Below are 105,548 nucleotides of genomic sequence, written 5' to 3'. Positions count from 1 at the left end.
AATCTGAGCCATGATCAAACTCTTCAATTTAAGTTTGATGCTCGTGAATTAAACTTCGTAATGAATTACGTATGTTCACTCAGAGACTTGGTATTCATTTTTCGTCTTGCGACGTTAAGAATCCATGTCACTTTGAGTGCCCACACAGATTGTCTGATAAATTGTTAAAGAGCAGTGAAACGCGGCTTTCGCTCGCCGTTTCGAGGTCCCGTATAATACGTTTTCCTCATTCAGAGTCAAGCGTTTATTTTCGCTTTTCTCTGTCAGAATTTCCGGAGAAACCCTGCTGAGCCGGCGGCTTGTTTGCCGTTGTTCCGTGTCAGTGGAGGCGCATTATAGGGAGTTATTCTGAGGTGACAAGAGGAAATTTGAATTATTTTACCGTTCGCATTTTTTTTCACCAAAGCAGTCATAAAAGCACCATTAATTGCGCTATCTGCTGATTTTACCGCCGAATTTTGTCACCCAATGGCATACTAGATAGGTAAATCTATCGATAAGGAATGACGGCTATGTCCTTAAGCGCGCAGCAGCTGGCGGCACAGAAGAACATCTCATGGGTTCTTGCAGAGAAATTAGCGCAGAAGATTTTAACCGGCGAGTATCCGCCAGAATGCATTCTCCCCGGCGAACTGGAGCTCGGCGAGCAATTTGGCGTAAGCCGTACCGCCGTGCGGGAGGCAGTAAAGACGCTCACGGCCAAAGGCATGGTTCTGCCGCGCCCACGCATTGGCACCCGAGTGATGCCGCGCAGCGACTGGAACTTCCTTGATAAGGAGCTGCTCTCCTGGTGGCTTACGGAAAATAACTTCGAAGAAGTCGTGGAACATTTCCTGGTCATGCGCAGCAGCCTTGAGCCTCAGGCCTGCATGCTGGCCGCGACGCTCGGCAGCGCGGAACAGAAAGCCAGGCTGAATACCTTAATGGAAGAGATGACTCACCTGAAGCGGCACTTTAACCGCCAGCGATGGATCGAAGTCGATATGGCCTGGCACGAGCAAATCTATGCGATGAGCACCAATCCGTTTTTGACCTCTTTTGCTTCCCTATTCCATTCGGTCTACCAGACCTACTTCGCGGCCATTACTCAAAATGAAGTGGTGAAGCTCGATTTGCACCAGGCCATTGTGAACGCCATTCAGGACAGCGACGGTCCGCGAGCCTTCATGGCTTGTCAGGCGTTGTTAACAGCCCCCAATGCTCAGGCCAGTAAATAGATGACAGAGAAGAAAGCACGCAGTATGGCGGGCCTGCCGTGGATCGCGGCAATGGCCTTCTTTATGCAGGCGCTGGACGCCACCATTCTGAACACCGCGCTGCCGGCCATCGCCCACAGCCTCAACCGCTCTCCCCTGGCGATGCAGTCCGCCATTATCAGCTACACCCTGACGGTAGCGATGCTGATCCCGGTCAGCGGCTGGCTGGCCGACAGGTTCGGCACGCGACGCATTTTCATGATTGCCGTGAGCCTGTTCACGCTCGGCTCGCTGGCCTGTGCGCTTTCGGGTTCCTTATTGCAGCTCGTTATCTTCCGCATCATTCAGGGGATTGGCGGGGCGATGATGATGCCAGTGGCTCGTCTTGCATTACTGCGCGCTTATCCACGCAGCGAACTTTTGCCGGTTCTGAACTTTGTCACCATGCCAGGGCTGGTTGGCCCGATACTGGGCCCGGTGCTCGGCGGCGTGCTGGTGACATGGGCAAGCTGGCACTGGATCTTCCTGATTAACATCCCAATTGGCGTAGCCGGGCTGCTGTACGCCCGCAAATATATGCCGAACTTCACCACGCCGCGACGCAGCTTTGACTTAACCGGTTTTCTGCTTTTTGGCCTGAGCCTGGTGCTGTTCTCCAGCGGGATGGAGCTGTTCGGCGAGAAAATTGTGTCGACGTGGATTGCGCTGAGCATCATCGCCGTCAGCATTCTTCTTTTACTCTCTTATATTCGCCACGCCCGCCGTCATCCCACGCCGCTCATTTCGCTGCCGATGTTTAAGACGCGCACTTTCTCAGTCGGGATTGTGGGCAACCTCGCCACGCGTCTGGGAACAGGCTGCGTGCCATTCCTGATGCCGCTGATGTTGCAGGTTGGATTCGGGTATCCGGCATTGATTGCAGGCTGCATGATGGCACCGACGGCGGTCGGCTCCATTCTGGCAAAATCTGTTGTTACGCAGGTTCTGCGCGTGCTGGGTTACAGGAAGACGCTGGTTGGGATTACGGTGTTTATCGGCCTGATGATCGCCCAGTTCTCATTCCAGTCACCTTCCATGCCGGTCTGGATGCTAATCCTGCCGCTGTTTGTGCTGGGCATGGCGATGTCGACGCAGTTTACCTCGATGAACACCATCACCCTTGCGGATCTAACGGATGAAAACGCCAGCAGCGGTAACAGCGTGCTGGCCGTAACGCAGCAGCTGTCCATCAGCCTTGGGGTGGCAATCAGCGCCGCCGTTCTGCGCTTTTATGAAGGGTTCGACAGCGCCAACACCGTCGAGCAGTTCCACTACACCTTTATTACGATGGGCGCGATCACCGTGCTCTCGGCGGTGACCTTTATGCTGCTGAAGCCGAAGGATGGCCGCAACCTGATTAAAGAGCGGCATAAGAAGAAGGATTAAGCTGAGCCGCGCACCACCAGCTCGGGCGTCAGCTGAACACGCTGCTGTTTCTGTCCGGGCTGAGCAATCCGATGAATAAGGACATCAATAGCAAGTTCGCCCAGCTCATCTTTTGGCTGATGAATGGTCGTCAGCGGCGGCGCCATATAACCCGCCAGTTCGATATCGTCATACCCCACAACCGCCATATCCTGCGGGATACTCAGGCCTGCCAGATAGAGCGCCTGATAAACGCCGACGGCCATAGCATCGTTACCAACAAAAACAGCCTGCGGTGGCTGCGGCAACGCGAGCAGCTTTTGCATCGCCGTCAGGCCGCCGCCAAATTCAAAGTCGCTGGTGATGATGTAGCCCTCAGGCACCGGCAACCCGCCGCGCTGCATCGCCGCCTGATACCCTTCCAGACGCAAACGCGCAGGCGTTTTGTCCAGCGGCCCGGCAATACAGGCGATGCGCGTGTAGCCCTTATCAATCAGATATTGCGTCGCTATGTCGCCGCCGAGCAGCGAGTTGTCCTGAATCAGATCGCTGTCGCCGTCGAACGGCGCCCAGTCCATCATCACCGTCGGCACCGAAGGATAGCGCTGCATAATTTCCTGCGAAGGCTGATGTGTTTCGGTGCACAGCAGCAGCAATCCGTCGACGCGCTTTTGCATCAGCGTTTCGAGATTACGGTTCATCCGCTGTTCGTCGCCTTCGGTATTGCACAGCACCAGGCTGTAGCCGCGCTCAAAACAGCTGCGCTCCACGCCGCGCACAAGCTCCGAATAAAACGGGTTGGTACTGGCGGTGATCAACATGCCAATGGTGCGGGTCTGGTTTAGCTTGAGGCTACGCGCCAGGGCTGAAGGCGCATAGTTGAGGCTCTGGATCGCCGCCAGCACTTTTTCAGTAATGGCTTCGCTGACAAATCTGTCTTTATTAATGACGTGAGACACCGTTGAGGTGGAAACGCCCGCCAGGCGGGCAACATCCTTCATGGTAGCCAAGCGTTACCCCTGCTGACAAAGAAAGTCGTCGATCTCTTTACGCCATGGAACGGAAGGCTGGGCGCCTTTGCGGGTCACGGCAATCGCCGCGGCGGCATGAGCAAAACGCAGCGCCTGCGCCAGTGGTTTTTCTTCCAGCAGTGCCGTCATCAGCGCGCCGTTGAAGGTATCTCCAGCCGCGATGGTATCCACAGCCTGCACCTTAAAGCCTGGCACACGTTCGCCTTTGCCATTCTGGCTGGCCCACACGCCGCGGCTGCCGAGGGTAATAATGACGGTATCAATGCCCTTTTCATGCAGAACCTGCGCCGCTTTCGCTGCGTCTTCATCCGTTTCCACCTTCACGCCCGTCAGCTTTTCAGCTTCGGTTTCGTTCGGGGTGATGATATCCACCAGCGCCAGCAGTTCGTCAGAAAGTTCTCTTGCCGGAGCCGGGTTGAGCACAACCTGAGTCTTATTTTGATGCGCGATCTTCGCAGCCAGCAGCACGCTGTCCAGCGGTGATTCGAGCTGCATCAGCAGAGCGTCGGCCTGCGCGATAAGATTTTCCTGCGCGGTCACAAGCGCTGCGGAGAGCGCTGCATTGGCCCCGGCATGAATACCGATGACATTCTCCCCTTCGCCGTTAACAAAAATCAGCGCAACGCCGGTCGACTCTCCGGCAACGGCGGTGACCGGCGCTACGTCGATATTGTCGCTGACCAGCTGTTTACGAATGCGCTCGCCGGTGTCGTCATCGCCGGTACAGGCGATAAACGCGATGTTTGCGCCGCTGCGCCCGGCCGCCACGGCCTGGTTCGCGCCTTTACCGCCGAACGCGACCTGATAGTGGCTGCCCGTCACGGTTTCGCCCGGACGCGGGAAAGATTCAAGGTTAAGAATGTGATCGGCATTGATGCTGCCAAGGACGACGAGGTTGCCTGCGTTATTCATAATCATGAGTGTCCGGTAAAGAGCGCCACCGGGAACCCGGTGGCGCATGCCACGCTTTTCTTTTTACGTTGTCCCCTCAGGCTCTTTGGTGGCCTGAATCGGTATGACTTATTGCTTGATGACCAGCTTCAGGTCAACAGGATATTTAGCCTGAACCTTCTCACCTTTCAGTACCTTAGCAGCAACGTCAACGCCCTGGGCGCCGATTTGCTCCGGCAGCTGTGCAATAGTCGCTGCCAGTTTGCCATCATTTACTGCCTTTTCGCCATCAGGCGTGCCGTCAAAACCGACAACCATCACATCTGTTTTACCGGCAGTCTGCAATGCACGCAGCGCGCCGAGCGCCATTTCGTCGTTCTGAGCGAATACCGCTTTCACGTCAGGATGGGCGGTCAGCAGGTTCTGCATCACGTTCAGACCTTTAGTACGGTCGAAATCGGCAGGCTGGCTCGCCAGGACATCAAACTTGTGAGCTGCCACGGCCTGCTGGAATCCTTCACCGCGTTCGCGTGCAGCGGAAGTCCCGGCGATGCCCTGCAGTTCGATAACCTTCGCGCCTTCACCTGCTTTCTTCGCGATGTAATCACCGGCGATTTTGCCACCCAGCACGTTGTCAGAAGCAATGTGGCTCACCACTTCGCCTTTAGATGCCTGACGGTCGAGGGTGATCACCGGAATTTTTGCCTGGTTTGCCATCTTCACGGCATTACCGACGGCGTCTGAATCGGTTGGGTTGATCAGCAGGATTTTGGTGCCGCGCACGGTCAGGTCCTGCACGTTTGCCAGCTCTTTTGCCGGGTTGTTCTGAGAATCCAGCACCACCAGGTTGTAGCCGAGTTTATCGGCTTCTTTCTGCGCACCGTCCTTCAGGGAAACGAAGAACGGGTTGTTCAGGGTGGAGATAACCAGCGCGATGGTGTCTTTTGCCATTGCGTTAGCACTTACGGTGGCGCTCAGTGCCACTGCGGAAACCAGGGTAGCCAGTTTTTTCATGTTCATATCTGTAGAGGTCCTGTTATGTCAGTTATTACTGCTTTTTGTTGTCTACCAGCACCGCCAGCAATATCACCACCGCTTTGACGATCATCTGGTAATAGGAGGAAACACCTAACAAATTCAAACCATTATTCAGGAATCCGAGAATCAATGCGCCGATCAGCGTCCCAACAATGCGACCTTTACCGCCCGCGAGGCTGGTGCCGCCGAGTACCACTGCTGCAATCGCATCCAGCTCGTAGCCTGTACCCGCCGTTGGCTGCGCGGAGGAGAGGCGCGCCACTTCGATGATGCCCGCCAGAGAAGCCAGCAGACCACACAGGGAATAAACGATAATTTTGACTTTATTGACGCTGATACCGGACAGACGCGTTGCCGCTTCGTTCCCGCCAAGCGCATAGATATAACGTCCGAGGCGCGTGTGGTGCAGCATGTACCAAGCGGCGAGGAACACAATCGCCATGATCCACACCGGCGTCGGGATGCCCAGCGGGCGGCCAATGCCGAACCAGCCGAACAGATCGGCGTTATCGGTAAACCCGGTATTCATCGGACTGCCGTTGGTGTAAACCATCGTCACACCACGCAGCAGCAGCATCATCACCAGCGTTGCAATAAACGCCTGCACGCGACCTTTCGCCACAATCACGCCAGTTACCGCACCGATGGCGGCCCCGGCGGCAAGCGCAGCAGCTACCGCCACCAGCGCATTAACTTCAATCCCGACAAGCGATGCCGCAATGGCGCCGGTCAGCGCCAGCAGCGAACCGACGGACAGATCAATACCGGAGGTCAGAATAACCAGCGTCATCCCAACGGCCATAATGGCGTTCACCGAAGTCTGCTGGAGAATGTTGAACAGGTTATTAACGGTAAAAAAGTTCGGGCTCATGGTCGAGACGATCGCGATCAGCACCAGCAGGGCGATCAGCGATTTTTGCTCTAACAGCCACGCCTTTGTGAAATAGCGGCGACCAGCAACAGCCTGGGTAGTCATCTTTCTTACTCCTGATTCACACGATTAAGCTTGCCCACTGCGGCAGCCATCAATACTTCCTGAGTGGCCTGCTCGCGCGTGAATTCACCGCCGAGATGCCCTTCGTGCATCACCATGATGCGGTCGCTCATGCCCAACACTTCCGGCATCTCCGAGGAGACGAGGATGATGCTCAGGCCATCGGCTTTAAACTGGTTAATCAGCTGATAAATCTCTTTTTTCGCCCCTACGTCGACGCCGCGCGTAGGCTCATCGAGGATCAGCACCTTCGGGCGCGTCATCAGCCCACGGGCAATGGCGACTTTTTGCTGATTACCGCCGGACAGCAGGCCAATCGCCTGTTCCATCGACGGCGTTTTAACGTTAAACAGACGGATAAAATCGCTCACCGCCTGCTGTTCATCCTTATGCTTGAGGCTACCGCCTGAGCGGCTGAAATAGCGCAGCGCGGTCAGCGACATGTTCTCTTTCACCGACATGCCCAACACCAGACCATCACGCTTGCGGTCTTCGGAGATGTAGACGATGCCGTTCGCCAGGCCGTCCTGCGGAGATTTGGTCACCACTTCATGGCCGTCCAGCGTCACATAGCCGCTGGTACGCGGCAGCGCGCCATAAAGCACTTTCATCAGTTCGGTTCGACCTGCACCCATCAGCCCTGCAACGCCAAGGATTTCGCCTTTACGCAGAGTGAAGGAGACATCGCTGACGCCCGGCCCGCAAAGGTTATCGACTTTCAGTCGTACTTCGCCGGGGGTTTTATCAAGATGGGGATACTGATCTTCAAGCTTGCGACCGACCATCATCTCAATCAGGGAGTCTTCCGTCAGGCTTGAGACTTCGCGTTCGGCAATGAACTGCCCGTCGCGGAAGACGGTGACGTCATCGCAGATTTCAAAAATCTCTTTCATGCGATGGGAAATGTAGACGATGCCGCGCCCCTGAGATTTCAGTTCGCGAATAACGCGGAACAGGGATTCGGTTTCTGTATCGGTGAGCGCATCCGTCGGCTCATCCATGATGATGACCTTCGACTCAAAGCTCAGCACCTTGGCAATTTCGACCATCTGCTGATCGCCAATCGACAGCTCGCCCACCAGCCTGTCGCTCTTAAAGCGCAGGTTGAGCTTCGCCAGCAGCTTGTCAGCTTCGGCGTGCATGGTTTTCCAGTCGATTTTGCCGAAGCGGTTGACGAACTCACGGCCTAAAAAGATGTTCTCGGCGATGGTCAGTTGGGGGATCAGGTTCAGTTCCTGATGGATGATGCCGATCCCGGCTTCCTGAGAGGACTTCGGCCCGGTAAAGGTCGTTTCCTGCCCGAGCCAGTGCAGCGAACCGGCATCTTTACTGTAGATCCCGGTCAGCACTTTCATCATCGTCGATTTGCCGGCGCCGTTCTCGCCCACCAGCGCCATAACTCGGCCTGCGTAGACGTTCAGCGATGCGCCGGAGAGGGCTTTCACGCCCGGGAAGGATTTATCAATCCCTTTAAGTTGCAGTAATGCGTCCATGATGGCCTCAGAAAGTGACGCCAGCACAGAGAATGATATTCGCATACGGGGAACACTCCCCGCTGCGAATCACCGCCTGACTGTCTGCGGTTTGTAGTTTGAACTGCTCATGCGTGGTGTAACGAATTTCAATGGTGTTTCCCTGGTGTTGTTGCAGTTGCTCTATGTGGCTGAGCAACGTTTCGTGGAGCTGCGGGTTATGGGTTTTGATTTCCGCGGCGAGAATTGCCGTCTCAACCTGCATTTCCGTGGTGACCACTTCCAGCACCTGCATAAACGAAGGCACGCCTTGGGTTAAAGCCATATCAATGCGCTGCGCGCTGTGAGGGATCGGCAGACCCGCATCACACACTACCAGCGTATCGGTATGCCCAAGACGGGAAATGACCGAGGAAATATCAGCGTTGAGTACCGTACCTTTCTTCATCTTTTGCTCCACTAGCGAAACGTTTCGCTGAAGTAAGTTTAATCCGAAGAAAGCTCATAAAACCACCACCAGGTTATAGAATTGTGATCGACTTCGAAACGTTTCGAGGAAAAAGCAAAGCCTCCCTTGGGGAGGCTTTTAGAGTTTGCGCCCTCTCCCTGTGGGAGAGGGTTGGGGAGAGGGCATCAGGCCGCAACGATTTAAATGTTAAATCTCGACCTGAGTCCCAAGCTCTATCACGCGGTTAGGTGGTATCTCAAACTGGTCCGGCGCACGCAGGGCGTTGCGCTGTAGCAGCAGGTAGAGTTTGCCGCGCAGGCGCAGATACCACGGTCTGTCGTTGCCGATAATCAGCGACTCATGCGACATGAAGAATGAGGTTTCCATCATCCGGCAGCTCAGGCCTTCCAGGCCGCAGCGGTGGAACACTTCTTCCACGTTTGGCGTTTCACGCCAGCCGTAGCTTGCCACCACGCGCCAGAACGACGGTGAAAGCTGCTCAATCTGCACACGACGCACGTTATGCACGTACGGCGCATCTTCGGTGCGAAGCGTCAGCAGGATCACACGCTCGTGCAGCACTTTGTTGTGCTTGAGGTTGTGCAGCATTGCAAACGGAATGACGTTCAGCGCGCGGGACATATACACCGCGGTGCCCGGCACGCGAACCGGCGGCGATTTCTCCAGAGAAGCAATCATCGCCTCGAGAGAGTTGCCGTGCTCATGCATACGTCGCAGCAGGCGGAAGCGCTCGCTTTTCCAGGTGGTCATCACCATGAACATCACCAGGCCCAGCGTCAGCGGCAACCAGCCGCCGGAGAGCAGCTTGTCGAGGTTCGCGGAGAAGAGCGGTACGTCGACGCAAAGGAACGCAATCAGGATCAGGAACACCAGATATTTATTCCAGTGCCAGTTTTTGCGCGCCACGGTGGTCGCCAGAATAGAGGTCAACACCATGGTGCCTGTTACCGCAATACCATAAGCCGCCGCGAGGTTACTGGAGTGCTCGAAGCTGACGATAACCAGCACCACCGACACGTACAGCATCCAGTTAACAAACGGGATGTAAATCTGCCCGGATTCCATTTCAGACGTATGGATGATGCGCATCGGCGAAAGATAGCCGAGACGCACGGCCTGACGGGTCAGAGAGAAGACGCCAGAGATAACCGCCTGAGAAGCGATGACCGTCGCCAGCGCGGCGATAACCAGCATAGGGATCAGCGCCCACTCCGGTGCCAGCAGGAAGAACGGGTTCTTAATCGCTTCCGGGTGTTTGAGCAGCAGCGCCCCCTGGCCGAAGTAGTTCAGCACCAGAGAAGGCAGAACGACGGTAAACCAGGCGATACGAATCGGCAGTTTGCCAAAGTGGCCCATATCGGCATACAGCGCTTCCACACCGGTGATAGACAGCACCACCGCGCCGAGCGCTACAAACGATACGGTTTTGTATTCCATGAAGAAATGCACCGCCCAGTATGGGTTCAGCGCCTGCAAGACTTCCGGGTTATCAATGATGCTGCGCGCGCCAAGCACGGCCAGCAGCAGGAACCAGATGAGCATGATAGGTGCGAACAGCTTACCGACCATCGCCGTCCCATGCTTCTGAATCACAAACAGCAGAGTCAACACGCCGATAGATATAGGGACAATCCAGCTATCAAGCTGTGGGGCGATGATCTCAAGGCCTTCGATGGCCGACATCACTGAGATGGCGGGCGTGATAACCACCTCACCATAGAAGAAGCTGCCGCCGATAAGCCCGAGGATCACCAGCACAGACGTCATTCTCGCGGAGGTATTACGCCCGGCAAGGGACATCAGCGTTAAGATCCCACCTTCACCGGCGTTATCCGCACGCATTACGAAGGTGATGTACTTCAGGGAAACGGTAAAAATCAGCAGCCAGAAAATCAGCGATAAAAAGCCAAAAACAGCATCGCGTTCTACGCCAAATCCAAACTGGCCCGAGAGACACTCTCTCAGTGTATAAAGGGGGCTGGTGCCGATATCACCATAGACCACGCCGATAGCGGCCAGGGTGATGGCCGGCAGGGACTGCTTATTATCAGTGCTCATAGACTCGTCTTTCGTTTAATAAGACAAATGTGTACCGCTTTCCCTGGCTCACAAAAGGCGCACAGTATGCACGATTAATCGAAGATTCGTACTCCAAAATGACCCCGCATTAACCTTGCTCAAGAAAAATCAGGCGACTTCTCGCACTATTACCCGGCGCCCGCAAAGGGCTATAATCGCTTGATAGCTGGATAAATGCTGGAAGGACACCTCTCTATTATGGCGCAATCACACTTATTAGCAGAAAGAATTTCCCGGCTCAGCCAGGCGCTTGAAAAAGGCCTGTTCGAGCGCAGTCACGCCATTCGTTTATGCCTGCTGGCAGCGCTGAGCGGCGAAAGCGTATTTCTTCTGGGGCCGCCGGGGATCGCCAAAAGCCTGATCGCCCGCCGCCTCAAGTTCGCCTTCCGACACGCCCGCGCCTTTGAATATCTGATGACCCGTTTTTCCACACCTGAAGAGGTGTTCGGTCCGTTGTCCATTCAAGCGTTAAAGGATGAAGGCCGATACGAGCGGTTAACCACGGGCTATCTGCCTGAAGCAGAGATCGTCTTCCTCGATGAAATCTGGAAAGCGGGCCCGGCCATCCTGAACACGCTGCTGACCGCCATCAACGAACGTAGCTTCCGCAACGGCGCACACGAAGAGAAAATCCCGATGCGCCTGCTGGTGGCCGCCTCTAACGAGCTCCCGGAAGCCGACAGCAGCCTTGAGGCACTTTACGACCGCATGCTGATTCGCCTGTGGCTCGATAAGGTTCAGGAAAAGAGCAACTTCCGCTCGCTGCTTATCAATCAGCAGGATGAAAGCGCCAACCCGGTATCTGAAAACCTGCAGGTTACCGACGAAGAGTTCAGGCAGTGGCAGGTGGATATTGGCGGCGTGAAGCTGACAGACGCAGTTTTCGAACTGATTTATCACCTGCGTCAGCAGCTCGATACCCTGCCCAACGCGCCCTATGTGTCCGACCGACGCTGGAAAAAGGCGATCCGCTTATTGCAGGCCTGTGCCTTCTTCAGCGGTCGCGAGGCAATAGCGCCCATCGATCTGATCCTGTTGAAAGACTGCCTGTGGCACGACGCCGAGAGCCGCAATCTGATGCAGCAGCAGCTGGACATTTTGATGACCGGGCACGCCTGGCAGCAGCAGGCGATGCTGACAAAACTCGGCACCATTATTCAGCGCAGGCTCCAGCTGCAACAGCAGCAGAGCGACAAAACGGCGCTGAAGGTTTCCCGCATGGGCGGCATGTTCAGCCGCAAGCCGCATTACGAACTGCCCGAGAGCTTGCAGGAGCCGACGCTCACGTTGTTACTGCAACAGCCGCTGAAGCTGCATGACATGAACGTTGTGCATATTTCTGTTGAGCGTACCGCGCTGGCTCAGTGGCTTGAGAAAAGCGGCGAGATACGCGGCAAACTCAACGGCATTGGCTTCGCGCAGGTGCTGAACCTGGAAGTGGACACCAGTCTGCATCTGGTGGTGCGCGACGTCAGCCTGCAGGGCTCCCGTCTGGCGCTGCCGGGCAGCTCTGCGCCGGAAAACATGCCCGGCGAAATCAAGCAGCAGCTGGAAGCCCTGGACGACGAGTGGCATCAGCAGCACACCCGCTTCAGCGAGCAGCAAAAGTGCCTGTTCATCCACGGCGACTGGTTAGGGAAAATTGAGGCCAGCCTGCAGGACGTCGGCGCGCAGATCAAACAGGCGCGGCAGTAATGCTCACCCTCGACACGCTTAACGTGATGCTGGCGGTCAGCGAAGAAGGATTGATCGAAGAGATGATCCTTGCGCTGCTGGCCTCACCGCAGCTGGCGATCTTCTTCGAGAAGTTTCCCCGCCTTAAGAACGCTCTCACCGAAGATATTCCCCGCTGGCGTGAAGCGCTGAAAGGCAAAATGAAAGAGGCGCACGTCCCGCAGGATCTCAGCGATGAGGTGATGGCGTTTCAGCAAAGCCAGACCCTGTCGACTTCGCAATTTATCGTCCAGCTTCCGCAGCTGCTGACGCTGCTAAAGAAGGTCCACTCGCCCTTTGCTGCCCAGGCACAGCAGCTGGTGGATAACAACGCTACCTTCACCGCCGCGCTGCACACGCTGTTTTTACAGCGCTGGCGTCTGAGCCTGGTTGTTCAGGCCACCAGCCTCAACCAGCAGCTGCTGGAGGATGAAAGGGAACTGTTGCTCAGCGAAGTGCAGGAGAAAATGACGCTCAGCGGGCAGCTGGAACCGGTACTGGTGGAAAACGACACCGCCGCCGGACGGCTGTGGGACATGAGCGCGGGCCAGCTGAAGCGCGGCGACTGGCAGCTCATCGTCAGATACGGTGATTTTCTCAGCGAGCAGCCCGAGCTGATGCGGCTGGCGGAACAGCTCGGCCGTTCGCGCGAAGCCAAATCCGTGCCGCGAAAAGATTCGCCGATGGAAACCTTCCGCACGCTGGTGCGCGAACCGGCGACGGTGCCTGAACAGGTCGATGGCCTGCAGCAAAGCGACGACATTCTGCGCCTGCTGCCGCCCGAACTGGCCACGCTCGGCATCAGCGAACTGGAATATGAGTTTTATCGCCGGCTGGTGGAGAAGCAGTTACTCACTTACCGGCTGCACGGCGACGCCTGGCGGGAAAAGCTCAGCGAACGCCCGGTGGTGCATCAGGACTTTGACGAGCAGCCGCGCGGGCCGTTTATCGTCTGCGTGGATACGTCAGGTTCTATGGGTGGGTTTAACGAGCAGTGCGCCAAAGCCTTCTGCCTGGCGCTGATGCGGGTGGCGCTGGCGGATAATCGCCGCTGCTTCATTATGCTGTTTTCCAGCGAAGTGGTGCGCTATGAGCTTACCGGCCCGAACGGGCTGGAGCAGGCAATCCGATTTTTAAGCCAGCGCTTTCGCGGCGGCACTGATATCGCCAGCTGTTTTCGCGCCATTATCGAAAGAATGCAGGGGCCGGAATGGACGGATGCGGATGCGGTGGTGATTTCGGACTTCATTGCCCAGCGGCTGCCGGACGACGTGGTGAGCAAAGTGGGCGAGCTTCAGCGCAAACACCTGCATCGCTTCCACGCGGTGGCGATGTCGCAACATGGAAAACCCGGCATCATGCGCATCTTCGATCATATCTGGCGCTTTGATACCGGGTTGCGTAGCCGTTTACTGCGGCGCTGGAAACGCTGATTAGAGCAGGGAGCCTACGCTTTCGCGGATCTGCTGTGGCCATACGCCGCACTGCACCTGGCCGATATGCGGCAGCTGTAACAGCAGCATGGTCAGACGCGACTGGCCAATCCCGCCGCCGACAGTTTGTGGCATCTCACCGCGCAGCAGCGCCTGGTGCCACTCGAGCTGCAGACGATCTTCATCCCCAGTGAGTGCTAACTGACGTTTCAGCGCTTCGGCATCCACGCGGATCCCCATGGAAGAGATCTCAAAGGCATCTTCCAGCACCGGGTTCCAGACCAGAATATCGCCGTTCAGGCCTGCCAGGCCCGCTTCGCCCTGAGTGCTCCAGTCATCATAGTCCGGCGCACGCACGTCGTGGCGCTGGCCGTCGGAAAGTTTCCCGCCAATCCCAATCAGGAAGACGGCACCCATCTCTTTGGCAATGGCGCGTTCGCGGCCTTTGGCATCCAGACCCGGGTAGCGGGTCAGCAGATCCTGGCTGTGAACAAAGTGGATCTGTTCTGGCAGGAACGGTGCCAGACCAAACTCTTTGCTGACGGCGGCCTCAGTGGCTTTGATTCCGGCATAAATTGCTTCAACGGTCGCTTTCAGCGTGCCGGTGTGGCGTTCGCCGTCGCCCATTACGCGCTCCCAGTCCCACTGGTCAACGTAGACAGAATGGATTGGGGTAAGACGGTCTTCATCGGGGCGAAGGGCTTTCATGTGCGTGTAGAGCCCTTCACCCGCGCTGAAGTCGTGTTGGCCAAGCGTCTGACGCTTCCATTTCGCGAGGGAATGCACCACCTCGAACTGGGCGTCAGGCAAGGTTTTCACTTTCACCTGTACCGCTTTTTCGCAACCAGAAAGGTTGTCCTGAGTGCCGTCACCCACGCGGCTTAAGATCGGCGCCTGAACTTCAACGAGTCCAAGTCTGTCTTCGAGCTCACGTGAGAAATGGGACTTAACGAAACTGATCTGGCGTTGTTTTGCGATGTAAGCGGTTTTCATTTTTTATACTCCCCTGCGTCCTGTGCCGTTGATTAAGCAACAGAATGAGGCATGAATTCAATAATCAACAATCAAAAAGGCCTTGCCGATTTCAATCGACTAAAATAAAGCGCTAAAATAGAAAGATTCGTTAAACTTCATAAGAAAATCCTATGGAAAATTATCAGATCGACAATCTAGACCGCGGCATCCTTGAGGCGCTGATGGCCAATGCGCGAACCGCCTATGCCGAATTAGCCAAACAGTTCGGCGTCAGCCCCGGCACCATTCACGTGCGCGTTGAGAAGATGAAGCAGGCGGGCATCATTACCGGCGCACGCATCGACGTGAACCCGAAACAGCTCGGCTACGATGTCTGCTGCTTTATTGGCATCATTTTGAAAAGCGCCAAAGATTACCCTTCCGCGCTGGCACGGCTGGAAAGCCTCGATGAAGTGACCGAGGCGTATTACACCACCGGGCACTACAGCATCTTTATTAAGGTGATGTGCCGCTCGATCGACGCCCTCCAGCAGGTACTTATCAACAAGATCCAAACAATCGATGAAATTCAGTCCACCGAGACGCTGATCTCCCTGCAGAACCCGATCATGCGCACCATTCGCCCGTGATCGGGCTTTTTAATCCCACATCTTTCCACAGGTAGATCCCAGCTCACACACAGCGTACAATGTGCCACTCAGGATCAGAGGGTGGACTTTCATGGCAGACATTACACTTATCAGTGGCAGCACGCTTGGCGGTGCCGAATACGTAGCGGAACACCTGGCTGAGAAGCTGGAAGACGCCGGTTATTCCACTGAAACGCTGCATGGCCCCCTGCTTGAAGACCTCAATCTGAGCGGAGTCTGGCTGCTGGTCAGCTCCACGCACGGCGCGGGCGACATTCCTGATAATCTCGTTCCTTTATATGAAGCAATAAAGGAAGAGAAACCGGATCTGAGCGCCGTACGCTTTGGTTCCGTCGGTATCGGCAGCCGCGAATATGACACTTTTTGCGGGGCAATCGAGAAAATCGATCAGGAACTGACGGCCTGCGGAGCAAAACAGATAGGCGAAACGCTGAAGATCAACGTCCTCGATCATGACATTCCTGAAGATCCGGCTGAAATTTGGCTCGGATCCTGGACAAAACTGATCGGAGAATTGTAAAGATCGGCCTTTTTTATGTGGATAACTCTGGTTAAAAGCGCTGATCAACCGGTAGTTATCCCACGAATAAGGTTTGGTCAGTTTTTGAGTTGTGTATAACCCTTCATTCTGATCCCAGCTTATACGGACCAGGATCACCGATCATTCACAGGCTGTGATCCTTATTAAGCATATGATCTTAAACGCCAGATCCAGCTTATCCACAGAAGATGGCGATCCTAATAAGAGATCACAGTAAAACAGATCTCTAAATAAAAGATCTTCTTTTAAATACCCAGGATCCCGGGTGCTTTCTCCGGCTCGCAAAGTTGAGTAGAATCCACGGCCCGGGCTTCAATCACTTTTCAAACCGCTTTCATGCGAGGCAGACCACCATGTTTTATCAGGATCCTTTTGACGTCATCATCATTGGCGGGGGTCATGCAGGTACTGAGGCCGCGATGGCCGCAGCACGTATGGGTCAGCAGACCCTGCTGTTGACACACAATATCGACACGCTGGGGCAGATGAGCTGCAACCCGGCCATTGGCGGCATTGGGAAAGGACACCTGGTAAAAGAAGTGGATGCGCTCGGCGGGCTGATGGCGAAGGCAATCGACCAGGCGGGCATTCAGTTTAGAATACTAAACGGCAGCAAAGGTCCGGCGGTTCGTGCAACCCGCGCTCAGGCCGACCGCGTGCTCTATCGTCAGGCGGTGCGCACTGCGCTGGAGAATCAGCCGAACCTGATGATCTTCCAGCAGGCCGTTGAAGATCTTATCGTCGAAAACGATCGTGTCGTTGGCGCTGTCACCCAGATGGGCCTCAAGTTCCGTGCAAAGTCCGTTGTGCTGACCGTCGGGACGTTCCTCGATGGCAAAATTCACATCGGCATGGATAACTACAGCGGCGGTCGTGCAGGCGATCCACCAGCCATTTCGCTCTCTCGTCGTCTGCGTGAACTGCCGTTGCGTGTCGGTCGCCTGAAAACGGGTACGCCACCGCGTATTGACGCGCGCACCATCGATTTCAGCATCCTGGCCCAGCAGCACGGTGACAACCCGATGCCGGTGTTCTCGTTCATGGGCAACGCGGCTCAGCATCCGCGCCAGGTGCCGTGCTACATCACGCACACCAACGAAAAAACCCATGATGTGATCCGCAATAACCTCGACCGCAGCCCAATGTACGCGGGCGTCATCGAAGGCATTGGCCCACGCTACTGCCCGTCGATTGAAGACAAGGTGATGCGCTTCGCTGACAAGAATCAGCATCAGATCTTCCTCGAACCGGAAGGCCTGACCTCCAACGAAATTTATCCGAACGGGATCTCCACCAGCCTGCCGTTTGACGTGCAGATGCAGATCGTCCGTTCAATGGAAGGGATGGCGAACGCGAAGATCGTCCGTCCTGGCTACGCCATTGAGTACGATTTCTTCGATCCACGCGATCTGAAGCCGACGCTGGAAAGCAAATATATTCAGGGCCTGTTCTTTGCCGGACAGATCAACGGCACCACCGGTTACGAAGAAGCTGCTGCGCAGGGCCTGCTGGCGGGGCTTAACGCCGCGCGTTTCTCTGCCGAGAAGGAAGGCTGGGCGCCGCGCCGCGATCAGGCTTACCTCGGCGTGCTGGTGGACGACCTCTGCACGCTGGGTACCAAAGAACCGTACCGCATGTTCACCTCCCGCGCGGAATACCGCCTGATGCTGCGTGAAGACAACGCCGATCTGCGTCTGACCGAACAGGGTCGTGAGCTCGGTCTGGTCGACGACGAACGCTGGGCGCGTTTCAACGAGAAGCTGGAAAGCATTGAGCTTGAGCGTCAGCGCCTGAAATCGACCTGGGTGACGCCAACATCTGAAGCTGCTGCGGAAGTGAATGCCCAGCTGGATGCGCCGCTGTCCCGCGAAGCCAGCGGCGAAGATCTGCTGCGTCGTCCTGGTGTGACCTACGCACAGCTGGTCGGGCTGTCGCCATTCGCACCGGGCCTGGCAGATCCTCAGGCTGCTGAGCAGGTGGAAATTCAGGTCAAATACGAAGGTTATATCGCCCGTCAGCAGGATGAGATCGAGCGCCATCAGCGCAATGAGAACACGATCCTGCCGGCAACGCTGGATTACCGTCAGGTCTCAGGCCTGTCGAACGAAGTGATCGCCAAGCTCAACGATCATAAACCGTCCTCTATCGGTCAGGCTTCGCGTATCTCCGGCGTCACGCCTGCGGCAATTTCGATTTTGCTGATCTGGCTGAAAAAACAGGGCATGCTGCGTCGCAGCGCCTGATTTGAATAGATTGCCCGGCGGCGCGAAGCTTGCCGGGCCTACAAACCCGTAGGGCGGGTCTGCGAAACGCCATCCGCCAAAAGAAGCTCAACAGGGATCTCTCAGTGCTCAACAAACTCTCTCGTCTGCTCGCTGAAGCAGGTATTTCGTTGTCCGGAAATCAGCAGCAACAGCTGGTGGCCTACGTCGAACTGCTCCACAAATGGAACAAAGCGTACAACCTGACCTCAGTGCGCGATCCGAACGAGATGCTGGTGCGTCATATTCTCGACAGCATCGTGGTGGCTCCGCATTTGCAGGGCTCGCGCTTTATTGACGTGGGGACGGGCCCGGGCCTGCCGGGGATCCCGCTGGCCATTGTTCTGCCACAGGCGCAGTTCACGCTGCTGGACAGCCTGGGCAAGCGCGTGCGTTTCCTGCGTCAGGTGCAGCACGAACTGAAGCTCGATAACGTCACGCCTGTGCAAAGCCGGGTGGAAGAGTTCCCCGCTGAGCCGCCGTTTGATGGCGTAATAAGCCGCGCGTTTGCCTCTCTGAATGACATGGTGAGCTGGTGTCATCATCTGCCAGCTGAAAATGGACGTTTCTATGCGCTGAAGGGTCTGGTGCCTGACGATGAAATTGCTCAGTTACCTGCACAATTCACGGTGGAAGAGATAGTTAAGCTCAGCGTTCCGCAGCTCGAGGGTGAGCGTCATCTGGTTAAGATTAAGCCAACTAAAGTTTAATCTTTATCAAAAAATGTGGATATTCACCCTGCTGTGAAGTGTTAAAACGGGGTGATGAAAGCAGTGATACGTTCAGTTACATTTAACGATACGGTCACTGCTTTTTTGCATTTATTTAACGACGCGCTATTTGATTGACTTTAAAAATAGTCAACCACGAAAATATCAGGCTGCTAAAAATCGGTATCGTGAACAACCGGTGAATGTTAAATGTTTATTAAGAATGTCAATGAAAGGTTTTTGGGGTGTATCGGGCTGTTTTAAAAAGAGTCTATAAAATTTGTTATTGAATTCAGAAAGATGAAATCCTGGAATTTTTTCTATGCTGGTTTTCGATAGCGGTGAAAATCTTTATTTTGTGATCGGATGCACGCTTTTATGCGCGGTATTTCGCGTCATTTGCAGTTTTGTCTGATTGTTCACAGTTTAGTGAAAAGTGGAAAAAGAGTCCGGTCGAAAAATATTTAAACATTTATTCACCTTTTCGCTACTTATTGTTTGAATTCACGGGGCGTCACCGTATAATTTGTCCGCTTTTTGATGCTTGACTCTGAGCCTCAAAGAACGTTTTATACGACACGCGGCATACCTCGAAGGGAGCAGGAGTAAAAACGTGATGTCTGTGTCGCTCTTGAGTCGAAACGTTGCTCGTAAGCTTCTGTTCATTCAGCTTCTGGCGGTAACCGCAAGTGGATTGCTGTACTGCCTCAAAGACCCCTTCTGGGGCATCTCCGCAGTATGTGGAGGTTTGGCGGTTGTCGTGCCAAATGCATTGTTTATGATTTTTGCCTGGCGTCATCAGGCGCATACACCTGCCAAAGGCCGCGTGGCCTGGTCTTTCGCCCTCGGCGAAGTGTTCAAGGTGTTGCTGACCTTTGCCCTCCTCGCGGTGGCGCTGGCGGTTGTTAAAGTGGTATTTTTGCCGCTGATAGTGACGTGGGTTTTGGTGCTGGTGGTACAAGTTCTGGCACCAGCTGTAATCAACAACAAAGGGTAAAAGGCATCATGGCTTCAGAAAATATGACGCCGCAGGAATACATAGGTCATCACCTGAATAACCTTCAGCTTGATCTGCGTACTTTCTCGCTGGTGGATCCGCATAACCCCCCGGCCACCTTCTGGACGCTCAACATTGACTCCATGTTCTTCTCGGTCGTGCTGGGTCTGTTGTTCCTTGCCATGTTCCGCAGCGTTGCGAAAAAAGCGACCAGCGGTGTTCCAGGGAAGTTCCAGACGGCTATCGAAATGATCATCGGCTTCGTCCATGGCAGTGTCAAAGACATGTACCATGGTAAGAGCAAGCTGATTGCGCCACTGGCACTGACCGTCTTCGTCTGGGTTTTCCTGATGAACCTGATGGACCTGCTGCCAATCGACCTGATTCCTTACATCGGCGAACATTTCCTGGGCCTGCCTGCGCTGCGCGTGGTGCCGTCTGCGGACGTGAACATCACCCTGTCGATGGCGCTCGGCGTATTTATCCTGATTCTTTTCTACAGCATCAAAATGAAAGGCGTTGGCGGCTTTGTTAAAGAGCTTACCCTGCAGCCGTTCAATCACTGGGCGTTCATTCCGGTCAACCTGATCCTGGAAGGCGTCAGCCTGCTGTCCAAACCGGTTTCTCTCGGTCTGCGACTGTTCGGCAACATGTACGCAGGTGAGCTGATTTTCATTCTGATAGCCGGCCTTCTGCCGTGGTGGTCACAGTGGCTTCTGAATGTGCCTTGGGCCATTTTCCACATCCTGATTATCACGCTGCAAGCCTTTATCTTCATGGTTCTGACGATCGTCTATCTGTCGATGGCGTCTGAAGAGCACTGATTCTTTACCAACACTACTACGTTTTAACTGAAACAAACTGGAGACTGTCATGGAAAACCTGAATATGGATCTGCTGTACATGGCTGCCGCTGTGATGATGGGTCTGGCGGCAATCGGTGCTGCGATCGGTATCGGCATCCTCGGGGGTAAATTCCTGGAAGGCGCAGCGCGTCAGCCGGATCTGATTCCTCTGCTGCGTACTCAGTTCTTTATCGTTATGGGTCTGGTGGATGCTATCCCAATGATCGCTGTCGGTCTGGGTCTGTACGTGATGTTTGCTGTCGCGTAGTAAGTAGTCATCAAATTTTAAGAGGTATTGTGCTGTGAACATGAACGCAACAATCCTCGGCCAGGCCATCGCGTTTATTCTCTTTGTCTGGTTCTGCATGAAGTACGTATGGCCGCCATTAATGGCTGCCATCGAAAAACGTCAGAAAGAAATTTCTGACGGACTGGCTTCCGCAGAACGCGCAAAAACAGATTTGAGCCTTGCACAGGCCAACGCGACCGACCAGCTGAAAAAAGCCAAAGCGGAAGCCCAGGTGATCATTGAGCAGGCAAACAAACGCCGCGCTCAGATCATGGACGAAGCGAAAGCTGAAGCAGAACAGGAACGTAGCAAAATCGTTGCCCAGGCGCAGGCTGAGATCGACGCCGAGCGTAAACGTGCTCGCGAAGAACTTCGTAAGCAGGTCGCGATTCTGGCTGTTGCTGGTGCCGAGAAGATCATCGAACGTTCCGTGGATGAAGCTGCTAACAGCGACATCGTGGATAAACTTGTCGCTGAACTGTAAGGAGGGAGGGGCTGATGTCTGAATTTGTAACGGTAGCTCGCCCCTACGCCAAAGCAGCTTTTGACTTTGCGGTCGAAAACCAGAGCGTAGACAGCTGGCAGGATATGCTGGCGTTTGCCGCCGAGGTCACTAAAAACGACCAAATGGCAGAGTTACTTTCTGGCGCTCTGGCGCCGGAAACGCTCGCAGATGCGTTTATCGCCATCTGCGGTGAGCAGCTGGACACCAACGGCCAGAACCTGATTCGGGTGATGGCAGAAAACGGTCGTCTGAAGGCGCTCCCGGATGTTCTCGAGCAGTTCGCGCATTTACGCGCCCTGAGTGAAGCGACCGCCGAAGTCGAAGTGACTTCTGCCTCCGCACTGAGTGACGAACAGCTCGCGAAAATTACTGCCGCGATGGAAAAACGTCTGTCACGCAAAGTTAAGCTGAATTGCAAAATCGATAAATCTGTAATGGCAGGCGTCATCATCCGTGCGGGTGATACGGTCATTGATGGCAGCGTACGCGGCCGTCTCGATCGCCTTGCAGATGTATTGCAGTCTTAAGGGGACTGGAGCATGCAACTGAATTCCACCGAAATCAGCGAACTGATCAAGCAGCGCATTGCTCAGTTCAATGTTGTGAGTGAAGCTCACAACGAAGGTACTATTGTTTCTGTAAGTGACGGTGTTATCCGCATCCACGGTCTTGCCGACTGTATGCAGGGTGAGATGATTTCCCTTCCGGGTAACCGTTACGCTATCGCACTGAACCTGGAGCGCGACTCCGTAGGTGCAGTTGTGATGGGTCCATACGCTGACCTCGCAGAAGGCATGAAGGTTAAGTGTACTGGCCGTATTCTTGAAGTGCCGGTTGGCCGTGGCATGTTAGGCCGCGTGGTGAACACCCTGGGTGCGCCAATCGACGGTAAAGGTCCGGTTGATAACGATGGCTTCTCGCCAATCGAAGTTATCGCACCAGGCGTTATCGATCGTCAGTCCGTAGACCAGCCTGTTCAGACCGGTTACAAATCCGTCGATGCAATGATTCCAATCGGCCGTGGCCAGCGTGAGCTGATCATCGGTGACCGTCAGACCGGTAAAACCGCGATGGCAATCGATGCGATCATCAACCAGCGTGATTCCGGTATCAAATGCGTGTACGTGGCTATCGGCCAGAAAGCGTCCACCATTTCTAACGTGGTTCGCAAACTGGAAGAGCACGGCGCACTGTCCAACACCATCGTGGTTGTTGCTACAGCGTCCGAATCTGCTGCACTGCAATACCTGGCACCATATGCCGGTTGCGCAATGGGCGAATACTTCCGTGACCGCGGTGAAGATGCGCTGATCGTATACGATGACCTGTCCAAACAGGCTGTTGCTTACCGTCAGGTTTCCCTGCTGCTCCGTCGTCCACCAGGACGTGAAGCGTTCCCGGGCGACGTATTCTACCTCCACTCTCGTCTGCTGGAGCGTGCATCCCGCGTTAACGCTGAATACGTTGAGAACTTCACCAAAGGTGAAGTGAAAGGTAAAACCGGTTCCCTGACCGCGCTGCCAATCATCGAAACCCAGGCGGGTGACGTTTCCGCGTTCGTTCCGACTAACGTAATCTCGATTACCGATGGTCAGATCTTCCTGGAAACCAACCTGTTTAACTCCGGTATTCGTCCGGCGGTTAACCCGGGTATCTCCGTATCCCGTGTGGGTGGTGCTGCTCAGACCAAGATCATCAAGAAACTGTCCGGTGGTATTCGTACCGCGCTGGCACAGTATCGTGAACTGGCTGCGTTCTCTCAGTTCGCATCCGATCTGGACGAAGCAACCCGTAAGCAGCTGAGCCACGGTCAGAAAGTGACCGAGCTTCTGAAACAGAAACAGTACGCCCCAATGTCTGTAGCACAGCAGGGTCTTGTTCTGTTCGCGGCTGAACGCGGTTACCTCGAAGATGTGGAACTGGCAAAAATCGGTAGCTTCGAAGCCGCTCTGCTGGCTTACGTCGACCGTGACCACGCTCCGCTGATGCAAGAAATCAACCAGACTGGCAACTACAACGACGAAATCGAAGGCAAGCTGAAAGGCATCCTCGATTCCTTCAAAGCAACCCAGTCCTGGTAACGTCTGGCGGCTTGCCTTAGGGCAGGCCGCGAGATATTGAGGAGAAGCTCATGGCCGGCGCAAAAGAGATACGTAGTAAGATCGCAAGCGTCCAGAACACGCAGAAGATCACTAAAGCGATGGAAATGGTCGCCGCGTCCAAAATGCGTAAATCGCAGGATCGCATGGCAGCCAGCCGTCCTTATGCTGATACCATGCGCAAAGTGATTGGTCACCTTGCCAGCGGCAATCTGGAATATAAGCACCCATACCTGGAAGAACGCGACGTTAAGCGCGTGGGCTACCTGGTGGTGTCCACTGACCGTGGTCTGTGCGGCGGCTTGAACATTAACCTGTTCAAGAAAGTGCTGGCAGATATGAAAGCCTGGTCCGACAAAGGCGTTCAGAGCGAACTCGCGATGATCGGCTCGAAGGGCGTGTCTTTCTTTAATTCCGTTGGCGGTAACGTGGTTGCTCAGGTGACAGGCATGGGGGATAACCCTTCCCTGTCCGAACTGATCGGCCCGGTAAAAGTGATGTTGCAGGCCTATGATGAAGGCCGTCTGGACAAGCTTTACGTTGTCAGCAACAAATTTATTAACACCATGTCTCAGGTTCCGACCATTACTCAGCTGCTGCCGCTGCCGGCATCAGAAGATGAGAGTCTGAAGCGTAAATCCTGGGATTATCTGTACGAACCTGATCCGAAAGCGCTGCTGGATACCCTGCTGCGTCGTTATGTCGAATCTCAGGTTTATCAGGGCGTGGTAGAAAACCTGGCCAGCGAGCAGGCCGCACGTATGGTGGCGATGAAAGCCGCGACCGACAATGGCGGCAGCCTGATTAAAGAGCTGCAGTTGGTATACAACAAAGCTCGTCAGGCCAGCATTACTCAGGAACTCACCGAAATCGTCGGTGGTGCATCCGCGGTATAACCAGGTTAATTCGTAGAGGATTCAAGATGGCTACTGGAAAAATTGTCCAGGTAATCGGCGCCGTGGTTGACGTCGAATTCCCTCAGGATGCCGTACCGCGCGTGTACGATGCTCTTGAGGTTCAGAATGGTAACGAGAGCCTGGTGCTGGAAGTTCAGCAGCAGCTCGGTGGTGGTATCGTGCGTACCATCGCAATGGGTTCTTCCGACGGTCTGCGTCGTGGTCTGGAAGTAAAAGACCTCGAGCACCCGATCGAAGTCCCGGTAGGTAAAGCAACCCTGGGCCGTATCATGAACGTCCTGGGTCAGCCGATCGATATGAAAGGCGACATCGGTGAAGAAGAGCGTTGGGCTATTCACCGTTCAGCACCAACCTATGAAGAGCTCTCCAGCTCTCAGGAACTGCTGGAAACCGGTATCAAAGTAATGGACCTGATCTGCCCGTTCGCAAAAGGCGGTAAAGTTGGTCTGTTCGGTGGTGCGGGTGTAGGTAAAACCGTAAACATGATGGAGCTGATCCGTAACATCGCGATCGAGCACTCCGGTTATTCCGTGTTTGCGGGCGTGGGTGAGCGTACTCGTGAGGGTAACGACTTCTACCACGAAATGACCGACTCCAACGTTCTGGACAAAGTATCCCTGGTTTACGGCCAGATGAACGAGCCACCAGGAAACCGTCTGCGCGTTGCTCTGACCGGTCTGACCATGGCGGAGAAATTCCGTGACGAAGGTCGTGACGTTCTGCTGTTCGTCGATAACATCTACCGTTACACCCTGGCCGGTACTGAAGTATCTGCACTGCTGGGTCGTATGCCTTCCGCGGTAGGTTATCAGCCAACACTGGCAGAAGAGATGGGTGCCCTGCAGGAGCGTATTACCTCCACCAAGACTGGCTCCATCACTTCCGTTCAGGCGGTATACGTACCTGCGGATGACTTGACTGACCCATCCCCAGCCACCACCTTTGCTCACTTAGATGCAACCGTGGTACTGAGCCGTCAGATCGCGTCTCTGGGTATCTACCCGGCCGTTGACCCGCTGGACTCCACCAGCCGTCAGCTGGATCCACTGGTTGTTGGCCAGGAGCACTACGACACCGCGCGTGGCGTTCAGTCTATCCTGCAGCGTTACCAGGAACTGAAAGACATCATCGCGATTCTGGGTATGGACGAACTGTCCGAAGAAGACAAACTGGTGGTAGCACGCGCACGTAAGATCCAGCGCTTCCTGTCCCAGCCGTTCTTCGTTGCAGAAGTCTTTACCGGTTCCCCAGGTAAATTCGTATCGCTGAAAGACACCATCCGTGGCTTTAAAGGCATCATGGACGGCGAATACGACCACCTGCCGGAGCAGGCGTTCTATATGGTTGGCACCATCGACGAAGCTGTTGAGAAAGCCAAAAAACTTTAACGCCTTAATCGGAGGGTGATATGGCAATGACTTACCACCTGGACGTCGTCAGCGCAGAGCAGCAAATGTTCTCTGGTCTGGTCGAGAAAATCCAGGTAACGGGTAGCGAAGGTGAGCTGGGTATTTACCCGGGCCACGCCCCGCTGCTCACCGCCATTAAGCCTGGTATGATTCGCATCGTGAAGCAGCACGGACATGAAGAGTTCATCTATCTGTCTGGTGGTGTGCTGGAAGTTCAGCCGGGTAACGTAACCGTACTGGCTGATACCGCTATCCGCGGTCAGGATCTCGACGAAGCGCGAGCCCTGGAAGCGAAACGTAAAGCGGAAGAGCACATCAAGAGCTCGCACGGCGACGTGGATTACGCTCAGGCGTCCGCGGAGCTGGCCAAAGCGATCGCCAAACTGCGCGTTATCGAGTTGACCAAAAAAGCGATGTAACACCGGCTTGAAAGCACAAAAGCCAGTCTGGTTTCCAGGCTGGCTTTTTTCTTGGTGATGATTCAGATGTAACTCTTAAGTGTGATGTATGTCACATAGATGTTGCGCAGGTCAAAAACCCGGCGTAGACTCTGTTTTGTGAGTTAGATCACACAACAATTGTGCTATGCAGGAATTACCATGAAACGCTTACATAAAATCATCGCGCTGTTCCGCAATCTGAGCTTCTAATCCTCTGTATTGTCGAACAAAAAGAACATGAGAAGGTCGCCATCAGGCGGCCTTTTTGTGTTTTAGCGCTCATTCAGGCTTGATTCAGGCATCGAAAGAACAACCAAAGCAGCAACATAGCGGCTAATCTTCAGATAATGGGTCTTTTTTTCGAGACAAATCACGCTACGATGGCTGAAAATAGCGTCATAAAATCGGTTTTGACTTTCACGTTGCACGTTTTCTCTGCATTCCATTTCATGACGAAAAATATGTAGAAATTTCAATGTGAAAGGTTTTAACTTCTCACTCAAACAGCTGTCAGGATGCTTATGTCAAACAGTGCGATGAGCGTAGTGATCCTTGCCGCGGGCAAAGGTACTCGCATGTATTCCGATCTCCCGAAGGTGCTTCATACCCTTGCGGGCAAGCCAATGGTTCAGCATGTTATTGATGCTGCTGATGAATTAGGCGCCACTCAGGTTCACCTGGTTTACGGCCACGGCGGCGATTTGCTTAAAGAAACGCTGACCGAAGGCAATCTGAACTGGGTGCTGCAGGCCCAACAGCTCGGCACCGGCCATGCAATGCAGCAGGCCGCACCGTTCTTTGCCGATGATGAAGACATCATGATGCTCTACGGTGACGTGCCACTGATCTCCGTGGAAACGCTGGAGCGTCTGCGCGCCGCGAAACCGCAGGGCGGCATCGGCCTGCTGACCGTCAAACTGGACGATCCGACCGGTTATGGCCGCATCACCCGTGAAAACGACAAAGTGACCGGCATCGTTGAGCATAAAGATGCCACCGAGGCGCAGCGTCAGATTCAGGAGATCAACACCGGTATCCTGATTGCAGGTGGGGCCGATCTGAAGCGCTGGCTGGGCAAGCTGGACAACAACAACGCGCAGGGCGAGTTCTATATCACCGACATTATCGCCATGGCGTACCAGGAAGGGCGTGAAATTGCCGCCGTTCACCCGGAGCGTCTGAGCGAAGTGGAAGGCGTGAACAACCGTCTGCAGCTTTCCCGTCTGGAGCGCGTTTATCAGAGCGAGCAGGCAGAAAAACTGCTGCTGGCGGGCGTGATGCTGCGCGATCCAGCGCGTTTTGACCTGCGCGGCACCGTAGCCCACGGGCGCGACGTGGAAATTGATACTAACGTTATTCTGGAAGGCAACGTCACCCTCGGCCATCGCGTGAAGATTGGCGCGGGCTGCGTGATTAAAAACAGCGTGATTGGCGACGACTGCGAAATCAGCCCGTACAGCGTAGTGGAAGATGCAGAACTGCACGCCGCCTGTACGATCGGCCCGTTCGCACGTCTGCGCCCGGGTGCTGAGCTGCTGGAAGGCGCTCATGTCGGCAACTTCGTTGAGATGAAAAAAGCACGCCTGGGCAAAGGTTCAAAAGCGGGTCATCTGAGCTATCTCGGCGATGCGGAGATTGGCGACAACGTGAATATCGGTGCCGGTACCATCACCTGTAACTACGATGGCGCAAATAAGTTTAAAACCGTAATCGGCGATGACGTGTTCGTCGGTTCCGATACCCAGCTGGTGGCGCCTGTCACCATTGGCAAAGGCGTAACCATTGCGGCGGGCACGACTGTCACCCGTAACGTTGCCGATAACGAACTGGTATTAAGCCGCGTGCCGCAGGTTAGCAAGCAAGGCTGGCAGCGCCCGGTGAAGAAGAAGTAAGTTTGCGTTTTTTTGTAGGCCGGATAAGGCGGTTACGCCGCCATCCGGCAATGCAAAGTGCCTGATGCACTTCGCTTATCAGGCCTACGGTTTTACAGGGTAGAGGGTAAAACATATTACCCCGCCCAAATTGCAGCACCCATAAAAACAACCCCACTCTCTACAAGGCTCGGGGCGCCGGAAATCACCGGAAAACACAGGTCAGCGACAACGCATGGCATCATGCCATTTCAGGAAATCTAACTATGTGTGGAATTGTTGGCGCAGTCGCGCAGCGTGATATTGCTGAAATCCTTCTCGAAGGGCTTCGTCGTCTGGAATACCGTGGTTACGACTCTGCCGGTCTGGCAGTGGTCGACAGCGAAGGTCATATGACCCGTCTGCGTCGCCTCGGTAAAGTACAAATGCTGGCTCAGGCCGCAGAAGAACACCCTCTGCATGGCGGCACCGGTATCGCGCACACCCGCTGGGCGACTCACGGCGAGCCGTCCGAAGGCAACGCGCATCCTCATATCTCCGACCACATTGTGGTGGTGCATAACGGCATTATCGAAAACCACGAGCCGCTGCGCGAGCTGCTGCAGTCCCGTGGCTACGTGTTCGCCTCCGAAACCGACACCGAGGTGATTGCTCACCTGGTGCACTGGGAGCTGGAACAGGGCGGTACGCTGCGTGAAGCCGTACTGCGTGCCATTCCGCAATTACGCGGCGCATACGGCACCGTGATTATGGATACCCGCCATCCGGATACTCTGCTGGCGGCCCGCTCCGGTAGCCCGCTGGTGATTGGTCTGGGCATGGGCGAAAACTTTATCGCCTCCGACCAACTGGCCCTGCTGCCGGTGACCCGTCGCTTTATTTTCCTTGAAGAAGGCGACATCGCGGAAGTGACCCGCCGCAGCGTGACCGTGTTTGCCAAATCCGGCGAGCAGGTAAAACGCCCGGACATCGAATCGAATTTGCAGTACGACGCGGGTGACAAAGGCATCTACCGTCACTACATGCAAAAAGAGATTTATGAGCAGCCAAACGCCATCAAGAACACCCTGACCGGACGCATCAGCCATGGTCAGGTGGATTTGAGCGAGCTGGGCACACAGGCTAACGATCTGCTTTCTAAAGTTGAGCATATTCAGATTGTGGCCTGCGGCACGTCCTACAACTCGGGCATGGTTTCGCGCTACTGGTTCGAATCTCTGGCTGGCGTGCCGTGCGACGTCGAAATCGCCTCTGAATTCCGCTACCGCAAATCCGCGGTGCGTCGTAATAGCCTGATGATCACCCTTTCCCAGTCTGGTGAAACGGCAGATACCCTGGCGGCGCTGCGCCTGTCGAAAGAGCTGGGTTACCTGGGATCGCTGGCAATTTGTAACGTGCCGGGCTCTTCGCTGGTGCGTGAATCCGACCTGGCGCTGATGACCAAAGCCGGAACCGAAATTGGCGTGGCGTCGACCAAAGCCTTCACCACTCAGCTGACCGTGCTGTTAATGCTGGTGGCGAAACTGGCGAACCTGAAAGGTCAGCCTGCTCAGATTGAGCACGACATCGTGCACGGCCTGCAAACGCTGCCGAGCCGTATTGAACAGATGCTGTCGCAGGATAAACGCATCGAAGCTCTGGCCGAAGACTTCTCTGACAAGCATCACTCGCTGTTCCTGGGCCGCGGCGATCAGTACCCGATCGCGCTCGAAGGCGCGCTGAAGCTCAAAGAGATCTCTTACATTCACGCCGAAGCTTATGCGGCTGGCGAGTTGAAACACGGCCCGCTGGCGCTAATTGACGCGGATATGCCGGTTATCGTTGTCGCACCAAACAACGAACTGCTGGAAAAACTGAAGTCCAACATCGAGGAAGTCCGCGCGCGCGGTGGCGTGCTGTACGTCTTCGCCGATCAGGATGCCGGTTTCACCAGCAGCGACAACATGAAAGTGATTGAAATGCCGCATGTGGAAGAGGTGATTGCGCCAATCTTCTACACCGTGCCGCTGCAGCTGCTGGCTTATCACGTGGCGCTGATCAAAGGTACTGACGTGGACCAGCCGCGCAACCTGGCGAAGTCCGTTACCGTCGAGTAAACACAAGGGAGCTCTGCCAGGCGCAGAGCTCCTTTCTTATTTACAGGCGAAACGCAGCGACCGCCAGCCGCAGCTGTTCAGCCTGCTCTTCAAGCGACGATGAAGCGGCCGCTGACTGTTCCACCAGCGAAGCATTCTGCTGCGTTACGCTGTCCATCTGGGAAACGGCCAGGCTGACCTGTTCGATACCCCGACTCTGCTCTTCAGACGCTGTGGTAATTTCCCCCATGATATTGCTGACGCGCGTCACCGCGGTCACTATCTCCTTCATGGTTTCCCCCGCTTCAGCCACCTGTTGCGAGCCGGTATGCACTTGGCTGACCGATGTTTCAATCAGCCCTTTAATCTCCTTCGCCGCCTGCGCGCTGCGACTTGCCAGGGTGCGGACTTCTCCGGCGACGACGGCAAAGCCTCTCCCTTGTTCACCTGCGCGAGCGGCCTCAACTGCCGCATTGAGCGCCAGAATGTTGGTCTGGAAGGCAATTCCGTCAATCACGCCGGTAATATGGGCAATTTGCTGCGAGCTTTCGGTAATTTTTTGCATCGTGCCGACGACGTCACTGACGGCAGTGCCGCCCTGAACGGCCGTTGCAGAGGCTGTGCTCGCGAGTTGTGCTGCCTGGCGTGCGTTGTCGGTATTCTGCCGCACCGTCGCGGTCAACTGCTCCATGCTGGCGGCCGTTTGCTCCAGCGAGGCCGCCTGCTCTTCCGTGCGTGATGAGAGGTCGTTATTGCCGGAGGCAATTTCGCTGGCTCCAAGGTAAATCGTATCTGAACTGCCGCGAACGGAGGTGACGGTTTGCTTGAGCTCCTGCTGCATGTGATTCAGGTTGTCAGCCAGGTGGGCAATCTCAAGACAGCCGCAGGCCTGATTACGGCGTGACAGGTCGCCACTGGCGATGATCCTGATATGTTCCACCACCGCCTGGAGTGGTTTCAGAAGCAGATTTTTCAGGCCATACCAGATGGCTGCCATGATGATCAACACGGCCACAAAAATGCCGACCAGCGTCCATTTCATGTTGTCGAACGCCTTTTGGTTCATTTCAGTCGCAGCGTGCAGCAAGTGTGTATTCTCCGTGCGCCACTGATGATAGCTCGCTTCGATGCTGTCCTGGGCCTGCTGCGCATCCAGATTTCCGTAGGCGGCATAGTTATCCTGCTGCAGGAAAGTGATGGACGCATTCAGTAAGCCAGACATCTCCCGGTACGACTTCTCCATTTCTTCAGCGAGTTTGCGCTGCTGCCCCTCAACGAGCGGCAGGTTTTTGTAGCGAGTGAACTGCTCTGCGGCCGTCGCCAGGGACGTTCTGGCGCTGGACAACAGCTTTTCTATGGCTGCCAGTGAGTCCGGATCGCGTTGTTCTTTCAGATAGCGGATCGCGACGCGATTGACCGTCACGCGGGTTTTAATCAACGTAGTTACGCTGTCGCTCAGGTTTTCCAGCTGTGAATTGAGGATGTCGGATTTCTGGAAATTCTGTTTGTCGTCGCTCACGGCGGAGTAAAACAGCGCGCCGGTAATAAGCTGAAGCGAACAGAAAAGGGCGAGCACGATAACGATGCCAGTCACGACGCGAAGGTTTTTTTGCACAGGATTTATCCATGAAATGTTGCGGTCTTATTAACAACATCGGAGATAACGGCAGAAGCTAAAGCTGTTTTTTTCGACATCTGAAAAATGACAATCTGTCATCTTCAGCTAACTTTTTCAGTGTCACAAAAAGAAAATATCACTGAAAAGCACATGTCATAATTCAATTTATATAATTGATATATAAAGATAAAAATTCAAAAATTTAACGCAAATACCGCATGTCATAAAAATGTCATAATTCGTACATTTAACTGTCACCTGTTTGACCTATTTTGCTCAACGTAGCCACTTAAACAACGATTTACGAAATCCACCAGGAGACATTATGAAAGTTATGCGTACCACTGTCGCAACTGTTGTCGCCGCGACCTTATCAATGAGCGCTTTCTCTGCTTTCGCAGCAGCAAGCCTGACAGGTGCTGGTGCAACCTTCCCTGCGCCGGTGTATGCCAAATGGGCGGATACCTACCAGAAAGAGACCGGCAACAAGGTTAACTATCAGGGTATCGGCTCCTCCGGTGGTGTGAAGCAGATTACGGCTAACACCGTGGATTTTGGTGCTTCTGATGCGCCTCTGGCTGACGACAAGCTGGCTCAGGAAGGCCTGTTCCAGTTCCCGACAGTGATTGGCGGCGTGGTGCTGGCGGTCAATCTGCCTGGCTTCAAATCCGGCGAGCTGGTGCTCGACGGCAAAACCCTGGGTGATATCTACCTCGGTAAAATTAAGAAGTGGAACGACGAAGCTATCGCTAAGCTGAACCCGGGCCACAAACTGCCGGATCAGAACATTGCCGTTGTGCGTCGTGCTGACGGCTCCGGTACTTCCTTCGTCTTCACCAGCTACCTGGCGAAAGTAAACGAAGAGTGGAAATCTAAAGTTGGCGCAGGCTCTACCGTAAACTGGCCAACCGGTCTGGGCGGAAAAGGTAACGACGGCATCGCCGCCTTCGTTCAGCGTCTGCCTGGCTCAATTGGCTATGTGGAATATGCTTACGCTAAGCAGAACAACTTGGCTTATACCAAGCTGATTTCTGCTGACGGTAAATCTGTGAGCCCGACCGAAGAGAGCTTTGCGAACGCGGCGAAAGGCGCGGACTGGAGCAAATCCTTCGCTCAGGACCTGACGAACCAGAAAGGTGACGATGTGTGGCCAATCACCTCTACCACCTTCATTCTGGTCCACAAAGATCAGAAGAAGCCAGAGCAGGGTGCAGAAGTGCTGAAGTTCTTCGACTGGGCCTACAAAAACGGCGCCAAAGAAGCGAATGCACTGGATTACGCGTCACTGCCGGATAGCGTGGTTGAGCAGGTTCGCGCCGCATGGAAGACCAACGTGAAAGACAGCAGCGGTAAAGCGCTGTACTAATTGGAAATTTAAACGAAAATGGCGGGTGGCACTGTTGCTTACCCGCTCTACGGTTTTAACTGTAGGCCCGGCAAGCTATAGCGCACCGGGCAACTTCGTAAAATTAACAGAAGAGTAATTTATGGCTGCAACCAAGCCTGCATTTAACCCACCGGGTAAAAAGGGTGACATCATTTTCGGCGCGCTGGTCAAACTGGCGGCGCTGATTGTGCTATTGATGCTGGGTGGCATCATCGTTTCCCTGATTTTCTCCTCCTGGCCAAGCATTCAGAAGTTTGGCTTCTCCTTCCTGTGGACCAAAGAGTGGGATGCGCCGAACGACATTTACGGTGCGCTGGTGCCGATTTACGGCACGCTCGTGACTTCCATCATCGCCCTGCTGATTGCCGTTCCTGTGAGCTTTGGTATCGCCCTGTTCCTGACGGAACTCGCGCCAAACTGGCTGAAGCGCCCGCTGGGGATTGCCATTGAGTTGTTAGCCGCCATTCCGAGTATCGTCTACGGCATGTGGGGCCTGTTTATCTTTGCGCCGCTGTTTGCGACGTATTTCCAGGAGCCAGTTGGCAACGTATTGTCCGCCATTCCGTTTGTGGGCGCGCTGTTCTCCGGCCCGGCGTTCGGTATCGGTCTGCTCGCCGCAGGCGTGATCCTCGCCATCATGATTATTCCTTACATCGCCGCTGTGATGCGCGATGTGTTCGAACAAACCCCAGTGATGATGAAAGAGTCGGCCTACGGCATCGGCTGCACCACCTGGGAAGTTATCTGGCGTATCGTTCTGCCGTTCACCAAAAATGGCGTGATTGGCGGCGTTATGCTTGGCCTCGGTCGCGCGCTGGGTGAAACCATGGCGGTGACCTTTATCATCGGTAACACCTACCAGCTCGACAGCGCCTCGCTGTACATGCCTGGCAACAGCATCACCTCTGCGCTGGCGAACGAATTTGCCGAAGCGGAATCCGGATTGCACGTTGCGGCGCTGATGGAACTGGGCCTGATCCTGTTCGTGATCACCTTTATCGTGTTGGCTATCTCCAAGCTGATGATTAAACGCCTCGCGAAAAACGAGGGGGCACGCTAATGGCGACTTTAGAAATGCAAACCAGCCCTGAGCTCATCGAATCCCGCCGCAAAATGCAGGCGCGCCGTCGTACCAAAAACCGCATCGCTCTGACGCTGTCGATGGCGACCATGGTCTTTGGCTTGTTCTGGTTGGTGTGGATCCTGCTTTCGACCATCACCCGCGGCATAGACGGTATGTCGATCGCGCTGTTTACCGAAATGACTCCTCCCCCAAACACTGCGGGCGGTGGTCTGGCGAACGCCCTGGCCGGGAGCGGCCTGCTGATCCTGTGGTCGACCATTATCGGTACGCCCATGGGCATCATGGCGGGCATCTACCTGGCGGAATACGGGCGTAAATCCTGGATTGCGGAAGTCATTCGTTTCATTAACGACATTCTGCTCTCCGCTCCGTCTATCGTCGTGGGCCTGTTCGTTTACACCATCGTTGTGGCAAAAATGCAGCACTTCTCAGGCTGGGCGGGCGTGATTGCGCTGGCGCTGCTGCAGGTGCCGATTGTTATCCGAACCACTGAGAACATGCTGAAACTGGTGCCGGACAGCCTGCGTGAAGCGGCATACGCGCTGGGCACGCCCAAGTGGAAGATGATTTCCGCCATCACGCTGAAGGCCTCTATTTCGGGGATCATGACCGGCGTACTGCTGGCCGTGGCGCGAATCGCCGGTGAAACCGCCCCGCTGCTGTTTACCGCGCTCTCCAACCAGTTCTGGAGCACCGACATGATGCAGCCGATTGCCAACCTGCCGGTGACCATTTTCAAATTTGCCATGAGCCCGTTTGCCGAATGGCAACAGCTGGCCTGGGCCGGGGTGCTGATCATTACCCTGTGCGTACTGTTGCTGAACATTCTGGCGCGCGTCATTTTCGCGAAGCAGAAACACGGTTAATTTTTTGCAGCGCGGCGGCATGCGGCGCTGGATGAGGAAGAGATTGAGATGAGTATGGTAAATACAACGCCGGGTAAAATTGCCGTTCGCGATTTGAATTTCTACTACGGCAAATTCCATGCCCTGAAGAACATCAACCTGGATATCGCCAAAAACCAGGTGACGGCATTTATCGGCCCGTCGGGCTGCGGTAAATCGACCCTGCTGCGCACCTTCAACAAAATGTTTGAGCTCTACCCGGAGCAGCGCGCGGAAGGTGAAATCCTGCTGGACGGCGACAACATCCTGACCAATACCCAGGATATCGCCCTGCTGCGCGCCAAGGTCGGCATGGTATTCCAGAAGCCGACGCCGTTCCCGATGTCGATTTACGACAACATCGCCTTCGGCGTGCGCCTGTTTGAGAAGCTGTCCCGTGCGGATATGGACGAGCGCGTGCAGTGGGCATTGACCAAGGCCGCATTATGGAACGAAACCAAAGATAAGCTGCACCAGAGCGGGTATTCTCTCTCCGGTGGTCAGCAGCAGCGTCTGTGCATCGCCCGCGGGATCGCGATTCGCCCGGAAGTGCTGCTGCTCGATGAGCCTTGTTCAGCGCTGGACCCGATTTCAACGGGCCGCATTGAAGAGCTCATCACCGAGCTGAAGCAGGATTACACTGTGGTGATTGTGACCCACAACATGCAGCAGGCGGCGCGCTGTTCCGACCACACAGCGTTTATGTATCTGGGCGAACTGATCGAATTCAGCAACACTGACGATCTGTTCACCAAGCCTGCGAAGAAACAAACTGAAGACTACATCACTGGCCGCTACGGTTGATTTGGAGTGCATATGGATAACCTCAATCTTAACAAACACATTTCCGGCCAGTTCAACGCAGAACTGGAGCATATCCGCACTCAGGTGATGACCATGGGCGGGCTGGTGGAGCAGCAGCTAAGTGATGCGATCACCGCGATGCACAACCAGGATCAGGAACTGGCGAAGCGCGTTATCGACGGCGACAAGCAGGTCAACATGATGGAAGTTGCCATTGATGAAGCCTGCGTGCGCATCATCGCCAAGCGTCAGCCGACCGCGAGCGATTTACGTCTGGTGATGGCGATCATCAAAACCATCGCCGAGCTGGAACGTATCGGCGACGTGGCCGATAAAATCTGCCGTACCGCGCTGGAGAAGTTCTCTCAGCAGCACCAGCCGCTGCTGGTGAGCCTGGAGTCGCTGGGCCGTCACACCGTGCAGATGCTGCACGACGTGCTGGATGCATTCGCGAGAATGGATCTGGATGAAGCGGTGCGAATCTATCGTGAAGATAAAAAGGTCGATCAGGAATATGAAGGCATTGTGCGTCAGCTGATGACCTACATGATGGAAGATTCCCGCACGATCCCAAGCGTACTGACGGCCCTGTTCTGCGCCCGCTCCATCGAGCGTATCGGTGACCGCTGCCAGAATATCTGCGAATACATCTTCTACTTCGTGAAGGGTCAGGACTTCCGTCACGTCGGTGGCGACGAGCTGGACAAGCTGCTGGCAGGGAAAGATCCGAAGGAGTGATAAATTAGCGCACTCCCTCTCCCCGGCCCTCTAGAAAACCGGACCGTTCCCTCTCCCTTTGGGAGAGGGTTAGGGAGAGGGGAAAATTACTGCGTAATCTCCCAGCCGCGAGCCTTCCAAAGGCCCGGCAGCTCATCCAGACGCGTAAAGGTCGTTACCTTCGGGTGAGCGATTGGCTGGTTATGCGGATCGGCGCAGAAGTAAAACACCTCCATTCCCGCCGCCACGCCTGACATCGCGCCCGCGCTGGAATCATCCACCAGTACGCAGTTTACCGGGTCCACGCTCATCGCTTTCGCTGCGTGATACATCAGCGCCGGATCGGGTTTCCAGGCCTGAATGTCATAGCCGCTGAACAGCTTTTCAGGGAAGTGGTGCAGCAAGCCAGTATTTCCCAGAGAGTGCTGCATTTTGCTTACCGGACCGTTGGAGACGATGCACATCGGCACCGCCATCGCATCCAGTAATTCGTTTGCGCCCTCAATCACTTCCAGCTCGCTGTCGAACAGCCGTGCGACCTCGGCGCGGTAAACCGGTTCCAGCGTCTCTTTCTCAAGAGCCACGCCGTACTCGGCATTAATGGTGTCGATAATCTCGTACAGCTTCACCCCCTTAAAGCGCTTAAAAATCGTTTCAAGCTCGAGGGTGATGCCAAACTCCCGGAACATGTGGACATAGGCCCGGGAACAAATCACTTCACTGTCGACCAGCGTGCCATCGCAGTCGAAGAATACCGCCTCAATACTGGACATGCCGTTTCCTGTTGTCACAAGTTTAACGTTTACGTAATACGATTTGCTCGACGCAATCGTTGCCGTATAAGCAAATTCAATGAAAAAAAATGCGTTCGAAGCGCCCCTATTGTCGCATTTTGGTATAGGATAGCGACGAATTTTCCCTCCTTTATGTTCGGAAGCAAGAAGATGAGCCAACAAGATAACACCCAGACGTCAGGTCAGGGTCTGCTTCAGCGCGTGTTTAAACTGCGCGAGCACGGAACGACGGCACGCACGGAAGTGATTGCCGGATTTACCACCTTCCTGACGATGGTTTATATCGTTTTTGTAAACCCGCAAATTCTGGGCGTGGCTGGCATGGACACCAGCGCCGTCTTCGTCACCACCTGTCTGATTGCTGCCTTCGGTAGCATCATGATGGGCCTGTTTGCGAACCTGCCGGTTGCGCTGGCTCCGGCAATGGGTCTGAACGCCTTCTTCGCCTTTGTGGTGGTCCAGGCGATGGGCCTGCCGTGGCAGGTGGGTATGGGCGCTATCTTCTGGGGTGCGGTTGGCCTGCTGCTGCTGACCATTTTCCGCGTGCGCTACTGGATGATTGCCAATATCCCAATGAGCCTGCGCGTGGGCATCACCAGCGGTATCGGCCTGTTTATCGGCATGATGGGCCTGAAGAACGCGGGCGTGATCGTGGCGAACAAAGAGACGCTGGTCAGCATCGGTAACCTGACGTCCCACAGCGTGCTGCTGGGCGTGTTAGGCTTCTTCATCATCGCTATTCTGGCTTCCCGTAACATTCACGCCGCGGTGCTGGTTTCTATCGTTGTGACCACCCTGCTGGGCTGGATGCTGGGCGATGTGCATTATGCAGGTATCGTTTCCGCTCCGCCGGATGTGACTTCGGTGATCGGTCATGTTGACCTGGCCGGTTCATTTAACCTCGGCCTCGCGGGCGTTATCTTCTCGTTCATGCTGGTTAACCTGTTTGACTCCTCCGGCACCCTGATCGGCGTGACCGACAAAGCGGGCCTGACCGACGACAAAGGCAAGTTCCCGCGCATGAAGCAGGCGCTGTACGTGGACAGTATCTCTTCCGTGGCCGGTTCCTTTATCGGAACCTCTTCCGTCACCGCATACATCGAATCCTCTTCCGGCGTTTCCGTTGGCGGTCGTACCGGCCTGACGGCTGTCGTGGTTGGCCTGCTGTTCCTGCTGGTGATTTTCCTGTCGCCGTTGGCTGGCATGGTGCCGCCGTATGCCGCCGCAGGTGCACTGATTTATGTGGGCGTGTTGATGACCTCAAGCCTGGCGCGCGTGAAGTGGGACGATCTGACCGAAGCCGTTCCGGCGTTTATTACCGCGGTGATGATGCCGTTCAGCTTCTCGATTACCGAAGGTATCGCGCTGGGCTTTATCTCTTACTGCGTGATGAAAATCGGCACCGGTCGTTTCCGCGACCTCAGCCCATGCGTGATTGTGGTTGCGCTGCTGTTCGTGCTGAAGATTGTGTTTATTGATGCACACTAAATAAAAGAAAGCCTTCCATCAGGAAGGCTTTTCTTGTTTGCACCCTCTCCCTGTGGGAGAAGGTATCAGCTACACAGCTTTTTTACGCTTTAACGCGCTGAATATACTCACCAAACGCGGTCAGCTGACCGGTCAGATGATCGAGCGTGCTCTGATCCACCACTTCACCCGTTTGCGGGTCGACCTTGTTCTGAATCACCCCGCCCATAAACTCTGGCTTGTTCATCACCATTGCATCCAGGAACACCAGGATCTGACGCAGATGGTACTGGCAGCGTGCGCCGCCAATGGCTCCCATCGAACTGGTCTGAATCAGTACCGGCTTCCCGGCCAGCGGTTGCTCAGGCAGGCGTGACAGCCAGTCGATAGCGTTTTTAAGACCGCCCGGCACTGAGTAGTTGTACTCTGGCGTGACGATCACGACGCCGTCGGCTTCTCGTATCTGCTTCGCCAGCGCTTCGACGCTTTGCGGGAACCCTTCTTCCTGCTGAATATCGGCATCGTATAGCGGAATATCGCCAATCGACGGCAGCGCGCTTATCTCCATGCCCGCCGGGGCGATTTTTGGCAGAGTACGCGCGACCATACCGTTAAATGAACCTTTGCGCAGGCTTCCCAGTAACGTAACAACTTTTAACGCTTCAGACATGATTACTCCTTTGGTTTTCATCATGATGGGTCAGTTCAGTATCAGGGCTTTTTCCGCAGGCAGGCTGGTGAAGCGCATCAGTCGCGCGGCGGGCTCTTTGGCGCGGATTTGCATGTCCGGCAGGCTTCGCCAGCCCGTTTTGCTGTCGAACTCCCAGGCCTTGAGCCTCTCGATAGCGGGCGTTGCCGCCACGGACCAGACCAGCACATCCTCCGCATCGCAGATTGCTTCAATCTTTAGCACCCGTGCCGCTCTCAGGCGACCGGAGCCCGGCAGCAGCTGAAGCTGTTGCTGCGAATTGGCCTGCGTTTCGCCTGTAAGTTTCAGCACACTCTGACGTAAAGCCTGCAGCTGAGTGCGGGCTTCGTTGGGATCGCTCTGGTTTTCGATCCACAGTGTTTCATTATTGCTGAAGGGATAAGTGTTCGCGGCGTCAGGACGGTGAAAATTGCGAGTAGCGCGCTGGAGCTCCATATCCAGACCGCATTCGCCTTCGGTGGTCAGCGCCACACCGACAATATTTCCGGCATAGGCTATCGAAAAACGGGGGTGGCTGCTGTCGCGAAAAACGGGTTTGCCGTCAGGGCGATGAATTATCTCCGGCAGTTCGCTTATGCCATAGAGCATAAATAGCAGTTCGGCGAGTAAGCTTCGGGAGGCGAGAAAGCGCGCCCGACGATGTTGAGGCAGCTGTCGCGCCTCGTTGTGACAGGTCGAAGAAAGCCGCACTGAGTGCAGATGCCCGTCGTTGAGGATCCCTCTTGCAAAATGCGTTGCCATTATGTCGCTCCGTGATTAATGGTCAGTGAGGCCGGTGAGATACCCTCATTATTACCCAGGTTGATGAGGTTTTAATGTTGAATAACAGAGTGGGAAAGTTCCCAGCCAGCATATTTACATTTCCTTAGCCGCAATAGTCTGTGGGTTCACAGATCGCGGGAATCACCGCTGAGCAGACCAGACTGAAACGCTTCACCATACAGCTGCCTAAACATCGACTTCAGCCAGATAATCTTCGGATTGTGGCCGTTGCGTTTGTGCCACATTAACGTGAACGGCACCGCCAGCTTTTGCAGCTGCGTCTCATCCAGAGGAATGGGGCGCGTCACCAGCTTCAGGCCGTGCTGTTGATTATAGTACTGGCAGTAAAAAGGCGCGGTGGCGAGCAGTGTATGACCGGGTTGGGCGGCCATAAACATCGATGCTTCAAAGCCTGGCAGACTCATGGCCATCTGACGCCGAAAACCCGACTCGTTCAGCACTTCGTCCAGCGCCCAGGTGTCGCTTTGCTCCCAGCAAATACTGATGTGCGGATAGCGCAGGAAAGTCTCCAGATTCCACTCTTCCTGAAGCGCCGGATGATCCTCACGCAGGTAAACGCGTGGCAGGTCGGTAAACAGCACTTCGAAGTCGATGAACCACGGCAGCAGGCTCAGTGATTCGCGCGAGCGCGGGTGGCTTTCCCGGCCGGTAAAGCCCAGATCCACCTCGCCGCGCACGATGGCATCCAGCGAATCGTAATCCCAGTTGCGCAGGCGAACCGTTGCCTGGGCATAACGCTCGTGGATCTGCTGCGTCAGCGCATTGAAAGCAATAAGCATCAGCGGTGATTCCGCGGCCAGTTCAAAGGTGAGCCCGCGAGGCGTGTCGTAGTGTGGCTTATCCAGCAGCTGGTGGCTCATCTGCATCCAGTCGGCCAGGTCCTGCTCCATGCTGACGGCCAAAGGCGTGGGATGCAGCCCCGTCGGGGTTTTCACAAACAGCGGGTCGTTAAACCAGTCCCGCAGCTTTGCCAGCGACTTGCTGACGGCGGACGGCGTCACGTTCATCCGTTTTGCCGTCTTGCTGACGCTGCGCTCCTGCAGCAGAAGCTGCAGGCAAAAGAGGAGGTTAAGATCGAGACTGGTCAGGGATTTTTTCATGGTCCGGCGTGCCTGCCTGCGCAGACACAAAGGTAATCAACAGAATACAGACCATGCTACAGCTAATCAGAATCCCGATCAGCATATTCAGTGCGCCGACGCCGGAAATGGCGGCAAGCCAGATGTACAGCGATGAACCGCATACCTGAGCAATACCCAGAACCGAACTCGCTACCCCCGCCCGCTGGCTGAATGGTCCTAAAGCCTGGCTCATCGTTACGCCAAAGCCCAGTGAAAAGCCTGCGCAAATCAGTGTCAGGCCCATCAGCGTGACGTTTGTGGTTGTGGCTGAAACCAGAACGACCGCCGCTACGAGAAACAGCCCCTGCGCCACCAGCATCAGCGTACGCTGGCTGAACTTCGTCAGGGCAAACGGCGTGGAGAAAGCCACGACCATGCTCACCAGCGCCGTCAGCGCCATGATGGTGGAGTATTCTCCGCGGTCGAAGTGCAGGACATCCATCAGCAGCACCGGGGAAATATTCACGTAGGTCAGAATGGCGGTAACGCTTAGCGTGGTGATCGCGACCCGACTGATAAAGAAGCCGCTGGAGAGCGATTCTGCCGTTGAAGCGGGTGCGGCATCAGGCGTGGCGCAGGCACCAGGATGCGTCTCTTTCAGCACCAGCGTGGAGAGCAGACATACGATGACACCCATTGTTGCCATCACCCAGAACAGCATCTGCCACGGGAATTTCAGCATGATCAGGTTTCCGAGCACCGGTGCCAGCACTGGAATGATGCAGGTGATACCGTTTAGCAGCGACAGCACCTTCGCACGACGGCGGTCATCCAGGGTGTCGCGCAAAACGGCGAACGCAACGACGTAGCAGCCGCCCGCGCCGATGCCCTGAATAAAGCGCCCGACCAGAAACATCGTACTATTGATGGCGCTGGCACAGAGCACAGAGGCCAGCGCAAACACAATCGCGCCGCAGATAGCGACCGGCTGACGCCCGGCTTTGTCGGCGATGCGTCCTGCAATCAGCATTGAGGTGGCCATCCCGGCCAGGTAGACGGAGAACGCTATATGTAGCTGCGCTTCGCTGGCCGACAGATCCACGGCAATACGCGGCAGGCCAACGAGGTACATATCGATCCCGGAGGGATAAAGCAGGATAAGAGCGAAGCTGCACAACAGGAAACGGGCCATAGTCACCTCACAGAAAAGTTCGGCGAGGATACGGGGGTTTAGGCAGGGATACGAGTTGCCGTTTGGACAACGGTGTTTTCCATTACGGAAAAATGGATGGCTGTAGGCCCGGTCAACGTCATGCCACCGGGCCTGTAGATCTTACTTCCCGATACAGAAGCTCGAGAAGATGCGTCCCAGCAGATCGTCGGAGGTAAATTCCCCGGTGATTTCGCTCAGGTTTTGCTGTGCCAGACGCAATTCTTCCGCCAGCAGTTCTCCGGCCCACGCACCTAACAGCTGCGCTTTACCCTGTTGCAGATGTTCTGCCGCGGTTTCCAGCGCCTGTAAATGGCGGCGGCGGGCAAGGAAGCCGCCTTCCATATTGGTGTCGAAGCCCATGCTCTGTTTGAGATGGTTGCGCAGAATGTCCACGCCCTCACCTTGACGGGCGGAGAGGCGAATCAGTGAGTGACCATTCACCTCGCTCAGACCTGCGTCTTCTCCGGTGATATCGGCTTTGTTACGCACCACGGTGATCGGCAGGTTGGCAGGCAAACGGGCGATAAAATCAGGCCAAATCTCTGCCGGGTCCACGGCGCTGGTGGTGGTGCTGTCGACCATAAACAGCACGCGGTCGGCCTGCTCAATTTCCTGCCAGGCACGCTCGATACCAATGCGTTCCACTTCATCGCTGGCATCGCGCAGTCCGGCTGTGTCGATGATGTGCAGCGGCATGCCGTCGATATGGATGTGCTCGCGCAATACGTCGCGCGTTGTACCGGCAATGTCGGTGACGATGGCGGCTTCACGGCCCGCCAGCGCGTTCAGCAGGCTCGATTTTCCTGCGTTCGGCCGCCCGGCGATCACCACCTTCATGCCTTCACGCAGCAGACTACCCTGGCGCGCTTCGGCCCGCACCGCGTCCAGATCGCCGATAACGGTGTTCAACTGGGCTTCAATTTTGCCGTCGGAGAGGAAATCAATCTCTTCGTCAGGGAAGTCGATCGCCGCTTCCACGTAGATGCGCAGGTGAGTGAGTGCTTCCACAAGGTGGTTTACTCGAGCGGAGAAAGCGCCCTGCAATGAGTTCATTGCGGAACGTGCCGCCTGTTCTGAACTGGCGTCGATCAGATCGGCAATCGCTTCGGCCTGAGCCAAATCGAGTTTGTCGTTGAGAAATGCACGCTCGGAGAATTCGCCAGGGCTGGCGATACGCAGCCCCGGGAGCGTGAGAATACGCTTGAGCAGCAGATCGAGAATGACCGGGCCGCCGTGGCCCTGAAGCTCCAGCACGTCTTCGCCGGTAAAAGAGTTTGGCCCCGGGAACCATAACGCGATGCCCTGATCCAGCGTATTGCCTTCGGTGTCGCGAAACGGCAGGTAATCGGCATAGCGCGGCTTGGGCAGTTTGCCCAGTACCGCCTGCGCAACGTCACGTGCTTTCAGGCCGGAAATACGCAGAATGCCCACGCCGCCGCGTCCTGGCGGTGTGGCCTGGGCAACAATGGTGTCGTTATGGCTCATGGCTTATCTCTTTCAATACCGAATAAAAAAAGGCGGTCAGATGACCGCCTTCCATTTTAGCGAATGTTTACCGAATCAGGACTTTTTCGCGTCGCGGCTATGCAGCCCACGCTTTTCCAGACCACGGTAAATCAGCTGCTGCTGGATAATCGTCACCAGGTTGCTGACGATATAGTACAGCACCAGACCTGACGGGAACCACAGGAAGAACACGGTGAAGATGACCGGCATGAAGGTCATGATCTTCTGCTGCATCGGGTCGGTCACGGTGGTTGGCGACATCTTCTGAATGAAGAACATCGTCACGCCCATCAGGATCGGCAGGATGTAGTACGGGTCCTGTGCGGAAAGGTCATGGATCCACAGGGCAAACGGCGCATGACGCAGTTCAACGGAGCCCATCAGCATGTAGTACAGCGCCAGGAAGATTGGCATCTGAATCAGCAGTGGGAAACAGCCGCCCAGCGGGTTCACTTTCTCAGCTTTGTACAGGGCCATCATTTCCTGGCTCTGACGCTGCTTGTCATCGCCCAGACGCTCACGCATCGCCTGAATTTTCGGCTGCAGCATACGCATCTTCGCCATGGAGGTGTACTGCGCTTTGGTCAGCGGGTACATGATGCCACGTACGATGAAGGTGATAACGATGATTGAGAAGCCCCAGTTTCCGAGGAAGCTGTGGATAAACTTCAGCAGTTTGAACAGCGGCTGAGAGATGAACCACAGCCAGCCGTAGTCCACGGTCAGATCCAGGTGTGGCGCAACAGCGGCCATTTTGTCCTGAATTTCCGGGCCAACCCACAGGGTGCTTGCCAGTTTACCTGACTGACCAGGCTGAACCAGGATCGGCTGAGATTTATAGCCGATTGCTGCGATGCCGTTACCGAGGTTAGCGGTGTAGAAGTTGTTCGAACCGTCGTTGCTCGGTACCCATGCGGTCGCAAAGTACTGCTGCAGCATCGCCACCCAACCACCTTTAGAACTGATGTTCAGGTTTTCGTTGTCGGCGATTTTGTCGAACTTGTATTTCTCATACTTCTCGTCAGGCGTGGAGTAAGCCGCGCCGCGGAAGGTATGCATGGTAGACAGGCCGCCACCGCTCTGGGTGTCGAGCTCTTTCGGCAGATTGATGGACTGCTTCAGCTGACCGAAGGTGGAGACTTCCAGCGGTTTCTCACCGGCGTTCTTCACGTCGTAGCCCACATTCACCGCATAGCCACCGCGTTTCAGGGTGAAGGTTTTGGTGAAGGTGTTGCCCGCTTTGTCGGTGTAAGTCAGCGGAACGGTCAGTTCGTTCTGCCCGTCAGCCAGCACAAACGCATCTTTATCAATGTTGTAGAGCGGACGTGCGCCGTTGGCCGGGTTATCCGGGCCGTCACGACCGGTCAGGCCGCTTTGTGCCTGGTAGATAAACTGCGATGAGGTATCGAGTAACTTAAACGGCTCCGCAGAGTTCTGCGTTTTTGGATAAGTTAACAGCAGTGCCTGCTCAACATCACCCCCACGGGTGTTGATGACGAGTTCCAGCACGTCGGTTTTCACCGTAATCAGTTTTCCCTGTCCGCTGGACGGAACGCCCTGGTCGGCTGCGCTGCCCGCGGCGGTGGTCGTAGTCTGCGTAATCTGTTGCTGAGGCTGAGGATTTTTATCCTGCTCCCAAGCCTGCCAGATCATGAAAGACACGAACAACAAAGCGATGATAAGAAGATTGCGTTGCGAATCCATCGTTAGTGTTCTCTGGTATTAGAATGTCCTGGTGGGACGGGATCGTCACCACCCGGGTGTAAAGGGTGGCATTTTAATACGCGTTTCACCGTCAACCAACTGCCTTTTATCACTCCAAACCTGCGCAATGCCTCAATTCCGTATTGTGAACAGGTGGGAGTAAAACGGCAGTGTGGCCCGAGTAGCGGACTAATCAGGCGTTGATAGACCCGGATGAGGGCTATCAGGACCCGTGAGCCAGGCGACAGTGACGGCGCCATAATTTTTCCAACGCTTCCGAGAGTGCACGGTTATCGAGGTCTGCGACCCCTTTCTTAGCCACCACCACGAAATCCATAGCAGGAAGTTCATGCTGACGTAAACGGAAGCTCTCACGCGTCAGACGTTTAATCCGATTGCGTTCATGGGCGCGTTTAACGTTTTTCTTGGCGACAGTAAGACCGATGCGGGGATGCCCCAGCGAATTCAGGCGGCCGAGGATGGTGATTTGCGGCGTGCCAGCCCGTTGCGGCTGCTGGAAGACGAAAGTGAAATGAGTGGGAGTTAACAAACGTAACTCCCTGGGAAAAGCTAGCTTAACCACTCAGGGGTTAGCTTTATTACTTGGAAACGGTCAGACGAGCGCGGCCTTTAGCACGACGACGTGCCAGAACCTGACGACCATTTTTAGTAGCCATACGAGCACGGAAGCCGTGAGAACGGTTGCGCTTCAGTACAGACGGTTGAAAAGTGCGTTTCATGGCGATTTCTACCTAAACTTGAATAAATTCACTGACTTTTGCGTGTACCCGAACGAGATTCGAACGACTTCCGCTTCAGTGTGGGTGATTAAAGAGGCCGGATTGTAATAATTGTACACTCCGGAGTCAATTCTCTTTACCTTATTTCCCGCGTATTTCCGCACGATTTCGCGTGGAAAATGACCGGTGCCGGTACCTGTTAGCTTGTAGCACGCACCGGGTGGGGGATTATAAAGCCTGCCTGTTAAAGCGCAAGGATCCCCCGGGATCTTTATTAGATCGTTTAAGCAAAAAATTGTCGTGACTCATTAAATTTTCCAATATGCGGGCGAAATCGCCCCTCACTCCTGCCAGGATCGTTTACACTTAGCCGGTCCCATCTTCCCTGTGGATAAATCGGGAAGAATCTGTGAGAAACAGAAGATCTCTGGCTCAGTTTAGGCTATGATCCGCGGTTCCGATCGCGATCCAGATCCTGAACGGAGTAACAACCGCTGATAGCGGTTCGCACGTCACCCCCACCACCTGTGGGCTGTCCGACGTGTGCCAACAATCATTAATTCAGTTTCACCCTTTTATAGTTCGAGTGGAGTCCGCCGTGTCACTTTCGCTTTGGCAGCAGTGTCTTGCCCGATTGCAGGATGAGTTACCAGCCACAGAATTCAGCATGTGGATCCGCCCATTGCAGGCGGAACTGAGCGACAACACGCTGGCTTTGTATGCGCCAAACCGTTTCGTGCTTGATTGGGTAAGGGATAAATACCTCAATAACATCAATGGATTGTTGAATGATTTCTGCGGTACCGATGCGCCACAGCTGCGTTTTGAAGTCGGTGCCCGTCCCGTCACTCAGACCGTAAAAGAGACCGCGCAGGTTGCCGTTCAGGCGACGGCTCAGGTTCATGCTCCGCGCATGGCCGTGCCTGCCGCGCGTCAGGGCTGGGATAATGTCCCTGCGCCTGCTGAACCCTCTTATCGCTCTAACGTTAACGTCAAGCACACGTTCGATAACTTCGTGGAAGGTAAATCGAACCAGCTGGCGCGTGCTGCGGCCCGCCAGGTGGCGGATAACCCAGGCGGCGCGTACAACCCTTTATTCCTTTATGGCGGCACGGGTCTCGGTAAAACGCACCTGTTGCACGCTGTCGGCAACGGCATCATTGCGCGTAAACCGAATGCCAAAGTGGTGTATATGCACTCCGAGCGCTTCGTGCAGGACATGGTAAAAGCCCTGCAAAACAACGCCATTGAAGAGTTCAAACGCTACTACCGTTCCGTTGACGCCCTGCTTATCGATGACATTCAGTTCTTTGCCAATAAAGAGCGCTCGCAGGAAGAGTTCTTCCACACCTTCAATGCCCTGCTGGAAGGTAATCAGCAGATCATTCTGACCTCGGATCGCTATCCAAAAGAGATCAACGGCGTGGAAGATCGTCTGAAATCCCGCTTTGGCTGGGGCCTGACCGTGGCGATCGAGCCGCCGGAGCTGGAAACCCGCGTCGCGATCCTGATGAAAAAGGCTGACGAAAACGACATTCGTCTGCCGGGCGAAGTGGCCTTCTTTATTGCCAAGCGTCTGCGTTCAAACGTGCGTGAGCTTGAGGGCGCGCTCAACCGCGTCATCGCCAACGCCAATTTTACCGGGCGCGCCATTACTATCGATTTCGTGCGTGAAGCGCTGCGTGATTTGCTGGCGCTGCAGGAAAAACTGGTCACCATCGACAATATTCAGAAGACGGTGGCGGAATACTACAAGATCAAAGTGGCCGATCTGCTCTCCAAGCGTCGTTCCCGCTCCGTGGCGCGTCCGCGCCAGATGGCGATGGCGCTGGCCAAAGAGCTCACCAACCACAGCCTGCCGGAAATTGGCGATGCGTTTGGTGGCCGCGACCACACGACCGTGCTGCATGCGTGCCGCAAGATCGAGCAGTTGCGTGAAGAAAGCCATGATATCAAAGAAGATTTCTCCAATTTAATCAGAACATTATCTTCGTGACGCTATGAAATTTACCGTTGAACGTGAACATTTATTAAAACCGCTGCAGCAGGTAAGTGGTCCGTTAGGTGGCCGCCCAACGTTGCCTATTCTGGGCAATCTGCTGCTGCAGGTCGCAGACGGCTCCCTGTCGCTGACCGGGACCGACCTTGAAATGGAAATGGTCGCACGCGTCGCGCTTGCTCAGCCGCACGAAGCGGGTGCCACCACCGTCCCGGCGCGCAAGTTCTTTGATATTTGCCGTGGCCTGCCGGAAGGCGCTGAAATCGCCGTGCAGCTGGAGGGCGACCGCATGCTGGTGCGCTCTGGCCGCAGCCGTTTCTCCCTTTCCACGCTGCCCGCAGCCGACTTCCCGAACCTGGACGACTGGCAGAGCGAAGTAGAATTCACCGTCGCCCAGGCAACGATGAAGCGCCTGATTGAAGCCACTCAGTTCTCCATGGCGCATCAGGACGTTCGCTACTACTTAAACGGCATGCTGTTCGAAACCGAAGGCGAAGAACTGCGCACCGTAGCGACCGACGGCCACCGTCTGGCGGTCTGCTCGATGCCGGTTGGCGAAACGCTGCCGAACCATTCGGTGATCGTCCCTCGTAAAGGCGTAATTGAGCTGATGCGTATGCTCGACGGCGGTGAAAACCCAATGCGCGTGCAGATTGGCAGCAACAACATTCGCGCTCACGTCGGCGATTTCATCTTCACCTCTAAGCTTGTGGATGGTCGCTTCCCGGACTACCGTCGCGTGCTGCCGAAAAACCCGGACAAGCACCTGGATGCCGGCTGCGACATTCTCAAGCAGGCGTTTGCCCGCGCGGCAATCCTCTCCAACGAGAAGTTCCGCGGCGTGCGTTTGTACGTCAGCGAGAATCAGCTGAAAATCACCGCCAATAACCCGGAGCAGGAAGAAGCAGAAGAGATTCTGGACGTCACCTACGCCGGCACCGAAATGGAAATCGGTTTCAACGTCAGCTACGTGCTGGACGTACTCAACGCACTGAAATGCGAAAACGTCCGTATTCTGCTGACCGACTCAGTTTCCAGCGTGCAGATTGAAGATGCAGCCAGCCAGAGCGCGGCCTACGTCGTTATGCCAATGAGACTGTAATGGCGCTCACCCGCTTGTTGATCCGCGACTTTCGTAACATCGAAAGCGCGGATCTTGCCCTTTCCCCCGGCTTTAATTTCCTGGTAGGCGCCAACGGCAGCGGCAAAACCAGCGTGCTGGAAGCCATCTATACGCTCGGTCACGGCCGGGCGTTTCGCAGTTTGCAGATTGGCCGCGTGATTCGCCACGAGCAGGAATCTTTCGTGCTGCATGGCCGATTACAGGGCCAGGAACGCGAAATCTCGATTGGCCTTACCAAAGATAAGCAGGGCGACAGCAAAGTCCGCATCGACGGCACCGACGGCCACAAAGTCGCGGAGCTGGCGCTGCTGATGCCGATGCAGCTCATCACGCCGGAGGGGTTTACTTTACTCAACGGCGGCCCCAAATACAGAAGAGCCTTCCTCGACTGGGGATGCTTCCATAACGAAGCCGGTTTCTTTACCGCCTGGAGCAACCTCAAGCGTTTGCTGAAGCAGCGCAACGCGGCACTGCGTCAGGTCACACGCTATGCGCAGCTGCGTCCGTGGGATATGGAGCTGATCCCGCTGGCCGAGCAAATCAGCCAGTGGCGCGCGGAATACAGCGCGGGGATCGCCGAAGACATGGCGGATACCTGTAAACAGTTTTTGCCTGAGTTCAGCCTCAGCTTCTCCTTCCAGCGCGGCTGGGAAAAAGAGACTGACTATTCTGAGGTGCTCGAACGTAACTTCGAGCGTGACAGAATGCTGACCTACACCGCCCACGGCCCGCACAAAGCGGATTTCCGCATTCGTGCCGACGGTGCGCCGGTGGAAGACACCTTATCGCGCGGGCAGCTCAAGCTGCTGATGTGCGCCTTACGCCTGGCGCAGGGCGAGTTTCTGACTCGCGAAAGCGGGCGGCGCTGCCTGTACCTCATCGATGATTTTGCCTCCGAGCTGGATGACGAGCGTCGGGGCCTGTTAGCAAGCAGGCTCAAAGCCACGGAATCTCAGGTTTTCGTCAGCGCCATCAGCGCTGAACACGTTATGGACATGTCGGACAAAAATTCGAAGATGTTCAGCGTGGAAAAAGGTAAAATAACGGATTAACCCAAGTTTAAATGAGCGAGAAACGTTGATGTCGAATTCTTATGACTCCTCCAGTATCAAAGTCCTGAAAGGGCTGGATGCGGTGCGTAAGCGCCCGGGTATGTATATCGGCGACACGGATGACGGCACCGGTCTGCACCACATGGTATTCGAGGTTGTGGATAACGCTATCGACGAAGCGCTCGCGGGTCACTGTAAAGACATCGTGGTCACCATCCATGCCGATAACTCCGTTTCCGTATCCGATGATGGCCGTGGTATTCCAACCGGCATTCACCCGGAAGAGGGTGTTTCTGCGGCGGAAGTGATCATGACCGTCCTGCACGCAGGCGGTAAATTCGATGATAACTCCTATAAAGTGTCCGGCGGCCTGCACGGCGTGGGTGTTTCGGTAGTAAACGCCCTGTCGCAGAAGCTGGAGCTGGTTATCCACAATGTGGGTAAAATCCATCGCCAGGTTTATGTCCATGGTGTGCCGGAAGCCCCGCTGGCGGTTATTGGCGATTCTGATAAAACCGGAACCATGGTGCGTTTCTGGCCGAGCCATGAAACCTTCACCAACGTCACTGAATTCGAATATGAAATTCTGGCGAAGCGCCTGCGTGAACTCTCCTTCCTGAACTCTGGCGTTTCTATTCGTCTGAAAGATAAGCGTGACGGCAGAGAAGATCATTTCCACTACGAAGGCGGCATCAAGGCGTTCGTGGACTATCTGAACAAGAACAAAACCCCAATTCACCCGAATGTCTTCTACTTCTCCACCGAAAAAGACGGTATCGGCGTGGAAGTGGCGCTGCAGTGGAACGATGGTTTCCAGGAAAATATCTACTGCTTCACCAACAACATTCCGCAGCGTGATGGCGGTACGCACCTGGCAGGCTTCCGTGCGGCGATGACCCGTACCCTGAACGCCTACATGGACAAAGAAGGCTACAGCAAAAAAGCCAAAGTCAGCGCCACCGGTGACGATGCCCGTGAAGGCCTGATTGCCGTGGTTTCCGTGAAGGTGCCGGATCCGAAATTCTCCTCGCAGACCAAAGACAAACTGGTTTCCTCTGAGGTGAAATCCGCGGTTGAGCAGCAGATGAACGAACTGCTGGCCGAATACCTGCTGGAAAACCCATCCGACGCGAAAATCGTCGTTGGCAAAATTATCGACGCAGCACGTGCCCGTGAAGCGGCGCGTAAAGCGCGTGAAATGACCCGCCGTAAAGGCGCTCTCGACTTAGCAGGCCTGCCGGGCAAGCTGGCGGACTGCCAGGAACGCGACCCGGCGCTGTCCGAACTGTACCTCGTGGAAGGGGACTCCGCGGGCGGTTCTGCGAAGCAGGGCCGTAACCGTAAGAACCAGGCGATTCTGCCGTTGAAGGGTAAAATCCTCAACGTCGAGAAAGCGCGCTTCGACAAAATGCTCTCCTCCCAGGAAGTGGCGACGCTTATCACCGCGCTGGGCTGCGGCATCGGCCGCGATGAGTACAACCCGGACAAGCTGCGCTATCACAGCATCATCATCATGACCGATGCGGACGTCGACGGCTCGCACATCCGTACGCTGCTGCTGACCTTCTTCTACCGTCAGATGCCGGAAATCGTTGAGCGTGGCCACGTGTATATCGCACAGCCGCCGCTGTACAAAGTGAAAAAAGGCAAGCAGGAACAGTACATTAAAGACGACGAAGCGATGGATCAGTACCAGATCGCTATCGCGCTTGATGGTGCAACCCTGCACACCAATGCCAGTGCCCCGGCGCTGGCGGGCGAACCGCTGGAAAAACTGGTGGCCGAATTTAACGGCACCCAGAAGATGATCGGCCGCATGGAGCGTCGCTTCCCGCGTTCGCTGCTGAAAGAGCTGATTTACCAGCCGACGCTGACAGAAGCCGATCTGAGCGACGAGCAGAAAGTCACCCGCTGGGTGAATGCACTGGTCACCACGCTGAACGAAAACGAGCAGCACGGCAGCATGTGGCAGCTTGATGTGCGTGAGAATGTGGAACAGCAGCTGTTCGAGCCAATCATTCGCGTGCGTACTCACGGCGTGGATACGGACTATCCGCTGGACCAGGAATTTGTCACCGGTGGCGAATACCGCCGCATCTGCACCCTCGGTGAGAAGCTGCGTGGTCTGATCGAAGAAGATGCCTTCATTGAACGTGGCGAACGCCGTCAGCCGGTTGCAAGCTTCGAACAGGCGCTGGAATGGCTGGTGAAAGAGTCCCGTCGTGGCCTCTCCATCCAGCGTTATAAAGGCCTGGGCGAAATGAACCCGGAACAGCTGTGGGAAACCACCATGGATCCGGATAGCCGCCGCATGCTGCGCGTGACGGTAAAAGACGCCATCGCCGCCGATCAGCTGTTCACCACCCTGATGGGTGACGCCGTTGAACCACGTCGTGCGTTTATCGAAGAGAACGCCCTGAAAGCGGCGAACATCGATATCTAATCTGTAAAGCCCCTCTCCCCGTCCCTCTCCCAAAGGGAGAGGGAGAAAACCGCACGGACAGTTCCCTCTCTCTCCGGGAGAGGGTTAGTGAGAGGGGAAACACCTCTTCAAATGAGGAATCCCCCCACTTCTTTCCATCCCCCTTTTCCCCCGACTCTTTTGCTGTTTTTTGAGCTAAATCGCGTTAGCATGAGTGATAACTCACTTATCCCGGGGACCCTAATGGCTATCAAACTCATTGCAATCGACATGGACGGAACGTTGCTGCTGCCCGATCACACCATCTCTCCAGCGGTCAAACAGGCTATTGCGGCGGCGCGCGAGCGCGGCGTGAAGGTGGTGCTCTGTACCGGTCGTCCTTATGCAGGCGTTCACAGCTACCTGAAAGAGCTGCATATGGAGCAGGAAGGAGATTACTGCATCACCTACAATGGCGCACTGGTTCAGAAAGCCAGTGACGGCAGTACGGTGGCGCAAACGGCACTGAGTTATGATGATTACCGCTATCTGGAACAGCTTTCCCGCGAAGTTGGCTCTCACTTCCACGCCCTCGACCGCAACACGCTGTACACCGCCAACCGCGACATCAGCTACTACACCGTGCATGAATCATATGTCGCGACCATTCCGCTGGTGTTCTGCGAAGCGGAAAATATGGCGCGCGATATTCAGCTGCTGAAAGTGATGATGATCGACGAACCGGCCATTCTGGATAAAGCCATTGCCCGCATTCCTGCGGAAGTGAAAGAGAAGTATACCGTGCTGAAAAGTGCGCCGTACTTCCTCGAAATCCTCGATAAACGCGTCAATAAAGGCACCGGCGTGAAATCCCTGGCCGATACGCTGGGCATCAAAGCGGAAGAGGTGATGACCCTGGGCGATCAGGAAAACGACATCGCGATGATCGAATACGCCGGAATGGGTGTGGCAATGGAGAACGCCATTCCTTCGGTGAAAGAGGTCGCTAACTTTGTCACTAAATCCAACCTCGAAGATGGCGTGGCTTACGCTATTGAGAAGTTTGTTCTGAACTGATTGCCTTACTCTTTCTGAAAAGCCCGTTGCTCAGTGCGCGGGTTTTTTTATGCCTCACGATCCCTTTCTCCCCTCTTTTCTCATCCGCATTGTCGTTTTTGTGATCTAAATTGTAGTACAACATTATCATGTTGTACTACATTACGCCGCATGGAGTGATGAATAGCGTCACGTTTGTACTGCAAAAGTGAGAGTAATGTCGGCAGTCGCGGTAAAGTAGGCGGGTTAATCCGAGACAAAGGACACACCATGAACCTGACCAAAACTGACCGCATCATCGTGACGCTGGGCCGCCAGATTGTGAGCGGCAAATACGTCCCCGGTGCGGCGCTGCCCGCAGAGGCCGATCTCTGCGAAGAGTTTGAAACTTCACGCAATATCATTCGTGAAGTGTTCCGCTCGCTGATGGCGAAGCGGCTGATTGAAATGAAGCGTTATCGCGGTGCGTTTGTCGCGCCGCGTAACGAGTGGAACTACCTGGACACCGACATTCTGGAGTGGGTGCTCGAGAGTGATTACGACCCGCGGCTGATTGTGGCAATGAGCGAAGTGCGAAACCTGGTGGAGCCCGCCATCGCACGCTGGGCGGCGGAACGCGCCACCTCCAGCGACCTGGCACAGATTGAAGCGGCGCTGAATGACATGGTCGCCAACAACCAGGACCGCGACGCCTTTAACGAAGCCGATATTCGCTATCACGAGGCGGTGCTGGCTTCGGTCCACAACCCGGTATTACAGCAGCTCAGCGTGGCGATAAGTTCGCTCCAGCGGGCAGTTTTTGAACGCACCTGGATGGGCGATGAGGCCAACATGCCCCAGACCCTCCAGGAGCACAAGGCGCTGTTTGATGCCATCAGGCATCAGGACAGCAATGCGGCAGAGCAGGCGGCGCTCACCATGATCGCCAGCTCAACACGAAGGCTAAAGGAAAGCACATGACATCACGCTACATCGCAATCGACTGGGGATCGACCAACCTGCGCGCCTGGCTTTATCAGGGCGATGAGTGCCTGGAGAACCGGCAATCTGAAGCAGGCGTCACCCGCCTCAACGGGCGTTCCCCCGAAGCGGTGTTAGCTGAAATCACTACCGGCTGGCGTGATGCCGAAACGCCGGTTTTGATGGCGGGCATGGTCGGCAGCAACGTCGGCTGGAAGATTGCCCCGTATTTACCCGTTCCTGTGCATTTTTCGGCAATTGGCCAGCAGTTAACGCCCGTTGCCGACAAAGTATGGATAGTTCCAGGCCTTTCCGTGTCGAGAGACAACAACCACAACGTTATGCGCGGTGAAGAGACCCAGCTTCTGGGCGCTCGTCAGTTAGCGCCAGCGTCGCTGTACGTCATGCCGGGCACTCACTGCAAATGGGTGCTGGCGGACAACCAGCAAATTTTTGATTTCCGGACCGTGATGACCGGCGAGCTGCACCATCTTCTGCTGAAGCATTCGCTGGTGGGCGCGGGCCTGCCTGAGCAGGAGACGTCGCCCGAGGCATTCGCCACCGGTCTGGAAAAAGGGCTCTCTGAACCTGCCCTGCTGCCGCAGCTTTTTGAAATTCGCGCCTCTCACGTGCTCGGAAATCTTCCGCGCGAAGCGGTGAGCGAATTTTTATCCGGCCTGCTTATCGGCGCGGAAGTCGCAACGATGTGCGAACGCTTCCCCGGTGAACAGGCGATAACCCTCGTCGCAGGAAAATCCCTCGCCGACCGCTACCAGCAGGCGCTAAGCCGCGTGGGGCGCTGTTCGACGTTCGTTTCCGGCGACGCGGCATTCCAGGCAGGTATAAGGAGCATCGCCCATGCAGTGGCAAACTAAACTTCCGCTGATCGCCATTTTGCGCGGTATCAGGCCGGAAGAGGCGCGCGACCACGTCGCCGCTATTCTTGACGCAGGATTCGACGCCGTAGAAATTCCCCTCAACTCGCCGGAGTGGCAAACCAGTATCGCCGCGATGGTGGCGGAATTTGGTGATAAGGCGCTGATCGGTGCCGGAACGGTACTGAATCCAGAAGATGTCGACACATTAGCTGCAATGGGCAGCAAGCTTGTGGTCACGCCGAACACTAACGCCGACGTGATTCGCCGCGCGGTCGCGCACGGCATGACGGTTTGCGCGGGCTGTGCCACGGCAACTGAAGCCTTTACTGCGCTGGAAGCGGGCGCGCAAACGCTGAAAATTTTCCCTTCCTCGGCGTTTGGCCCGGACTACATCAAAGCGCTGAAGGCCGTGCTGCCGAAAGAGGTGCCGGTGTTTGCCGTTGGCGGCGTGACGCCAGAAAACCTGAACGTGTGGCTGGATGCAGGCTGCGCAGGCGCCGGGCTGGGTAGCGATCTCTATCGCGCCGGGCAAACCGTTGAACGTTCCGCACAGCAGGCTGCGGCCTTTGTAAAAGCCTGGCAGGAGGCCACCCAATGAAAATCACCAAACTGACAACCTACCGCTTACCGCCGCGCTGGATGTTCCTGAAAATCGAAACCGATGAAGGCGTAATTGGCTGGGGCGAACCCGTTATCGAAGGCAAAGCGCGGACGGTGGAAGCCGCCGTGCATGAGTTGGGTGAATACCTGATTGGTCAGGACCCTGCGCGCATTAATGACTTGTGGCAGGTGATGTATCGCGGCGGTTTCTACCGCGGCGGCCCGATCCTGATGAGCGCCATCGCCGGTATCGACCAGGCATTGTGGGACATCAAAGGCAAAGTGCTCGGCGCGCCGGTGTGGCAGCTGATGGGCGGCCTGGTGCGCGACAAAATTAAAGCCTACAGCTGGGTGGGCGGCGATCGTCCGGCAGATGTCATTGATGGCATCAAAACCCTGCGCGGCATTGGCTTCGACACCTTCAAGCTGAACGGCTGCGAAGAGATGGGCATTATCGACAGCTCCCGCAGCGTGGACGCGGCGGTGCATACCGTGGCGCAAATTCGCGAAGCGTTCGGCAATGAGATTGAGTTTGGCCTCGATTTCCACGGTCGCGTCAGCGCGCCGATGGCGAAAGTGCTGATCAAAGAGCTGGAGCCCTATCGCCCGCTGTTTATCGAAGAGCCGGTGCTGGCGGAGCAGGCGGAATACTATCCGAAGCTTGCCGAGCAAACCCATATTCCGATTGCCGCAGGCGAGCGCATGTTCTCGCGCTTCGAGTTCAAACGCGTGTTAGAGGCAGGCGGTCTGGCGATTTTGCAGCCCGATCTCTCTCACGCAGGCGGCATCACCGAATGTCACAAAATTGCGGCAATGGCCGAAGCCTATGATGTGTCGCTGGCACCGCACTGCCCGCTGGGCCCTATTGCGCTGGCGGCCTGTCTGCACATCGATTTTGTTTCCCGCAACGCCGTGTTGCAGGAGCAGAGTATGGGCATTCACTACAACAAAGGTGCGGAGCTGCTCGACTTTGTTATCAATAAAGAAGACTTCAGCATGGACGGCGGCTATTTCAGACCGCTGATGAAGCCGGGCCTGGGCGTGGAGATTGACGAAGCGAAAGTCATCGAAATGAGCAAGCAGGCCCCGGACTGGCGTAACCCGCTTTGGCGTTACCCGGATGGCAGCGTCGCGGAATGGTAAACACCACGTCGCAGGCTCGGTAAGCCACGCGCCACCGGGCAAAATATTAAATAAAAAAATATAACCCTCTGTATATAACAGGGCATGGTGACCAGCCGCGCTATGCCCAAAATCTGGAGACAGATGAATGGATATTTCTGTGACTACCGCTAAAACCGGGCGTCGTCGCTACCTGACGCTGCTGATGATTTTTATTACCGTGGTGATTTGCTACGTCGATCGCGCCAACCTTGCGGTCGCTTCGGCGCATATTCAGGAAGAGTTTGGGATTACCAAAACGGAAATGGGCTATATCTTCTCGGCGTTTGCCTGGATGTATACGCTTTGCCAGATCCCCGGTGGGCGCGTGCTCGACCGTTTAGGCTCCCGCACCACTTACTTTATCGCCATTATGGGCTGGTCTGTTGCCACGCTGTTCCAGGGCTTCGCCACCGGGCTGCTGTCGCTGATTGGCCTGCGCGCCATTACCGGCGTGTTTGAAGCGCCCGCCTTCCCGACCAACAACCGCATGGTGACCAGCTGGTTCCCTGAGCATGAACGTGCTTCGGCTGTCGGCTTCTACACATCCGGGCAGTTCGTCGGCCTGGCGTTCCTGACGCCATTGCTGATCTGGATCCAGGAGATGCTGAGCTGGCACTGGGTGTTTATTGTGACCGGGGGCATCGGCATTATCTGGGCGCTGATCTGGCATAAGGTTTATCAGGCACCGCGCAAAACCAAAGGCATCACTCAGGCGGAGCTGGACTACATTGAGCAGGGCGGCGGCCTGATTGACGGCGATGCGCAGATTGAAAACAAAGTCAGCGCGCCGTTGACCAAAGCTGACTGGAAACTGGTGTTCCATCGCAAGCTGGTGGGCGTTTATTTGGGTCAGTTCGCGATTGCCTCCACTCTGTGGTTCTTCCTGACCTGGTTCCCGAACTATCTGACTCAGGAAAAAGGCATCACCGCCCTGAAAGCAGGCTTTATGACCACGGTGCCGTTCCTGGCGGCGTTCGTGGGCGTACTGCTGTCGGGCTGGATTGCCGATCGCCTGGTCCGCAAAGGCTACTCCATTGGCTTCTCGCGTAAGCTGCCGATTATCTGTGGCCTGCTGATCTCCACCTGCATTATGGGCGCCAACTACACCAACGACCCAGTGTGGATCACCGTGCTGATGGCGGTAGCCTTCTTCGGTAACGGCTTTGCGTCCATCACCTGGTCGCTGGTTTCTTCTCTTGCGCCGATGCGTTTGATTGGCCTGACCGGTGGGGTGTTCAACTTCGCGGGCGGCCTCGGCGGTATCACCGTCCCACTGGTGATTGGCTACCTGGCGCAGGCCCACGGCTTTGCCCCTGCGTTGACCTATATCTCGGTGATCACCCTGATTGGCGCGCTCTCCTACATCCTGCTGGTCGGTGATGTGAAACGTGTAGGCTAAATTCCTGCCTTGCTATACCCTGATGCGATTCACGCGCATCAGGGTTCCTCCATGAAACAACTCACTTTTGCTCCTCGTCATCACCAGTTAACCAACACCCAAACCTGGACGGCGGACGGCCATTGGCTGGCGTTTGACGTGCGTCCATCAGGCGCATCGTTTACCGGTGAAACCATCGAGCGAGTTAACGTTTATAGCGGTGAAACTGAAGTGATTTACCAGGCGACGGACGGCGCACAGGTGGGCGTCGTTACCGTGCATCCGCATGAAAATCGCTACGTTTTTATTCACGGCCCGGAAAACCCGGATGCTGACTGGCACTACGATTTTCACCATCGCCGGGGCGTGGTGACGCAGCGGAACGAAACCCGCAATCTTGATGCTATGGATATCACCCCGCCGTTTACCCCTGGTGCGCTGCGAGGCGGCAGCCATGTTCATGTCTACAGCCCGAACGGCGAAACGGTGAGTTTCACTTATAACGATCACGTATTGCATGAACTCGACCCCACGCTGGATTTGCGTAATGTCGGCGTGGCAGCGCCATTCGGGCCCGTCACGCTATTGGGCGATCATCCACGCAATTATGCGGGCAGCCACTGGTGCGTGCTGGTGAGCCAGGCCACGCCTACTCCGAAGCCCGGCAGCGATGAAATCAATCGCGCCTACGAAGAAGGCTGGGTGGGTAACGATCGGCTGGCGTTTATCGGCGATACGCTGTCGCTGAGCGGGGAGAAAATCCCGGAGCTGTTTATCGTTGATTTACCGAAAGAAAAATCAGGCTGGCAGCAGGCAGGCGACGCGCCGCTTTGTGGGACCGAAAGCACAATGCCCGCCCCGCCTGCGGGCGTGGTTCAGCGTCGCCTGACATATACGCACGATAGCGCATTTCCGGGGCTGGTGAACGCACCGCGTCACTGGGTTCGCTGCAATCCGCAAGGCGACACTATCGCATTTCTGATGCGCGATGAAGCGGGCGTGGTTCAGCTCTGGCTGATTGCGCCGGACGGTAGCGGTCTGCGCCAGCTGACGCAGAGCAGCGGTATTCAGTCCGCTTTCAACTGGCATCCGTCAGGAGAGTGGCTGGGGTTTGTGCTGGAAAACCGGATTGCGCTGTGCGATGCGCAAAGTGGGGAGATTCGCTTTTTGACGGCCGATCATGAAAATCCGCCGTCGGGCGACGCCATCGTGTTCTCACCGGCGGGGGAGTTTGTGGCCTGGATGCAGGTGACAGGCGGTTATCGTCAGCTCTGGATAACGAACACGGGCGTCTGAATCAGCGATCGGGCATCGCCGCAGGTGGGATCACGGCATTCATCGCCTGCGTTTGCTGCTCGCTTTTCTCTACGCGCGAGCGGACCGAGTTGTCCTTGCGGAAAAAATCCCACGGCAGCAGCAGCGTATCGGCGACGGCAGTAAAGGGTAAATCCAGCAGAACGAGGGTTTTCGTGCCCCAGTTGGTGTCATCGTCCCCGACCATCTCTGCACTGGCGCGCGTGCCGGGGTAGGTTCCCTCTTTGCCGCCGGTGTGAGACATCACGCTGGAACACCCTGCCAACAGAACCATCCCTGAGAATAAAACGGTTTTCAATATTAACGTTTTCATCATGCGCTATCATCGTTGTCGGCACCCAGAGTGCCTGTCTATCGGGTTATAACGGCCCGCTGAAAAAATAAATAGTCCGAATACGGTGCTCTGTGGCACCTGTCGCACTTTCGGCATCCGTGCAGTCCTTCAGTCTATGCCCTGTGACCAAAAGTGCAAAAAAAGTAAGACCTTTGCCCTTGATAATCGTTCCGCAAATCCCATTTTAAGAATGTACCCACTGAAGAACATGCCTGAGGGGTGTTCCGGGTTCACGACCTGTCCATTGTGGAAGGTCAGTAAATTCTCGCTGATTTCAGGAGCTTTATTATTATGCGTAACTTCGATCTCTCCCCGCTGTACCGTTCCGCGATTGGTTTCGACCGTCTGTTCAACCTGCTTGAAAACAATCAGAGCCAAAGCAACGGCGGCTACCCTCCGTATAACGTTGAACTGGTTGACGAAAACCACTACCGCATCGCCATCGCCGTGGCCGGTTTCGCCGAAAGCGAACTGGAAATCACAGCTCAGGATAACCTGCTGGTGGTGAAAGGCTCGCACCCTGACGAACAAAAAGAACGTACCTATCTCTATCAGGGCATCGCCGAACGCAATTTTGAGCGCAAATTCCAGCTGGCAGAAAACATTCATGTCAAAGGTGCAAACCTGGTGAATGGCCTGCTGTACGTCGATTTGCAGCGCGTCGTTCCGGAAGCGAACAAACCGCGTCGCATCGAAATTAACTAATTCTGTTGGGCGGCCCGCGCCGCCCGAAAAACCACCACATGCTCGCCGTCAGGGAGCGTGCTGGCTTAACTCGCTTCTTTGAAGGAGAAATACCATGCGTAACTACGATTTAACCCCCATGCTGCGTCAGTGGATCGGCTTTGATAAACTGGCCAACGCGATGCTGAACACCCCGGAAACTCAGGGCTTCCCGCCGTACAACATCGAAAAAAGCGACGATAACCACTACCGCATCACGCTGGCGCTGGCAGGCTTCCGGCAGGAAGAGCTCGACGTGCAGCTGGAAGGGACTCGTCTGACAGTCAAAGGCACGCCGGTACAGCCTGAAAAAGCCCCTGCTTTCCTGCATCAGGGCCTGCTGACGCAGCCGTTCAATCTGAGCTTCACGCTTGCAGAGCATATGGAAGTCTCAGGCGCGACCTTCACCAACGGCCTGCTGCATATTGATTTAACCCGCAATGTCCCGGACGCCATCGCTCCGCAGCGCATTGCCATCAGCGAACGTCCGGCGTTGAATAGCTAAGGCCTCTGCGGCCTGGTACCCTCTCCCACGTAGAGAGGGTGCAAACACTAAAAACGGTCACCCTTCGAGTGGCCGTTTTGCTTTTACCACCGGGCTTTTTTGTGCGCCGCGATCAATACATTTCTGTCCCGCTCTGCCAGAATCCCTTCTATCAGTAATGTTATTCACAGGGAAAAGACGATGAGTGATATAGCATTAACCGTCAGCGTTCTGGCGCTGGTGGCGGTTGTGGGGCTGTGGATTGGTAACATTAAAATTCGCGGCGTCGGGTTTGGCATCGGCGGGGTGCTGTTTGGCGGCATTATTGTTGGCCATTTTGTCGAACAGGCGGGCGTCACGCTCAGTAGCCCCATGCTGCACTTTATTCAGGAGTTCGGCCTGATCCTGTTCGTCTACACCATCGGGATTCAGGTGGGGCCGGGGTTCTTTGCCTCTTTGCGGGTGTCTGGCCTGCGGCTCAATCTCTTTGCCATTCTGATTGTTGTGCTGGGTGGCGTGGTCACCGCGCTGCTGCATAAGCTCTTCGCCATCCCTCTGCCTGTCATGCTCGGGATATTCTCCGGGGCCGTCACTAATACGCCTGCTCTCGGCGCCGGGCAGCAGATCCTGCGCGACCTCGGCGTGCCGTCTGACGTGGTCGATCAAATGGGCATGAGCTACGCGATGGCCTACCCGTTCGGCATCTGCGGCATTCTGTTGACCATGTGGCTGGTGCGGCTCTTTTTCCGGGTGAACGTTGAGAAAGAAGCGCAGCAGTTTGATGCGCAGGCCGGGAACGGACACAGCCATCTGCACACCATTAACATTCGCGTCGAAAACCCAAATCTGCACAATCTTGCGATTCAGGACGTCCCCGTGCTTAACAGCGACAAAATCATCTGCTCGCGTCTGAAGCGCGACGACATGCTGATGGTGCCTTCGCCGGGAACGGTAATTCAGTCCGGAGATTTGCTGCATCTGGTCGGGCTTCAGGCTGACCTGCACAGCGCGCAGCTGGTGATCGGCAAAGAGGTGGAAACGTCGCTCTCCACGCGCGGAACGGATCTGAAGGTAGAGCGCGTTGTGGTCACCAATGAGAAGGTATTAGGCAAGAAAATCCGCGATCTGCACTTTAAACAGCGCTATGACGTCGTGATCTCGCGGCTTAATCGTGCGGGTGTCGAACTGGTGGCCAGCAGCAATGCCAGCCTGCAGTTTGGCGATATCCTCAACCTGGTCGGGCGTCCGGCGTCCATTGATGCGGTAGCGGCGGAAGTCGGTAACGTGCTGCAAAAACTTCAGCAGGTGCAGATGCTGCCGGTGTTTATCGGTATCGGGCTGGGCGTACTGCTGGGCTCCGTGCCGCTGTTTATTCCAGGCTTCCCGGTGGCGCTCAAGCTAGGCCTGGCAGGCGGGCCACTGATTATGGCGCTGATCCTCGGGCGCATTGGCAGCATCGGCAAGCTGTACTGGTTTATGCCACCGAGCGCCAACCTCGCGCTACGCGAGCTGGGGATTGTGCTGTTCCTGGCGGTGGTGGGCCTCAAGTCCGGCGGTGATTTTGTGCGGACGCTGACAGAAGGCGATGGCCTGAGCTGGATTGGCTATGGCATTTTCATCACCGCCGTGCCGCTGCTGACGGTGGGTATCCTGGCGCGAATACTCGCCAAAATGAACTATCTGACGATCTGCGGCATGCTCGCGGGCTCGATGACTGACCCACCCGCGCTGGCCTTTGCCAACAATCTGCACGCCACCAGCGGCGCGGCGGCGCTCTCTTATGCCACGGTCTACCCGCTGGTAATGTTCCTGCGCATCATCACGCCGCAGCTGCTGGCCGTGCTGTTCTGGGCATAGCGTTCTTACCTAAGGGGGATCATTCCCCCTTCAGAAGTTCCGACGGCGAGAGGCCAAATCTGCGTTTGAACGCCTGTGATGACCTGACAGGGATTCATCAGCCCGACATTTTGCCCGGCGAGAATATCCTTCAGGCGAATGCGGATCGCTGGATGGGGGCATTCCGCCCGCGCCCGGAGGGGGCTAACGCGACGATACCGGCCTGCCCACGGAGGGTGTTAAGGTGGAAGAGAAGAAACAGAAGTTTTGAGTCGATTTCCCCCTCTCCCCGGCCCTCTCCCAAAGGGAGAGGGAGAATACGATAAAGGAGCAACAATGAAGCTATCCCGCCTCGGCGAAGCGCCAGACTACCGCTTCTCGTTGGCAAACGAACGCACATTCCTGGCGTGGATCCGCACCGCGCTGGGCTTTCTGGCGGCTGGTGTCGGCCTCGATCAGCTGGCGCCGGATTTCGCCACGCCGTTGATTCGCGAACTGCTGGCGCTGCTGCTGTGCCTGTTTGCTGGCGCGCTGGCCATTTACGGCTATTTGCGCTGGCTGAATAACGAAAGGGCGATGCGCCTGAAAGGGGATCTGCCCTACACGCGCGGCCTGCTGATTATCAGTGGGGCGCTGGTGGCCGTGGCGGCGGTGGTGATGGGGCTGGTGTTCTATGCCTGATAGCCGCCGTACCCGTCGTGAAAGCGACCCGGGCTTGCAGCCTGAGCGCACGTCGCTCGCCTGGTTTCGCACGCTGCTTGGCTACGGCGCGCTGATGGCGCTGGCCCTCAAACATAACTGGCATCGTTCAGGCACGCCTTTCTGGCTCTCGGTGGCGGTGCTGATGGTGGTGAGTTTTATTCTCTGGCACTACACCCGCAGCCGTAACCTGATGAATGTTACAGACCTGGATTTTTCTCAAAGCAGAGCGGTGCGTGATAAATTTTTGATCGCCCTCGCGGTCCTCTCCCTGGCTTTATTGTTTGCTATAACCCACTTACAGCAACTCGTAACTTTCTTCTAAGGGGCTGAAATGACAGGATGTCACGCCATAGCCAAACCGGCCAGTTCGCGTTGTAACCTGCAGTGTCGCTACTGTTTTTACCTCGATAAAACCCAACAACCAATGATGAGTGACGCCACGCTTCAGGCCTTCATTCGTCAGCAGATAGACGCCCAGCCCGGCGATGACGTGCAGTTTGCCTGGCAGGGCGGCGAACCGACCCTTTGCGGACTCGATTTCTTCCGCCGCGTCGTGACGCTTCAGCAGCGCTACGCCGGGGAGAAGCGCATCTACAACGCCTTTCAGACCAATGGCGTACTGCTGAACGACGAATGGTATCAGTTCTTCAAAGAGCATAACTGGCTGGTGGGTATCTCTCTCGATGGTCCGGCAGAACTGCACGATGCGCATCGCGTCAGCCGCAGCGGCAACCCGACGCATCACAAAGTGCTGCGGGCGATTGAGTGTCTGAAGAAGTACGGCGTTGAATTTAATCTGCTAGTGGTGGTGAACAGCCTCAACAGCGTGCAGCCGCAAAGTTTGTATCGCTATCTGCGCGGGCTGGGCACGCCGTATCTGCAATTTATTCCGCTGCTGGAGATGAACGATCATCATCAGCCGGAAGAGTACTCCGTGTCGGCGAAGGCGTGGGGCGAGTTTCTGTGCGGGGTATTTGACGTGTGGGTGCGGGAAGATATCGGTCGGGTGTTCGTGCAGCTGTTTGATTCTACGCTCGGGGTGTGGAATGGCTTTGCCTCACAGGTGTGCTCGCTCAGTAAAACCTGCGGCCACGCCTTTGCCCTTGAAAGTAACGGCGACCTGTATCAGTGCGATCGCTACGTTTATCCGTCTTATCGGCTGGGGAATATTCACCACGCCACGCTGAAAGAAATGAACGATAGCGCTGAAGCTGCGGCTTTTGGGCAGTACAAGCAGGTTTCGTTGGCGCAGGAGTGCCGGACGTGCGCCGTTTTGCGGCTCTGCAACGGCGACTGCCCGAAGCATCGCGATACCCGTGGCAAAAGTGCGCTCTGTGAAGGGTATCGCGAGTTCTTTGAGTACACCTCACCCCATATGCGGGTGATGCGGGATCTTATTCGCCAGCGCCGTTCGCCGATGGACATCATGGCGATGCTGAAATAAATCTCCGCCGGGGCTACACCGCCTGATGATGCTGATTAAAGCGTGAGGCAAGCGGCAGCCAGCACAGCAGGATCAACAGCCCCATCAGCGTCATCAGCAGGCCGAGGCTGCTCTGGCCGTGTTGCGGCAGCATGGCGGAAAGCCAGGCCAGCGCACCGGAGCCGATATTCTGCAAACCCCCAACCAGCGCACCCGCGGTGCCCGCAAGGAACGGAAAGGGCTCCATTGCGCCGCTGGTGGCGAGCGGGAACAGCATGCCGGCCCCGAAGAAGAACAGCGCGGCGGGCACCAGCAGCGTCCAGACGTTCATCACGCCGAAAAGGCCCGGGATCCACATCATCAGCCCCGCCAGCAGGCAGCTAATCACCGACTGCCACATCAGGCTGGCAAAGCGCTTGTTTTGTCGCCCGGCAAACCATGCCCCGAAGAACGCCGCCGGAATCGGCAGAATGAACAGAATGCTCACCACCAGGCTGCTGTAGCCGAGGCCCGCGCCTAACAGCACGCCGGAGCTGGCTTCAAACACCGCAATGCCCGCCAGGCCGCCAATCAACATCAGCAGGTAACAGTTAAACGCGCCGTTGCCGAACAGCGTTTTGTAGCTGGTGGACAGCCGCGTTGGTGGCGCATTTTGCGGACGCGTTTCCGGCATCCAGCGAGCCATACTGAACGTTACGCCGATGCACAGCACCAGCAGAAAACCGTAGCACGCGCGCCAGCTCCAGGCCGTATCCAGCAGGCCGCCAATCAGCGGGGCTAACAGCGGGCTGACCAGAATCCCCATATTCAGCAAACTGTTGGCGTGGCGCAGCTGTGTGCCTTCGTATAAATCACGCGGCAGCGTACGCGCCATCACGCCGCCGACGCCTGTTCCCATGCCCTGTAATGCACTGGCGGCAATAAGAACCATCAGGCTGTGGGTGGTCATGGCGATAACCGTTGCCAGCATAAAGATCGTCATACCGACCAGGATCACCGGGCGGCGGCCCACACGGTCAGAAAGCGGGCCGTAGATAAGCTGTGAAACGCCATAAGTCAGCAGGTAGGCGGCCATGACGCTCTGCACCGCGCCTTCCCGCACGTTCAGCTCACGCGCCATGTCGGCAATGGCTGGAATATAAATGGTTTGCGCCATCTGCCCGACGGCGACCAGCAGCACCAGCATCAACAGTAGACTGACGTTCTTATGCCTTTTCATTCGATGAATACTTTGTGAATTATTAAAAAAGAAGAATATGTGACTGGCACATCCCTGAAATTTGGGAGAAATCTACCACAGTAAAATGACAGAACAACCATGAGGGGCGGATTGAATCAGAGGATTCAGGCAGGTTTTGTAAACGACAGTCGGCAACTATTGTTGCCAGCATTTTGTAAAAGAGGGGCGGTTGCCCGCCCCTCTTTGGTACGGCCTGAACCCGATCACCGGAAGGTTTTCAGGACTGCATCAAGCAGTTGCAGCAACGCAACCATGAGTTTCAGGACTAACAGTGCCAGTTCCACTCCACCCATACGTTTCTCCCGTAGTTAAAGGAGAACTGCCGACTGACTTACCTCTCCGCTGCCTGTCATCAGCCGTGTTGTTGACGTAACACAGTGTGCTCTCCCGGGGGTTAAGGCGCTGACGGCACCACCCGTTTCAGCCAGGACTTATTGCGCGCCGGTAAACATGCGGCCCCCAAATGGCTCACTGCGAACAGCTTCAGTATAGATAAATACTGTATGTATGAACAGTTGTTTTGTGAGGAAAATCCGCCAGCTGTCCCGTGCATTGCCCTGCGGCAAACTGTGGCTGAAATTGCACGATCGCCGCCGATCGCGTATACTTTTGCGGTTGACGTAACAGAGTGTGCTTTGCGGCTACCACCCGCTGACCACTGACGAAACCTCGCTCCGGCGGGGTTTTTTGTTTTCTGAGGTTTTGCATCGAAATGTGATCGGTCGCGCAAAATATCACGAGCCGTGATAAAGCCCTTGCCGACGTGTACAAAGCTGTGCTTGTATGAATCCGGTCAACAACACAACTTCATGGTCCCTAATGAACGCTACCCTCAACGCACTGAACCTACTACCAACTGCGCAATCCGCCGCAGTGGTCGTCGTGCGTGTGGTGGTCGTCGTCGGCAATGCGCCGTAGGGTCCGGAACACACGATTCCAAAACCCCGCCGGCGCAAACCGGCGGGGTTTTTCGCTTAAAGCCCCCCGGAAAGTCGGCCCAGAATAAGAAGGACTGGAGCATGGCAACTTCGGGCACAATGTCATCACCGGCGGCGTCAACGCAGACGACGTCACGGGCTAAGCGTTTTACCGGCGCACAGCTGATCGTCCACCTGCTGGAGCGTCAGGGCATTACCACGGTGGCAGGTATCCCAGGCGGCACCGTTTTGCCGCTGTACGACGCGCTCAGCCAGAGCAAGCAGATCCGCCACGTACTGGCCCGCCACGAACAGGGCGCAGGATTTATCGCGCAGGGCATGGCGCGTACCCAGGGCAAACCTGCTGTGTGCATGGCCTGTAGCGGGCCGGGTGCGACAAACCTCGTCACCGCCATCGCCGACGCGCGTCTCGACTCCATTCCGCTGGTGTGCATCACCGGCCAGGTTCCTGCCTCGATGATTGGCACCGATGCATTCCAGGAAGTGGACACCTACGGCATCTCCATCCCTATCACCAAACACAACTATTTAGTGCGCGACATCACCGAGCTGCCGCAGGTCATCAGCGACGCGTTTCGCATCGCGCAGTCCGGCCGTCCGGGCCCGGTGTGGGTGGATATTCCGAAGGATGTTCAGACTGCGGAAATCGACATCGACGATCTGCCGATGCCGGGCTGCAAAGCGCCCGCGCCGGTGTTCAACCTCTCCGACGTGCGCGATGCCGCGGTGATGATTAACGCCGCCAAACGCCCGGTGTTGTACCTGGGCGGCGGAGTGATCAACGTGCCAGAACAGATCCGCAAGCTTGCGGAAAAAGCAAACCTGCCGACCACCATGACGCTGATGGCGCTGGGCATGCTGCCGAAAGCGCACCCGCTGTCGCTGGGTATGCTCGGAATGCACGGCGCGCGCAGCACCAACTACATCCTGCAAGAGTCTGATTTGCTGATTGTTTTAGGTGCTCGTTTTGATGACCGGGCGATTGGCAAAACCGAGCAGTTCTGCCCGAATGCCAAAATCATTCACGTCGATATCGACCGCGCAGAGCTCGGCAAAATCAAGCAGCCGCACGTGGCGATTCAGGCCGACGTCGGTGAAGTGCTGGACCAGTTAATGCCGCTGATTGAAGCGCAGCCGCGCGCCGAGTGGCGTCAGCTGGTGAGCGATTTGCAGCAGGAGTTTCCGTCGGCCATTCCGCAGGCGGGCGATCCGCTGACGCACTACGGCCTGATTAACGCCGTTGCGGCCTGCGTGGATGACGAAGCCATTGTCACCACCGACGTGGGCCAGCATCAGATGTGGACGGCGCAGGCTTATCCGCTGAATCGTCCTCGCCAGTGGCTGACCTCCGGCGGCCTCGGCACCATGGGCTTTGGCCTGCCTGCGGCGGTGGGCGCTGCGCTGGCGAATCCGCACCGCAAAGTGCTGTGCTTCTCCGGCGACGGCAGCCTGATGATGAACATTCAGGAGATGGCGACGGCGGCAGAAAATCAGCTCGACGTGAAAATTATCCTGATGAACAACGAGGCGCTGGGACTGGTGCATCAGCAGCAAAGCCTGTTCTATAAGCAGGGCGTGTTCGCGGCGACCTATCCGGGCATGATTAACTTTATGCAGATTGCCCAGGGCTTTGGCCTGCAAACCTGTGACCTGAATGCAGCGGAAGACCCGCAGGCTGCGTTGCAGGAAATTATCTCTCGTCCGGGCCCGGCGCTGATCCACGTGCGCATCGACCCTGAACAAAAAGTCTGGCCGATGGTGCCGCCGGGTGCAGCAAATACTGAAATGGTGGGGGAATAAGCCATGCAGAACGCAATTCATGACAACGTCATTCTCGAACTCACCGTGCGCAACCATCCGGGCGTAATGACCCACGTGTGCGGCCTCTTTGCCCGCCGCGCGTTCAACGTGGAAGGCATTTTGTGCCTGCCGATTCAGAACAGCGATAAAAGCCGCATCTGGCTTCTGGTGAACAACGACCAGCGCCTTGAACAGATGATTAGCCAAATCGACAAGCTGGAAGACGTCACCGAGGTGATGCGCCATCAGAGCGACCCGGGCGTGTTCAACAAGCTGGGGCTATTTTTTGAGTAATCAGCGCTGACTGGTTTCCAGTAAAAGCGCACGCAGCCACTGGTGTGCCGGGTCGCGGTGGCTGCGTTCATGCCAGGCCATGCTCTTGGTGAAGCCCGGAATCGGCAGCGGCGGTGCAAGCAGCGAAAACCCTTCCGTGGCGCTGGCCAGACGGCGCGGCACCACGGCAATCATCTCGCTCACCGCCAGCACTTCCGGCACCACGAGGAAGCTGCTGACGGACAAACCCACCCGCCGTTCCCGCCCGATAGCCGCTAATGCATCGTCGGTAATGCCGCGAAAGCTGTCGCCTTGCCAGGAGACCAGCACGTGCTCAAGGGCGCAGAAGCGGTCGAGCGACAGCGGTTCGTGGGCGTCCGGGTGAGCATTTCGCAGCAGGCAAACAAACTCCTCCTCATACAGCGCCCGACCGTGCAGCTCGCCCGGGGTGGAGTGCGGCGTCAGCAGGGCCACATCGATATCGCCGCTTTCGGCCTGGGCGAACAGCTTTTCCGCTTCCACCGCCACAACGCGCACGCGAATGCCTGGTGCACGCTGTTCCAGCGCCGCGATAAAAGGCACAATCACCGCTTTTAACGCGTAATCGGTGGCGGCGATGGTCCACGTCATTGTCGCGGTTAGTGGGTCAAAGCGCGCGGGCTGCAATAGCGTGTCGATATCCGCCAGCACCTGCTTAATGGGCGCGGCTAAAGCCTGGGCCCGCAGCGTGGGGACCATACCGTGCGGCGCACGAACGAACAGCGGGTCGTCAAAGGCGTCACGCAGGCGCGTGAGCATTCCGCTGACGGCTGGCTGGGTGAGAGACAGGCGGGCCGCGGCGCGCGTAACGCTGCGTTCATCCAGCAGCGCATCAAGGGCGCGTAATAGATTGAGATCGAGGCTTTTGATATCAGCATTCATGATGCGCATCCGTTCTGGCGATAAATCACATTATGGCATGTCTGGCTGTCGACTTAATCTAGGATGCCATTATGATGTGCGGGCAGAAGCAAGCTGAGAGGACGCATGATCTGGTTGACGTTAGCCACGCTAGTGGTGGTATTTGTGGTGGGATTTCGGGTACTGACTTCGGATTCGCGGCGGGCGATTAAGCGCCTGAGCGAGCGTCTGAACATCACGCCCATGCACATCGAATCGATGATCGATCAGATGGGAAAAAAGATGGGCGAGGAGTACCTGAGCTATCTGCATCGCCCGAATGAAGCGCATTTGCAGAACGCCGCGCAGATTTTGCTTATCTGGCAGGTGGCCGTGGTGGATGCCAGCGAGTCGAACCTGCTTTTCTGGCACCGGCAGCTGCAAAAAGCACGCCTTGCCGCACCCGTTACCGATGCGCAAATACGCCTGGCGCTGAGTTTTTTACGCGAGCTGGACCCTGACGTCGCGGAGTTCAACGCTTTTCAGCATCGCTACAACGTGCTGTTTATGCCGCAGGACGGCGTCACCTGGCTGCACTGATATCACCCTGAATGATGATCGCTATCAGCAATCGTCATTCGATTTATATCATCCCGCCGCGCAGACTGAACCTCGTTAACTTATTCACTGACGAGGTTCAAAATGACACAGCCAACCACCCAAAGCGCCATCGTCTGGCCAGCCGACTACCTGCCAGGCACCACCGACAATTTTGCCTCCAATGAAATCATCGTCGCCGGGCTGACGGCGCAGGATATCTGGGCGCAGCTCAATGACACCGCCCTCTGGCCGACCTACTACAGCAACGCAGAAGATATTCGCTTCCATGACGGCAGCGGCCCGCTGCTGAGCGCCAACGCGCGCTTTCGTTTCACCACCTTTGGTTACCCCGTAGAGGCGCAGGTGACGGAATACGTGCCACCTGTAGACGGAAAGGCCGCCAGAATCGCCTGGCACGGCTGGGTGGAAGGTGATGCAGAATCGCGCCTCGACGTGATCCACGCCTGGCTGTTTGAGGATTTAGCAGGAGGCCGCGTGCGCATTCTGACCCAGGAATCCCAGAAGGGCGTGCCTGCGCAGCAGCTGGCTGCCACCACGCCCAACCCGATGATTAACGGTCATCAGGAGTGGATTGATGGCCTGGCCTCGGCGGCGCGTAGGGCTCGCGGGTGAGGGTTAATAAAAATTCTGCTATTCTGCCCGCGCAATTTAAGGGGGCAGCATGCTTAACATCGTTTTATTCGAACCTGAAATCCCACCCAATACCGGCAACATCATTCGCCTGTGCGCCAACACCGGCTTTCGTCTGCACATCATCGAGCCGATGGGCTTCACCTGGGACGACAAGCGCCTGCGCCGCGCGGGGCTGGATTATCATGAGTTCACCGCCGTTCAGCGCCACGCCAGCTACGATGCGTTCTTTGAGGCTGAAAAGCCACAGCGTCTGTTTGCTCTGACGACTAAAGGTACGCCTGCCCACAGCGCGGTCAGCTATCAGGCCGGAGATTATCTGATGTTTGGCCCGGAAACCCGTGGCTTACCTGCGACGATTCTGGATGCGCTGCCGCCTGAACAAAAAATTCGCATTCCGATGATGCCGGACAGCCGCAGCATGAACCTGTCGAACGCGGTGTCGGTGGTGGTGTATGAGGCCTGGCGCCAGCTGGGGTATCCTGGCGCGGTGTTACGCAGCTGAAGGCGTTGTCGGGTGGCGGCTTCGCCTGACCCGACCTACAGGTTCGACGTTTGTCCAGGCCCGGCAAGCACGCGCGTCGCCGGGCAATCAGTCAGATGCCGTCGCCAAACTCAAAAGTGTGGTGAATGCCGTTGAAGTGCTGATCCATGTCCATCGCCGGTTTGTCGCTGTCTGGCTTGCCGACGATGCGCGCCGGAACGCCTGCGGCGGTGGTGTGCGGGGGAACGGGCTGCAATACCACGGAGCCCGCGCCAATCTTCGCGCCGCGGCCCACTTCGATGTTGCCGAGAATTTTGGCTCCCGCGCCAATCATCACCCCTTCACGAATTTTTGGATGGCGATCGCCACTGGTTTTGCCTGTCCCGCCGAGGGTCACGGATTGCAGGATGGACACGTCATTTTCGATGACGGCCGTTTCGCCCACCACAATGCCAGTGGCGTGGTCGAGCATGATCCCACGGCCAATTTTCGCCGCCGGGTGAATATCCACCTGGAACGTCACTGAGACCTGGTTTTGCAGGAAAATGGCCAACGCCCGACGCCCCTGATTCCACAGCCAGTGGCCGATGCGGTAGGCCTGAAGCGCATGGAAACCTTTAAGGTAGAGCAGCGGCGTGGAGTATTTATCCACCGCCGGGTCGCGGGTGCGCACGGCCTGAATATCGCAGGCCGCAGAGGCGATCATTTCCGGGTCGGCGGCGTAGGCTTCTTCCACCACTTCACGGATCGCGATGGCGGGCATGATGGATGAGGCGAGCTTATTGGCGAGCATGTAGCTCAGCGCGCTGCCGAGGTTTTCATGTTTGAGTAGCGTGGCGTGGTAGAAACTGGCAAGCATCGGCTCACAGTCAGCCAGCGCGCGGGCTTCGGCTTTGATATTGTTCCAGACGATGTCCAGTTCTTCACACGGCATTGCAAACTCCAGGCGGTAAGCAAATGACCGGTCAGTTCTGCGCTGACCGGGTCATTGGGATGATGACGATTCCCTGCGGCTAGTGGTGGCTGCGCTCTTCCTTGCTGGCACGACCTAATAAGGTCAATGCTGCCTCGCGCGCATTCTTTCCGCAATACAATACCTGATAAATTTCCTCGGTTATTGGCATTTCGACACCAAAACGGTGCGCAAGTGCCCGAACCTCTTTGGTATTGCGGTAGCCTTCGACCACCTGACCAATCGCATCCTGCGCGCTTTGCACGTCTTTTCCCTGGCCGAGCGCCATGCCAAAACGACGGTTGCGCGACTGGTTATCGGTGCAGGTCAGCACCAGGTCGCCAAGTCCTGCCATACCCATAAAGGTGGCAGGATCGGCGCCTAACGCTGCGCCCAGGCGGGACATTTCAGCCAGGCCGCGGGTGATCAGCGCCGTGCGCGCATTCGCGCCAAAGCCAATACCGTCGGACATGCCTGCGCCAATTGCGATAACGTTTTTCACCGCACCGCCAAGCTGCACGCCGATAAAGTCCGGGTTGCTGTAGACGCGGAAGCTTTTGCCGCAGTGCAGCAGCTTTTGCAGATCTTCGGCAAACTGCGGCTCGGTGGACGCCAGCGCAATCGCCGTTGGCATGCCTGCCGCCAGCTCTTTGGCGAACGTCGGGCCTGAAATCACCGCCAGCGGAATGACATCGCCGAGCGCTTCGCGGGCGACATCCTGTAACAGACGGCCGGTTTCAGCCTCGAGCCCTTTGGTTGCCCAGACCAGACGAGCATCCGGACGCAGCAGCGGTTTCAGCTGACGCAGCACTTCGCCAAAGACATGGCTTGGTACCACAACCAGAATATCGCGGCTGGCGGCCAGCGCCGTGGCGAGGTCAGCTTCAAGGTGCAGTGTGTCAGGGAAAGGGACATCAGGGAGGAAGGCCGCGTTGCAGCGGTCTTGCTGGAGCACGGCGAGGTGTTTCGGGTCATGTCCCCAAAGCACCACATCGTGGCCGTTTCTTGCCAGGGTGATGGCAAGAGCGGTGCCGTACGAGCCGGCACCGATCACAGTCATTGCAGCTTTACGTGCGTTCATCAGGCATCCTGATGTTGTTCGGCACCTTCGCCAGCCTGCTGCTGCAGATAGTTCATAAACAGCGCATCAAAGTTCACTGGTGCAAGGTTCAGCTGTGGGAATGTACCGCGGCCAACCAGGCTTGTGATGCACTCGCGCGCATACGGGAACAGGATGTTCGGGCAGTATGCACCCAGGCAATGTGCCATCTGAGTTCCGTCGATACCTTCGATGGAGAAAATGCCGCCCTGCTGAACTTCACACAGGAACGCAGTTTCTTCGCCCAGAGACGCAGTCACGGTCACACGCAGTACGACTTCATACACGCCTTCTGCCAGTTGGGTAGAAGCGGTATCCAGATCAAGTTTAACCTCTGGCTGCCAGTCTTTCTGGAAAACATGCGGCGCATTTGGCGCTTCAAAGGAAACGTCTTTGGTGTAGATGCGCTGGATCTGGAAAGTCATTTCTGGGTTGTTTTGTTCTGACATCTTTTTTTGTCCTTAAAAGGGATTATTTCAGCAGGGGATCGAGTCCACCACGTGCGTCAAGTGCATACAAGTCGTCACAGCCGCCAATGTGCTGTGCATCAATAAAAATTTGCGGCACCGTGGTGCGGCCACTACGTTCAATCATCTCTTCACGCTTCGCGGCGTTACCGTCAATGGGTAACTCCTGGAAACTCACGCCTTTCTGATTCAGCAGCGCTTTGGCGCGCACACAGAACGGACAGGTTGCTTTGGTGTAGATCTCAATATTGGCCATGACGTTACCTCAGAAAATTACTTACCGCGAACCAGCGGCAGGTTCTCACCGCTCCAGCCCGCAACACCTTCTTTGAGAACGAAAACGCGCTCGAAGCCCGCTTTGTTCAGGTTGTTGGCTGGCTCCTGAGCCTGCATACCGGAACCATCTACAACGATGATGGGTATATCTTTATGTTTTTCAAGTTCACCGAGGTTATTTGCTTTGATTTCGGTTGGCAGCAGGTTAATGGAACCGGCAATGTGGCCTTTACGGAAATCATCACGCTGGCGCAGATCGACCACAACCGCCTCTTCTTTGTTGATAAGACGCGTGGCTTCACCGCGGGTGATCACTTTGATTTTGGAGGTCAGGCCTTTGAATGTGGTGAACAGTACGGCAGCCAGTAAGCCAACCCAGGCGATACTCAGTATTGGATGGCGGCTAACAAATTGCATAATTTCTTGCATGGGGGGTGATAACTCCCGACTCAGTGATTAAAAAAAACAGGAAAGGAGTATACCTGTGCGTGGTGGCAATTACAGCAAGACGAATCTAAGCTAATCCAATTTCTGCGGGTTGGTACCCGAAATTTTAACCAAAAATAAGCAAACTCCCCGCCAGGTGCGCCCGATCTTTGATCTTCTGAGGCAGATTTATCGATTCAGCTGTAGTAAAATTACGCAAATTTTTTATCTTGTGAGCATGAGGTTGTCGCAATGTCTGATACTAAAAAACCGATGGTACTGGTGATTCTGGATGGCTATGGCTATCGCGAAGAGCAGCAGGATAACGCGATTTTCAGCGCGAAAACGCCGGTTATGGATGGCCTGTGGGCAAAACGCCCTCATACCCTGATTGACGCATCTGGTCTGGAAGTCGGTCTGCCGGACCGCCAGATGGGTAACTCTGAAGTGGGCCACGTCAACCTCGGCGCAGGCCGTATCGTGTATCAGGACCTGACCCGCCTGGACGTTGAAATCAAAGAGCGCACCTTCTTCGAAAACAGCGTGCTGGCCGGTGCCGTCGATAAAGCCGTTGCCGCAGGCAAAGCGGTGCACATCATGGGCCTGCTCTCTGCCGGTGGCGTTCACAGCCACGAAGATCACATCATGGCGATGGTCGAAATGGCCGCAGAGCGCGGCGCAGAGAAAATCTATCTGCACGCCTTCCTCGATGGTCGTGACACCCCACCTCGCAGCGCGAAATCCTCCCTGGCAGCCTTCGAAGAGAAATTTGCCGCGCTGGGCAAAGGCCGCGTCGCTTCTATCATCGGTCGTTACTACGCCATGGACCGCGACAACCGCTGGGACCGCGTTGAACAGGCCTATGACCTGATGACGCTGGCAAAAGGCGAATTCCAGTTCGATTCTGCCGTTGCAGCGCTGGAAGCCGCTTACGCACGTGATGAAAACGACGAGTTCGTGAAAGCGACCGTTATCCGTGCCGAAGGCCAGGCCGATGCGGCAATGGAAGACGGCGACGCGCTGATCTTCATGAACTTCCGCGCCGACCGCGCCCGTGAAATCACGCGTGCGTTCGTAAACAAAGACTTCGACGGCTTCGCACGCAAAAAAGTCGTTAACCTCGATTACATCATGCTGACGCAGTATGCCGCCGATATCCAGGCACCTTGCGCCTACCCACCAGCGTCTCTCGCCAACACCTTCGGCGAGTGGATGGCGAAGAACGACAAAACGCAGCTGCGTATCTCTGAAACCGAAAAATACGCTCACGTGACCTTCTTCTTCAACGGCGGCATCGAAGAGAACTTCGCGGGTGAAGAGCGTATTCTGATCAACTCCCCGAAAGTGGCGACCTACGATCTGCAGCCAGAAATGAGCTCCGCAGAACTGACCGAGAAACTGGTTGGTGCCATCAAAGGCGGCAAGTTCGACGCGATCATCTGTAACTACCCGAACGGCGACATGGTTGGCCACACCGGCGTGATGGAAGCGGCAGTGAAAGCGGTTGAAGCGCTGGACCACTGCATTGACGAAGTCAGCAAAGCGGTTGAATCCGTTGGCGGTCAGCTGCTGATCACCGCAGACCACGGCAACGCCGAGCAGATGCGTGACCCGTCTACCGGCCAGGCGCACACCGCGCACACCAACCTGCCAGTGCCGCTGATTTACGTTGGTAGCAAAGCAGTGAAAGCGGTTGACGGCGGTAAGCTCTCCGACATCGCCCCAACCATGCTGACCCTGATGGGCATGGAAATCCCGCAAGAGATGACTGGCAAGCCGCTGTTCATCGTGGAATAATCCCTCCCCATGAGGGGAAAGGCGATTGTTTCAAAGACCTGGATCGCGACGGCAGTCCGATCCGTTTGCTACGCCAGCGCACTCAGCGCTGGCGTATTGCTGTGCGCGACGTCTGCCCATGCCGACGACCGCGACCAGCTGAAATCTATTCAGGCTGATATCGCCAGCAAAGAGAAGGCGGTACGCCAGCAGCAACAGCAGCGCTCAGCCCTGCTCGCTCAGCTTAAAACCCAGGAAGAGGCGATTGCCGCCGCCGCCCGTAAGCTGCGCGAAACCCAGAACACCCTTGCCGACCTCAATAAGCAGGTCGATGAGATGAATGCCTCCATCACCAAACTGCTTAAGCAAAAAGCGGCTCAGGAGCGCAACCTTGCCGCTCAGCTGGATGCGGCATTCCGCCAGGGTGAACATACCGGTATTCAGCTCATTCTCAGCGGCGAAGAGAGCCAGCGCGGCCAGCGTTTGCAGGCTTATTTTGGCTATCTGAACCAGGCTCGCCAGGAAACCATCTCCCAGCTGAAACAAACCAGCGAAGAAGTCGCCTCGCAGAAAGCCCTGCTTGAAGAGAAACAGAGCCAGCAGCAAACGCTGCTCTACGAACAAAAAGCGCAGCAGGCCAAACTGGAGCAGGCGCGCAACGAACGTAAGAAAACCCTCTCGGGGCTTGAGTCCTCGATTCAGGCTGGCCAGCAGCAGCTTTCCGAGCTGCGCGCCAACGAATCCCGCATGCGCTCCCGCATCGCGCAGGCAGAAGCAGCCGCCCGGGCGCGGGCTGAGAAAGAAGCCAAAGAGGCGCAGGCCGTTCGCGACCGCCAGCAGGATGCTTCCCGCAAAGGCACCACCTACAAACCTTCCGAAAGTGAGCGCTCGCTGATGGCCCGTACCGGCGGCCTGGGCTCACCTCGCGGCCAGGCTTACTGGCCGGTGCGTGGCCCGACGCTGCATCGCTATGGCGAACAGCTTCAGGGTGAACTACGTTGGAAAGGGATGGTTATCGGTGCGTCTGAAGGCACTGAGGTCAAAGCCATCGCCGATGGCCGCGTGATCCTCGCCGACTGGCTGCAGGGCTACGGCCTGGTCGTGGTGGTGGAGCACGGAAAAGGCGACATGAGCCTTTACGGATACAACCAGAGCGCGCTGGTCAGCGTCGGCACTCAGGTTCGCGCCGGCCAGCCGATTGCCCTTGTGGGCAGCAGTGGCGGTCAGGGCCGACCGTCACTCTACTTCGAAATTCGCCGCCAGGGTCAGGCGGTCAATCCACAGCCGTGGTTGGGAAGATAAGTTTTGCTTCAATTTCGCCCGTTAGCGTTATCCGTCGCCGCTCTTCTGGCGATGGTCTCTCCGGCCCACGCCGGAAAACTCTCGATAGTCATTGACGATTTTGGCTATCGCCCTCAGCAGGAAAACCAGGTGCTGGCCCTGCCCAACACCATCTCCGTCGCCGTTCTGCCCAATGCGCCGCACGCCAGAGAAATGGCGACCAAAGCCCACAATAGCGGCCACGAAGTGCTGATCCACCTGCCGATGGCACCGCTCAGCAAGCAGCCGCTGGAGAAAGACACCCTGCGCCCGGAGATGAGCAGCGATGAAATCGATCGCATCGTTCGCGAAGCGGTGAGTAAAGTGCCTTACGCCGTGGGGCTGAATAACCACATGGGCAGCGCCATGACCTCCAGCCTGTTCGGCATGCAGAAGGTGATGCAGACGCTGAGTCACTACAATTTCTACTTCCTCGACAGCATGACGATTGGCAACAGTCAGTCGATGCGCGCCGCCGCCGGAACAAACGTGAAGGTGATTAAGCGCAAGGTGTTCCTCGACGACACGCAGAACGAAGCGGATATCCGCACACAGTTTAATCGTGCTATTCAGATTGCGAGACGCAGCGGGTCAGCCATTGCCATTGGGCATCCGCATCCGACTACGGTGCGCGTGCTTCAGCAGATGGTGTACAACCTGCCGCCCGACATCACCCTGGTTCGCCCAAGCAGCCTGCTAAACGAGCCGCAGGTCGATACCTCAACGCCGAACAATGCTGCCCCGGTACGGCCGACAGCGCCACGTAATCCGTTCCGCGGCGTGAAGCTCTGCAAGCCGAAACAGCCGCAGCAGCCAGTTTATGCGAGCCGTTTCTTCGATGTGTTAAGCGACAGCATCACTCACAGCACGCTGGTGCAGTATTTTCAGCTGCAGTGGCAGGGCTGGGATAAGCCCTGAGCGGGCAGGGTGGTGTGAGAACAGTGAGCGGGTAGAGTCATAATACCCGCCCTTTCAGAAGCAGGTACGCCCCGAAGAATAAACTTCATCTTCGGGATCTGAGTTATTGATTGGATGCTCTGATAGCCTGGATTTCTTCTTCAATAGCGCTGAGGATAACGTTGATATCTGCATCCATAATGTTCTTCTCGACCAGTTTAATCTGGCGGGCTCGTGAATAGTTTGGCCCCCAGGCAACGGCATTATTCGCGCCATGACTTAATATTTTGAAAGGATAGACACAAACGATTCTTTTATTGAATGCACGCGCAAGATGTACGATTGAGGTGTCCGGCGACACGACCAGATCGCTGCATCTGACAAGCTCAGCAGCAGTAAAGAATTCACCGTGATGATTCTTGGTGATGTTGGTGTCGTCAGGAATATGCTTTATTTTATTTTGTTCACCAATGATGACCACGTGAACATCACTGCAAGTTTTAAAATAGTCCAGCACGGCTACAATCTGTTTTTCAGAGAAAAATCTTTCGCGAACGCTGCCATAAGGCGTGAACGTAACGACATATTTCGCCTTTAAACCAGACAGAAATCCAGCGGCTTCTACTTTGTTCTTTTCAGGGATGGCTACAGAATACTCGTAAGCTTCTTCGGGCAAGTTAAGATATGACAGCAAAGCAACATATCGGTTACTCACATGCCCTAAGATATCGTAGGAAGTAATCGCGTGATCGTAGATTTTATATTTATCATTAAAACCAATTGTTTTAAACGGCTTTATATCCTTGATCAATTTAAACGCTTCCACGCTATCTTTTGTAATTTCATGAGAATCTACAAAGACAGATTTCGGGTAACGCTTCAGCTCATCAATGATTTCCCGGCTATTTGTTTTATCATACAGAAATAGCTTTTCAACATACTTGTTGTGTTCAAAAACAAAATGAGTGCGCTTATCTGAAATGATCAAAACGCGGTAGCCGTGATTCGCGAGCGTTTCTACCACGCTGCCTATAACAATTGCATCACCGATCCCCTTCCCTATAAATGGAAGAATAATGTAATCAAGTTTATCTTTATATTCTAAATTGTTATCAGATTTTTTTCTGGCCGCCAACGCAGTAATTAAATGTAATTTAAGAGCCAGCTTCTTGCTTTTTAAGAAGTAGTTCTTTTTCCTGTTTAATTTTTTTAAGAAATGTTTCATCACACCCTCTGGACCAAAAAACCGAAGAATATCGTAATAAATAAAACATTCGGCAGAGTATATCTGCTTCGTGAAAAAGAACGCAAACCAAATTCTGATAGCAGTGAGGTATTAAAACATTGTGGTTATCATGTTGGGCCAACACAATGACCCAACATGACGTAGAGGGGTTTAATCCCAGCTCAGGATAACCTTCCCGGACTGGCCTGAACGCATGGCGTCAAAGCCTTTCTGGAAGTCATCGATGCCGAAGCGATGGGTGATGATTGGCGAGAGATCCAGGCCGGACTGAATCAGCGCCGCCATCTTGTACCAGGTTTCGAACATCTCGCGGCCATAGATGCCTTTGATGAACAGCCCTTTGAAGATGACTTTGGTCCAGTCGATGGACATATCTGATGGCGGAATACCCAGCATTGCGATGCGCCCGCCGTGGTTCATGGTGTCCAGCATGGTGCGGAACGCCGGTGGCGCGCCGGACATCTCCAGGCCCACGTCGAAGCCTTCGGTCATGCCAAGCTCGGCCATCACGTCTTTCAGATTTTCATTCGCCACGTTCACCGCGCGGGTGACGCCCATTTTACGTGCAAGGCTCAGACGGTATTCGTTCACGTCGGTGATGACGACATTGCGCGCGCCAACGTGTTTTGCCACGGCTGCCGCCATGATGCCAATCGGGCCTGCACCGGACACCAGCACGTCTTCGCCGACCAGATCGAAGGAGAGCGCCGTGTGTACCGCGTTGCCGAACGGATCGAAGATGGAGGCCAGATCGTCAGAAATATTATCCGGGATTTTGAAGGCGTTGAACGCCGGCAGCACCAGATATTCTGCGAAACAGCCCGGACGGTTTACGCCCACGCCGGTGGTGTTGCGGCACAGATGCGTGCGGCCCGCGCGGCAGTTACGGCAGTGGCCGCAGGTGATGTGACCTTCGCCAGACACGCGATCGCCAATTTTAAAGCCCTTCACTTCCTGGCCAATGCCAACCACTTCGCCCACGTATTCATGGCCGACAACCATTGGCACAGGAATGGTTTTCTGCGACCACTCGTCCCAGTTGTAGATATGGACATCGGTACCGCAGATGGCGGTTTTGCGAATCTTAATCAGCAGGTCGTTGTGCCCGACTTCCGGTTCAGGCACGTCGTTCATCCAGATGCCTTCTTCGGCCTTCAGTTTCGATAATGCTTTCATCTCACGTCCTCAGGCAATGACGCCCAGTTGCTTACCGATGCGGGTAAACGCGTCCACCGCACGTTCAATTTGCTCAGGGGTATGCGCCGCAGACATCTGGGTGCGGATACGCGCCTGACCTTTTGGCACCACCGGGAAGAAGAAACCGGTGACGTAAATCCCTTCTTTTTGCAGCTCGCGGGCAAACTCTTGTGCGACGGTGGCTTCACCCAACATCACAGGGATGATGGCGTGATCGGCCCCGGCCAGGGTGAATCCTGCCGCAGACATTTTTTCACGGAACAGACGGGCGTTGGCCCACAGACGATCGCGCAGCTCGGCTCCGGACTCGACCATTTCCAGCACTTTAATAGAGGCGCCAACGATAGCCGGCGCCAGGGAGTTAGAGAACAGATACGGGCGTGAACGCTGACGCAGCCACTCAACAACTTCTTTACGCGCGGCGGTATAGCCACCGGATGCGCCACCAAGCGCTTTGCCGAGCGTGCCGGTGATGATGTCGACCCGATCCATCACGTCACAATACTCATGCGAACCACGACCGTTTTCACCCACGAAGCCGACCGCGTGGGAATCATCGACCATCACCAGCGCATCGTATTTGTCTGCCAAGTCGCAGACGCCTTTCAGGTTGGCAATGACGCCGTCCATGGAGAACACGCCGTCAGTGGCGATCAGCACGTGACGCGCCCCGGCTTCGCGAGCTTCTTTCAGGCGCGCTTCCAGTTCAGCCATGTCGTTGTTGGCGTAGCGGAAGCGCTTCGCTTTGCACAGGCGGACGCCGTCAATGATGGAGGCGTGGTTCAGGGCATCGGAAATAATGGCGTCTTCCGCGCCGAGCAGGGTTTCAAACAGGCCGCCGTTGGCGTCGAAGCAGGAGGAGTACAGAATGGCGTCTTCCATACCGAGGAAATCAGCGAGTTTTTTCTCGAGCGCTTTATGGCTGTCCTGAGTGCCGCAAATGAAGCGGACGGATGCCATGCCGAATCCGTGGCTGTCCATGCCAGCTTTCGCGGCCGCGATCAGTTCCGGGTGGTTGGCCAGGCCCAGGTAGTTGTTGGCGCAGAAGTTGATGACCTGGCTACCGTCGCCGACGGTGATATCCGCCTGCTGGGCGGAGGTAATGATGCGTTCCTCTTTAAACAACCCTTCCGCACGGGCGGTCTCCAGGTCGCTGGTTAACTGTTTGTAAAAATCACCACGCATTGCAACTCTCCAGATTCGGCAAAATTTGGAACATATTACCCAATGCTTATGACGTATACGAGATGACACCTCGCCAGATAAGCATTTTTGTAGCATAAATCACGTGTACCCACGCGGCTTGTCGGTGAATGTGAAGACTCCGCACAGTGATGGTATGATAAGAACCATTAGCGTCCGGGATAGTCCCGGTCACTCACATTTCAAAGGTTATCGTTATGATCATCGTTACCGGCGGCGCAGGCTTCATTGGCAGCAACATCGTTAAGGCACTGAATGATAAAGGCATCACTGACATACTGGTGGTGGACAACCTGAAAGATGGCACCAAATTCGTCAACCTGGTCGACCTCAACATCGCCGACTATATGGATAAAGAAGACTTCCTAATCCAGATTATGGCCGGAGAAGAGTTGGGTGAAATCGAAGCCGTGTTCCACGAAGGCGCCTGTTCTTCCACCACCGAGTGGGATGGCAAGTACATGATGGATAACAACTATCAGTACTCCAAAGAGCTGCTGCACTACTGCCTGGAGCGCGAAATCCCGTTCCTGTACGCCTCTTCCGCTGCAACCTACGGTGGCCGCACTTCTGACTTCATCGAATCGCGCGAATATGAAAAGCCGCTTAACGTTTACGGCTACTCTAAGTTCCTGTTCGACGAATACGTCCGTCAGATCCTGCCGGAAGTGGATTCCCCTGTTGTGGGCTTCCGCTACTTCAACGTCTACGGTCCGCGCGAAGGCCACAAAGGCAGCATGGCGAGCGTGGCGTTCCACCTCAACACCCAGCTGAACAATGGCGAAAGCCCGAAACTGTTTGAAGGCAGCGACAGCTTCAAGCGTGACTTCGTGTATGTCGGTGACGTGGCGGCAGTTAATCTGTGGTTCTGGGAAAACGGCGTATCCGGAATTTTCAATCTCGGTACTGGCCGCGCGGAATCCTTCCAGGCCGTCGCGGATGCTACTCTGGCGTATCATCAGAAAGGCAGCATCGAGTACATTCCGTTCCCGGAAAAACTCAAAGGCCGCTACCAGGCGTTTACTCAGGCTGACCTCACCAACCTGCGTGCGGCAGGCTATGATAAACCTTTCAAAACCGTGGCCGAAGGCGTCACCGAGTACATGCACTGGCTGAACCGCGACGCATAAGATAAAAAATGAAAATACTGGTGATTGGCCCGTCATGGGTGGGCGACATGATGATGTCGCAAAGTCTCTATCGCACGCTCAAGGCGCGCTATCCCCAGGCGATCATTGATGTGATGGCACCGGCGTGGTGCCGTCCGCTTTTATCGCGCATGCCGGAAGTCAACGAGGCCATTTCAATGCCTCTCGGGCACGGAGCGCTGGAAATTGGCGAACGCCGTCGGCTGGGGCACAGCCTGCGCGAAAAACGCTATGACCGCGCCTATGTCCTGCCCAACTCGTTCAAATCGGCCCTTGTCCCCTTCTTTGCTGGCGTCCCGCAGCGTACCGGCTGGCGTGGCGAAATGCGCTACGGCCTGTTGAACGATGCCCGCGTGCTCGACAAAGCCGCCTGGCCGCTGATGGTTGAGCGCTATGTGGCGCTGGCCTACGATAAAGGCGTGATGCGCTCGGCGAAAGATTTACCGCAGCCGCTGCTCTGGCCGCAGCTTCAGGTGAATGAAGGCGAAAAATCGCAGATCTGTGCCACCTTTAACCTCTCCGCTGAGCGGCAGATGATAGGCTTTTGCCCCGGGGCTGAGTTTGGCCCGGCGAAGCGCTGGCCGCACTATCACTATGCCGAGCTGGCGAAACAGTTGATCGACGAAGGCTATCAGGTCGTGCTGTTCGGTTCTGCCAAAGACCACGATGCCGGAAATGAAATTCTGGCCGCGCTCAGTCAGGAACAGCAGGCCTGGTGCCGTAACCTGGCCGGAGAAACCCAGCTGGAACAGGCGGTGGTTCTGCTTGCCGCCTGCAAAGCTGTCGTCACCAACGATTCAGGTCTGATGCACGTTGCTGCGGCGTTGAACCGCCCGCTGGTCGCGCTGTATGGCCCAAGCAGCCCGGACTTCACTCCGCCGCTGTCGAACAAGGCTAAAGTTATCCGCCTGATTACCGGCTACCACAAAGTGCGCAAAGGAGACGGTGAAGAGGGCTATCATCAGAGCCTGATCGACATCACGCCTGCCCGCGTGCTGGAAGAGCTGAACCAATTATTGCTGGCCGGGGACGCGTAACGGATGCGAGTGCTGATTGTAAAAACCTCCTCCATGGGTGATGTCCTCCACACATTGCCCGCGCTGACCGACGCCGTCCAGGCCATTCCGGGCATTCGTTTTGACTGGGCAGTCGAGGAAGGTTTTGCGCAAATTCCGACCTGGCACTCTGCGGTAGAGAATGTCATTCCTGTGGCGATCCGTCGCTGGCGGAAAGCCTGGTTTTCCGCGCCGGTGAAAGCCGAGCGGCAGGCATTCCGTCAGAAAGTGCAGGCGCAAAAGTATGATGCCATCATCGACGCGCAAGGACTGGTGAAAAGCGCCGCGCTGGTCACGCGCCTGGCGCATGGCGTTAAGCACGGTATGGACTGGTCCAGCGCCCGTGAACCGCTGGCGAGCCTGTTCTACAATCGACGTCACCACATAGAAAAGCAGCAGCACGCCGTCGAGCGCACCCGTGAACTGTTCGCCAAAAGCCTTGGTTATCCGAAGCCGAAAACGCAGGGTGATTATGCCATCGCGCAGCATTTTCAGAATTTACAGGAACACAACGGCATTCCGTATGTCATATTCCTGCACGCCACAACCCGTGATGATAAACACTGGCCGGAATCCCACTGGCGAGCCCTCGTAGAACTGATGCAACAAAGCGGATTACAGATTAAACTGCCGTGGGGCGCGGAACATGAACGCCAGCGTGCGGAACGCATTGCCGCCGGGCTCAGTCATGTCGAGGTCTTGCCGAAGCTAACGCTGGCAGACGTTGCCGCGAAGCTCGCCGGGGCGCAGGCCATTGTCTCTGTCGACACCGGCTTGAGCCATTTAACCGCGGCGCTGGATCGCCCAAACATCACACTTTTCGGCCCGACCGATCCCGGGCTGATTGGCGGTTACGGCAAAAACCAACAACAATACGTCAGCCCAACGGGCAAGATGGGAGATATCACGGCAGATGCGATTTTCAACGCTTTACAGAGCAACCTGCAACCTACGGGCAAGGAAACGTAGTCAATGAGCTATGTGCTTCTGTTCATTCTCTTTCTTCCGGTAAAGCTGCTGGGAAAGCTGTTTCGCAAAGAGACCGGTAAGAACCTCGTCATCCAGACCGCGAAGATTGGCGATTTCGTCAATGCCACGCCCTTGCTCTGCCATCTGAAAAAAAGCGATGTGCTGATAAGCCGCGCCGTAGAGCCTCTGGCCAGCCGCGATGACACCATCGAGACGATTTACCTTATCGGCAAAAAGAAGCGCAATGTGTTGGCCAAGCTGGCCTTTGCCTGGCAGATAATGAATCGCTACGACAACGTGTATTTGCTGCAGCCAAACAGCACCAACCTGTTCTTTGCCGCTGTCTGCAATGCAAAAAATAAGCAGTTCCTGAGCATCTACACCCGTCGCTGGTATCACAGCATTTTCTATATGGCGGCGGATGGCGTGGTGGAACACGGGAAGCGAACGCTGTCCGTCACCAATTATCTGCAGCTCGCCGACAGGAAGCTGAGCTGGCAGGATGCGCCGAAGCATGCCACACACCCGCTCTATCAGCCAAAAGCCTGGCCTGAGTCCCTGGATACGCCGGGGGTTATTCGTATCGGCCTCAGCATTTCCGCAGGCAACAAAGCAAAGACGGTTCCACCGGCCATCTGGAAGCGTATTTTCGACACCCTGGCTGACCTGCCTTGCAAGTTCTACATTTTCGGCACTGAAAATGAGCAATCCTGGCTCGATGAGCTCTATCGCGCCATCGGTGAGCAAAGCAATATCATCAGCCTGCTTGGCCAAATCCCCCTCGAAGACGTGCCATGGGCTATCTCAAGAATGGATTGCTACATTGCTTCCGATTCCGGCAACGTCTACATCGCAGATGCGGTTAACGTCCCGGTGATCCTGCTGTTTGGGCCCTGCTGCCACTACGAACAGCGCCCGCTGGGGGAAACCTTACTGATCGGTAAAGATGAGAACATCTGTTCGTATGTGTTTGAGACAAAATATTATTTTGATAAGCCTAGGGAAGAGTTGTTTCATCTTTCTGACGAGGATGAGGCCAATCTCTACCAATTCATTGCATCGAAACATATATCAAAAGAATCACATTCAGGGTCATTATGGGCACACTGACTAAACAGATTTACCGTTATACCCATAAGCGCAATATGCGTCATAACGAAAATCTTTGGCCCTTTGTTAAAATCCGTCGCGCTGAATCGGGTGAGATCACGGATTTAAAATATCGTCACCAGTCCGTTTCTCTGGCTCGTCTATCCGACATGCAAAATCAATTTTCGGGCAGCCTGTTATTAACGGCAACCGGGCCTTCAGTGCGCGAAATCGACTTTAGCCAGCGACCTGATAACATCACGATAGCGGGTGTAAATGGAGCATGGAAACTCAAGGACACCCTTAAGTTTAAACTCTATTTTATCGTTGATATGACATTTATCGATCATCACGCCCAGATAATCAAAGAAATCTGCTCTTCTCAAGGCATTACACTCTTCACAACGGTCATGGGCATCATCAAGCTAATAGATGCATTAGGTTATGAGAACATTCATTGTAAGCTAGCTATAATAGAAGATATTTGTTATGAAACGTATAAGCCATCGGTAAAGAAAAACCAAATCGAACATCATTTTTCTGCCAGAGAAAATATTGTCTTCTCGCATAAATATCCTGAGATTGCTTTCAGCACTGATATTTGCAAAGGTGTGTTTGATGCAGGCACCGTCGTTTATTGGGCACTCCAGGTCATTGCACATTTGGGTTTCGCAAAAATTTATATTGCTGGACTGGATTTAAATAATTTATCCGCACCCCGATTTTATGAAAATGAATCCAGTAAGCGCCCTTCGTATCTGCATGACAAACTTAATGAATTAGTTTTCCCGGCTTTACAATTAGCAAGCGAAGTGTTGGCAATGAAAGGAATCTCAGTGATTAATCTTTCGCCGTTAAGCTCCGTACCCGAAAGTACTTTTCCCAAACAAGGTTTTTAATGATGTCATTGGTTAGAATGAAAAACATCTATTTATCTTTCTTTGTTTTCTTCATCCTGATGAGTACGATATTTTGTGGCGTCTCCCGGGTTAACATCTCGTTTCATCTCGCATTATCGTTATTCCTGCTGACACTCATTTTTTCTTCCAGTGCTCGCCGCCAGTTTTTCCAGGATAAATCATACCTGTACGCGCTAATAAGCGTTGCGGTATTTGCCGTGTATTATTCGCTCTCCAATTTGTGGTCCACTCCATCTCACCTGAGCTCATCGCTAACTCACTCATTTTATTTACTGATATTAATGGCGTTGTACCGGCAGGCTGAACTCGCGGGCTACAAAAAATACGTCATCACGGCAGCATGGCTCGGCACCATTATCCTGGCAGTGCTCACACTAGCCCTGGTTGATAAGAGCCATATCTTCCATTCACGTTTGCGGGATGGTTTTCCCTGGTCGCCTGACAATGTCATCGATCTAGGCGGGTATATGGCATTAGGGATTCTTTTCAGCGTACTGCTAATGCGTGAATTCAGATCTTTGTGGTTCCTGGCCCCCATCCCACTTTTACTGCTCTGTCTGATACTCACTCAGAGTCGCGGGCCGTTAATGGCACTTATAGTCGCAAGCGCAGTGACTGCTCTTTTGCGCCCAAAATGGAATGTCAAATCATTAGCTGCAATTTCATTACTCATTATTGCGGCTGCGGGTTTACTTTACGCCAGTGGATTCCTCGATACCTTTATCTCTCGCATTGACTCATCCTATCAACAAAGCTTTGTACGATTCGGCATCTGGCAGCACGCCTGGGATGTGGCAATGCAAAAACCTATTTTCGGATGGGGGTTTGAGAAAGAACTGAAGTTCGTCAATAGTATAGGCCAGCATATCACCACCACACACAGCCTGTATTTTGCAGCTTTACTTAAAGGTGGGGCAGTTGGATTTATATTATTTGTGTTTGTCATTGGGCTTGCTCTGTGGCGTTGCAAACAGCATTTTGCGCTGAACCAAAAAGCAGAAGTCGCCATTTGGTTGTTTGCGCTAGTGTTCTATACAACACAAGGCATGTTCATTATTAGCAACCCACGTGAGTATTGGGTTCTTTTCTGGCTACCACTAATAATTGTGATGAGCACGCCTGTATCAAAGGTGACCAAGTAATACAAAAAAAACGCCGGTCAACCGGCGTTTTTTTTCATCTGATAAAACTCTGCCAAAGTCATTCCCTGGGTTCGCGGTGCAAGCCAGGCAAAGAGCTTCTCCAGATCCTGATACAGACCTTCGATTGCCGCTTCGTCTTTAAACGTAGGGCTGCCGCCGGGCATAAACTCCGATGAGTGCAGCATAAATTCAACGTAGTCGTTGCCCTGAGCCAGGCATTTTTCCGCCACATTGATCATCTCATCCGCATTACCGCCCGCCGGGCGCAGCCAGTTGACCGAAGGAGAGCGATATTTGCCACGCAGACGATCGTAGCCTTGCTTCACGCTATTCAGCCAACCGGGATGTTTGTACTGGATACTCATCGGCACTTCCAGCAGCGGGCTGTTTCCTGGCTTATGGATAGCGTCCATATCCATAAAATAGGCGCTATCCGGGAAGGATTGATAATCGGTGCCGCCTGTTCCCTGTGGAGCCCCTTTTGCGTTACGCCAGTTTACGCGGGGCGTCACGGAACAATCGACGTGATAGCCAAGTTCGACAAGCAGTCTGGCATAACGGCTGTCGAACGCCCAACGTCCGGCGCGGTGGCTGAGCATCTTCGTCTGGAAGGTGTTCTCGAGCAGCTCGGTCATAAACAGCACTTTTTCGCGCAGAACCGTATCGGGATATTCAATCAGGTAGGGCTGCCAGCGCCAGTCATCACCGGTCAAATCATGCTCCGGCGGGCTGTTCCAGGCATGCAGGTGCATGCCGACTTCCCCCTGACCGCGGGCGATCACGTCTTTGGCAAAATCGATATAAACCGGATCGACCGCCATCTCATAGTTCGTCAACCAGACTGGCTTGAAACCATATTTTTCACACAGTGACTGGAAGCGAGGCAGGTATCGGGCGTTTTCTGTTTTAATCTCCCGATGGTTTTGCCAAAGGTTATCGCCTTCAGTATCGATGGTGATGATAAAAGCGGGTTTCGTCATAGCGATCACATTGTCAAAGAGGGTTAGCGCTATGTTACGCACTCTCCTCTCGCCGAGTAAACAGCTGCCAGGAAAAAGCTGACATTGCCGAGAAAGGATGCAAGTCCTCACTATGTCTATTAGAATTGCAGGCAATATGATCCCAATAAGATGATGATGAATAACTCACTTAACGCGCCCGATTTACGCATTCTTTTGATTAAATTACGTCATCACGGCGACATGCTTCTCACTACCCCGGTGATCCACTCTCTGCGTCAGCGCTGGCCCGATGCGCAAATCGATGTGCTGCTGTATGAGGAAACCCGGGATATGCTGGCCGCACATCCTGACATTCATCAGATCTATGGCATCGACCGCAGCTGGAAAAAACTGGGGACGCGTGGACACCTGCAAAAAGAGTGGCAGCTGCTGACGACGTTGCGCGAGCGGCGTTATCAGCTGGTTATCAACCTGGCCGACCAGTGGCGAAGTGCCCTCATCACCCGCTTTACCGGCGCGCCGGTACGCATCGGGTTTGATTTTAATAAGCGTCGCGGCTGGTTCTGGAATCATTGCCACACGGCGCTTGCCTCTGTCGACGCTCATCAGCAGATGCATACCGTTGAGCAGAATCTCTCTGTTCTGACTCCGCTGGACATCCCGCCGGTCAGTTCGGTCACCATGGGTTTTCTTCCTGAAGACTGGCAAACCGTCTCCAACAAGCTGGCTGAAAAAGGTGTGACTGAAAAGTTTATCGTTGTGCAGCCCACCTCTCGCTGGTTCTTCAAGTGCTGGGATGAAGGCAAGATGGCGCAAACCATCACGGCACTTCAGCAGGATGGCCACACGGTTGTGCTCACCTCCGGCCCGGACAAAAAAGAATTAGCCATGATCGACACCATCCTTGCCGCCTGCCCTCAGGAGCGCGTGGTGTCATTAGCCGGGCAGTTAACGCTTCGTCAGCTAGGCGCGCTCATTGGCCACGCGTCGCTCTTTATTGGCGTGGACTCGGTGCCTATGCATATGGCTGCGGCCTTGCAGACGCCGTGCGTGGCGCTGTTTGGCCCTTCAAAACTCACGTTCTGGAGCCCGTGGCAGGTAAACGGCGAGGTCATCTGGGCAGGCGAATATGGCCCGCTGCCAGATCCAGATGCGGTAGACACGAATACCCAGGAACGTTATCTCAATGCCATTCCGGTTGAACGCGTCGTGGCAGCAGCAAGGAATTGCCTGTCATGAAAAAACATCGCCTCGCGATTGTTCGCCAAAAATATCGCCCTGACGGCGGTGCCGAACGTTTTGTCTCCCGCGCATTAAGCGCGCTCAGCAATCAGAATTTAGAACTCAACGTTATCACCCGCCAGTGGCAAGGCGAAAAGCAGGACGACTGGCATATTCACATCTGCGACCCGCAGAAATGGGGTCGAATCAGCCGTGAACGTGGCTTTGCTGATGCGGCGCGTAAGCTCTGGCAGGCAGAGCAGTTTGATATCGTGCAGAGCCATGAGCGCATTCCGGGCTGCGATATCTATCGCGCAGGCGATGGTGTTCATCGCCGCTGGCTGCTGCAGCGCCAGCGGATCCTGCCGGGCTGGCGCGGCCAGATGCTGATGCTCGACCGTTATCATCGCTACGTGATGGACGCGGAAAAAGCCATGTACGAGGCACCCGAGCTCAAGGCCGTGATCTGCAACGCGGAAATGGTGAAACAAGAAATCATCGAAGATTTCGCCGTCGACCCCAAAAAAATTCATGTGATTTATAATTCCATAGACGCCAGCCGCTTCGTTCCGGCAGATAGCATGCAAAAACTGGCGCTGCGTGAACAGCTGGGGATTCCGGCTAATGCCGTGGCGCTCTGTTTTGTGGGCTCAGGGTTTGAACGTAAAGGGCTGGCGGCGGCGATAAACGCCATTGCAGGCACCGATCGCTATCTGATTGTCGTCGGTCAGGACAAAGCGGAAAAGCAGTATCAGGCGCTGGCGCGTTCAGTTGGCTGCGAAGATCGCATTCGCTTTTGCGGTATGCAAAAAGAGACGCTGCCCTTCTATCAGGCGGCAGACGGGTTATTGCTGCCTACATTGTATGATCCCTTCCCGAATGTCATTCTGGAAGCCATGGCCTGCGGATTGCCCGTCATTACCTCACGCACCTGCGGTGGGGCAGAATTTATTGAGCAAGGCACAAACGGTTTTGTCTGCGATGCTCTGGATATCTCGCGCCTGAGAGAGGCCGTGATGGCAATACCGGCACTGGAATACGATAACAAAATGGGCATGGCTGCCCGCCATAAAGTCATGGATGCAACGCCGGAGCGGCTCTCGAGCCAGCTCATTACGCTTTATCACACTTTATTGGGTTAATGATGCGCATTCTTATGGTTATTGATGGTTTACCCGGCGGGGGCGCCGAAAAAACGGTGCTGACGCTGTCGCGTGGGCTCGTTGAAATGGGTCATCAGGTATCACTGTTCTCCCTGCGCAAAGTGTGTGACTACGCCATTCCGGAAGGTATCGACTATCAGGTTGTTCAGGACACCTGCAAGAAGCCCTGGCGGAAGCTTACCGAACTGTCTCGCCGCGCCCGCTTGCTGGACGATGCCATTATTAAAGCGCAGGAAAAAGGGAAGTTCGATATCGTCTTCTCGCACCTGCATAAAACGGACCGCATTGTCGCGCTTACTCGCGCTGTCAGCCGCGATAAAATCTGGTATTGCGTTCACGGCATGTTCTCGTTTTCTTACCTGCGTAACCGCCGTGCACCTTCACGCTGGCTCAAACGTACGAAAATACGCCGGGTCTATGAAAATTCGCAGGTTGTGGCGGTGTCGAATGCCGTGCTGCATGACCTGACCCAAAATCTGCGCATTACCCTCAAGCGCGGCGCAGTTATCCATAACCCCTTTGACATCGCTCACATCCAGCAGCTTGCCGCTGAACCTTTTGAACTGGAAGGTCAGGAGTACATCATTCATGTCGGCCGTTTCCATGAGCATAAACGCCATGACCGTCTCCTGCGTGCCTTCGCCAAAAGCGGTATTCCATGCCAATTGGTGATGATGGGAAACGGTAACCAGAAGCAAATAGAGCAATTGAAAACGCTGGCGAAAACATTGAGTATTGCCGACAGAACGCAGTTCCGTAACTTTGTCCCCAATCCCTATCCGTGGATCAAAAATGCCCGGCAGCTGGTGCTGAGCTCGGACTGTGAAGGGTTCGGCAATGTGCTGGTCGAGGCGATTATTTGTCAGACGCCAGCCGTCAGTACGCGCTGTCCAGGCGGCCCTTCTGAAATTCTTACGGGTGAGCTGGCACGCGGGCTGAGTGAGATGAACGATGATGGCCTGGCCAAAACCATGCTGGACGTCTGGCAACATCCACTGGCCATCGACCACACCACCATTTCTGCCTACGGTATTGAGGCAATCTGCCGCCAATATATTGCGCTTGCGGGCTCTCAACAGTAATCAGGTATTGTATGCAACACCCGACATCGCCACTGCTTAGCGTGGTTGTCGCCGTCTACAACGGCGAAAAATTTTTAGATCAGTTCTTCTCCTGCCTCGTGGCACAAAATATCGAGAGCATGGAAGTTATCATTGTTGATGATGGTTCCACCGACAGCTCCATGACGATCGCTGAGAGGTGGCGTGAACAGCTGCCGCAAATGCAGATCATCACCCAGGCAAACGGTGGCGTTTCCGTTGCCCGTAATACAGGTCTGGCCGTCGCTACTGGCCAGTACCTCTCTTTCCCGGACATTGATGATTTCTTCAAACCGGGGATGTATCAGCATCTGCTGGATCTGGCGCTGAAAAATCAGCTGGATGTGGTGACCTGCAACGGCAACTACGTCTGGGAAAATGATAAAAAGCCCACCCGCCCTATTTTCCCGCCGGAGAAGCTGCAATCCACGGGCGTTTTGAGCGGCCCGGCATGGCTGAAGCAGGCTCTGGATTCACGCAAGTTTCTGCACGTGACCTGGCTGAACCTGTATCGCCACGACTTTATTCGTCAGCACCACTTCCATTTCGAACCGGGCCTGCGCCATCAGGACATTCCCTGGACGACAGAAGTGCTGCTGGCCGCCAAACGCGTGCAGTACACCAGCGAGCAGTTCTACGATTACTACATTCACTCCGCGTCGGTTTCGCACATGCCCGACAACGATGACACACTGATCCGCTCCGCCCGGCACTACATGAAAATCCTGGAGATGCTGGATGCCATTAACCAGCGCTATCCTGAAGAGGTTAAAGGTATCGCCGCGTGCCACTGGCAGATAGCCAAAGAGGGACTTGGGATCATTCATACCTTCGACAACATGAAAGATCCGCGTAAAAAGGCGACGATCGTGCGTGAATTCTTCGATCGTGGGATCTGGAAACTCATCTGGAAGAGCGCAAAAAGCCCTCGCCTGCGTTGGCGTCTGGGCCGCCGCTACTTCCGTTTGAAACGTTATCTGAGCGATTGAACGCCGGAAAGCCCAAAGGGATAGCTTTAAGCTGGTTTAATGCTTAGAATTTGCCCGCCGAATGATAAAAACGGATAACTCGCTTGGAATTTCTGTATACCACCTTGCTCTACCTGATTCAGCCGCTGGTCTGGCTGCGGTTACTGCTGCGCAGCCGTAAGGCGCCGGCCTATCGCAAACGCTGGGCCGAACGCTATGGCTTTTGCAAAAACAAGGTAGTGCCGGATGGCATACTGCTGCATTCCGTCTCTGTTGGCGAAACGCTGGCCGCTATCCCGCTGGTGCGCGCGCTGCGCCACCGTTATCCGTCCCTGCCGATCACCGTCACCACCATGACGCCAACCGGTTCAGAGCGGGCTATGTCCGCCTTCGGTAAAGACGTCCAGCACGTTTATCTGCCTTACGATTTACCGGGCGCGATGAACCGCTTCTTCAACACTACGCGACCTAAACTGGTTATCGTGATGGAGACGGAGCTGTGGCCAAACATGATTGCCGCGCTGCATAAGCGTAAAATTCCGCTGGTGATTGCTAACGCGCGCCTGTCTGAGCGCTCGGCAAAAGGCTACGGCAAACTCGGTAACCTTATGCGCCGTCTGCTGAGCCGCATAACGCTGATTGCCGCGCAGAATGAAGAGGACGGTAACCGCTTCCTCTCGCTGGGTCTGAAACGTAACCAGCTCGCCATTACCGGCAGTCTCAAATTCGATATTTCCGTGACGCCTGAACTGGCGGCACGCGCGATAACGCTGCGCCGTCAATGGGCACCTCGTCGCCAGGTGTGGATCGCCACCAGCACCCACGATGGCGAAGAGAAAATCATCCTCGATGCACACAAAAAGCTGCTGGAAACCTTCCCCGACCTGCTGCTGATCCTGGTCCCACGTCATCCGGAACGTTTTTCCACCGCGCGTGAACTGGTGCAGAAAGCGGGCATGACCTTCAGCCTGCGCAGTACGGGAGACATTCCGGCCGCTGCGACGCAGGTCGTCATCGGCGATACGATGGGTGAACTGATGCTGCTGTACGGGATTGCCGATCTCGCCTTTGTGGGTGGCAGCCTTGTCGAGCGAGGTGGACACAATCCGCTGGAACCCGCTGCGCACGCTATTCCTGTGCTGATGGGCCCGCACACGTTCAACTTTAAAGACATCTGCGCCAGGCTGCAGCAGGCGGACGGGCTGATTACCGTGACCGATGCCGACACGCTGGTGAAGGAAGTCTCCACGCTGCTCACTGATGAAGATTATCGCCTGTGGTACGGCCGCCATGCCGTCGAGGTGCTGCATCAGAATCAGGGCGCACTGGCCCGTCTGCTAAAGTTACTGCAACCCTATCTGCCTCAGCGGAGCCACTAATGTACACTCGTCTGTCGGTGGTGATGATAGCCAAAAATGCCGCCGAACTGCTGCCGGACTGCCTGGCATCGGTACAGTGGGCCGATGAGATTATCCTGCTGGATTCCGGAAGCGACGATAGCACCGTGGAGCTTGCAAAAAGCCTCGGCGTAAAAGTGCATGTGAACACCGACTGGCAGGGTTATGGCATCCAGCGTCAAAGGGCACAGGCGCTCGCCACCGGCGATTACGTCCTGATGATCGACACCGACGAACGCGTCACGCCAGAACTTGAACAGGCATTACGTGCCGTGCTTTCTGCTCCAGAGCCGGACGTTGTATACAGCATCGCCCGCCGCAACTATTTCCTGGGGCGCTTTATGCGCCACAGCGGTTGGTATCCGGACAGGGTATTACGCCTGTACGAACGCGAAAAATGGCAATACAACGCCAATCGGGTACATGAATCTCTGGAATGCCGGGGCGCCAAAGTGGTTGAACTGAAAGGCGACCTTGAACATCTGACCTGCCGTGATTTCGCTGACTTCCAGCGCAAACAACTGGCCTATGCCACGGCCTGGGCGCAGGAACGTCATCAAAAAGGCAAGAAGACCTCGCTGACAGGCGTATTCAGCCATACGATCGGCGCTTTCCTCAAAACGCTGGTGTTACGCGCAGGCTTTCTGGATGGCGCACAGGGCTGGCTGCTGGCGGTGGTCAACGCGCAGTATACGTTTAATAAGTACACCGAGCTGTGGGCACTGAACCGCGGCTTTAGCAAGAAGGCGTGAGTCATGAGCACAAAAGCCATCTACCCAGGCACTTTTGATCCGATCACCAACGGCCATATTGATATTGTCACCCGCGCAAGCGCCATGTTCGATAAAGTGCTGCTGGCGATTGCCGCCAGCCCGAGCAAAAAACCGATGTTCGACCTCAACGAGCGTGTCGCGATGGCGCAGCAGGCCATTTCCCATCTGCCCAACGTTGAAGTGGTTGGCTTCAGCGACCTGATGGCAAACTTTGCCCGTGCGCAGCAGGCCAATATTCTGATTCGCGGCCTGCGTGCGGTAGCGGATTTTGAGTATGAAATGCAGCTGGCGCACATGAACCGCCACCTGATGCCTGAACTGGAAAGCGTGTTCCTGATGCCTTCGAAAGAGTGGTCGTTTATCTCTTCATCGCTGGTAAAAGAAGTGGCGCGCCACGATGGCGATGTCGCGCACTTCCTGCCGCCTGCTGTCCATCAGGCGCTGATGGACAAGCTGAAGCCTTGATTCATTGCCCGATGGCGTCGGGCCCACGAATTGAAATAATCACTTCTGACAGTGGCGGCAGTAAAACGTCGCCCGCTGCGCATGTTTCGTTGCAATAATCGGCGAACCGCAGACCCGGCAAGGCTCATCTTTTCGGCCATAAACCTGCAACTCCTGCGCAAAGTAGCCCGGCTTGCCGTCGCTTTGCAGGAAGTCTTTCAGCGTCGTCCCGCCTTGCTCAATTGAGCGCAGCAGCACCGCCTTAATGACCCGAACTAACAGCTCACACTCCTCCTGCGAGAGCGAAGACGCCAGCCTGTCAGGGTGAATACCGGCGGCGAAAAGCGACTCACTGGCGTAAATGTTCCCCACGCCAACCACCAGTTTGTTATCCATCAGCCACGGCTTGATCGCCGTTTTCTTTTTGGCACACTTCTCGCGGAAGTAGCTCGCATTAAACGCCTCGCTCAGCGGCTCTGGGCCGAGATGCGCCAGCACGCTGTGACCTTCCAGCTCTTTGGTCCACAGCCATGCGCCAAAGCGACGCGGATCGGTATAGCGCAGCACCTTGCCATTACTCATCACCAGGTCGACGTGATCGTGCTTTTCCGCAGGCCGCTCTTCCGGGAGGATACGCAGGCTGCCCGACATGCCCAGGTGAATGATTATCCAGCCGTCCGGCAGCTCCAGCAGCAGATACTTGGCGCGGCGTTGAACGCTGAGCACGGGCTTGTCGCTGAGGCTGTGGATCTCACTGGAGACGGGCCAGCGCAGACGGCTGTTGCGAATGATGGCGTGCAGGATGGTCTGGCCCACCAGGTGCGGTTCTATACCGCGGCGGCTGGTTTCGACCTCAGGTAATTCAGGCATGACGTCTCCGATGACTTTGCAGGATGCTTTCTATTATGGGGACGCGCAGAAAACAAAAAACCCCGCCGAGGCGAGGTTTTTCGTGACATCGAAACTAAAATTATTTGATTTTAGCTTCTTTATACAGAACGTGCTGACGGACAACTGGATCGAACTTTTTCAGTTCCAGTTTTTCCGGCTTAGTACGCTTGTTCTTCGTGGTGGTGTAGAAGTGACCAGTACCAGCAGAAGAAACCAGCTTGATTTTCTCACGAATACCTTTAGCCATGATTTAATTCCTCTTAGTACTTAGTACTTTTCGCCACGGGCACGGATTTCAGCCAGAACTGTATCGATGCCTTTCTTATCAATAACACGCATACCTTTAGCAGATACACGCAGGGTGACAAAGCGCTTCTCGCTCTCAACCCAGAAACGGTGAGAGTGCAGGTTCGGCAGGAAACGGCGCTTAGTCGCGTTCAGTGCGTGGGAACGGTTGTTACCGGTCACCGGACGCTTGCCAGTTACTTGGCAGACTCGGGACATGTCTATTCTCCAAAAATCAAATTAGCTCGAGCTTCGTATAGGGTATTGGCGCCTCGTCAGGCTGCTACAGCCCGGTCTGACGGTTCTAAGTGAACTCGTATAGCCAGGCCCAAATGCCAAACCCGAGATTCTCAAAGGTGGCGTAGTATACGCTGACTCCGCGGTGTGCTCAAGTCCCGAACAGACAAAGATCCCGATGGATCGCTAAATCCAACCGAGTTCAGCGAAGGAAACTATCTCTCCTTTACCGACAATTAAGTGATCGAGGACGCTTATCTCCATGAAGTTGCAACACTTTATCACTCTTTCCGTGATGATTCTATCGGCTTTGCTAGGCTGCGCACTTCCTGAAGGATGATTATGCGCGAGGATCAGCCCCGCGGCGTTAACCTTGATGGCTTCCCGGACGATTTCGCGGGGATGCACTTCCACGTGGCTCAAAGTGCCGCTGAACAGCCTGCAGTGCTTCAGAACACGGTTTTTGTTGTCGAGGAAGATCACCAGAAAGATCTCGCGTTCTTCGTGTGCCAGCTGGCTTTGCAGAAACTCACGGGTGATATCCGGGCTGCTCAACGGGTTATCCAGTATCATCAGGCGGACGTTAAAGTAACGACGAGCCAGCTCGGCAATACCTTTGAGTTGGGCATATTTGGCGATGCCAATCCCTTCTATTTTCAGTAAATCAGTCTCGCGTGCGGAGAGCAGTCCGTGCAGAGAACCGAAGTGAGTAAGCAAGTATTCTGCGTAAGAAAGTACGTTAAACCGGCGCGTGCCGGTGCGCAGAAACAGCGCCAGCAGCTCTACATCAGACAGCGTTTCAATGCCGTCGACCTGCATCTTCTCCCGCGGCAAAACTGATTCGATAGCCTCCATACTTCTCCTCCTTCAGTCCGGCGCCATTGTGTCATGCCCTCCTTTTCACTGGCGACCAGGCTTTGCGGCTCTTGCGTAGCGCCTCGCAAAGTGAATTTTCCTTTGCAGCACGACGACTGAGGGTTTGTGATAAAATGGGCGGATTCCACTCTCCTTCACAGGAAAGCATCATGATGAGCCTGGCCGGTAAAAAAATCGTTCTCGGCGTCAGCGGCGGTATTGCGGCGTATAAAACGCCGGAACTGGTGCGCCGTTTGCGCGACAGGGGCGCGGACGTTCGCGTCGCCATGACTGAAGCAGCAAAAGCCTTCATTACGCCACTCAGCCTGCAGGCCGTCTCCGGCTACCCGGTTTCCGACAGCCTGCTGGATCCGGCTGCAGAAGCCGCTATGGGGCATATAGAGCTTGGAAAATGGGCTGACCTGGTCATTCTGGCTCCGGCCACCGCCGACCTCATTGCGCGCGTAGCCGCAGGCATGGCCAACGATTTAGTCTCCACTATTTGCCTGGCAACGCCTTCGCCTGTCGCCGTCGTTCCTGCAATGAATCAGCAGATGTACCGCGCCGCCGCCACGCAGCATAATCTGAACACGCTTGCCTCTCGAGGCCTGCTGCTCTGGGGCCCGGACAGCGGCAGCCAGGCCTGTGGCGATATTGGCCCCGGCCGGATGCTCGATCCGTTGGTCATTGTCGATATGGCAGCGGCGCATTTTTCGCCTGTCAAAGATCTGCAACATCTCAATATCATGATTACCGCAGGCCCCACCCGAGAGCCGCTGGACCCGGTGCGCTATATCACCAACCACAGCTCCGGGAAAATGGGATTCGCGATTGCCGCCGCCGCCGCACAGCGCGGGGCCAACGTCACGCTGATTAGCGGCCCTGTGTCACTGCCCACACCGCCATTCGTTCAACGAATTGACGTGACAACGGCGCTGGAAATGGAAGCAGCGGCCCAGGAAAATGCAAAAAAACAGCACATTTTTATTGGCTGTGCCGCCGTGGCGGATTATCGTGCAGACGCCATTGCGGATGAGAAAATCAAAAAGCAAGGCGATGAATTAACGATAAAAATGGTGAAGAACCCGGATATCGTCGCCGGGGTTGCCGCGCTGAAAACAGCTCGTCCTTTTGTCGTAGGGTTTGCCGCAGAAACGAATAATGTGGAAGAATACGCGCAGCAAAAACGAGCCCGCAAGAACCTTGATCTGATTTGTGCCAACGATGTGTCGCAAAAAAATCAAGGATTTAACAGCGATAACAACGCTTTACACCTTTTCTGGCAGGATGGAGATAAAGTCTTACCGCTTGCGCGAAAGGAACTCCTGGGCCAACAATTACTGGACGAGATCGTGACCCGTTATGATGAAAAAAATCGACGTTAAGATTCTGGACCCGCGCGTTGGCGAGCAATTCCCGCTGCCGACTTACGCCACCTCCGGCTCTGCCGGACTTGACCTGCGTGCCTGTCTTGATGAAGCCGTGGAACTGGCTCCAGGCGCAACCACCTTGCTGCCAACCGGTCTGGCTATCCACATCGCCGACTCGTCTCTTGCCGCTGTTATTCTGCCGCGCTCGGGTCTTGGCCATAAGCATGGCGTGGTGCTCGGTAACCTGGTGGGCCTTATCGATTCAGATTATCAGGGTCAGCTGATGGTTTCCGTCTGGAACCGTGGTCAGCAGAGCTTCACCATTGAACCGGGCGAACGCATTGCCCAAATGGTGTTTGTGCCTGTCGTTCAGGCAGAATTCAACCTGGTGGAAGAGTTTGACGCCACCGATCGTGGCGAAGGCGGCTTCGGCCATTCAGGGCGCAGCTAAGCCGTCCTGAAGCCGCATCCTGCAGCGAAATAATGCAATAACATCACCGCAAACGACCGTTTGCGGTCGCTGTGTGGATGCGTGCCTGACGAGTGTTTATTTCAGGGGTATTTGAAAACATGGCAGAAAAACAAACCGCGAAAAGGAATCGTCGCGAAGAAATACTTCAATCTCTGGCACTTATGCTTGAATCCAGTGACGGTAGCCAACGCATTACTACGGCAAAACTGGCGGCGTCCGTTGGTGTTTCTGAAGCGGCGCTGTATCGCCATTTTCCAAGCAAAACCCGGATGTTCGACAGCCTGATCGAGTTTATCGAAGACAGCCTGATTACTCGCATTAATCTGATTCTGAAAGATGAGAAAGACACCGGCGCACGCCTGCGTCTGATTGTTCTGCTGGTCCTCGGTTTCGGCGAACGCAACCCAGGGCTTACGCGTATTCTCACCGGCCATGCCCTGATGTTCGAACAGGACAGGCTGCAGGGCCGCATCAATCAGCTTTTCGAGCGCATTGAGGCCCAGCTGCGTCAGGTGCTGCGCGAGAAGAAAATGCGTGAAGGGGAAGGCTACACGATTGATGAAACGCTGCTGGCAAGTCAGCTGCTGGCGTTTTGCGAAGGGATGCTTTCCCGCTTTGTTCGCAGCGAGTTCAAATATCGCCCGACGGACGATTTTGACGCCCGCTGGCCGTTAGTGGCAGCTCAGCTGCAGTAAAAGAACCGGGCTCTGCGCCCGGTTTTGCTTTTATACGCCAAACTCTTCGCGATAGGCGCGAACCGCCGCCAGATGATCGGCCATTTCCGGTTTTTCTTCCAGATAGGCGATCAGGTCCTTCAGGGTAATGATAGAAATCACCTGGCACCCGTAGTCACGCTCCACTTCCTGAATGGCAGAAATTTCGCCACGTCCACGCTCCTGACGATCCAGTGAAATCAGTACGCCAGCCAGTGTGGCTCCTTTAGCCTGAATAATTTCCATCGATTCACGAATCGCGGTGCCTGCGGTGATCACATCATCTACCAGCATCACGCGGCCTTCGAGGTCGCTGCCAACCAGATTGCCGCCTTCACCGTGGGTTTTCGCTTCTTTGCGATTAAAGCAGTAGGGGACGTCGCGTTCGTGATGTTCCGCCAGCGCCACTGCGGTCGTGGTAGCAATTGGAATGCCTTTGTAAGCCGGGCCAAAGAGCAGATCGAAATCAATCTTTGAATCCACCAACGCCTCAGCGTAGAAGCGGCCCAGCAGGGCTAAATCACGCCCGGTATTAAACAGACCGGCGTTAAAGAAATAGGGGCTCTTGCGCCCGGATTTCAGCGTGAATTCGCCGAACTTCAGTACCTGCTTGTTTAGCGCAAACTCGATAAACTGACGCTGCCAGGATTTCATGGGCTTACTCCTCATCTTACTTTTCTGTTTTGCTTTTCTTTGGACAAAAAAAAGGGCGACATCGTCGCCCTTAATATCAATTCTCTAACGCCGCTTTCTGCGTCGCGACAATGGATTCGATGCCCCCTCGGGCCAGCGCCAGCAGGGTCAGAAGTTCTTCATGGGTAAATGGCTCGCCCTCTGCCGTGCCCTGAACTTCAATGATGCGACCGTCTTCGGTCATCACCACGTTCATGTCCGTGTCGGCAGCAGAGTCTTCCACATATTCCAGATCGCACAGCGCTTCGCCATTCACGACCCCGACAGAAACTGCCGCAACCATCCCTTTCATCGGGTTGGTTTTCAGCTTACCGGCAACCACGAGATTGTTCAGCGCGTCGGCAAGTGCAACGCAGGCGCCGGTGATGGACGCTGTACGGGTACCGCCGTCGGCCTGAATAACGTCGCAGTCGAGGGTAATGGTGAATTCGCCGAGGGCTTTCAAATCGACCGCGGCACGCAGCGCACGCGCAATCAGGCGTTGGATTTCCATAGTACGCCCACCTTGTTTGCCTTTTGCCGCTTCGCGGGCATTACGAGTGTGGGTCGCACGTGGCAGCATGCCATATTCGGCGGTGATCCAGCCCTGGCCCTGACCTTTCAGGAAACGCGGCACGCCTTCATCAATAGAGGCGGTGCAGAGCACTTTGGTATCACCGAATTCGACCAGCACAGAGCCTTCAGCGTGTTTGGTGTAGTTACGGGTCAGGGTTACGGGACGCACCTGATGAGCGCTACGGCCTGCTGGACGCATGATGAAATCTCCGGCTTAAAACGAATGTGGCTGCGCATTATACGGATTAAACGCGCTTATTCCTATCATGAGAAAGCCCCGGTAGCTATAATCCCCCCATCTCTCCTTTAAAAACAGGAACGTCTATGATCCGCAGTATGACCGCCTACGCCCGTCGCGAAATCAAGGGCTCATGGGGCAGTGCCGCGTGGGAACTGCGCTCGGTAAACCAGCGTTATCTCGAAACCTACTTCCGCATGCCGGAACAGTTCCGCAGCCTCGAGCCAGTAGTACGTGAGCGTATCCGCACCCGCCTGACGCGAGGCAAGGTTGAATGCACGCTGCGTTTTGAACAGGATCCGGGCGCTCAGGGCGAGCTTATCCTGAATGAGAGCCTGGCCCGTCAGTTGGTCAATGCCGCCAATTGGGTCAAAATGCAAAGTGATGAAGGCGAAATTAACCCGGTGGACATTCTGCGATGGCCTGGAGTCATGGCCGCACAGGAGCAAGACCTCGATGCGATCACCGCTGAAATTCTTTCCGCTCTGGATGGCGCGCTGGATGATTTCATCATCGCCCGTGAAACGGAAGGTCAGGCGCTGAAAACGCTTATCGAACAGCGTCTGGACGGCGTCAGTGCAGAAGTGGTTAAAGTCCGCGCGCATATGCCGGAAATCCTCCAGTGGCAGCGTGAACGCCTGGTGGCGAAACTTGAAGAAGCGCAGGTGCAGCTTGAGAACAACCGTCTTGAGCAGGAGCTGGTGATGATGGCTCAGCGCATCGACGTTGCTGAAGAGCTTGACCGCCTCGAAGCCCACGTTAAAGAGACGTGGAACATCCTGAAGAAGAAAGAAGCCGTTGGCCGCCGCCTCGACTTCATGATGCAGGAGTTTAACCGCGAATCGAACACGTTGGCCTCTAAGTCCATCAATGCCGAAGTCACCGCATCAGCCATCGAGCTGAAAGTGCTGATCGAGCAGATGCGCGAGCAGATCCAGAACATCGAGTAAGCATCAGAGGCC

105 protein-coding genes, 2 pseudogenes and 1 other annotated feature are annotated in these 105,548 nt (G+C 55.4%); of the genes and pseudogenes, 69 read left to right on the top strand and 38 right to left on the bottom strand.

The genetic code is table 11. The annotated features are described in order from the left end of the window. Nucleotides 1-512: 512 nt before the first annotated feature. Together CRO87_RS08570 and mdtD are read left to right on the top strand one after the other, a co-directional pair. Nucleotides 513-1,217, top strand: a complete 705-nt coding sequence (locus CRO87_RS08570) for a FadR/GntR family transcriptional regulator (protein ID WP_097162504.1) — start codon at nt 513-515, stop codon at nt 1,215-1,217. Further along, complete coding sequence (mdtD, locus tag CRO87_RS08565) at nt 1,218-2,621, top strand: multidrug transporter subunit MdtD (RefSeq protein ID WP_097162503.1); 1,404 nt, start codon at nt 1,218-1,220, stop codon at nt 2,619-2,621. Here the strand turns inward: mdtD and rbsR are convergent. From rbsR to kup, 7 genes are all read right to left on the bottom strand, one after another. Further along, a complete protein-coding gene (gene rbsR / locus CRO87_RS08560; protein ID WP_097162502.1) occupies nt 2,618-3,610 on the bottom strand; it encodes a ribose operon transcriptional repressor RbsR in 993 nt (330 codons plus the stop codon). The two genes, mdtD and rbsR, sit on opposite strands and share 4 nt — an antisense overlap. Nucleotides 3,611-3,613: 3 nt before the next feature. Then, the gene (gene rbsK / locus CRO87_RS08555) at nt 3,614-4,543 is read right to left on the bottom strand and encodes a ribokinase (protein WP_097162518.1); all 930 of its coding nucleotides are present in this window, start codon (nt 4,541-4,543) and stop codon (nt 3,614-3,616) included. A 108-nt stretch (nt 4,544-4,651) separates the two neighbouring features. After that, the gene (gene rbsB / locus CRO87_RS08550) at nt 4,652-5,542 is read right to left on the bottom strand and encodes a ribose ABC transporter substrate-binding protein RbsB (protein WP_097162501.1); all 891 of its coding nucleotides are present in this window, start codon (nt 5,540-5,542) and stop codon (nt 4,652-4,654) included. 28 nt (nt 5,543-5,570) lie between these two features. Beyond that, on the bottom strand, nt 5,571-6,536 hold the full coding sequence (gene rbsC / locus CRO87_RS08545; protein ID WP_097162500.1) for a ribose ABC transporter permease: 966 nt from the start codon (nt 6,534-6,536) through the stop codon (nt 5,571-5,573). A gap of 5 nt (nt 6,537-6,541) precedes the next feature. Beyond that, entirely contained in the window at nt 6,542-8,047 is a 1,506-nt protein-coding gene (gene rbsA / locus CRO87_RS08540; RefSeq protein WP_097162499.1) for a ribose ABC transporter ATP-binding protein RbsA, read from the bottom strand. A 7-nt stretch (nt 8,048-8,054) separates the two neighbouring features. Further along, entirely contained in the window at nt 8,055-8,474 is a 420-nt protein-coding gene (rbsD, locus tag CRO87_RS08535; protein ID WP_097162498.1) for a D-ribose pyranase, read from the bottom strand. Nucleotides 8,475-8,681: 207 nt separating this feature from the next. Next, complete coding sequence (gene kup / locus CRO87_RS08530; RefSeq protein ID WP_097162497.1) at nt 8,682-10,553, bottom strand: low affinity potassium transporter Kup; 1,872 nt, start codon at nt 10,551-10,553, stop codon at nt 8,682-8,684. Between the two features lie 219 nt (nt 10,554-10,772). On the opposite strand from kup, the gene ravA reads away from it, so the two are divergent. Both ravA and viaA read left to right on the top strand, forming a co-directional pair. Further along, nucleotides 10,773-12,269 carry an ATPase RavA gene (gene ravA / locus CRO87_RS08525; protein WP_097162496.1) on the top strand — a complete coding sequence of 499 codons (1,497 nt, stop codon included), beginning with the start codon at nt 10,773-10,775 and terminating at the stop codon, nt 12,267-12,269. Further along, nucleotides 12,269-13,720, top strand: a complete 1,452-nt coding sequence (gene viaA / locus CRO87_RS08520) for an ATPase RavA stimulator ViaA (protein WP_097162495.1) — start codon at nt 12,269-12,271, stop codon at nt 13,718-13,720. The genes ravA and viaA overlap by 1 nt, the downstream gene beginning before the upstream one ends. On the opposite strand, the gene asnA is transcribed toward viaA, so the two are convergent. Beyond that, the gene (gene asnA / locus CRO87_RS08515; protein ID WP_097162494.1) at nt 13,721-14,713 is read right to left on the bottom strand and encodes an aspartate--ammonia ligase; all 993 of its coding nucleotides are present in this window, start codon (nt 14,711-14,713) and stop codon (nt 13,721-13,723) included. Between the two features lie 152 nt (nt 14,714-14,865). On the opposite strand from asnA, the gene asnC reads away from it, so the two are divergent. From asnC to glmS, 15 genes are all read left to right on the top strand, one after another. Next, the gene (gene asnC / locus CRO87_RS08510) at nt 14,866-15,324 is read left to right on the top strand and encodes a transcriptional regulator AsnC (protein ID WP_045853727.1); all 459 of its coding nucleotides are present in this window, start codon (nt 14,866-14,868) and stop codon (nt 15,322-15,324) included. Nucleotides 15,325-15,415: 91 nt separating this feature from the next. Continuing rightward, the gene (gene mioC / locus CRO87_RS08505) at nt 15,416-15,865 is read left to right on the top strand and encodes an FMN-binding protein MioC (protein WP_097162493.1); all 450 of its coding nucleotides are present in this window, start codon (nt 15,416-15,418) and stop codon (nt 15,863-15,865) included. A gap of 374 nt (nt 15,866-16,239) precedes the next feature. Beyond that, nucleotides 16,240-18,129 carry a tRNA uridine-5-carboxymethylaminomethyl(34) synthesis enzyme MnmG gene (gene mnmG, locus CRO87_RS08500; RefSeq protein WP_097162492.1) on the top strand — a complete coding sequence of 630 codons (1,890 nt, stop codon included), beginning with the start codon at nt 16,240-16,242 and terminating at the stop codon, nt 18,127-18,129. A gap of 104 nt (nt 18,130-18,233) precedes the next feature. Continuing rightward, nucleotides 18,234-18,857, top strand: coding sequence for a 16S rRNA (guanine(527)-N(7))-methyltransferase RsmG (rsmG, locus tag CRO87_RS08495; RefSeq protein WP_097162491.1), 624 nt, complete (start codon nt 18,234-18,236; stop codon nt 18,855-18,857). 616 nt (nt 18,858-19,473) lie between these two features. Then, nucleotides 19,474-19,854, top strand: a complete 381-nt coding sequence (atpI, locus tag CRO87_RS08490) for a F0F1 ATP synthase subunit I (protein ID WP_097162490.1) — start codon at nt 19,474-19,476, stop codon at nt 19,852-19,854. Nucleotides 19,855-19,862: 8 nt separating this feature from the next. Then, nucleotides 19,863-20,678: a F0F1 ATP synthase subunit A gene (gene atpB, locus CRO87_RS08485; RefSeq protein WP_097162489.1), complete on the top strand. Its 816-nt coding sequence runs from the start codon at nt 19,863-19,865 to the stop codon at nt 20,676-20,678. A 49-nt stretch (nt 20,679-20,727) separates the two neighbouring features. Next, entirely contained in the window at nt 20,728-20,967 is a 240-nt protein-coding gene (gene atpE / locus CRO87_RS08480; protein WP_000429386.1) for a F0F1 ATP synthase subunit C, read from the top strand. 34 nt (nt 20,968-21,001) lie between these two features. Continuing rightward, the gene (gene atpF, locus CRO87_RS08475) at nt 21,002-21,472 is read left to right on the top strand and encodes a F0F1 ATP synthase subunit B (protein WP_097162488.1); all 471 of its coding nucleotides are present in this window, start codon (nt 21,002-21,004) and stop codon (nt 21,470-21,472) included. Between the two features lie 14 nt (nt 21,473-21,486). Next, complete coding sequence (gene atpH, locus CRO87_RS08470; protein ID WP_097162487.1) at nt 21,487-22,020, top strand: F0F1 ATP synthase subunit delta; 534 nt, start codon at nt 21,487-21,489, stop codon at nt 22,018-22,020. 12 nt (nt 22,021-22,032) lie between these two features. Then, on the top strand, nt 22,033-23,574 hold the full coding sequence (gene atpA, locus CRO87_RS08465; protein WP_097162486.1) for a F0F1 ATP synthase subunit alpha: 1,542 nt from the start codon (nt 22,033-22,035) through the stop codon (nt 23,572-23,574). A gap of 50 nt (nt 23,575-23,624) precedes the next feature. Next, on the top strand, nt 23,625-24,488 hold the full coding sequence (gene atpG, locus CRO87_RS08460; RefSeq protein ID WP_097162485.1) for a F0F1 ATP synthase subunit gamma: 864 nt from the start codon (nt 23,625-23,627) through the stop codon (nt 24,486-24,488). A 26-nt stretch (nt 24,489-24,514) separates the two neighbouring features. Then, nucleotides 24,515-25,897, top strand: a complete 1,383-nt coding sequence (gene atpD / locus CRO87_RS08455) for a F0F1 ATP synthase subunit beta (RefSeq protein WP_097162484.1) — start codon at nt 24,515-24,517, stop codon at nt 25,895-25,897. 20 nt (nt 25,898-25,917) lie between these two features. Further along, nucleotides 25,918-26,337, top strand: a complete 420-nt coding sequence (locus CRO87_RS08450) for a F0F1 ATP synthase subunit epsilon (RefSeq protein ID WP_097162483.1) — start codon at nt 25,918-25,920, stop codon at nt 26,335-26,337. A gap of 542 nt (nt 26,338-26,879) precedes the next feature. Next, entirely contained in the window at nt 26,880-28,250 is a 1,371-nt protein-coding gene (gene glmU / locus CRO87_RS08445) for a bifunctional UDP-N-acetylglucosamine diphosphorylase/glucosamine-1-phosphate N-acetyltransferase GlmU (RefSeq protein ID WP_097162482.1), read from the top strand. A 245-nt stretch (nt 28,251-28,495) separates the two neighbouring features. Continuing rightward, nucleotides 28,496-30,325, top strand: coding sequence for a glutamine--fructose-6-phosphate transaminase (isomerizing) (glmS, locus tag CRO87_RS08440; protein WP_097162481.1), 1,830 nt, complete (start codon nt 28,496-28,498; stop codon nt 30,323-30,325). Between the two features lie 40 nt (nt 30,326-30,365). Here glmS and CRO87_RS08435 read toward each other — a convergent pair whose 3' ends face one another. Then, on the bottom strand, nt 30,366-31,919 hold the full coding sequence (locus CRO87_RS08435; RefSeq protein ID WP_097162480.1) for a methyl-accepting chemotaxis protein: 1,554 nt from the start codon (nt 31,917-31,919) through the stop codon (nt 30,366-30,368). A gap of 328 nt (nt 31,920-32,247) precedes the next feature. Between CRO87_RS08435 and pstS the strand changes: the two genes are divergently transcribed. The 5 genes from pstS to phoU all read left to right on the top strand — a co-directional run bounded on the left by pstS (nt 32,248) and on the right by phoU (nt 36,819). Continuing rightward, entirely contained in the window at nt 32,248-33,288 is a 1,041-nt protein-coding gene (gene pstS / locus CRO87_RS08430) for a phosphate ABC transporter substrate-binding protein PstS (RefSeq protein WP_097162479.1), read from the top strand. A gap of 121 nt (nt 33,289-33,409) precedes the next feature. Then, entirely contained in the window at nt 33,410-34,369 is a 960-nt protein-coding gene (gene pstC / locus CRO87_RS08425) for a phosphate ABC transporter permease PstC (protein ID WP_097162478.1), read from the top strand. Next, nucleotides 34,369-35,259, top strand: a complete 891-nt coding sequence (gene pstA / locus CRO87_RS08420) for a phosphate ABC transporter permease PstA (protein WP_097162477.1) — start codon at nt 34,369-34,371, stop codon at nt 35,257-35,259. The genes pstC and pstA overlap by 1 nt, the downstream gene beginning before the upstream one ends. A gap of 48 nt (nt 35,260-35,307) precedes the next feature. Next, a complete protein-coding gene (gene pstB / locus CRO87_RS08415) occupies nt 35,308-36,081 on the top strand; it encodes a phosphate ABC transporter ATP-binding protein PstB (RefSeq protein WP_097162476.1) in 774 nt (257 codons plus the stop codon). A 12-nt stretch (nt 36,082-36,093) separates the two neighbouring features. Then, on the top strand, nt 36,094-36,819 hold the full coding sequence (phoU, locus tag CRO87_RS08410) for a phosphate signaling complex protein PhoU (RefSeq protein ID WP_097162475.1): 726 nt from the start codon (nt 36,094-36,096) through the stop codon (nt 36,817-36,819). 86 nt (nt 36,820-36,905) lie between these two features. On the opposite strand, the gene yieH is transcribed toward phoU, so the two are convergent. Next, nucleotides 36,906-37,571: a 6-phosphogluconate phosphatase gene (yieH, locus tag CRO87_RS08405; RefSeq protein WP_097162474.1), complete on the bottom strand. Its 666-nt coding sequence runs from the start codon at nt 37,569-37,571 to the stop codon at nt 36,906-36,908. A gap of 171 nt (nt 37,572-37,742) precedes the next feature. Between yieH and adeP the strand changes: the two genes are divergently transcribed. Continuing rightward, entirely contained in the window at nt 37,743-39,080 is a 1,338-nt protein-coding gene (gene adeP, locus CRO87_RS08400; protein WP_097162473.1) for an adenine permease AdeP, read from the top strand. 82 nt (nt 39,081-39,162) lie between these two features. Here adeP and CRO87_RS08395 read toward each other — a convergent pair whose 3' ends face one another. The 9 genes from CRO87_RS08395 to rpmH all read right to left on the bottom strand — a co-directional run bounded on the left by CRO87_RS08395 (nt 39,163) and on the right by rpmH (nt 46,775). After that, a complete protein-coding gene (locus tag CRO87_RS08395; RefSeq protein ID WP_097162517.1) occupies nt 39,163-39,750 on the bottom strand; it encodes an NADPH-dependent FMN reductase in 588 nt (195 codons plus the stop codon). A gap of 9 nt (nt 39,751-39,759) precedes the next feature. Beyond that, nucleotides 39,760-40,509: a 4'-phosphopantetheinyl transferase superfamily protein gene (locus CRO87_RS08390; RefSeq protein ID WP_097162472.1), complete on the bottom strand. Its 750-nt coding sequence runs from the start codon at nt 40,507-40,509 to the stop codon at nt 39,760-39,762. Between the two features lie 146 nt (nt 40,510-40,655). Beyond that, nucleotides 40,656-41,651 (bottom strand): HTH-type transcriptional regulator YidZ, encoded by a 996-nt coding sequence (yidZ, locus tag CRO87_RS08385; protein ID WP_097162471.1) that lies wholly within the window; start codon nt 41,649-41,651, stop codon nt 40,656-40,658. Then, nucleotides 41,620-42,804 (bottom strand): MFS transporter, encoded by a 1,185-nt coding sequence (locus CRO87_RS08380; RefSeq protein ID WP_097162470.1) that lies wholly within the window; start codon nt 42,802-42,804, stop codon nt 41,620-41,622. Before CRO87_RS08380 ends, yidZ begins: the two co-directional genes overlap by 32 nt. A 141-nt stretch (nt 42,805-42,945) precedes the next feature. Continuing rightward, nucleotides 42,946-44,310 carry a tRNA uridine-5-carboxymethylaminomethyl(34) synthesis GTPase MnmE gene (mnmE, locus tag CRO87_RS08375; RefSeq protein WP_097162469.1) on the bottom strand — a complete coding sequence of 455 codons (1,365 nt, stop codon included), beginning with the start codon at nt 44,308-44,310 and terminating at the stop codon, nt 42,946-42,948. 75 nt (nt 44,311-44,385) lie between these two features. Beyond that, nucleotides 44,386-46,035 (bottom strand): membrane protein insertase YidC, encoded by a 1,650-nt coding sequence (gene yidC / locus CRO87_RS08370; protein WP_097162468.1) that lies wholly within the window; start codon nt 46,033-46,035, stop codon nt 44,386-44,388. A gap of 2 nt (nt 46,036-46,037) precedes the next feature. Beyond that, on the bottom strand, nt 46,038-46,295 hold the full coding sequence (gene yidD, locus CRO87_RS08365) for a membrane protein insertion efficiency factor YidD (protein ID WP_097162467.1): 258 nt from the start codon (nt 46,293-46,295) through the stop codon (nt 46,038-46,040). Continuing rightward, nucleotides 46,259-46,618, bottom strand: coding sequence for a ribonuclease P protein component (rnpA, locus tag CRO87_RS08360; protein WP_035886831.1), 360 nt, complete (start codon nt 46,616-46,618; stop codon nt 46,259-46,261). The genes yidD and rnpA overlap by 37 nt, the downstream gene beginning before the upstream one ends. A gap of 16 nt (nt 46,619-46,634) precedes the next feature. Further along, the gene (gene rpmH, locus CRO87_RS08355) at nt 46,635-46,775 is read right to left on the bottom strand and encodes a 50S ribosomal protein L34 (protein ID WP_000831330.1); all 141 of its coding nucleotides are present in this window, start codon (nt 46,773-46,775) and stop codon (nt 46,635-46,637) included. A gap of 598 nt (nt 46,776-47,373) precedes the next feature. On the opposite strand from rpmH, the gene dnaA reads away from it, so the two are divergent. The 11 genes and pseudogenes from dnaA (at nt 47,374) to CRO87_RS08300 (ending at nt 60,682) form a co-directional block, all read left to right on the top strand. Continuing rightward, on the top strand, nt 47,374-48,771 hold the full coding sequence (gene dnaA, locus CRO87_RS08350; RefSeq protein ID WP_097162466.1) for a chromosomal replication initiator protein DnaA: 1,398 nt from the start codon (nt 47,374-47,376) through the stop codon (nt 48,769-48,771). A 4-nt stretch (nt 48,772-48,775) separates the two neighbouring features. Next, nucleotides 48,776-49,876: a DNA polymerase III subunit beta gene (gene dnaN, locus CRO87_RS08345; protein WP_097162465.1), complete on the top strand. Its 1,101-nt coding sequence runs from the start codon at nt 48,776-48,778 to the stop codon at nt 49,874-49,876. Further along, nucleotides 49,876-50,949: a DNA replication/repair protein RecF gene (recF, locus tag CRO87_RS08340; RefSeq protein WP_097162464.1), complete on the top strand. Its 1,074-nt coding sequence runs from the start codon at nt 49,876-49,878 to the stop codon at nt 50,947-50,949. Before dnaN ends, recF begins: the two co-directional genes overlap by 1 nt. Nucleotides 50,950-50,977: 28 nt before the next feature. Next, a complete protein-coding gene (gene gyrB / locus CRO87_RS08335; protein ID WP_097162463.1) occupies nt 50,978-53,392 on the top strand; it encodes a DNA topoisomerase (ATP-hydrolyzing) subunit B in 2,415 nt (804 codons plus the stop codon). A 222-nt stretch (nt 53,393-53,614) separates the two neighbouring features. After that, nucleotides 53,615-54,427 (top strand): sugar-phosphatase, encoded by an 813-nt coding sequence (gene yidA, locus CRO87_RS08330; protein WP_097162462.1) that lies wholly within the window; start codon nt 53,615-53,617, stop codon nt 54,425-54,427. Between the two features lie 249 nt (nt 54,428-54,676). Then, a complete protein-coding gene (dgoR, locus tag CRO87_RS08325) occupies nt 54,677-55,366 on the top strand; it encodes a D-galactonate utilization transcriptional regulator DgoR (protein WP_097162461.1) in 690 nt (229 codons plus the stop codon). After that, nucleotides 55,363-56,241, top strand: coding sequence for a 2-dehydro-3-deoxygalactonokinase (locus tag CRO87_RS08320; protein WP_097162460.1), 879 nt, complete (start codon nt 55,363-55,365; stop codon nt 56,239-56,241). The genes dgoR and CRO87_RS08320 overlap by 4 nt, the downstream gene beginning before the upstream one ends. Further along, nucleotides 56,225-56,842 carry a 2-dehydro-3-deoxy-6-phosphogalactonate aldolase gene (locus CRO87_RS08315; RefSeq protein WP_097162459.1) on the top strand — a complete coding sequence of 206 codons (618 nt, stop codon included), beginning with the start codon at nt 56,225-56,227 and terminating at the stop codon, nt 56,840-56,842. The genes CRO87_RS08320 and CRO87_RS08315 overlap by 17 nt, the downstream gene beginning before the upstream one ends. After that, the gene (gene dgoD / locus CRO87_RS08310; protein ID WP_097162458.1) at nt 56,839-57,987 is read left to right on the top strand and encodes a galactonate dehydratase; all 1,149 of its coding nucleotides are present in this window, start codon (nt 56,839-56,841) and stop codon (nt 57,985-57,987) included. The genes CRO87_RS08315 and dgoD overlap by 4 nt, the downstream gene beginning before the upstream one ends. A gap of 84 nt (nt 57,988-58,071) precedes the next feature. Continuing rightward, a pseudogene (locus tag CRO87_RS08305) lies at nt 58,072-59,407 on the top strand (MFS transporter). 51 nt (nt 59,408-59,458) lie between these two features. After that, nucleotides 59,459-60,682 carry a DUF3748 domain-containing protein gene (locus tag CRO87_RS08300; RefSeq protein ID WP_097162456.1) on the top strand — a complete coding sequence of 408 codons (1,224 nt, stop codon included), beginning with the start codon at nt 59,459-59,461 and terminating at the stop codon, nt 60,680-60,682. 1 nt (nt 60,683) lies between these two features. Here the strand turns inward: CRO87_RS08300 and CRO87_RS08295 are convergent, their stop codons facing one another. Continuing rightward, the gene (locus tag CRO87_RS08295) at nt 60,684-61,016 is read right to left on the bottom strand and encodes a YceK/YidQ family lipoprotein (RefSeq protein WP_097162455.1); all 333 of its coding nucleotides are present in this window, start codon (nt 61,014-61,016) and stop codon (nt 60,684-60,686) included. A gap of 241 nt (nt 61,017-61,257) precedes the next feature. Beyond that, nucleotides 61,258-61,332 (top strand) — a sequence feature (ROSE (Repression Of Heat Shock gene Expression) occurs in the 5'-region of heat shock genes and acts as an RNA thermometer to modulate expression.). Here CRO87_RS08295 and ibpA point away from each other — a divergent pair. The 7 genes and pseudogenes from ibpA to CRO87_RS08265 all read left to right on the top strand — a co-directional run bounded on the left by ibpA (nt 61,326) and on the right by CRO87_RS08265 (nt 66,223). Further along, nucleotides 61,326-61,739 (top strand): small heat shock chaperone IbpA, encoded by a 414-nt coding sequence (ibpA, locus tag CRO87_RS08290; RefSeq protein ID WP_097162454.1) that lies wholly within the window; start codon nt 61,326-61,328, stop codon nt 61,737-61,739. It overlaps the preceding feature by 7 nt. Nucleotides 61,740-61,833: 94 nt before the next feature. Next, nucleotides 61,834-62,262, top strand: a complete 429-nt coding sequence (ibpB, locus tag CRO87_RS08285; RefSeq protein WP_097162453.1) for a small heat shock chaperone IbpB — start codon at nt 61,834-61,836, stop codon at nt 62,260-62,262. A gap of 180 nt (nt 62,263-62,442) precedes the next feature. After that, entirely contained in the window at nt 62,443-64,098 is a 1,656-nt protein-coding gene (locus tag CRO87_RS08280; RefSeq protein ID WP_097162452.1) for a putative transporter, read from the top strand. A 146-nt stretch (nt 64,099-64,244) separates the two neighbouring features. Next, nucleotides 64,245-64,348, top strand: a pseudogene (locus CRO87_RS22305) (DUF4976 domain-containing protein); the annotation flags it as partial. Between the two features lie 65 nt (nt 64,349-64,413). Then, nucleotides 64,414-64,758 (top strand): YidH family protein, encoded by a 345-nt coding sequence (locus CRO87_RS08275; RefSeq protein ID WP_097162451.1) that lies wholly within the window; start codon nt 64,414-64,416, stop codon nt 64,756-64,758. Beyond that, nucleotides 64,751-65,101: a DUF202 domain-containing protein gene (locus tag CRO87_RS08270; protein ID WP_097162450.1), complete on the top strand. Its 351-nt coding sequence runs from the start codon at nt 64,751-64,753 to the stop codon at nt 65,099-65,101. The genes CRO87_RS08275 and CRO87_RS08270 overlap by 8 nt, the downstream gene beginning before the upstream one ends. 9 nt (nt 65,102-65,110) lie before the next feature. Further along, a complete protein-coding gene (locus CRO87_RS08265; protein ID WP_176504283.1) occupies nt 65,111-66,223 on the top strand; it encodes an anaerobic sulfatase maturase in 1,113 nt (370 codons plus the stop codon). A gap of 13 nt (nt 66,224-66,236) precedes the next feature. On the opposite strand, the gene emrD is transcribed toward CRO87_RS08265, so the two are convergent. Then, nucleotides 66,237-67,421, bottom strand: coding sequence for a multidrug efflux MFS transporter EmrD (emrD, locus tag CRO87_RS08260; RefSeq protein WP_097162449.1), 1,185 nt, complete (start codon nt 67,419-67,421; stop codon nt 66,237-66,239). Between the two features lie 224 nt (nt 67,422-67,645). Continuing rightward, entirely contained in the window at nt 67,646-67,735 is a 90-nt protein-coding gene (tisB, locus tag CRO87_RS08255; RefSeq protein WP_097162448.1) for a type I toxin-antitoxin system toxin TisB, read from the bottom strand. Nucleotides 67,736-68,261: 526 nt separating this feature from the next. Between tisB and ivbL the strand changes: the two genes are divergently transcribed. The 3 genes from ivbL (at nt 68,262) to ilvN (ending at nt 70,474) form a co-directional block, all read left to right on the top strand. Further along, the gene (ivbL, locus tag CRO87_RS22295) at nt 68,262-68,360 is read left to right on the top strand and encodes an ilvB operon leader peptide IvbL (RefSeq protein WP_101706268.1); all 99 of its coding nucleotides are present in this window, start codon (nt 68,262-68,264) and stop codon (nt 68,358-68,360) included. Between the two features lie 119 nt (nt 68,361-68,479). Next, a complete protein-coding gene (gene ilvB / locus CRO87_RS08240) occupies nt 68,480-70,180 on the top strand; it encodes an acetolactate synthase large subunit (protein ID WP_097162515.1) in 1,701 nt (566 codons plus the stop codon). Between the two features lie 3 nt (nt 70,181-70,183). After that, nucleotides 70,184-70,474, top strand: a complete 291-nt coding sequence (gene ilvN, locus CRO87_RS08235; RefSeq protein WP_097162447.1) for an acetolactate synthase small subunit — start codon at nt 70,184-70,186, stop codon at nt 70,472-70,474. On the opposite strand, the gene CRO87_RS08230 is transcribed toward ilvN, so the two are convergent. Next, on the bottom strand, nt 70,475-71,374 hold the full coding sequence (locus CRO87_RS08230; protein ID WP_097162446.1) for a LysR family transcriptional regulator: 900 nt from the start codon (nt 71,372-71,374) through the stop codon (nt 70,475-70,477). 105 nt (nt 71,375-71,479) lie between these two features. Between CRO87_RS08230 and CRO87_RS08225 the strand changes: the two genes are divergently transcribed. The 3 genes from CRO87_RS08225 (at nt 71,480) to trmL (ending at nt 73,088) form a co-directional block, all read left to right on the top strand. Next, nucleotides 71,480-71,932: a DUF1198 family protein gene (locus CRO87_RS08225; protein WP_097162445.1), complete on the top strand. Its 453-nt coding sequence runs from the start codon at nt 71,480-71,482 to the stop codon at nt 71,930-71,932. 102 nt (nt 71,933-72,034) lie between these two features. After that, nucleotides 72,035-72,565, top strand: coding sequence for an SRPBCC domain-containing protein (locus tag CRO87_RS08220; protein ID WP_097162444.1), 531 nt, complete (start codon nt 72,035-72,037; stop codon nt 72,563-72,565). A 49-nt stretch (nt 72,566-72,614) separates the two neighbouring features. Then, on the top strand, nt 72,615-73,088 hold the full coding sequence (gene trmL / locus CRO87_RS08215; protein WP_097162443.1) for a tRNA (uridine(34)/cytosine(34)/5-carboxymethylaminomethyluridine(34)-2'-O)-methyltransferase TrmL: 474 nt from the start codon (nt 72,615-72,617) through the stop codon (nt 73,086-73,088). A gap of 91 nt (nt 73,089-73,179) precedes the next feature. On the opposite strand, the gene cysE is transcribed toward trmL, so the two are convergent. From cysE to CRO87_RS08190, 5 genes are all read right to left on the bottom strand, one after another. After that, the gene (cysE, locus tag CRO87_RS08210; protein WP_097162442.1) at nt 73,180-74,001 is read right to left on the bottom strand and encodes a serine O-acetyltransferase; all 822 of its coding nucleotides are present in this window, start codon (nt 73,999-74,001) and stop codon (nt 73,180-73,182) included. Between the two features lie 79 nt (nt 74,002-74,080). Beyond that, entirely contained in the window at nt 74,081-75,100 is a 1,020-nt protein-coding gene (gene gpsA / locus CRO87_RS08205; RefSeq protein ID WP_097162441.1) for an NAD(P)H-dependent glycerol-3-phosphate dehydrogenase, read from the bottom strand. Continuing rightward, nucleotides 75,100-75,567 (bottom strand): protein-export chaperone SecB, encoded by a 468-nt coding sequence (gene secB / locus CRO87_RS08200; RefSeq protein WP_097162440.1) that lies wholly within the window; start codon nt 75,565-75,567, stop codon nt 75,100-75,102. The genes gpsA and secB overlap by 1 nt, the downstream gene beginning before the upstream one ends. Before the next feature lie 22 nt (nt 75,568-75,589). Further along, entirely contained in the window at nt 75,590-75,841 is a 252-nt protein-coding gene (gene grxC, locus CRO87_RS08195) for a glutaredoxin 3 (RefSeq protein WP_097162439.1), read from the bottom strand. A 17-nt stretch (nt 75,842-75,858) separates the two neighbouring features. Beyond that, a complete protein-coding gene (locus tag CRO87_RS08190) occupies nt 75,859-76,290 on the bottom strand; it encodes a rhodanese-like domain-containing protein (RefSeq protein WP_097162438.1) in 432 nt (143 codons plus the stop codon). A 249-nt stretch (nt 76,291-76,539) separates the two neighbouring features. Between CRO87_RS08190 and gpmM the strand changes: the two genes are divergently transcribed. Genes gpmM through CRO87_RS08175 form a run of 3 tightly spaced genes read left to right on the top strand, consistent with a single transcriptional unit; the run spans nt 76,540 to nt 80,301 of the window. Then, nucleotides 76,540-78,084 (top strand): 2,3-bisphosphoglycerate-independent phosphoglycerate mutase, encoded by a 1,545-nt coding sequence (gene gpmM / locus CRO87_RS08185; RefSeq protein WP_097162437.1) that lies wholly within the window; start codon nt 76,540-76,542, stop codon nt 78,082-78,084. Nucleotides 78,085-78,093: 9 nt separating this feature from the next. Next, nucleotides 78,094-79,365 carry a murein hydrolase activator EnvC gene (gene envC / locus CRO87_RS08180; protein ID WP_097162436.1) on the top strand — a complete coding sequence of 424 codons (1,272 nt, stop codon included), beginning with the start codon at nt 78,094-78,096 and terminating at the stop codon, nt 79,363-79,365. 3 nt (nt 79,366-79,368) lie between these two features. Continuing rightward, nucleotides 79,369-80,301 carry a divergent polysaccharide deacetylase family protein gene (locus CRO87_RS08175; protein ID WP_097162435.1) on the top strand — a complete coding sequence of 311 codons (933 nt, stop codon included), beginning with the start codon at nt 79,369-79,371 and terminating at the stop codon, nt 80,299-80,301. Between the two features lie 103 nt (nt 80,302-80,404). On the opposite strand, the gene CRO87_RS08170 is transcribed toward CRO87_RS08175, so the two are convergent. The 3 genes from CRO87_RS08170 to kbl form a co-directional block, all read right to left on the bottom strand. Continuing rightward, the gene (locus tag CRO87_RS08170) at nt 80,405-81,505 is read right to left on the bottom strand and encodes a glycosyltransferase family 9 protein (RefSeq protein ID WP_097162434.1); all 1,101 of its coding nucleotides are present in this window, start codon (nt 81,503-81,505) and stop codon (nt 80,405-80,407) included. A gap of 171 nt (nt 81,506-81,676) precedes the next feature. After that, on the bottom strand, nt 81,677-82,702 hold the full coding sequence (tdh, locus tag CRO87_RS08165; protein ID WP_097162433.1) for an L-threonine 3-dehydrogenase: 1,026 nt from the start codon (nt 82,700-82,702) through the stop codon (nt 81,677-81,679). A gap of 9 nt (nt 82,703-82,711) precedes the next feature. Next, on the bottom strand, nt 82,712-83,908 hold the full coding sequence (kbl, locus tag CRO87_RS08160; RefSeq protein ID WP_097162432.1) for a glycine C-acetyltransferase: 1,197 nt from the start codon (nt 83,906-83,908) through the stop codon (nt 82,712-82,714). Nucleotides 83,909-84,123: 215 nt separating this feature from the next. Here kbl and rfaD point away from each other — a divergent pair, with 215 nt between their 5' ends. The 6 genes from rfaD to CRO87_RS08130 are packed head-to-tail and all read left to right on the top strand — an operon-like array spanning nt 84,124 to nt 90,249. Beyond that, on the top strand, nt 84,124-85,056 hold the full coding sequence (gene rfaD / locus CRO87_RS08155; RefSeq protein ID WP_097162431.1) for an ADP-glyceromanno-heptose 6-epimerase: 933 nt from the start codon (nt 84,124-84,126) through the stop codon (nt 85,054-85,056). Between the two features lie 8 nt (nt 85,057-85,064). Beyond that, the gene (rfaF, locus tag CRO87_RS08150) at nt 85,065-86,111 is read left to right on the top strand and encodes an ADP-heptose--LPS heptosyltransferase RfaF (protein ID WP_097162430.1); all 1,047 of its coding nucleotides are present in this window, start codon (nt 85,065-85,067) and stop codon (nt 86,109-86,111) included. A 3-nt stretch (nt 86,112-86,114) separates the two neighbouring features. Continuing rightward, nucleotides 86,115-87,098, top strand: a complete 984-nt coding sequence (gene rfaC / locus CRO87_RS08145) for a lipopolysaccharide heptosyltransferase RfaC (RefSeq protein WP_097162429.1) — start codon at nt 86,115-86,117, stop codon at nt 87,096-87,098. A 3-nt stretch (nt 87,099-87,101) separates the two neighbouring features. Continuing rightward, the gene (locus CRO87_RS08140; RefSeq protein WP_097162428.1) at nt 87,102-88,208 is read left to right on the top strand and encodes a glycosyltransferase family 9 protein; all 1,107 of its coding nucleotides are present in this window, start codon (nt 87,102-87,104) and stop codon (nt 88,206-88,208) included. Beyond that, nucleotides 88,196-89,086 (top strand): sugar glycosyltransferase, encoded by an 891-nt coding sequence (locus tag CRO87_RS08135; RefSeq protein WP_097162427.1) that lies wholly within the window; start codon nt 88,196-88,198, stop codon nt 89,084-89,086. Before CRO87_RS08140 ends, CRO87_RS08135 begins: the two co-directional genes overlap by 13 nt. Next, entirely contained in the window at nt 89,086-90,249 is a 1,164-nt protein-coding gene (locus tag CRO87_RS08130) for an O-antigen ligase (protein WP_255252495.1), read from the top strand. The genes CRO87_RS08135 and CRO87_RS08130 overlap by 1 nt, the downstream gene beginning before the upstream one ends. A gap of 17 nt (nt 90,250-90,266) precedes the next feature. Here the strand turns inward: CRO87_RS08130 and CRO87_RS08125 are convergent, their stop codons facing one another. Then, nucleotides 90,267-91,229, bottom strand: a complete 963-nt coding sequence (locus CRO87_RS08125; RefSeq protein ID WP_097162425.1) for a polysaccharide deacetylase family protein — start codon at nt 91,227-91,229, stop codon at nt 90,267-90,269. A gap of 150 nt (nt 91,230-91,379) precedes the next feature. Between CRO87_RS08125 and rfaQ the strand changes: the two genes are divergently transcribed. The 7 genes from rfaQ (at nt 91,380) to coaD (ending at nt 98,298) form a co-directional block, all read left to right on the top strand. Further along, nucleotides 91,380-92,450: a putative lipopolysaccharide heptosyltransferase III gene (gene rfaQ, locus CRO87_RS08120; protein WP_097162424.1), complete on the top strand. Its 1,071-nt coding sequence runs from the start codon at nt 91,380-91,382 to the stop codon at nt 92,448-92,450. Further along, entirely contained in the window at nt 92,447-93,574 is a 1,128-nt protein-coding gene (locus tag CRO87_RS08115; RefSeq protein ID WP_097162423.1) for a glycosyltransferase family 4 protein, read from the top strand. The genes rfaQ and CRO87_RS08115 overlap by 4 nt, the downstream gene beginning before the upstream one ends. Before the next feature lie 2 nt (nt 93,575-93,576). Continuing rightward, complete coding sequence (locus CRO87_RS08110) at nt 93,577-94,677, top strand: glycosyltransferase (RefSeq protein WP_097162422.1); 1,101 nt, start codon at nt 93,577-93,579, stop codon at nt 94,675-94,677. An 11-nt stretch (nt 94,678-94,688) separates the two neighbouring features. After that, nucleotides 94,689-95,684 (top strand): glycosyltransferase, encoded by a 996-nt coding sequence (locus CRO87_RS08105; protein WP_097162421.1) that lies wholly within the window; start codon nt 94,689-94,691, stop codon nt 95,682-95,684. Nucleotides 95,685-95,767: 83 nt separating this feature from the next. Beyond that, nucleotides 95,768-97,042: a lipid IV(A) 3-deoxy-D-manno-octulosonic acid transferase gene (gene waaA, locus CRO87_RS08100; protein ID WP_097162420.1), complete on the top strand. Its 1,275-nt coding sequence runs from the start codon at nt 95,768-95,770 to the stop codon at nt 97,040-97,042. Beyond that, nucleotides 97,042-97,812, top strand: coding sequence for a glycosyltransferase family 2 protein (locus CRO87_RS08095; protein ID WP_097162419.1), 771 nt, complete (start codon nt 97,042-97,044; stop codon nt 97,810-97,812). The genes waaA and CRO87_RS08095 overlap by 1 nt, the downstream gene beginning before the upstream one ends. A gap of 3 nt (nt 97,813-97,815) precedes the next feature. After that, nucleotides 97,816-98,298 (top strand): pantetheine-phosphate adenylyltransferase, encoded by a 483-nt coding sequence (gene coaD / locus CRO87_RS08090; RefSeq protein WP_097162418.1) that lies wholly within the window; start codon nt 97,816-97,818, stop codon nt 98,296-98,298. 39 nt (nt 98,299-98,337) lie between these two features. On the opposite strand, the gene mutM is transcribed toward coaD, so the two are convergent. From mutM to radC, 4 genes are all read right to left on the bottom strand, one after another. Next, a complete protein-coding gene (gene mutM / locus CRO87_RS08085; RefSeq protein WP_097162417.1) occupies nt 98,338-99,147 on the bottom strand; it encodes a bifunctional DNA-formamidopyrimidine glycosylase/DNA-(apurinic or apyrimidinic site) lyase in 810 nt (269 codons plus the stop codon). Between the two features lie 100 nt (nt 99,148-99,247). Continuing rightward, complete coding sequence (rpmG, locus tag CRO87_RS08080; protein ID WP_003024094.1) at nt 99,248-99,415, bottom strand: 50S ribosomal protein L33; 168 nt, start codon at nt 99,413-99,415, stop codon at nt 99,248-99,250. Nucleotides 99,416-99,435: 20 nt separating this feature from the next. Further along, nucleotides 99,436-99,672: a 50S ribosomal protein L28 gene (rpmB, locus tag CRO87_RS08075; RefSeq protein ID WP_013511031.1), complete on the bottom strand. Its 237-nt coding sequence runs from the start codon at nt 99,670-99,672 to the stop codon at nt 99,436-99,438. Between the two features lie 204 nt (nt 99,673-99,876). Then, complete coding sequence (radC, locus tag CRO87_RS08070; protein ID WP_097162416.1) at nt 99,877-100,545, bottom strand: DNA repair protein RadC; 669 nt, start codon at nt 100,543-100,545, stop codon at nt 99,877-99,879. Nucleotides 100,546-100,718: 173 nt separating this feature from the next. On the opposite strand from radC, the gene coaBC reads away from it, so the two are divergent. From coaBC to slmA, 3 genes are all read left to right on the top strand, one after another. Then, nucleotides 100,719-101,930: a bifunctional phosphopantothenoylcysteine decarboxylase/phosphopantothenate--cysteine ligase CoaBC gene (gene coaBC, locus CRO87_RS08065; RefSeq protein WP_097162514.1), complete on the top strand. Its 1,212-nt coding sequence runs from the start codon at nt 100,719-100,721 to the stop codon at nt 101,928-101,930. Beyond that, nucleotides 101,908-102,366, top strand: a complete 459-nt coding sequence (dut, locus tag CRO87_RS08060; RefSeq protein ID WP_176504282.1) for a dUTP diphosphatase — start codon at nt 101,908-101,910, stop codon at nt 102,364-102,366. The genes coaBC and dut overlap by 23 nt, the downstream gene beginning before the upstream one ends. A gap of 119 nt (nt 102,367-102,485) precedes the next feature. After that, complete coding sequence (gene slmA / locus CRO87_RS08055) at nt 102,486-103,082, top strand: nucleoid occlusion factor SlmA (RefSeq protein WP_097162415.1); 597 nt, start codon at nt 102,486-102,488, stop codon at nt 103,080-103,082. Nucleotides 103,083-103,112: 30 nt separating this feature from the next. Here slmA and pyrE read toward each other — a convergent pair whose 3' ends face one another. Further along, nucleotides 103,113-103,754: an orotate phosphoribosyltransferase gene (gene pyrE / locus CRO87_RS08050; RefSeq protein ID WP_097162414.1), complete on the bottom strand. Its 642-nt coding sequence runs from the start codon at nt 103,752-103,754 to the stop codon at nt 103,113-103,115. 76 nt (nt 103,755-103,830) lie between these two features. After that, a complete protein-coding gene (gene rph, locus CRO87_RS08045; RefSeq protein ID WP_097162413.1) occupies nt 103,831-104,547 on the bottom strand; it encodes a ribonuclease PH in 717 nt (238 codons plus the stop codon). Nucleotides 104,548-104,672: 125 nt separating this feature from the next. On the opposite strand from rph, the gene CRO87_RS08035 reads away from it, so the two are divergent. Next, nucleotides 104,673-105,536, top strand: coding sequence for a YicC/YloC family endoribonuclease (locus CRO87_RS08035; protein ID WP_097162412.1), 864 nt, complete (start codon nt 104,673-104,675; stop codon nt 105,534-105,536). Nucleotides 105,537-105,548: the final 12 nt, after the last annotated feature.

The sequence above is a fragment of the Enterobacter sp. CC120223-11 genome (genome assembly GCF_900215375.1).
Taxonomy (GTDB): Bacteria; Pseudomonadota; Gammaproteobacteria; order Enterobacterales; family Enterobacteriaceae; genus Scandinavium.
Note: the sequence above shows the minus strand (reverse complement) of the source record. Positions and strands in the feature narration are given on the sequence as shown.

Excerpts from the sequence above, each read along its gene's own strand:
- recF (WP_097162464.1), top strand. The coding sequence starts at position 49,876 with ATGGCGCTCACCCGCTTGTTGATCCGCGACTTTCGTAACATCGAAAGC.
- ibpA (WP_097162454.1), top strand. The coding sequence starts at position 61,326 with ATGCGTAACTTCGATCTCTCCCCGCTGTACCGTTCCGCGATTGGTTTC.
- CRO87_RS08380 (WP_097162470.1), bottom strand. The coding sequence starts at position 42,804 with ATGGCCCGTTTCCTGTTGTGCAGCTTCGCTCTTATCCTGCTTTATCCC.
- atpA (WP_097162486.1), top strand. The coding sequence starts at position 22,033 with ATGCAACTGAATTCCACCGAAATCAGCGAACTGATCAAGCAGCGCATT.
- dut (WP_176504282.1), top strand. The coding sequence starts at position 101,908 with ATGATGAAAAAAATCGACGTTAAGATTCTGGACCCGCGCGTTGGCGAG.
- CRO87_RS08140 (WP_097162428.1), top strand. The coding sequence starts at position 87,102 with ATGAGCTATGTGCTTCTGTTCATTCTCTTTCTTCCGGTAAAGCTGCTG.
- trmL (WP_097162443.1), top strand. The coding sequence starts at position 72,615 with ATGCTTAACATCGTTTTATTCGAACCTGAAATCCCACCCAATACCGGC.
- CRO87_RS08320 (WP_097162460.1), top strand. The coding sequence starts at position 55,363 with ATGACATCACGCTACATCGCAATCGACTGGGGATCGACCAACCTGCGC.
- yidC (WP_097162468.1), bottom strand. The coding sequence starts at position 46,035 with ATGGATTCGCAACGCAATCTTCTTATCATCGCTTTGTTGTTCGTGTCT.
- secB (WP_097162440.1), bottom strand. The coding sequence starts at position 75,567 with ATGTCAGAACAAAACAACCCAGAAATGACTTTCCAGATCCAGCGCATC.
- CRO87_RS08110 (WP_097162422.1), top strand. The coding sequence starts at position 93,577 with ATGCGCATTCTTATGGTTATTGATGGTTTACCCGGCGGGGGCGCCGAA.
- viaA (WP_097162495.1), top strand. The coding sequence starts at position 12,269 with ATGCTCACCCTCGACACGCTTAACGTGATGCTGGCGGTCAGCGAAGAA.
- pstB (WP_097162476.1), top strand. The coding sequence starts at position 35,308 with ATGAGTATGGTAAATACAACGCCGGGTAAAATTGCCGTTCGCGATTTG.
- mdtD (WP_097162503.1), top strand. The coding sequence starts at position 1,218 with ATGACAGAGAAGAAAGCACGCAGTATGGCGGGCCTGCCGTGGATCGCG.
- yieH (WP_097162474.1), bottom strand. The coding sequence starts at position 37,571 with ATGTCCAGTATTGAGGCGGTATTCTTCGACTGCGATGGCACGCTGGTC.
- asnC (WP_045853727.1), top strand. The coding sequence starts at position 14,866 with ATGGAAAATTATCAGATCGACAATCTAGACCGCGGCATCCTTGAGGCG.
- CRO87_RS08295 (WP_097162455.1), bottom strand. The coding sequence starts at position 61,016 with ATGATGAAAACGTTAATATTGAAAACCGTTTTATTCTCAGGGATGGTT.
- CRO87_RS08105 (WP_097162421.1), top strand. The coding sequence starts at position 94,689 with ATGCAACACCCGACATCGCCACTGCTTAGCGTGGTTGTCGCCGTCTAC.
- CRO87_RS08130 (WP_255252495.1), top strand. The coding sequence starts at position 89,086 with ATGATGTCATTGGTTAGAATGAAAAACATCTATTTATCTTTCTTTGTT.
- glmU (WP_097162482.1), top strand. The coding sequence starts at position 26,880 with ATGTCAAACAGTGCGATGAGCGTAGTGATCCTTGCCGCGGGCAAAGGT.
- cysE (WP_097162442.1), bottom strand. The coding sequence starts at position 74,001 with ATGCCGTGTGAAGAACTGGACATCGTCTGGAACAATATCAAAGCCGAA.
- pstA (WP_097162477.1), top strand. The coding sequence starts at position 34,369 with ATGGCGACTTTAGAAATGCAAACCAGCCCTGAGCTCATCGAATCCCGC.
- kbl (WP_097162432.1), bottom strand. The coding sequence starts at position 83,908 with ATGCGTGGTGATTTTTACAAACAGTTAACCAGCGACCTGGAGACCGCC.
- rph (WP_097162413.1), bottom strand. The coding sequence starts at position 104,547 with ATGCGTCCAGCAGGCCGTAGCGCTCATCAGGTGCGTCCCGTAACCCTG.
- dgoD (WP_097162458.1), top strand. The coding sequence starts at position 56,839 with ATGAAAATCACCAAACTGACAACCTACCGCTTACCGCCGCGCTGGATG.
- CRO87_RS08315 (WP_097162459.1), top strand. The coding sequence starts at position 56,225 with ATGCAGTGGCAAACTAAACTTCCGCTGATCGCCATTTTGCGCGGTATC.
- emrD (WP_097162449.1), bottom strand. The coding sequence starts at position 67,421 with ATGAAAAGGCATAAGAACGTCAGTCTACTGTTGATGCTGGTGCTGCTG.
- coaBC (WP_097162514.1), top strand. The coding sequence starts at position 100,719 with ATGAGCCTGGCCGGTAAAAAAATCGTTCTCGGCGTCAGCGGCGGTATT.
- yidD (WP_097162467.1), bottom strand. The coding sequence starts at position 46,295 with ATGGCGCCGTCACTGTCGCCTGGCTCACGGGTCCTGATAGCCCTCATC.
- CRO87_RS08280 (WP_097162452.1), top strand. The coding sequence starts at position 62,443 with ATGAGTGATATAGCATTAACCGTCAGCGTTCTGGCGCTGGTGGCGGTT.
- dgoR (WP_097162461.1), top strand. The coding sequence starts at position 54,677 with ATGAACCTGACCAAAACTGACCGCATCATCGTGACGCTGGGCCGCCAG.
- grxC (WP_097162439.1), bottom strand. The coding sequence starts at position 75,841 with ATGGCCAATATTGAGATCTACACCAAAGCAACCTGTCCGTTCTGTGTG.
- ivbL (WP_101706268.1), top strand. The coding sequence starts at position 68,262 with ATGAACGCTACCCTCAACGCACTGAACCTACTACCAACTGCGCAATCC.
- pstS (WP_097162479.1), top strand. The coding sequence starts at position 32,248 with ATGAAAGTTATGCGTACCACTGTCGCAACTGTTGTCGCCGCGACCTTA.
- yidA (WP_097162462.1), top strand. The coding sequence starts at position 53,615 with ATGGCTATCAAACTCATTGCAATCGACATGGACGGAACGTTGCTGCTG.
- CRO87_RS08135 (WP_097162427.1), top strand. The coding sequence starts at position 88,196 with ATGGGCACACTGACTAAACAGATTTACCGTTATACCCATAAGCGCAAT.
- rfaC (WP_097162429.1), top strand. The coding sequence starts at position 86,115 with ATGCGAGTGCTGATTGTAAAAACCTCCTCCATGGGTGATGTCCTCCAC.
- yidZ (WP_097162471.1), bottom strand. The coding sequence starts at position 41,651 with ATGAAAAAATCCCTGACCAGTCTCGATCTTAACCTCCTCTTTTGCCTG.
- slmA (WP_097162415.1), top strand. The coding sequence starts at position 102,486 with ATGGCAGAAAAACAAACCGCGAAAAGGAATCGTCGCGAAGAAATACTT.
- mutM (WP_097162417.1), bottom strand. The coding sequence starts at position 99,147 with ATGCCTGAATTACCTGAGGTCGAAACCAGCCGCCGCGGTATAGAACCG.
- pstC (WP_097162478.1), top strand. The coding sequence starts at position 33,410 with ATGGCTGCAACCAAGCCTGCATTTAACCCACCGGGTAAAAAGGGTGAC.
- ilvB (WP_097162515.1), top strand. The coding sequence starts at position 68,480 with ATGTCATCACCGGCGGCGTCAACGCAGACGACGTCACGGGCTAAGCGT.
- atpD (WP_097162484.1), top strand. The coding sequence starts at position 24,515 with ATGGCTACTGGAAAAATTGTCCAGGTAATCGGCGCCGTGGTTGACGTC.
- ibpB (WP_097162453.1), top strand. The coding sequence starts at position 61,834 with ATGCGTAACTACGATTTAACCCCCATGCTGCGTCAGTGGATCGGCTTT.
- asnA (WP_097162494.1), bottom strand. The coding sequence starts at position 14,713 with ATGAAAACCGCTTACATCGCAAAACAACGCCAGATCAGTTTCGTTAAG.
- CRO87_RS08270 (WP_097162450.1), top strand. The coding sequence starts at position 64,751 with ATGCCTGATAGCCGCCGTACCCGTCGTGAAAGCGACCCGGGCTTGCAG.
- tisB (WP_097162448.1), bottom strand. The coding sequence starts at position 67,735 with ATGGGTGGAGTGGAACTGGCACTGTTAGTCCTGAAACTCATGGTTGCG.
- dnaN (WP_097162465.1), top strand. The coding sequence starts at position 48,776 with ATGAAATTTACCGTTGAACGTGAACATTTATTAAAACCGCTGCAGCAG.
- radC (WP_097162416.1), bottom strand. The coding sequence starts at position 100,545 with ATGGAGGCTATCGAATCAGTTTTGCCGCGGGAGAAGATGCAGGTCGAC.
- CRO87_RS08035 (WP_097162412.1), top strand. The coding sequence starts at position 104,673 with ATGATCCGCAGTATGACCGCCTACGCCCGTCGCGAAATCAAGGGCTCA.
- glmS (WP_097162481.1), top strand. The coding sequence starts at position 28,496 with ATGTGTGGAATTGTTGGCGCAGTCGCGCAGCGTGATATTGCTGAAATC.
- adeP (WP_097162473.1), top strand. The coding sequence starts at position 37,743 with ATGAGCCAACAAGATAACACCCAGACGTCAGGTCAGGGTCTGCTTCAG.
- CRO87_RS08220 (WP_097162444.1), top strand. The coding sequence starts at position 72,035 with ATGACACAGCCAACCACCCAAAGCGCCATCGTCTGGCCAGCCGACTAC.
- CRO87_RS08225 (WP_097162445.1), top strand. The coding sequence starts at position 71,480 with ATGATCTGGTTGACGTTAGCCACGCTAGTGGTGGTATTTGTGGTGGGA.
- atpB (WP_097162489.1), top strand. The coding sequence starts at position 19,863 with ATGGCTTCAGAAAATATGACGCCGCAGGAATACATAGGTCATCACCTG.
- CRO87_RS08450 (WP_097162483.1), top strand. The coding sequence starts at position 25,918 with ATGGCAATGACTTACCACCTGGACGTCGTCAGCGCAGAGCAGCAAATG.
- mnmE (WP_097162469.1), bottom strand. The coding sequence starts at position 44,310 with ATGAGCCATAACGACACCATTGTTGCCCAGGCCACACCGCCAGGACGC.
- pyrE (WP_097162414.1), bottom strand. The coding sequence starts at position 103,754 with ATGAAATCCTGGCAGCGTCAGTTTATCGAGTTTGCGCTAAACAAGCAG.
- kup (WP_097162497.1), bottom strand. The coding sequence starts at position 10,553 with ATGAGCACTGATAATAAGCAGTCCCTGCCGGCCATCACCCTGGCCGCT.
- rpmB (WP_013511031.1), bottom strand. The coding sequence starts at position 99,672 with ATGTCCCGAGTCTGCCAAGTAACTGGCAAGCGTCCGGTGACCGGTAAC.
- mnmG (WP_097162492.1), top strand. The coding sequence starts at position 16,240 with ATGTTTTATCAGGATCCTTTTGACGTCATCATCATTGGCGGGGGTCAT.
- CRO87_RS08570 (WP_097162504.1), top strand. The coding sequence starts at position 513 with ATGTCCTTAAGCGCGCAGCAGCTGGCGGCACAGAAGAACATCTCATGG.
- rfaQ (WP_097162424.1), top strand. The coding sequence starts at position 91,380 with ATGATGATGAATAACTCACTTAACGCGCCCGATTTACGCATTCTTTTG.
- CRO87_RS08265 (WP_176504283.1), top strand. The coding sequence starts at position 65,111 with ATGACAGGATGTCACGCCATAGCCAAACCGGCCAGTTCGCGTTGTAAC.
- gpsA (WP_097162441.1), bottom strand. The coding sequence starts at position 75,100 with ATGAACGCACGTAAAGCTGCAATGACTGTGATCGGTGCCGGCTCGTAC.
- rbsK (WP_097162518.1), bottom strand. The coding sequence starts at position 4,543 with ATGAATAACGCAGGCAACCTCGTCGTCCTTGGCAGCATCAATGCCGAT.
- rfaF (WP_097162430.1), top strand. The coding sequence starts at position 85,065 with ATGAAAATACTGGTGATTGGCCCGTCATGGGTGGGCGACATGATGATG.
- CRO87_RS08125 (WP_097162425.1), bottom strand. The coding sequence starts at position 91,229 with ATGACGAAACCCGCTTTTATCATCACCATCGATACTGAAGGCGATAAC.
- rpmG (WP_003024094.1), bottom strand. The coding sequence starts at position 99,415 with ATGGCTAAAGGTATTCGTGAGAAAATCAAGCTGGTTTCTTCTGCTGGT.
- CRO87_RS08190 (WP_097162438.1), bottom strand. The coding sequence starts at position 76,290 with ATGCAAGAAATTATGCAATTTGTTAGCCGCCATCCAATACTGAGTATC.
- mioC (WP_097162493.1), top strand. The coding sequence starts at position 15,416 with ATGGCAGACATTACACTTATCAGTGGCAGCACGCTTGGCGGTGCCGAA.
- rbsD (WP_097162498.1), bottom strand. The coding sequence starts at position 8,474 with ATGAAGAAAGGTACGGTACTCAACGCTGATATTTCCTCGGTCATTTCC.
- CRO87_RS08390 (WP_097162472.1), bottom strand. The coding sequence starts at position 40,509 with ATGGCAACGCATTTTGCAAGAGGGATCCTCAACGACGGGCATCTGCAC.
- CRO87_RS08230 (WP_097162446.1), bottom strand. The coding sequence starts at position 71,374 with ATGAATGCTGATATCAAAAGCCTCGATCTCAATCTATTACGCGCCCTT.
- CRO87_RS08115 (WP_097162423.1), top strand. The coding sequence starts at position 92,447 with ATGAAAAAACATCGCCTCGCGATTGTTCGCCAAAAATATCGCCCTGAC.
- phoU (WP_097162475.1), top strand. The coding sequence starts at position 36,094 with ATGGATAACCTCAATCTTAACAAACACATTTCCGGCCAGTTCAACGCA.
- gpmM (WP_097162437.1), top strand. The coding sequence starts at position 76,540 with ATGTCTGATACTAAAAAACCGATGGTACTGGTGATTCTGGATGGCTAT.
- rbsB (WP_097162501.1), bottom strand. The coding sequence starts at position 5,542 with ATGAACATGAAAAAACTGGCTACCCTGGTTTCCGCAGTGGCACTGAGC.
- rpmH (WP_000831330.1), bottom strand. The coding sequence starts at position 46,775 with ATGAAACGCACTTTTCAACCGTCTGTACTGAAGCGCAACCGTTCTCAC.
- atpH (WP_097162487.1), top strand. The coding sequence starts at position 21,487 with ATGTCTGAATTTGTAACGGTAGCTCGCCCCTACGCCAAAGCAGCTTTT.
- CRO87_RS08095 (WP_097162419.1), top strand. The coding sequence starts at position 97,042 with ATGTACACTCGTCTGTCGGTGGTGATGATAGCCAAAAATGCCGCCGAA.
- rbsC (WP_097162500.1), bottom strand. The coding sequence starts at position 6,536 with ATGACTACCCAGGCTGTTGCTGGTCGCCGCTATTTCACAAAGGCGTGG.
- tdh (WP_097162433.1), bottom strand. The coding sequence starts at position 82,702 with ATGAAAGCATTATCGAAACTGAAGGCCGAAGAAGGCATCTGGATGAAC.
- coaD (WP_097162418.1), top strand. The coding sequence starts at position 97,816 with ATGAGCACAAAAGCCATCTACCCAGGCACTTTTGATCCGATCACCAAC.
- gyrB (WP_097162463.1), top strand. The coding sequence starts at position 50,978 with ATGTCGAATTCTTATGACTCCTCCAGTATCAAAGTCCTGAAAGGGCTG.
- CRO87_RS08170 (WP_097162434.1), bottom strand. The coding sequence starts at position 81,505 with ATGAAACATTTCTTAAAAAAATTAAACAGGAAAAAGAACTACTTCTTA.
- rbsA (WP_097162499.1), bottom strand. The coding sequence starts at position 8,047 with ATGGACGCATTACTGCAACTTAAAGGGATTGATAAATCCTTCCCGGGC.
- CRO87_RS08300 (WP_097162456.1), top strand. The coding sequence starts at position 59,459 with ATGAAACAACTCACTTTTGCTCCTCGTCATCACCAGTTAACCAACACC.
- atpI (WP_097162490.1), top strand. The coding sequence starts at position 19,474 with ATGTCTGTGTCGCTCTTGAGTCGAAACGTTGCTCGTAAGCTTCTGTTC.
- atpE (WP_000429386.1), top strand. The coding sequence starts at position 20,728 with ATGGAAAACCTGAATATGGATCTGCTGTACATGGCTGCCGCTGTGATG.
- atpG (WP_097162485.1), top strand. The coding sequence starts at position 23,625 with ATGGCCGGCGCAAAAGAGATACGTAGTAAGATCGCAAGCGTCCAGAAC.
- CRO87_RS08275 (WP_097162451.1), top strand. The coding sequence starts at position 64,414 with ATGAAGCTATCCCGCCTCGGCGAAGCGCCAGACTACCGCTTCTCGTTG.
- ilvN (WP_097162447.1), top strand. The coding sequence starts at position 70,184 with ATGCAGAACGCAATTCATGACAACGTCATTCTCGAACTCACCGTGCGC.
- rfaD (WP_097162431.1), top strand. The coding sequence starts at position 84,124 with ATGATCATCGTTACCGGCGGCGCAGGCTTCATTGGCAGCAACATCGTT.
- CRO87_RS08395 (WP_097162517.1), bottom strand. The coding sequence starts at position 39,750 with ATGAAAACCAAAGGAGTAATCATGTCTGAAGCGTTAAAAGTTGTTACG.
- envC (WP_097162436.1), top strand. The coding sequence starts at position 78,094 with ATGAGGGGAAAGGCGATTGTTTCAAAGACCTGGATCGCGACGGCAGTC.
- ravA (WP_097162496.1), top strand. The coding sequence starts at position 10,773 with ATGGCGCAATCACACTTATTAGCAGAAAGAATTTCCCGGCTCAGCCAG.